Origin of the sequence: Alkalibacillus sp. S2W (genome assembly GCF_046764385.1) — a bacterium.
Lineage (GTDB): Bacteria > Bacillota > Bacilli > Bacillales > Alkalibacillaceae > Alkalibacillus > Alkalibacillus almallahensis.
The window spans coordinates 922346-1037688 of sequence record NZ_CP177234.1; the positions used below are offsets into that span (position 1 = coordinate 922346).

Below are 115343 nucleotides of genomic sequence, written 5' to 3' on the forward strand. Positions count from 1 at the left end.
GATGGGCGTACGCCTATACTTTTGGAATGTGGCGTTAAATTTAAGGATATACAGCGAGCCATAGGCTTTAAAACGAGCGATTTAGCAGGGTGCTTAATCACACATGAACACAACGATCACTGTGCAGCACTTAAAGACGTAACGAAAGCAGGCATTGATTGTTATATGTCACCAGGAACAGCCGAAGCAATCAATCATAACCATCACAGAGTTAAAACAGTCAAAAGCAAACAAGCTTTCACAGTAGGAACATGGACCATTTTACCGTTTGATGTACAACATGACGTATCAGAACCATTAGGATTTCTTTTAGCCAATCAAGACGGTAACAAGCTGTTATTTGCGACTGACACGTATTACATCAAATACAAGTTTAAGGGCCTCACACATGTCTTAGTCGAATGCAATTACAGCCTAGATATTTTAAATGACAATATAGCAACTGAGCGCGTGCCTAAGTTGATGAAAAAGCGTCTACTTCGATCGCATTTTAGCTTAGAGAACGTGAAAGGCTTCTTAAAGGCTAACGATCTATCTAAGGTTCAAACGATTTATTTGCTGCATCTTAGCGATAACAACAGTGATGAACAACGTTTTAAAGAAGAAGTACAAGCCTTAACTGGAAAGCCAGTTTATGTAGCGTAAAGAAGGTGAGTAATTAATGAATTATTTAAAGGAGATTAATGCATTTTATGATCAGCTCGAACTAAACCCACTTTCATCATCCGGAATTGCTTTATGGCACACATTGATGCACATAAACAATAAGGCAGGATGGAAAGAACAGTTTACGGTAGCCGCATCAGTATTATGTATGAAATCCGGTTTAAAAGAAGGGACCTTCAAAAAAGCACGTAATGAATTAAAGCAGAAAAACTACATTGATTTTATGTCTCGAAAAGGAAATCAATCAGCAATATACATTATCAATTCTAATTTGTCGTCAAATAATGACCGCAGTAGTAGCCACAATAGTATCGGAAGTAGTGACCACAGTGATAGCCACAATGGTAGCGCATTAGTTAAACAGAAACGAAACGAAACTGAAACGAAACATAATGAGCTAGCTAGCGCGCGCGTATACCAACAAGCTCAAAAGTATTTTTTAAACCTAAGTGCAAAAGATCAAGATCTGCTAGATAGCTATATTGATGACCTAGGTGGTGAATTGGTACTCGAAGCCATGGATCGTGCTCAACAAAATGGTGCAAGACTAAAATACGCTGCAGGTATTATGAATGACTGGTATCGGAAAGGCATTACAGACATGGACGCAGTAAGGCGTGATGACGAAAAATTCGAGTCTTATAAACAACAACGTCAATCACAGCCTAAAACGGCTAACGGAATGCCTGACTATGATCCACAATTTGATGGATTTTAAGGGGGGAGTGAAAGACATGGAAAAGGTTAATCAGCATTTGAGTTCAATTGAACAAGCAGGCGAACGCGAATGCTCGAATTGTGGGAACATATATCCTGTTTACAAAACACCAAAAGGCATATTGGGAGCCTGCAAACCTTGCGAAGATCAAAAGTTAAAAGAGTCGCTTGACTTACCCAAACAAGAAGATTTGCCAAGTATCAAAAAGCACCGCTTTATCAATAGATTCATGAGCCACCCAGATCAATTAGAAGGCGCTACGATTCGATCGTATCAAGCGGATAGTGACTCACAAAAAGCCTTGCGTGAATGGGTGATTGATTTTGTTAAAAACTTCGGTGCAAAAGAAGGCGATTCACTTGTTGTTAGTGGACAAGCCGGACTAGGCAAAAGTCATGTTGCTTATGCAACCGCAAAAGCGCTACGTGGTCAGAATTATAAAGTGCTCTATATCGAAACACCAAAACTATTAAACTACTTTCGTGAAGCTTATAACGACTGGACGAACTACACGCATGATGATTTGTACGCCATGCTGCAAGGCTTGGATCTGTTGATATTAGATGATATAGGCGCTGAATATATCAAAGACAGTCAACATGGGGCGGAGTCCTGGGCATCTGAAATTTTATATAACGTGCTCGACGATCGACAAGGCAAAAGCAAAATCATTACAACGAACTATACAGAGCGCCAACTAGCGCACAAATATGGTTTTCATGGTGGTCGGATTACATCACGTATGTATGACGGTGCTAAAACGATACGGCTTGAAGGTCAAGACTTTAGACGAAAGGATGATGACGATGTGTAACGGAAATGGCGTTGTCTGGGTGGAAGTGCTCCCAGGCGCCTATGATTTACAAAGATGTGACTGTGAAAATTGCGAAGGCGTTCAGCTACGGAAAGAACCAATCGAGAAAACATTCAAAAAGTGGGACGCATACATCAAACGAGAACAACGAATGAAAGGGGCTGTCTAAATGCGATACATCGGTCTAGATCCAAGCACAAAAACAGGATTTGTGGTGATGGACGAGCGGGGCGAAGTGCTCGATATGAAAGAAATCAAACCGAAATCAAAACAAGATCCGGAGCGCTTTGGTGAATTAGCTGAGTTGGTTGCTATGGAAATTGAACAGGGCGACAAAGTCATTATCGAGGGCTTTTCATATGGCTCTAAAGGCGCTGCGGTTTCAACGCAATACGGTATCGGTTGGCTGATACGTTCGAAACTCGTTGAACTAAGCAACTTAGACGTGATTGATCGTTACGTGGAAGTTACGCCAAATGGACTTAAGAAGTTTGCGACGGGTAAAGGCAACACAAAAAAAGAGGACATGATTTTGCCGATTAATGATCGCTGGGGATTTAGAAATCCATCAGACAATATTCGAGATGCTTACGTGCTGGCTCAAATCGGACGGTATCTAGACGGTCGTGAGAAACCAACAGCGTTTCAGAGAGATGTTTTAGATAAGCTTCATGAAAATGAGGTAGCGTCATGACTAAAGTTTACGTTCGAGAAGAGAAGTGGCGCAATGCTGAAGGGGAACATTTGGTTGATGTTGAGACGTTTTTTAGTCAGCCGAAGCGGTTTGACTATATTCTGTTTGTTTGATCTTGGGAGGGTTGAATAATGGCGAAGGAATACACTGTTTACAAAGGTGAAGACATTATCGTATCAGGAACGGCTAAAGAATGCGCTCAAGTCTTAAATATCAAACCTGAATCTGTCAGATGGTTATCGACGCAAGCTAATTTGAGACGAATTGAAAAGCGACAATATTCTAATCACGCCATGGTTGCTGTGTGTTTAGATGATTAATGCTAATAAGACTGAGAAAGGGTGGCAAAGATGGAAGTGAGAATTTGGGATGTTAAGTTACTTGATGGAGATAAGCAAGAGGAAATGGAGTTAGTTAAGACCATTGATGAACTCGAAATGAATAAGGATTTGGAATTTGGTGGTTTTATAGTCATTGATGGAAAAGCGTATAGACATTGTATGTATAACAGAGAAAAGGATTTATTGTGTGTTGAGCCAGTAGAACTCAATGAACATGGTGAAGAAATAGAATATGACGATTTCACTTGCTCTTATTGCGGAAGTAAGGAACATGACGAATCTGAGCTTAGTGATGAAGGTGAAACGGAATGCGGTTCTTGCGGTTCTGAATTGGAATACGAAAGGGTTATAACAGTAGAATACAATGTTCGACCAAAGAAGTGTGCCCCAGTTACAAAAGTGTAATGAACAAACCGACCAAAATGTGAAGGGGTGAAAACCAAATGCAAGTGATATCTTTTCGTGAAGCATTAGATATAAATTTGGACAAACCAGTTGGCTTTTATAAAGATATAGGTAATGGAGATTATGACGAAATATGGTTTCCAAAAGGGTGTTTAACATCTCAAAAAATATCAGTACTGCCAGTAAAAAATTATACAATTAGTGATTTAGCTAACGGTAGATGGATGACGAAATAATCGTACTTACCGACCAGGTTGTGCGGTAGAAGGAGCCACTCTATGGCTCCTTTCTATTAAAAGATTTCACGTTAAGTTCCCGTAGCTCCGTTGAAATATTTATGAGTGTACCAAGGATTAAACCAAGAAATGCACCTAAAGGACCGTATAAGAAAAAACCTAAGATACCACCGACCATTAGTAATAGAAATAGATAGTAAGTCATTTTATCCCTCCAAAGTTATTTTAGCACAGGGGTAGATGTTAAGAAATCAGTATATGGAATTTCGGATATAAAACGAATTAAAGGAGCTATAAGCATGTTAAATCGATCAGTATTAGTTGGACGTCTTACCAAAGATCCAGATCTAAGATATACCAATAATGGCGTGGCGGTCGCCAACTTTATAATAGCCGTCAATCGTCCGTTCAAAAAACAAGATGGTGAACAGGAAGCCGATTTTATTAATTGCGTGATATGGCGCAAGCCCGCTGAAAATCTAGCAAGCTATATGAGTAAAGGTAGCATGGTTGGCGTTGATGGACGTATTCAGACACGCAGCTATGACAATCAAGAAGGCAAGCGTATATTCATAACAGAAGTGGTTGCAGAGAGTGTACAGTTCCTTGAATCAAAGCAAAGTAATCAAAATCAGGTCAATAATCCTCAACAATCAAAACAAAGCACACAGAGCCAAAATGAAAGCTCTAAGCAGTCGTTGGAAGAAGCGGGCGAGCCAGTAGATTTACAGGATGATGATTTACCTTTCTAAAGGAGTGATAGACATGAAATTTAACTGGGCATGGTTGATGCTAGGCGCTTATGCGTTATCGATTATTGGACTAGCGTTAATAGTTTATTTGCTTTTTGCAATCGCAGTATAGGGGGCAGATGAGAGTGAAAAAATTACCAATAGATATGGACAATCGTCAAATTTCTGTCAACATAGAAGGTGATGAGCCTTTCTGTATTGTATATTCAGACGGGAAGGCCAAAATTACTAAGCTACCGACTCATGGTGAGACAAAAGTTATTACTCATCAGGGGAAAGTGAAACGGGTGAAGTTTGACGAGGGGGAAGAGTTTTGAGAAATATTTTTAAAAAGATATATGATTTTTATGAAGAAAACTCTAATAAGATCCTTAAACCAATCCAAACAATATTTGATATATTAATAGCACCAATTGATTTATTAAATAAGATAATATCATGGGCGTCTCAACATTTATTTAATTTAATAGTTAATTTTGTCGATTTTATTTATAAAAAGATTTTTGTAGTTTTGGTTGTCTTCACAGTTATTCTGTTATTTTTCCATTCATTTGGAGATAATTTTTTGACCGATAGTTCTGAATTGCAAAATTATACTAGAGATATTGTTAATTTTAATGTTTCATTCTCAATCGGTTTAGCTGCGTTATTAATTGCGATATTTTCTTTCTTTGATATAGATAAAACAGATTTCAAGAAACAAGATACTATAAATTATTTCAAATCGATTGTTTATTTATTGTTAATAAGTTTCTTATTACTTTTATCTAGTTATTTACCTTCTGACTATGAAATAATTATATTTATTTTATTAATTATTTCGGTTTCTATAACTCTATTAATTATCTTAAAAACTAAAACATTTATGGAAGATTTATTAGAATAATTCGTACCAGCCAACTGGAGGACACTGATTTAGCGTTATAGTGCTTAGTTTGTGTCTTGTTAATTATTAGATATTAAAAAACTTGGTTTATTGTTATATTTTATAACAATTAGGTTGAATTCATGATTTTCCCCGTTCGTGATGAGATGAAAGTAGTCACATACAGGGAAGAGTGAAGTTTGATGAGGGGGGAAGAGTTATGGATGGAGCAGAATTAAGTCAATTGATTATTGCAGTTTTTACAGCTATCGCAGCTGTAAGTTCAATGATTGTAACTATTATTACTGTAAGGCAGTATAACCTGCAAAAAAAGGAACAAATAAAAAAATATAGACCTTTTTTTAAAATTAAAAGTTATCACTCAAACTCTCCATATAATTACTTTTTTGATATTGTAAATGAAGGTTATCCATTTTTTGCTATAAGTAATATAAGTTGGGGAGGGAATGGCGTAATTATCCGAGACTATTTTAATGCACAAATGGAACGTACTAAGCATAAATCAAGTCATAGCGAAGTTATAGAGAAATACGAGAATTTACTTATCCAAATTGAAATTGAAAAAGAAGTTGACACTGAAGGCTTCATAGAGATCAGAGGCTTCGATTTAGAACACAACGATTTTGTTTACCGTACACCATTGATCCAGATAAAAAAAGGTGAAATTTCTAACGGAAAGCATTTAACATTTCAATATTTAGTATAGTTCTACCAGACCACTGGAGGACACTGATTAAGCAAGTTGCAACATGCAGCTGCTTGATTGGTGTCCTCTTTTTTATTAAGGAGTGAAGATATTGCGAAAGATGAAATACACAATCAAGCACAAAGTGAGCAGTTATCGAAAAGAGAAACGATCGGGTGTGCTGAATCCAGTGAAGCCGAGTCAGTATTTTAAATATTTAGCAGGTGAGCTTGATCGAAAGGATGATCAATATGAATCTAAAAACGATTGAAAATATGATTAGTGATTACCATTGGATGATTCGTGAAGTTGATCGGTTAGAGCAAGTGCTTTGGGGAGCTTGGGGGTTTAATCAGAAAAATGAAGGCGTATCGCAATACGGTTTAGCATCTGTTATGCCTAATGGATCTCCTGGGAAAAGCCAGGCAGAATTAGATGCTATGGATCGCCAAGATAGAAAACGCTATGAGCGTTATATGCGATTTAAACGAATGACATCAGCTGTCGAACATGATATTGAATTACTAGATGATGATTTTTTAAGAACAATCTATGATTGCATGATGGAAGGTATGAGTTATCGTGCCATTGGCATGCATTTAGGGATTGCACGTCGAACGCTTTACAATAAAAAAGATACCATTTTGCACACTTTGCACACATTAGACCAAAGTAGCCAGATTATACACTTTTTGCAAAGCCAAAAAAATGCTGTTTAAAATAAATTAACGCGTATGTTAAAAATTAATATTCGCGACGCAACATGCCTAGCTCTCGATGTGTTGATTTTCACTCTCCCTTAATGATGCACAATCGTTGGCTGGGCATTTTTTTGATAATTAAATTCTATGCAGGAATTTTTACATAATTGTCGAATGGTGGTATCTAGGAGGTGAAAGTCATGAGTATAGAACCAATTCAGTACAATTCATGGAAAGAAAGTAAGTTTGATCCTAGGTTCGAAAATTTTTTATTAGGAGAAAACAAAATTAAGTTAAGTAATCAACCAACTGTGCCAGGAAAGGATGAAGATATTTTACACGATTATATTGACCATAAGTTTTACATGACTAATACGGGGTTAACGTTACTACTTCAGGTTAAAAATGAAGAAAATGATGAAATTTACACGTATATTTATCCTGATATTGAGAAAATAGAAGCACATAGTGAAAACTCATTTAAATTTTATATTGATTGCATTAATAGGGACAAAAAAAGACTATATGAAGAAAATAAACTTTCTCAAAGATATGGGGAAAAAGCAGAAGATTTAGATTATACTGACAAATATAGAATTCAACTTGTTTATAAACATTAGAACATTACATTAGAGACTATTTATTATGTTTAATGCAGGATTTTCCTCTTAATTGTCGAATCTTGGGAATTAAGGGGGAGGTGAAATAATGAGACAAAATTATCAATTAATACTTTTTTATGAGGATAATCAAACAGATGTGCTAACGATTACTTCTAACACACCGCCAAACGCTGAGAGTAAAGTAGTTAATAATACTTGGGTAAAATGTGAAGAATCAGGAAGGTATTTTAACATGAATAAGGTAAGATGGTTTCAAGTACAAGAGAATGAATAATTTTGATTAAGCACCCTTAGCGGTGCTTTTTTATTTGGTTAAAATAGGGAGGTAGGTGCTTATGTAATGACGAAACAACCCCATGCAAACTTTTGTGGTTCAAAAACAAGAGGCGGTAATCCTTGCAAAAACAGAGCTATGGCAAATGGTCGTTGTAGAATGCATGGCGGTAAATCAACAGGCGCCCCAAAGAAAAACGATAATGCTAAATCACATGGCTTATTTTCGAAATATCTGCCTCAAGAAACTTTAGAAATTGTGCAGGGTATGGATGATATAAAACCGATTGACATACTTTGGATGAATATCAAAATGCAGTTTGCTTCGATTATGCGAGCGCAGCAGATTATGTTTGTTGAAGATAAAGACGACATGTCAAAAGAGGTTAAGAAGAAAGAATCTGTTGCTGGCGAAAGTATGGAAGTCGAAAAAGAAGAATATGAAATTCAATTCGCTTGGGATAAACAGGCGAATTTTTTAAATTCTCAAAGTCGAGCCATGGGTGAGCTTAGAAGTATGTTAAAACAATTTTATGATTTAGCAGACTATGACGATCAGAGACGGCTAGAAGCTGAAAAGATGACCGCAACGATTGAGAAGACGAAGAAAGAAACAGAATTCATTGACGAGCGTAAGAAGCTTATCCAGGGCGAGAAGAAAGATACAAGCCTATTAAATGAACTAATAAACGTGGTGAAAGACGATGTGCAAGACGATTAAACTGTCACCTAAACAAAAACAAGCGGTTAGATATCCATTTGATCATACGTTAGAAGTTCATGAGGGAACGCCTAGATCGGGAAAAACGACGGGCGTTCATTTTCGTTTAGGTTACTATTATTCCCTATCACAAGATGAAAATCATTTAGTCACAGCTTACAACCAAGAACAAGCGTTTCGTCTATTTATAGATGGTGACGGAACAGGCTTAATGCATATCTTTGGTGACCTAGCTAAAATCAAGCATGATGAGCACGGCGATCACTTAGAAGTGCATACACCTCAAGGCGTGAAGCGGATTTATTATAAAGGCGGGGCTAAAGCGAACAGTGTCGGCGCAATTACAGGTATGTCGCTCGGCTCTGTAGCATTTGGTGAGATTAACTTACTAAACATGGGCTTCATTCAAGAGTGTTTTCGGCGAACTATGGCAGCGCATGACCGATTTCATATAGCTGACTTAAACCCGCCGGCTCCACATGACCCTGTTATTGGTGAAGTATTCGAGGTTCAAACAACGCGGTGGAATCATTGGACCATTCATGATAATCCAATCATTAGCGAGGCTCGTAAAAAAGAGATCTATGAAACACTTAAAAAGAACCCGTACTTGTTGGATCGTGACTGGTTCGGTAAGCGTGTGATGCCTCAAGGTGTTATTTATAGCATGTTCAACATGGAAGAGCATACCGAAAATACGCTCATAGGTAAGCCTTATGAGATGTTTTTCGAAGCTGATGGTGGGCAGTCGGATGCGACGAGCGTTAGTTGTAATATCATAACCCGTTACAATGAAAAGTTTCGGTTAAACCGCGTTGCTCATTATTATCACAGTGGCGCTGATACAGGACAGACAAAGGCCATGAGCACATATGCGAAAGAGATTAAGCAATTTATTAAATGGTGTACAGACAAATATGAAATGAAGTTTACAGAGCTATTCGTTGACCCTGCTTGTAAGTCACTTAGGGAAGAATTACACCTTGTAGGCTTAGATACATCACGAGCTGATAACAATGCGACAGATGCTAAGAAGCAAGGCGGTGGCATTGAAGTAGGTATTGAACGTGCGCAAAACGCAATTACAAACGGTCAATTCTGCTTAGTTGAGAATGACGAATACGGCCATTATAACTTTGTAAAAGAAATCGGCATGTACGTTCGTGATGATAACGGCAATCCCGTTGATGAATATAACCACGCTATGGACGAATTTAGATACAGCATTAACCATTTTTACAAGGACTACGTGATCTAGGTGGTGACAATAGATGATCAAGAACTTTATCCAGAAGGTGAAAGAGGTGATGTATAAGTTGGGCATTTTAAAAGGTGTTAAAGAGATAGCGCAGCATAAGCAAATTGACATAGACGAGCAGTTCTATAATCAAATTGATTTTTGGGATGCGCTTTATAAAGGCTATCATGCTGACGATTTTCATAATTTGAAATATCACACAATCGAAAAAGGCGAGCAAACACGGCGCATGTTGACCCTAAACATTCCGAAAACCGTTTCTCAAGAAATGGCTTCGCTCGTGTTTAATGAGAAAGTTGATATCAATATCAGTGATAACGAATTTTCGAAGGTCATTGAAGAGATTAAAAAGAACAACAAATTCAACAAGAACTTTCAAGACTATTTAGAGTACAGTTTTGCTTTAGGTGGCCTTGTCATTAAACCTTATGTTGCTAACGACAAGATTAAATTAACGTTTGTTGATGCTAAGTCATTCATCCCTCTTTCCTGGAATAATCGCGGGGTCTTTGAAGCGGTTTTCCCTAACCAATTTAAGAAGGGCAAGTATTGGTACACACACTTAGAATGGCATACATGGGAAGGCAATTTATATGTGATACAAAACACGCTGCATCGCTCAGATAATCAAGCCGAATTAGGTATTACAGTTAATCTTGATGAAGTGTTTGAAGGTTTAGAACCAGAGATACGCTTTAGTCGTTTTGACCATCAAGCTATGTTTGTCCATATCAAGCCGAACGTGGCGAATAACTTTGACATGCACAGTCCGTTAGGCATTAGCCTATATGCCAATGCGCTCGATACGATCAATCAAATTGACACCATGTTCGATAGTTTTAATCGTGAGTTTAGGTTAGGTAAAAAGCGAATTGCTGTACCTTCTGAAATGATTAAGTCGGTTATTGATCCAAACACTGGTGAAATGCATCGTTATTTTGATGCGAATGACGAGTCTTATGAAGCGTTTAAATTTGGCGATAATAGCGATAGTAAAATTGAAGATTTAACCGTTGAATTAAGAGTTGAAGAACATATCAGCGCGATCAACAGCATGCTTAATTTATTAGCTATGCAGACAGGGTTCAGTTCAGGTACATTTAGCTTTGATGGCGAGAGCATGAAAACAGCGACTGAGGTTGTCAGCGAGCAATCTAAGACGTTTAAGTCGAAGAAGGCACATGAGACCGTCATTGAGTCAGCTTTACAAGAGCTTATTGATATTATTGCTTACTTAGGACGCACGTTTCGATTATTTAAGGTGCCTAGTGAATTTGAGACAAGTGTTGCATTTGATGATGCTATTGCTGAGGACAAAACAGCCGAGATTGCAAGGTTGTCACAAGAGCTCCAAAACAAATTAATTCCTAAAAAGCGAGCCATTATGCGTTATTATGGTTTGACTGATGATGAAGCGCAAGAATGGTTGAATGAGATTAACCAGGAAAACGCAACGGCAACCAACGAAAGCTTAGATTTCTTTGGTGGAAGTGGTGAATAGCCATGGATCGTGAAGAACTTGAACAATTTGCGAGAAGAGTCGTCGAAGTTTACTTAGATATGGAAGATGACATGCTCAAAAACATTGGCAAGCGCTTAGCTAAGGGTCAAGACACGATTGAGGATATTGAAGAGAGTGGAGATTTAGAGCGTATACGAGATTGGCAAAGACAGTTAGAAGAGGATTCGGAGGGCTTGAGTGACATTAACATTCGTGCTATTTCTCAGCACTCTGAGAAAGCATCTAAACGTATTAGGGAAATGGTTCGAGAAGCGGGTTTTAAAGGCGTTGATGAAATAGAAAATGATATGATGGACGCTTATGAACGAGGTGCTCTTGATAATAAACCAGGTCCAGCCAAAGAAAGTTCAACACTTTTGCAAATCGCTGAAAATATCGTCGGTAACGCTAAAGATAAATTGAATTTAGTTAATACAACCATGTTAAATCAAGCTGATCAAGCTTATTTAGATATAATTAATCGAACAACATCCAATGTACTAGCCGGAACACAGACACCAAAGACGGCTTTAAGGCAAGTGGTTTCGGACTGGTCGAGTCGAGGTGTTCCGGCACTTGTTGATAAAGGCGGTAAACATTGGAGCACAGAAGCTTATGTCGGAATGATTAATCGAACCATGAGCAATGATGTGGCTAACAATATGCAAGACGCTCGGATGGATGAATACGGTGTTGATTTAATTGAAATATCACAACATATGGGAGCAAGACCGCTTTGTGCGGATTATCAAGGGCGCATATTTAGTCGGAGTGGTAATCATGATAAGTATCCTGCCCTATCGAGTACCAGTTACGGTAAGGCGGCGGGATTGTTTGGTGTTAATTGTGGCCATATTAAATACCCTTATTTTGAAGGCATGAGCAAACAAAGTCAGAACACAATTGATAAAGATAAGAACAAGCAAGCTTACGAGAACCGACAAAAGCAACGTTATTTAGAACGTCAAATACGTCATGCTAAACGAGAACAGTCGATGTTAATGGAGATTGGTGATGGTCAAGGCGTTCACTTTGCAGAGGAAAAAGTAAGAGAACGTCAGAAAGCAATGCGAGACTTTATGGATAAAACAGGTCGAACACGTCGTTATGGCCGTGAACAGCTAACTTAAGGGGGTGATGCTTTGTCTAAAAGCAAGAAAATCGAAGAACTAGAAAAGCGTGTGAGTGATTTAGAACATGCTATGCATCAAATCATGATGGACAAGCAGAAAGAAAAGCAAGACAAACCACAGTATTTTGGTTAGTTAGGAGGTGATCCGCTATCTCCGTTGGTCTCGGTTAAAGGACTGGTCTTTAAGCAACAGACGGTAAACAAGCTTATTTTTTATGCCCTTTTTAAAGGCTTGGGGTAAAACTAAGCGGAACCTTCGGCGTGAGGTGTGACACGCTAAAAAACATAAACAAGGAGTCGATTATAAATGCCAGATTTAAAAGAGTTACTAGGTGAAGAGCTTTACAATCAAGTCGTTGAAAAAGCTGGAGACGAGAAAGTTGCTGTTGTTAGTGACGGTTCTTATATTCCGAAAGAGAAGTTTGATGAGAAATTACAGGAAGCTAAGGACTATAAGCAACAAGTTGAAGAGCGTGATAATCAGCTTGACGAATTGAGCAAAAAAGCTCAAGGCAATGAAGAGTTAACGCAGCAGCTAGAAGATTTGAAGACGCAAAATCAGCAAACGAAAGACGAGTACGAGCAACAATTGCAACAACAAGCGTTTGATCACGCGCTAGATAAGACGCTAACGTCTGAAAATGTTCGTAATCCGAAAGCCGTCAAGGCTCTATTGGATATGGACACGATCAAGTTAGAAGAGGATAACTTGAAAGGGCTAGATGAGCAGCTTAATTCACTTAAAGAGAATGAGCCTTATCTATTCGAAAGTGAGGACGGCGGTGACGGTAATCCGAACTACTCAACAGGTGATCACCAAAACCCACAGGGAGGCTCAGATAGCTTCCTGAGTGCTCTGCAAGGTGGAACGCAAGAATAACAAATTTAAGGAGATGATTTGCAATGCCAAACGCAATTAATTTAGTAGAAAAATATGGTCAGGAATTAGACCAAGTCGTTAAGCAAGCAACATTAACAAATGTTTTAGAAACACCTAACGTTAACTGGATGGGAGCTCAAACGTTCCATGTCCCAACTGTAGGTGTTACAGGTTATCAAGACCACAGTCGTAACGGTGGTTGGAACCGTGGTGAAGTTGATACAACAAACGAGCCATACACACTATCATTCGATCGTGATGTTGAATTCTTTGTTGATCGCATGGATGTAGATGAGTCCAATCAAGCTGCTAGCGCAGGTAATATCACGCGCACCTTCTTAAATGAGAAAGCAGGCCCTGAAGTTGACGCTTATCGTTTCTCTAAAATAGCAACAAGAGCACTTTCTGACGGTAATAATACAGAGGAATCAGTAGGTAGTGTCGACGTTTACGATCGTTTGAAGTCAGACATTCTTAAAGTTCGTAAATATGGTCCGAACAATCTAGTAGCTTATCTATCAAGCTCAGCGATGGATGGATTAGAACGTTCTGATAAATTCACTCGTAATATCCAAGTGCAAAATGGTGGTACGGCGATTGAAACTCGTGTCACATCACTAGATGGCGTTCAGTTAGTTGAAGTTTGGGACGCAGAACGTTTCAGCACTGAGCACGATTTCACAACAGGTTTTTCAGCTACTGGTCAAAACATTAACTGGATTATTGTTAACCGTGGCTCTATTGTGGCTAAAACGAAGATTAATTCTATCTATCTATTTGAGCCAGGCGCGCACACGCAAGGTGATGGTTACTTATACCAAAACCGCATGTACCATGATTTGTTTGTTATGAAGAACAAAGCGGACGGTATTGTGCTATCTGCAGAAGCGCCTGCAGCCTAAATTGATTAAAGGAGTGATAGACGATGAAAAAACTTAAAAAAGAAAACGCGGTCATTCAAACGAATGACTCGTTAAAAGAAAAAGAGCTCAAATTAAAAGGTTTTAAAGAAATTGATAAAAATGGGCAAGTGGTTGAAGAGCAAGTAGAAGGCTCGATTAGTCAAGCTGAATTTGATAAGTTGCAAGACGCTTATCAAAAGCTTAGCGAAGAAAAAGATGACGCTGCTCAAAAAGCTCAAGATTTGAATCAAGAGCTTGGCGAAGTAAAAGAAGAAAACGAGCAACTTAAACAAGACTTAGAGAAAGCACAAAAAGACCTCGACAAAGCTAAGAAGGAAAGTAAGAAAGAGGGCAAATAAGCCTTCCTTCTTTTTTATTATGAAAGGGGTGTAAGGCATGCCCTATATTGATAAGACGTATTACGACGAAGACTTTAACGGCTTGAATCTTGATGATGAACAAGAGTTTGATCGTTATGCGAAGCGAGCTAGTGATGTAATAGATCAAGTAACGGGTTATAAAATCGCTCAAACTGATTTTGAAAGCTTACCCTCGTTTATCCAAGAACAAGTCAAAAAAGCAACTGCAGCACAAATAGAGTTTTATCAAATAAATGATGGACCAGAACTGCTAGATGCAGGGGACGATTTTTCTAATTTTGCGACTGGTAATTTTACGTTTAGTAAAGGTGGTAAATCAGAGAATAAGCAAGCTGATCGTGTTAGTCCGTCAACAATAGAGCATCTAAGACCAACAGGTCTTTTATATACTGGATTGGGAGTGATAGAACGTGCCTTCTATTAGACCGATTCCCAAGATGCTATTAAAAGATTCGATTCAGTATCAATCTAAAAACAGTAATGATGGCTGGGACGATTCTTATAGCGACAAACAAACTATCAATAACGTTCGCGTCGAGCCTGTCAGCTCTATGAACAGAAGCGGGGACAGCGAGGGTAAACAAGCGAATGATGTTGTTTATATCGATTATAAGAATTCATCTTATTTCCCAATCGATGCTAAACCAGGCGACTTAGTAAACGAACGAGAGGTTACTAGAGTAAATGTGTTAAAAGCGTTTAAAGAAACACCCCATCACTTGGAACTGGAAGTGATTTAGATGTTCAAGGTTAGTATTGATCTCAAAAGCACCAAAGAAAAGCTACCCAAATCGCTAGATAAAGCTCAATTCGTGTTAGATACACAAGTTTTAAAGGATAGTAATAACTATGTGCCAATGGATACTAAAAATTTAAGGGACAGTGGCGTAAGAGAAACTGATCCAGGGACCGGTCAAGTCAGCTGGGAAACGCCTTATGCTAAAAAATTGTATTACAATCCACAATATGATTTCAGCAAAGACGACAACCCTAACGCTCAAGGTTTATGGTATGAAGCAGCTAAAGCTAATCACAAAAAAGATTGGCTTAACGTGGCTCAAAAAGCATTCAGAAGTTTATTTTAGGAGGTGTGATATTGGATTTTTTAAATCAAGTTAAAGCGCATATGGAATCGTTATCGTTCACACCTTCTATTATTCAGATAGGGCTATATATAGAAGATGGTGACAGCATAGCCATCAGGCCTAGCCCTAACACAATTGATGATCGCTATATGGATGAAGGTAAAATCTATCCATTTAGCTTTCAAGTATTAGTTCATCACCAGAGTAATGCTGAAGCGTATAGCATGATTGAGAAGTTATTAAGTGAATACGATAATCTATCAAACGGAGCGGTCACGTCTAGTGATGGCTCTTTTAATTTGGTCTCAATTCAGTGCACTAACACACCGAACTTTGTTCAAAAGACGAGTTTTGGCGTTTTGTGGACGTGCCAATTTGAGGCTGAATTGCACATTAAAGGAGGGAATTAAATGAGTTTTCTATTGCAGTATGAAAATAAATTAGAAATTGATACATCACCAGATAGCACAGAGAGCTTTAAAACCCTTGCCAAAGGGATTAATACAATGGAGGCGGATCCAAATGAAGAGCAAGCGCAAGATCGTTATTTCGACGGGAAAGGTTTTGCTGAAACGGATGTTATCGGAGCCCAATTAATACTAAGTGTGGAAGGTCATCGTTATTATGGTGATCCTGCGCAAGACTTCATTTTCTCAAAGCAAGTTGAAGTCGGTCCTGCGCGTCGCACAAACTTCCGATTAACGTTACCTGATGGCGCAACATTCGAAGGGCCTTGTACAATCGCTAATATTGTTGGACCAGGTGGCGCAGCAGGCGAAAAAGGTGCTATTTCGTTCGAAATTCACTTCAATAAAAAACCCGAATACACACCTGGACCCTAAAGCGCCCGTCAACCTAACTTCTAGCAATGTCATGTCAACGTCTGTTGATTTAAATTGGGACGAAGTTAGCCAAGCTGACGGATATTACGTGTATCAAGATGGTGTTCAAATTGATGATGTTTCAACTGAAACCTTAACGGTTGAGAATCTTGACCCAGAAACAGAATACGAGTTTTATTTGACGTCTTATCGTGACACTTATGAATCTAAGAAGAGCGACTTGATTACAGTTACAACGACTGCATAGAGGACGGTTTATAGCCGTCCTTTTTTATTTAAGGAGGAAGACAATGGCGCAACTTAATTTTAATTTTGAACAGCCGTTTGATGAGATCGATATCAATGGCCATATCTTTAAGCTTTATTACGACGACGAGAGCTTAAAACGTTATCAAAAGCTTGCAACAGATTATCAACAAGACGCAGAAAAATATGCTCAAAAACAAAATGATCTTGGAAACATGTCTGAAAAAGAAATTGAAAAACTTGAGCAAGAAGGCGTTGAATTTCTGAAGCGATTTACAGATGGTTTTTTCGGTGAAGGCGCATTTGAGCCAATCTATGAAGCAAGCGGGCGTTCAACGCTCAACTTTATGCCTTTAGTTGAATACACGCTTGATTGGCTAAATAACAAGATGCCAGATATCGATCAAGCGAAAAAAGATTACTACTTGAAGAAGTGATTGTATGAGACTAACAGAGCGATTTCATGACGTACTTTGGATTGACGAATGTAAGTACCAATTAGACTTATCATTCGATAATATCTTGCGAATTCATGAGTTGAAAGACGATTTGAAAATAGATAATAAAAAGCGAATTGAATTAATGTTTGAAATGCTAGTGGGGTCTGATCTTGACCTAACCTTAGAACAAAAGGTTGAAACGATTGAATATATTTTTTCAGAATTTATCACAAAAGAAAAGGTTCAAGAAAAAGCAGATACCGAAGATTCCAGCGAAGAATCTGAACAAAATAAACCTAAAAGCTACGATTTGAGCAAGGATGCGGATTACATATTCGCGTCTTTTTTTATGGACTATGGGATTGATCTTATTGAACGACAAGGTGAGTTGCATTGGCGTAAGTTCATTGCCCTATTAAATGGGCTGAGCGAGAAGACACCATTTATGCAGGTCATCAAGATTAGAACGATGGAAGTTCCTAAAGCCAATAAGCATAACCAAGAAGAGCGCAAGCGCATTAAGAAACTAAAACGCATTTATGCACTTGAACGAGAAGACGACGACGGAAGTCAAGTCTTTGACGACATGGTGAATGCATTTGGTGGAAGGCCTGAAGGTGGTGAGTAAATGGCAGACGGTAGAATCACGATCGATACAGAGATTAATCAAAAAGGTGCTGAAAAAGGCACGCAAGCCCTACAGAAAAAGCTGGATGGAACTGCTCAAAAAGCAAAGCAAGTCGGCGGGAATATGACGAAGTATCTAACTGCTCCCATATTAGCCATTGGTGCTCTAGGCATGAAGTCAGCTAAAGATTTCAGCGGCGCTCAACGTACTATACAAAATGAGCTAGGAGTCACGCAAGATGAGGCAGAGAAACTCACTGATGTAGCTAACGACATCTATAAAAAGGGTTTTGGCGAGAGCTTAGATCAAACGGCAGGTGCCTTGTCTGATGTTAAGAAACAATTAGGGGATTTGGCAACAGATGACAATATAGAGGAACTTACAACTAATGCTTTAGCATTATCAAAAACTATGGATGCGGATGTTAACGAGATCTCACGTACTGGAGCAACGTTAATGAAGGAGTTCGGAGACAGCGGAAAAGAAGCTATGGATATCATCGCTTGGGGGTCCCAGAATAACCTAGATTTCTCAGATGAGTTGCTCGATAACATAGCTGAGTATGGCCCGCTATTTAGTGAAATGGGTTACTCATCCGAAGAGTACTTCAACCTACTCAAACAAGGTACAAAAGAAGGAGCCTACAATCTAGATTATATCAACGATGTTATGAAAGAATTCCAGGTTCGAATAAAGGATGGGTCTAGCAGGACGAAAGATGCTATGGGTCAGATGTCCGATTCGACAAAACAGCTTTGGGAAGATATGAAAGACGGAAATGCTACCGTCAAAGAAGTCAGCGACGCGGTTATGGATGATTTAGGAAAAATGGATGAAACCATGGCTAATCAAGTCGGTGTCGAGTTATTCGGTACCAAGTTTGAGGATCTGGAGCAAGATGCAGTATTAGCTCTGCAGGATGTTGATAGCAATATAAAAAATCTAGATGGCACAATGCAAGACATTACAAAATCTCAAGAAGAGTCTTTCGGACAAAGATTCAGATCTTTGCTGAGAAAAAGCGGTGATGCTTTAAGACCTTTAGGCGAGATCCTTCTTGATCTAGCTGAACAAGCTTTGCCTCCTGTAACAAAAGCTGTCGCTACAGTATCTGACTGGCTCAAGAATTTACCAGGCCCCGTTCAAGTAATCATTGTTGTGATAGGTGCACTAATGGCAGTTTTAGGTCCATTGATAGTGATGTTTGGCCTGTTAGCTCCCGCTATTACAGCAGTTAGCCTGCCTATTTTGGGTATTGTTGCAGCGGTTGTGGCCGTGATAGCTATTATAGCTACCTTAACAACTCTTATTGTTGTTTATTGGGATGAGATAAAGGCATACACGATCGTTGCTTGGAATGCCATTAAATCATTCTTTATAGCGACATGGAGTTGGATAAAAACTGCCTTTTCAGCAACAGTTGAATGGATTAAGAATGCAGCAATAACGGCGTGGAACTGGATTAAAAATACTACGATAATGATATGGAATGGTATCAAGAGTTTCTTTTCATCTCTATGGAAGGGCATAAAAGGTGTCTTCAAGTGGTATATTGAAACATTCAAGAACAATGTGTCAATGGCTTGGAACTGGATAAAAAAGACAACACAATCGGTGTGGAATGGTATTAAAAATTTCTTCTCATCATTTTGGGGAGGCATTAAAAATATATTCAAGACGGTTATTCAGTTCCTACGAGATAGAATCAGCAATGCTTGGCAGTGGATTAAAGGCATAACGTCATCTGTCTGGAATGGTATCAAGGCAGTTGTTACAGGTGTATGGAATGGGATTAAATATGCTGCAAGCAGTGTATTCAATCGGATAAAAAATTCCATTACAAATGTCTGGAATACGATTAAATCGGTTTCGTCATGGGTTTGGAATGGTATTAAAGGGACTTTATCAGGTATTTGGAATGGTATCAGTTACAGCGTATCAAGTGTTTTTAACGGCATCAAAGATACGATTACAAGCGTTTGGAACACGATAAAACGGACAACCAGTTGGGTGTGGGACGGTATCGTTGATTCTATTAAAGGCGCTATCAATGGTGTGATCGGTGCCATAAATGGCATGTTGAACAGCATAAGTGATATAAGTATTAGTCTACCAAACGTACCCGATTGGGTTCCTGGTGACATGGGCGGAGGATCCATAAGCTTTCCGAATCTACCTAATATACCTAGATTAGATGTAGGTACGAATTTTGTAGCCCAAGATGGACTAGCTATGCTACACCAAGGTGAAGCCGTCGTCCCTAAAGAATACAACCCTGCTGCAAATGGTGACCAAGAACGGGAACAAAAACAACCTGCCATAATAAACTTAAAGTTAGCAACCACTAATTTTAAGGCTTTTGTAGAAGATATAACGGATGTGCAAGACAAAGAAGATTTCCGATTACGGAAATCGAGGGGGTGATGATGTGTTATTTAATGGTATTGATCTTAACCCTTATCTAAAAATTAAGTCTATACAAGGAAGGGGAATGACTAATGCAACAGTCGAGATGACGGATTTAACAGGAACAGATGGCTCGCATTTTCGTAGGCGAACACGAGGCCCAAGGTCAATTACGATTGATGCAGATATTCGAGGCACTGATCGTGAGGATATAAGACGTAAAATTGAAGATGTTAATGGGATTCTAGATGTTAATAATCCTGTTCCAATAGAGTTTCCTGACGAAAAAGGCAAGATTTATTATGGTGTTCCTGAAGCTTCAAGTGAAGATGACGAATATTTCTTTAAGCACCAAGGTCAGCTAACTATCATCTGCCCCAAACCGGACAAGATTGGTGCTCAAATCAAGAAAACGCTTGGCAACAGCACATCATCGATCTACTACGAAGGCACAGCCAAAACGAGACCGATCATTAACGTTACGTTTAGTGAGTCGGCTTCTTTTTATGAGGTCGAAAATCAAGACGGCCTTAAGGTTAAAATCAATTATGACTTTCAACCCAGTGATGAATTAGAGCTAAATTTTCAAACGCAAAAGATTACGATTAATGGCGAATTGCAAATGACGTCATTAGCCTGGAGCGTTTCGGATTGGTTTTTTATAGAACCTGGTTACAATACCCTTCAGTCGTCTCAACAAGCGAAAATGAGGTACGTGAAAAAATGGAAGTAAAGCGTGGTGATGGTTAAGTGTATATTAACTCATTAAACAAAACCAATTATATTAAAAACGTCGACACGGGTTCCTCGATTCATCTAACTGTAAGCGACTACGATGAGAGTTTAGTTGATCTAACAAGCTATGATTCGGTTGAAGTCATTATTGGTGATGATACGGGTCGGCTGAGAGAAATCAACCCTACTTTAGAAAGTGATACTGGTGAGCTATCATTTGATTTTACATCAGATGACTTGCTGCCAGAAGGTGAATACTATTTAGAAGTTCATTTAATAGAGTCTGATGGAAGCATTCGAGTTGCACCGTCTGAACGTAAATTCTACATGCATGTGACAAAGAGTCTCGATGAAGTTGGTGATATGGTTAATGTTATTACCATTCAGGAATTCGAGCAGCGTATTCAAGATGCAGAAACGACTGCTAATGATGCAGCGACTTATGCAAACAATCAAGGCGATTATGCCAAGCAAGAAGCAGATCGTTTAGTTGGAACAGACGTTTCACAATTAGATACTGAATTGACGAATCACAAAGATAACACATCCAATCCGCACAGTGTTACTAAGTCACAGGTTGGACTAGGTAACGTTGATAATGTTCAACAAGCCAGTAAAAATGACTTTGATGACTTGGTTGCGCGCGTAGGTAACAACGAAAATTTGAATACGAACGAGAAGTCAAAAATCATTTTAGCTTTGAATGAAGTGAATAATAAAGCGGATGATATTGCGAGTAATCTTACTGCACATAAGGCAGAATTAACTAACCACAAAGACAACACGTCGAATCCGCACAGTGTTACCAAGTCACAAGTTGGATTAGGTAACGTTGACGATGTTCAACAAGCTGCTAAAACGAATTTTGATAGCCACGTATCTAAAACTGCTACTGATGGTGCGCACGGGATGGGGAGCGTCGCTTCTAAAGATTATGAAGAGGGAGGTTGGTCTCCTAAGTTTGAGGGATCCGATGTTGCTGGTAGTACGACATACAATAGAAACGATGGAAGGTATATAAAGATAGGTAACATGGTTCACGTCATGTTCGATATTTATATAAACACGCTCGACAGTAACATAGCGGGCGATTTAAATATTACAGGATTACCATTTTTAAATGGTGGTATGAGAAACGCCGTCTCACTTGAACGATTTGCAAGAATATCTTTAGCTAGTAATATGACGACTATCTCAGGCGAGATCCGAGAAAATGAGAATCATATAAGGCTATATTTTTCAGGTGATAATCAATACAATCAAAGAGTAGCAGCAAGTGATATCAGTTCTACAACCTTAATTGCTGGTTTTGCGACTTATTCGATTTGGTAAGCTTTTAAAATAAAAAAAATGAAATATTATGAAGGAAAATCCTCTTCTTTGTTGAAATTTCTTATTTACGGAGGGGGATTTATGGAGAATACATTTTCATTAGATGTCGTTCAACTTGATTATATTATAAGAGCGGCATTTGCATTAGTTATATTGTCTATAATTTATAGGATATTTTGGGTTAAAACTTTGGATGAATTAAGTCTAGATGAACAGGTAATGTGTACGTTGAAAATTGCAGGCTATGGTTTGTTAGGTTACTTTATTTATTGTAATGCTAATTGTATGGAATCTATTAATGTCCTTCACTATTTCACATTTTTACTTGCCGTATTCGAAACAGCCCATAATATTATGCTTTCATGGAGTATATATATCGGAGCATTGTTGAGGATGGGTATTGATGAAGCATCTATTCAAATTTGATTTTCATAATTTTAAGGACACTTATACGAAATGATTATGGTATAATTATCCACCAAAAGGGGGTGGGTAAATGAGTTACCATTTATCCAATGTAAATTTTGAATATGGAGATATGATCTATGGAATGTATGGAAGAAACGTTCAACATCCAGATTTCTATCAAAAATGCGATCATAACTATGCTCAATATTTAAAAGAAATGATTTTTGAGGATTACAGAAAAGCAAAACACCCAAACACTCCATCAAGATTAAGTTCTGTTTATCTTATTGAAGACATAGAGTCTGCTAGAAAATATGCAGAAAAACATAACAAAAAGTATATTTATGAAATAGATATATCAGGATCTCGGAGAATGCTAACTGCAGATATGAAGTGGATGGATATTGCTAATCAAAAAAGTGTCAAAGAGTTACTTGAGATTGTGGACAAATATTTTAACGGAATCCCTTCACCTAATGAAGAAGAAAGAACATGGGAAACATTAGTAGAAGGGTCAATAAAGGTAATCAGTAAAGTAGAATCAATTTAAAGTAAGAGCCCAAAATCAGGGCTCTTTTTTAATGCTCAAAGGCAGGTGATTTAATGAACGAAAGCCCATCCATTTATGTGTTTGATCGAGACGACAATCTTTTAACAACCTTAAACAATGATAGTGATGATACATGTCGTTTTACAGAGCCGTATCTTGAAGAAGAATTGAACACTGTGCCGACGTTTGAATTCACAGTGCCTACTAATCATGATGACGCTAAGCATATCAAAGAAGAAAACCAGGTTGCAGTCAAAGACATCGACGGTGTTTTCCGCTTGTTTGTGATTAAAAACTTAACGTATGGTATTGATGAGAAAATGGCTGAATGTGAAAGTGGCATGATTGAGCTTATTGATACAATCATAGAAGACCGTCGCCCTCAAAATACCACGGCTCAAGATGCTCTGAGTGTTGCACTTGAAAAGACGCGTTATGAAGCGGGGCAAGTTGATTCGTTAGGACAAGGGTCAACGAATTACTATTATATAACGCCTTCTAAATCAATAGAAAAAATCGTTGGAGAGTGGGGCGGGGAAACAAGAGATCGGCTAACATTCTCTGATGAAAAAATCACGAGTCGTTTTATCGATTTATTAACAAGACGTGGCGAAGATACTGGCCATCGTTTTGAAACAGGCATTGATGTCGAGAATGTTGAAATAACGATTCAGTCATATCCCAAAACAGCGCTTTATGCGCGCGGGAAATCGCTTGAAACAGACGATGGCGGTTATACTAGACGCATTACGTTTGAAGATGTTGAATGGTCAGTTGCAAATGGGGATCCAGTCGATAAACCACTAGGTCAAAATTGGGTTGGTGATCCTGATGCGTTAGCTAAATATGGACGGCTTAAAGATGGTGAGCGAATCCAACGAGAAGGTACATTTGAAGATTCAGAAGAGGAGGATCCAGAGCGCTTATTAGAAAAAGCTTGGAACGAGCTGCAAACCGTCAAAGAACCTAATGTTAATATTAAGCTTGATGTGATTACGCTCGAGCACAAATATGGCTATGAGCACAAAAAAGTGAGACTAGGTGACACAACCTATGCCTATATTAGCGAATTAGATTTACAAACCGAACAACGTATATTTAGACATCGTTACAACATTTTAGACTTATCCGATGCTGAAGTCGAGATGGGCGAACCGATATTACGCAATAATGAAACGGAACGATTAGATGAAGTTGAAAGCAAGGTTAGTGAAAAGGCGGGTATTTGGGACCAAGCGGGCGACCCTAGCATTGATGATGATAACTTTTCGGATAATGAGCCGCCTGTCCCGAGTAATTTTAATGCCAAAGGTGGTTTTGCTAAAATCAGTCTAACGTGGGATTATGAGGCTGCTAGTTATATTGCAGCTTGTGAGTTATACGCATCACAGTCGCAAGACTTCACACCTGACTCTAGTAACTTAATATGGCGTGGTCGTGGTGGAGGATTTGTGCATGAGTTATCGGTCAATCAGCAATGGTATTATCGCATTCGCACAGTTAACACACATGGCACACCTTCACCATATTCAAACGAGGTCAGCGCTCAAACGTTACAAGTTAATGCTGATACTGAAATAGAAGAACAAACCATCACGAAAAAGCTATTAGCTGCTGAAGCAATTATTGATGAGATCCATGTGAGCAACGGAGCCATTACAAACGCTAAGATTGCTAACTTAGTCTGGGATAAAGCGCAAGGTGGAACGGCTACTTTGGGTGGATCCGAAAATGGTAATGGCGTTCTAGATTTAAGAGATACTGACGGTTATTTAATCATCCGTATGAACAGTGATGGCATTGAATTATTCAACGGCTCTCAGTTAATTGGAAACGGTGGCGTCTTATCTAAATTTGTGACGCAGATGCCTCAATATGAGCAAGTCGGGGTGCGTCATGTAGGTGCTAAACCAAGAGCGAATGCAAGTTTTAGTGTACCCGATAACTTCACAATTGTTAGCGCTGAATTGAAGGTCTATGCATTGCCAACGCGTTATGAATCGAGTGGGAATGTTAATTGGACAAACGTTGATCAGGCAAGCATTACGATGAGCGAATCAAGCAACGGTTATTATGACTATGTAGAAGAAGCCGATTCAGGCGTTGGTTATGTCTGGGAAGGAAACGATTGGGATACCAACGACTTATTTGGCATAAGTACATGGACACCACCGAGCCCATCATCAAGTGATCCAGTAGCGGAAGAGATTACGGCGGACATCCAAAGCATCATTAGTCCAGGTAACGATTACAACATCAAAATAGAATCAACTAGTAATGCCGCACCTAACGAAAATACAGGGTTTTTAAGAACAGTCGTGACGATTATAGGGTATCAGCAATAACGCCAATGAGGCGTTTTTTTAATATCTTTAAGGAGGTTAATGGTGAGTGAAAACAATGGAATAACAATCGGTTTTAAAGAGATCTATGAACAATTGTTAGGAGTGTCGTCAAACGTGCAAGATCTGAACAATCGCATGCATAACGTCGAAAAATCTATGGATCTTTTACACGAAACTAAAGAGCGCAGCCACGAAGCAAAAAATATTGCTAAGCGCGTTGACGAAGACTTAGAAAAATTTAAGGAAGAACAAGCAAGGCAACGACGTTGGCTTATTAATACGATCTTGTCGTTGATTGGGATTGGCTTAACAGTCATAGGACTAGGCATATCAATGCTTAGTCTTTTTTTATAAATCAAAGGAGTGATTTAAATGGTACAAGATTTACGTGGAAAAACAATGGGCGGTCACAGCAAACGCTCATTAGATCAAGTTAACTTTATTGTACGTCACCATTCAGCTACTGAAGAAGGTGACGTTTTTAAATTCGAGGACTACTGGAAGTCAAAAGGTTGGCAAACAGGTGGTTATCATGAAGTTATTTTACGTGATGGCGATTTTCAGCTTAATTATGATGAAAACGTGATCACGAACGGTGTGGGTGGCCATAACACAGAGTCGTATCACATTTGCCTGGTTGGTAATGGTGACTTTACTGAAGCGCAAGAAAAGACATTTAAAAAGCGTGCTAAACGAGCAATGGAAGTGTTTGATTTGAACGTCAATGATGTAATTGGCCACCGAGAATTTAAGTCAGCAAGGACTAGTTGTCCAGGCATCAACATGGATAATGTACGTCAAACTCTTAAAAACGAAAACAAACCTGAGCAAGCAAACGCTATTCATATTGCCACCGATGGTTGGTGGGGCGAAGAAACAACCGAAGCCTTACAGATGTATTTAAGCACTGTAGTTGATGGCGTTATTAGTGATCAATATCGTAACGATGTGACCGGCAAGATTGTATCCGGTATTACATTCGGTAAAGGTGGAAGCCTTGTTATCCGAGCGTTACAGAAGGTTATTGATGCAACCGTAGATGGCTATTTAGGGACCAACACAATCGAAGCGTTACAGCAACATCTAGGAACTGTAGTAGATGGTAAATTGAGTGAACCAAGTTTAGTAGTAGAAACGCTACAAAGAGCATTAAACGAAGGGAGTCTTTAAAAATGGAGATTATGGACTATGTAATTGAAGAGGCACTAGTGATCATTCCAGTTCTTATGATTTTAGGTAAATTTCTTAAGGAAACTGAATTAGGCGATCGTTACATTCCACTTATCTTATTAGTGATAAGTATAGTATTTGCATTACTGATTATTGGCGTAACAGTTGAGGCAGCAATTCAAGGTGTATTAGTTGCGGGTGCTGCTGTGTTTGGACATCAAGCATTAAAACAAATTAAAGATAAGTAAAAGAAGCCCTCGCTGTTGCGGGGGCTATTTTTTATGTTCGATATAACAATTGTTTAATAATAGCGCATTATTTAACGTTAATCGAAATCACTATAACACTAATGACATAATAGAAACGGCAAAGGTGGTTTGAAATTTATCAGGTTACTTCATTAATATCCTATGACATCAGTACGAACTTCATTAATAACCTCATCAGGTATTTCATTTATAGATAACAAATAGACTTTGTTCAGACGAGGATTAAATATTCCTAAATTATTAATTTCATTAAATTGAAGATGGATAGAATTAACGCCCATTAAAAAATAGATTAGTAACTGTAATGTATGTTTCTTCTCTGGTGCTTGCTTTGTAACTTTAAAATCCCATAATGTATCATCTGTCAAAAAATCACCATCACCAGTAGTAATCTCAGATGTATATCCTCCTTCAAAAGTAAATCCATCCTTTACGATAGGTCCATACAGATCGAAAAAGTTCAATCCTCTATTCACCATAATTTTAATGTTTGAAATGGTTTCTTCATCAGGGTTAATTGATTCTACAGGTTTATACCCTATAGGTCCTGATCTATACACAACATCAAATCCAACCAACTTACAGGCATTTTTAATCGAGGTTTCATCAGTGCCTTTTATGTCAGACATTAAATCATCCGCTAATTCATCCTTACCAGTGAGATGAGCACCTATCAGTGATATTTTAAAGGCTTCTTCAATTGGTGTGCCATTTAAAAATCGTGTTAAATAATCTACCGCCAATCCAACCAGGGAACTGTGTATGTTCTCAGATTCGTATAAGACGTTATCATCCTGTAAATCTTCAACACTAAATTCTTTTGGTTTTATGTATCCACCTCTTGGTTGTTTAATTTGTTTAATTCTCTGTGTAACTGATGCCATAACATCCCTCTTTTCAGTATAGTTTGATAATTCATAGGATGAGAATTACCATTTGAATTCTCGTTTAATTCCTAAAGAATTATTTCCAATTTAAAGTAATTGCATTATAGCATAACTGTTTCAATTTTGTTTAATTAACGTTAAAATATCACATATATATCACAATAATTTGTAACCAGATGAAATCGAATGAAACAAAATCTTTATGAAAGTCGTCAATCATGACTAAACAAACATGATATGAAACTGAAAATAACACCACTATAAGCGCAAAGCTTATTATATTTATAAAATGAATTTTAGGGGGATTCGAACATTGGCTATTGCAATTGACCAAAAATATATTGATGATATTCCAGTATTAATCGTTCATGAACAAACACAACAAGTTGCGCCTTTACCCGTCATAGTATACTTTCACGGATTTACGAGTGCTAAAGAACAAAACTTACCCCTGGCTTATTTATTAGCAGAATCAGGTTATCGCGTCGTGTTGCCAGAAGCGATGCATCACGGCGAGCGTCGGCGCAATATTTCTGATCAAGAAGTCCAATTTGCTTTTTGGGAAGTAGTGAAACAAAATCTTACTGATCTTGCTAAAATCGAAACCTGGTTGACGAACCAAGGTTTATTGGAAGCAGGCCGGTTTGCTGTAGCTGGAACGAGTATGGGAGGCATCACCACTGCTGCAGCCCTTACTCAATATGAATCAATTCGAGCTGCAGGTATTATGATGGGTACTGCGAATATGCAAGAAATGGCGGATTATTTATTAAAAGGTATTGAAGCACAAGGAATTGAACTGCCGTTTACAGAAGAAGAGTTGCAAGAGCAATTAGATCAACTGAAGACAATTGACTTATCACAACAAATTGAAGCTTTGAATGATCGTCCATTGTTTATTTGGCATGGGGAAGAGGATCCGGTTGTGCCTTATAATCAGGCGGTTGAATTCTACCGACAATTACAAGAAGCAGGAGCGAAACATGTGGAATTTGTTTCAGAGCCTGGTCGGGACCATAAAGTGAGTCGTGATGCGATGTTAGGTCTCCGAGATTGGTTAATGTCTCATTTATAGAAATAATTAATTTTACTTTAAAAAAAGATAAAAACGTGTTTATAATAGAATAGAGAATGTTTGAAGGAGGACTCGAGCATGGATCAAGCTTTAGAAGAGAATCTGTGGGGAGCGCTTGAGAATGTAATCGACCCAGAACTTGGAATTGACATTGTCAATCTAGGTCTCGTTTACAATATCGAATTAGATGATGAAGGGCTTGCAACAGTCACTATGACGTTAACAGCAATGGGTTGCCCACTTGCTGCGACGATCGAAATGGATGTTAAACAAGCAATGATTGACCTTCCAGAAGTTAACGAAGTCGAAGTGAATATTGTTTGGAATCCACCATGGACGAAAGAACGCATGTCTCGTTATGCGAAAATCGCGCTTGGTATCCCGGATTAATTAATAGGAACAGTCCAACATTGTTGGGCTGTTTTTTAGTATACTCGAAGGTTTAATATAAATATTGATCCCAATTGGTTCTATTTTCTTGGCTGTCTATTGATTAAACCATTTATACAAAAGAGACTTAAAAAAACAACTTTCCTTACGATGAACTGTAACGTTAAGGAAAGTTGTTTTTTTAAATTATATTGATTTATTCATTACAAGAATATTAGCACCAAAATACCAACTATAAGGCAGTAATACGCGAAATACTTTAATTTACCAGCTGTCATTATATTAATAAACAGCAATAGTGCAAAATATGAAGATAAAATAGCTGCAATTAAGGAAATGAGATAAAGAACAAATTGACCAGATAGTTCAGGGTTACTTAGCACATCGCTTACGGCGAAAACCATTGTACCTAAGCTAACTGGTATATACATTAAAAATGAAAAGCGCAAGGCAACTCGCCGCTTCATTCCGACAAGCATCGAGGCAACAATTGTAGCACCCGAGCGACTGATGCCAGGAACAAGAGCGACAGCTTGAGCAAAACCGACAATGACAGCATCTTTAATCGTTAACTGCTCGTCGTCTTTATGTCCGTGAAAGTTACGGATAATCCATAATGCAATCGCTGTGATGATCAGTGTAACACCAACTAATTTGACGCGATCTGAAATCTCACCAATAGAATCTTCCAATAAAACACCTAATAAACCGGCTGGAATCGTCGCAATGACTAGAAGAAAAGCATAGCGAAAATCTGATCTAGCTTCTTCATCACGATTGAATAAAAATCGACTGCTACCCACAATTAACTGCCAAATATCCCGGCGATAGATCGTGACAACAGCAATTAATGAACCGAAATTAATAAATGCTTCAAATGTAATTCCTGGTTCTCCAATATCGAATAACGAACGTAAAATGACTAAATGCCCACTTGAGGAAATAGGGATTGGTTCAGTGAAGCCTTGAAATAATCCAAGGAAAATAAATTGTATAATCTCCATAATCTCGTTCATCGTTTATGATACCTCCTTACGAATATAGGTTATTGTGCACATATCCCGAATAATTTGAATACATTGTACTTGAAAGGGGAGGTAATTATGGTGCATGAAATGAAACAACCAGCATATGAATGGTGTCAGCAACATCTTCATCAACACGTCATGCTTGAAACGACAGCAGGCGATCAAATCGAAGGTTATGTATGCGACTTAGAAGATGAAAACGTCCATTTAGTTGTGCCGTCTCAACATATCCCGCACATTCCAGTTCGGCAATATGGTTATGGTCCATATGGTTATCAAGGTTATGAACCTTATGGCTATGGTTATCCATCTTATCAATATGGGTTAAGTCGTTTGATTATTCCATTAACATTTGTTGCTGCACTGAGTTTGTTACCTTGGTAGTGGAACATAAAAAAAGGAGGTTGACTTACCGCTAGGAAGTCAACCTCAATTGTTGTATACATCATTGAAATCGTTTGAGTATCCGTTAGTTTTCCTTATCGGTAATGACAGTTTCACCAAGAACAACGGTACCTAGGGTGAAGACAATTGCAATGGCAATAGCTGCTGTTAAATTGAAACTCATACCTGCCATACTACCGATTACATATACGATCATGGCACTTAATAAAAAGCTCCAAACTGCTGTTGAAATTAAACGCATATAGTTCACCTCATTTATCTATACATTCCACACCTTAGTGTATCAAAGCTTGGCTAAAAAATAAATAAAAAAATTGTGACGGTTGAGTGAGGAGATCATGTTATGAAAGTTTTTGTCTATCCGTGCTTTCACCCCTTTGGATATGAATTGGTAAATTACTATTTACTTGCAGGTCATGAGGTAGTTGGAAAAGATGAGCTTAATTCAGATCAATCCTGGCATTATTATGCGATGGTAGCGAGACATGCTCGTTTTACTTTGGTGGAGGACAGTTCGAAGGAATTTGAACCTTTTCATGAAGCGTTTTGTATTAACGAACATTGTGATGTGATAGCGGACCATGTTTCGATTATAGAGATTGAGGAAGAAGGATAAACTTTAGCGTAAGCCATTAAGTTTAAAATAAAATCGTTGAAATCGGTAGAGAATTTGATAAAATCAGAACCAGGTCATAATATATGATGATAGAAGTTAATCGTTAGGAGATGACGCGATATGAAAGCGGGATTAATCGGAACGGGCCATTACGTGCCTGAGAAGGTTTTAACGAATTTCGATATGGAAAAGATCGTGGATACATCTGATGAATGGATTCGTACGCGAACAGGGATTGAAGAGCGTCGAATTGCATCAGATGACATGGATACGTCTGATTTAGCATATGAAGCAGCGGTTAGCGCTTTAAATGAAGCAGGTCTTAACGGCGAAGATTTAGATATGATATTAGTTGCAACGGTCACATCAGACATGGGTTTTCCGTCGGTGGCTTGTCAGTTGCAAAACAGACTAGGTGCTAGACAAATTCCAGCTATGGATGTTAGTGCAGCTTGTGCAGGATTTATGTATGGTGTTATTACCGCAAAACAGTTTATTGAAGCGGGTGTGCATCAGAATATTCTTGTGATTGGTGTAGAGAAACTATCCAAGATCACGAATTGGGAAGATCGTAATACAGCCGTTTTATTTGGTGATGGTGCAGGTGCGGCAATTGTTTCTAATGTCTCTGAAGATCGTGGCATTTTGGCACATGAGTTAGGTTCTGACGGGACAGGCATTCCTTATCTACATCAAACCGATGAAGATGTCATTTACATGAATGGTCGTGAAGTGTTTAAATTCGCGGTCCGAAAAATGGCAGACTCCTCGCTAAACGTGGTACATGAAGCAGGGTTAACGAAAGATGATGTTGATTACTTGATTCCACACCAAGCGAATATTCGGATTATGGAAGCAGCTAGAGAAAATTTAGAGATTCCTGTTGAGAAAATGTCTAAGTCAGTTGACCGTTACGGCAATACGTCGGCGGCTTCGATTCCTATTGCATTGTCAGAAGATGTTAAAGCGGGTAGAATAAAAGAAGATGATGTAGTAGTATTAGTAGGTTTTGGCGGTGGCCTTACATGGGGTGCCGTTGCGTTAAAATGGGGTAAATAAAACTAGGATGCGTGAAAGCATAGGAGGTTGAATATCATGTCAAAGAGACGTGTAGTCGTGACAGGCTTAGGCACAGTCTCGCCTGTCGGTAATGATGTTGAAACAATGTGGCAAAATATTCTTGATGGTTATGTTGGCATTGATGGTGTGACAAAAGTTGACGCTGATGAGTTTCCAGCGAAAATCGCAGCTGAACTAAAAGATTTTGATCCTGGAAATTACATGGACAAACGTGATGCGAAAAAGATGGATTTATTTACGCAATATGCAGTCGCTGCATCGAAAATGGCGATTGAAGATGCGAATTTAACGATTGATGAAAGCAATGCGGATCGTACCGGTGTGTGGATTGGATCAGGAATCGGCGGTATGACTACTTACGAAGAGCAGTTTCGGAAATTTTTAGATAAGGGTCAACGTCGTGTGAGTCCATTCTTCGTACCGATGATGATTCCAGATATGGCAGCTGGACAAGTGTCAATTATGTTTGGCGCAAAAGGAATTAATTCATGCACGGTAACAGCATGTGCTTCAGGTACGAACTCGATTGGCGATGCGTTTAAAGTGATTGAGCGCGGCGATGCAGATACGATGATTACTGGTGGTGCAGAATCACCAATTAATAATATGTCGTTTGCCGGCTTCTCAAGCTCAAAAGCCTTAACAACGAATCAAGATCCGAAAACAGCGAGTCGTCCATTTGATCAAGATCGTGATGGGTTTGTTATGGGCGAAGGTGCTGGTATCTTAATTTTAGAATCACTTGAATCAGCTCAAGCACGTGGTGCGAAAATTTACGCTGAAATTGTTGGCTATGGCTCAACAGGAGATGCGTATCATATTACTGCACCAGCTCCTGAAGGTGAGGGTGCTGCCCGTGCGATGCAACAGGCAATGGATGATGCTGAGATGAATGCTGATGCGATTCAATATATTAACGCTCACGGAACAAGTACAGCTTATAATGACCAATACGAAACACAAGCGGTAAAAACGGTGTTTGGCGATCATGCTTATGAGTTAGCGATGAGCTCAACGAAATCAATGACGGGTCATTTATTAGGTGCTGCAGGTGGATTAGAAGCAATTATCTCGATCTTAGCGTTACAAGATCAGATTATGCCTCCAACTGTTAATTACTATACACCTGATCCTGAATGTGATTTAGATTACGTGGCAAATGAAAAACGTGACGCCGAGTTACATGCAGTGATGAGTAACTCACTTGGCTTTGGTGGACACAATGCATCGCTTGTATTCAAAACGTATCAGTCCTAATATTATTTTATGTAAAAGCCTAATCCTCATTAATTAATGAGGATTAGGCTTTTTTGTTTTGATAAGACGACTCAATAATTCGTAAGATTCTCACGAACGATTGGTGTGGTCGCACGTATGTAAATAGGGTTACTCATATAGTTGTGAGTATAGTTCATAAGATAATTGATCAAATATTTAAAAAACAAGTATCATGTTTAATGCCATTCTCTCATATCTTTAAATAACCTAATTATTTTAGTCAGACACCATGGACGGGCATCGAAGAATAGGAGATGCACGTATGTGGGCGTTATTTTTATTTTTTATAGGGTTTGGTTTCACATGTGTAGGAGCGGTTTCGTTAATTGGTTATATGAATTTTCTGCCGGTAGGGATGAATTTTATTGATTTTCTAATGTTTGTTTACAAACGACCAGAATGCTACATGCTCCCAATTGGCGTTATTTTCATTATATTGGCTATGTATAAAAACCCATTCGGCTCATAAAATTAGGAATAAAAATGTGCCACTTGGTGATAATGAGCATAAATGGAAAAACGTCAAAGTGAGGGATGACGATGATCTATGTTCATGATATTTGGGTGAACTGGTTTGAAGGCGAGGAAAACGGTTATAATGTGTGCCATTTTTATGAATGGCGCAAACAAGACTCAATTGAATTACTGGACCAAGTACCCGTTGTGTATGTGACGCAAGCTCTTTTCGATTACATAGAAAACGATATGTCAGATTTGCCGGAATCCTTATTAGATGCTGTCTATAAAAGGGCTTATTTAAAGAAAAAGCATAAGAGGCTTGCGTTAGATTATTGCTTTGTCATCACAGACAATGAACATGTGCTTGTAGTGGATACACTTGGTTATCAAATTCCAGTACGAAAAAGTCGGGTGATTCCGCGTCAGGAACGGTTGATTTTAGACTTGATTTCACATAAAACACCACAAGATTTTTCATTTAAACCTAAGCGGAAATCCGTTACAAGTCATTTATTATCGCTGGAACCGAAGTATATGACAGGTTTAACACGTAAAGAACGTCAACTTAAACATTTATTAATGTTGATGATTGATCAAGTTGGTCAATCTGGACGGCTAGATGAATTACGGTATTGGTTAACAGAATGGCGTCCGGAGGAATATAGTCGTATTCAGCAAATGACTTTTGAAGAAGGATACACTTATTTAGTGGATGCAGCGAAACATGGTTGGGGAACGAAACATGATGAAGTGTGTGAAAAGATGGCAAAGGGCCAACCGTTTTTTGAGCGATTATGGGAAATGGAACAACAAAAGAAAAATGTTCTGGAGAAGTGATGAGCTGATTAGGCTCATCACTTTTTAAATGGTTTCATTAAAATGAGCACCGGATTTGTAGCGTAAAAATAAAGGTGAGATGAGTGCTAAACAACCTGACATGGCAAATGCGAAGACGAACGTTTCTGCTAGCATATTATAAAAAGAATAACGATAGAATACGATGCTAAATGCAAACAAAGACATTGATAAAAAGACAACAATTATAATTAGCCATGTGAAGAATGATGCAGTTGTTAGTCGATAACTCGTCCTACAATGTGAACAATGAATTAGCTTTTCCCGGTCCAAGGGTGGAAGTGTTAAGTCGACTAGTTTAAAGTAATCGATTGGTTTTTGACAGGTTTTACAATATTTCATAGTCACCTCTCCGTCAGATTTATATCTGAATTTTAACACATTGAATTGATTGTTTGTATTTATAAATGTAAAATATCACCAGAAGCATCCTTGTAATAAATGAATTTAAATGTTATCGGTTCTCCACTATATCTAAATAGGTGAATTTTTTCTGGTGCAATAATTTTGTGAGTAAGATGGGTTAAACGAAGCTAGAAAGCATAGTAAGTTGCAATGGCAATAGCAGACAAAACAACAAAAATGCTAAGAAAAGTCCAGATTGCGATTATGATCCATTTACGCATCAACGATCAACACCTTTTTTGATTTTACTACATTTCAATCTTTTTATTACCTAAAGTTTAACATATATGTTATCACTATCAATTTCAGTCTCCAGAATTTTTTAAAAAATAAGGATACCGAACCGTTTAATGTGTTTATTTACATTTCACACATTTTTGATGTTTTTTCTACTTTATTCGAGAAGTGGTAGGTGAAAAGGTACCCAAATAAAAATTATGAGACATAATTAATTTATTGAGAGAGGGTTTATATGAATACAAAGAGTTTTCTCTTATTTGATATCATTTTTCATAGCTTTATTTTGATCCTTGGAGTTGCTTGGTTATATTTAGCTTGGAATGGGTTATCCGAATCATTAGTTTATATGGTGTTAGGTGGTTCGTTTGTTATTGAAGCAGTTGTACGCTTTGGGTTTTTAATAAAGTCTAATTTAAATACATAATATAGAATACTTAGTTAGATATCTCGATATAACTGAAATAGAACAATGTCTGAAAAAGAAAAAACCCCAGCTAGGGACTTTTTTTTAATAAGTCCACTAACTGGGGTATAGTTCAATTTCGCGGGATTTCCTGTTTATCTTTTCAAATGAACGCGGCCAATGCCCATTGCTTTTTTCGCTTTCATGAGCATTTTATTCGCTACTTTATTAGCGTGTTCTGCACCTTGATCTAAGATATCATCTAATTCTTCTGATTCGTATAGTTCGTAATAGCGCTTTTGGACCGGCTCTATACCTTCAATAACAACTTGAGCAAGGTCTTGTTTAAATTCGCCGTATCCTTTACCAGCGTAATTTTCAGCGATTTCTTCAACTGACTCTCCTGAAAAACCAGCGTAGATATTTAATAAGTTTGAGATACCAGGTTTATCATCAGGTTTGTATTCAACCACACCTTCAGAATCAGTTACAGCACTCTTAATCTTCTTCTCAATTTGCTTAGGTTCATCCAGCATGAAAATCGTTGCTTTCTGATTATCATCTGATTTACTCATTTTACTCGTCGGTTCTTGCAATGACATAATACGAGCACCTTGTTCTGGGATATGAGGTTCAGGCACGGTTAAAATGTCGTTATGTTGGCGGTTAAAACGCTCTGCTAAATTACGTGTTAGTTCGATATGTTGTTTCTGATCTTCACCAACTGGAACAACAGTTGTGGAATATAATAAAATATCGGCTGCCATTAGTGGTGGGTAGGTTAACAGCCCTGCTGATACACCGTCCTTACCAGTGGATTTGTCTTTGTATTGTGTCATCCGTTCAAGTTCGCCAACGTATGCCACACATTGTAATAACCAAGCCATCTGTGTATGTGCAGGTACTTCTGATTGTATAAATAGTGTTGAACGCTTAGGATCAATACCAACCGATAAATAAAGGGCTGCAAGCGAACGGATTTGATCACGTAATTTTAATCGGTCTTGCGGTACTGTGATGGCGTGTTCATCAACGATACAGAAATAACACTTATAATCATCTTGCATCTGGGGAAAACGGCTAAGCGCTCCTAAATAATTTCCAATCGTTAATGAGCCACTTGGTTGAATCCCTGAAAAAATCGTACTCATATGAATCACCTCAACTATTATTAATCATAAAAAAATCCACTCTCCCAACGAAAAGGGACGAATGGAATCGCGGTGCCACCCTTGTTACCTAATTAAAGGTCACTTAAGTAAGCGATGTATCGTTCGCTACACGGAATAAATCAGCTCCCGAGGCCCCAATTTCCAACAAAACTTAACGCCTGTTCTCACTCACCAGACTCACTGTTGATAGCGGTTTAGTCTTACAATCCTCGTTCATTGCGCAATAATATGTAGTTGACTACATTATAGGCAACATCGTTCAATCCTGCAAGTTTTATTTCATTGAATGGTCACAAAAATTTAATTGAAAAAATTTATAGTTTTTCAACAAAACGTGTGTAAAACAGATTATAATAGATATATAGAGAAAACATCTGGGGGGGAATAAATCATGAGAAAGTATCAGCTTGTTGTGTTGGCGTTGTTGGGTGTCATGGCTTTTTTGTTGGTTAATCCGGTTGCGGCGGATGATGGAAGTGAATCAGAGGGAGATAAAGTATCCTTTCATCATACATATGACCATGCTTTAGAGAAAAAAGTACTTCCTGATCCTGTTCCGCGTTTTGTATATGATTCAGGTTTAGACTTTGAGTATCCAGAGAATGTACGCGGTATTTATGTGACAGGTCACTCTGCTGGTGGTGATCGATTCGATGAATTAGTATCACTCGTGAATGATACGCCACTTAATTCGATGGTTATTGATGTTAAGGACGACCACGGAAAAGTGACGTATGAGATGAATGAGGATCACGTGGCGCACGATGTATCGGAGAATTATATTAAAGATCCACGTGTGATGCTTGAGCGTTTAGAAAAAGAAGAAATTTATCCGATTGCCCGTGTTGTCGTATTCAAAGATACAGCCTTAGCTGAGAAACGTCCAGAATGGTCATTTAAAGAAGGTGGCGACGTTTGGAAGAATGGACGGAATGAGGCGTTTGTGAATCCATTTGTTAAGGATGTTTGGGACTACAACATAGAGGTCGCTAAGGATGCTGCTGAATTAGGGTTCCAAGAAATTCAGTTTGATTATGTTCGTTTTCCAGAAGGATTTGAACATCGGGACGAGGAATTAAATTATTCTCGCGGAGATTATGATGATGCAAGCTTAGATAATGTTCGTGAACGAGTGAATGCGGTTAATGATTTCGTTGAGTATGCTTATGAAGAATTGGAAGCCTATGATATTGATGTATCTGTTGATATTTTCGGTTATACGGCAACAATTGGTGATGCACCTGGCATTGGTCAGAACTTCCTTGGCATTTCGGAAAATGTTGATGTCATTTCTTCAATGATCTATCCAAGTCATTGGACTCCGTACTTTGGGATTAGTGAACCAGACCGTGAGCCATATAATCTCGTGAATGAGTATGCCAAATCAGAGAATGAGTTGTTAGGTGAATTAGAAGACGCACCAACTTCTCGCCCGTGGTTGCAAGACTTTACAGCATCGTGGTTATATTCTTCAGGTAATACATTCACTTACGGAGCTGATGAAGTAACAGCTCAAATTGAAGCCTTATACGACAACGGCATTTACGAATATTTATTATGGAATGCAAATAATAACTATACAGAAGGAACAAATTTTGACCCGAAATAATGATGTGTAAGCCTTGGCAATTAATTGCCAAGGTTTTTTTTGAATGTATTTCAATAGTTCGTAAAGTTATTAAATAAGTATGGAGATTTATTTAATAACTAAAAGCAAAAATTTAAAAACCGAAGCAAATAATTTAAAAACTTGTAGGGTTTAGTTCGTCATCACAGTAGCGTGATAAAGCCTAGAATAAAGCGTTTATTTTGTTTTTAAGATATTTCAACAAGCAAATTCGTTCTATTTTAATGAATGTGTACGTTTATAGCTGTATATTTAAGGGATTATCAGTTGAAGGCTAAGCAGTCGTGACAAACGGCATTTAATCTTGATTATTCTAGCTTAATGCCGTTTAACACAATTTTTCTAAAACTATATAATAAAGATTGGATATTAAACGAACGCTAAACATAACAAAACGAAGAAGGAGCAGATGTATGAACTGGTATGAAAAGTTAAATGAATACTTTCCGGTTGAAGAAATGAAATCTAAGGAACATATGGAGCGGTTATTAAAAGAAAGAAGCGATGTTTATTATAAAGAAGAAGGCGAGCACCACGTGATGATGTACGCTGAATTTGATGCATTCATTTTTATTGATTATGTATACGTTTCGCCAAAAGCACGAGGTCAAGGAATGGGCCAAAAACTACTTGATCAATTAAAGGAACGAAATAAGCCGATTATTTTAGAAGTTGAACCAGTTGATTACGAAGATACTGATACAGCTAAACGATTACGCTTTTATCAGCGTGAAGGGTTTGAACATGCACAATCCATCGGGTATACGCGCCGATCTTTAGCAACCAATGAACTCAATACATTAGAAATTTTGTTCTGGTCACCTGATAAGGCTTCAGAAGATATGATTTATGAACAAATGCGTACATTATATGAAGAAATTCATACTTATAAAGACGAAGAAATCTATGGTGAATCTTATCAGCCAGTTGAAGAAGTACTAACGATTGACCAAGAACAGAAAGATGACTTATTCGATGCATTGAAAGAACCTAAAGGTGTATAAGAAGAAGCAGGTCCTTAATTTTGGACCTGCTTTCTTTTAGTTTGCCTGGCATGGGTGAGCTCTAACGGGTGAAAGTCCTGAGTGCGACCTGGTAGTGGTAAGCACATAGTCGAAGGCAAGGGTGTCCATGGTGACATGGAATCTGAAGGAAGCCCTAGACAAATCTCTGGTCTGACGAATAGAAACTATATAAGAGGCAACGTATGAGGATAAGACTGCTAAAGAAGTTGAAGTCCTATAACTACTCATATCATGCGGTGTAAATATAGCAGATAGATGGAGAGAAAGAGCTCGCACCTTAACCAGGGAGGTCTCATTATCTACATCAAAGACTTGTAGTGATATAAGTTTGGATGATGAGAAGTCAGCTGAAGCCGTAGTAGTGAAGACATCTAACGAAAGTTAGAAAGAGCGAAGGGCTGAACAATTTTATGGTTACGGAAATCTCGATTGGAAGAGGAAAAAGACCACTGGCATACCGCGTTAAAGTGGATACCATCTTTACGAGAAAGAAAGGAAGTAACAAGCATGTACGATGAAAAACTGTTGGACTTGATTCTTAGGAAAGATAATCTTGACGAGGCACAAAAACGCGTCATTAAAAACAAAGGTGCTGCTGGTGTGGATGGCATGACGATTCAAGAGTTGCCATCATATATGGTGGAAAATCAAAAGAATATCATCCGCCAAATCAAACGAAGAGAGTATCAACCAGCACCAGTCAAAAGGGTTGAGATTCCTAAAGATAATGGGGGAGTTCGCCTACTAGGCATTCCAACTGTGGTTGATCGGGTTATTCAACAAGCAATAACACAAGTTCTAACTTCCAAGTTTAACCCACAATTTCATGAACATAGTTATGGGTTTAGACCAGGACGAAACGCTGAAATGGCGATACGTCAGTCACTTGAATTTATGAATGAAGGTTACGAATGGGTGGTGGATATAGACCTTGAACGTTTCTTTGATACGGTCAATCATGACCGTCTTATGAACCTTATTTCGAGAACGGTGAAAGATGGCGATGTGATCTCACTCATTAGAAAATTTCTAGTAAGTGGGGTGCAATTAGATGAAGGGTATAAGGAGACCATCATAGGAACACCACAAGGTGGCAATCTATCCCCGTTGTTAAGTAACATTATGTTGAACGAGTTAGACCAAGAACTCGACAATCGAGGCCTTCGCTTCGTTAGATACGCTGATGATTGTATCATTATGGTCAAAAGCGAGATGTCCGCGAATCGCGTTATGCGCTCGGTATCAACATTTATCGAAGAGAAGCTTGGCCTGACCGTCAACACAACGAAATCAAAAGTAACCAAACCCAATAACCCTGATTTGAAGTTTCTTGGTTTTGGCTTCTTTATAGATTACCAAAGTCATGAGTATAAAGCAAAGCCACATCAGACATCCATCGAAACGTTCAAATATAAACTGAAACAGTTAACCAAAAGAAATTGGAGTGTTGATACGAAGTATCAAGTGGAACGGATTAACCAACTCATAAGAGGTTGGGTTAATTACTTTAGGATAGGTTATATGAAAAGCCTTTTGGACCGTGTTGACTCCCATACGAGGATTCGCCTAAGAGCGTGCATATGGACAAAGTGGAAAACACCTAAGAACAGGAGAAAGAATCTAATTAAATTAGGCATGAGTAAATACAATGCTTACAGAAACAGCTATACAAGTAAAGGTGCGGTTCGCACCGCTTACTCCTGGATTCTTACAACCACAATAACCAACAAGAGACTAGCCCAATTCGGGCTAGTCTCCTCTGCACAACATTATAAGAAAGTACGTGTTTAAATAAAATTGAACCGCCGTATACGGAACCGTACGTACGGTGGTGTGAGAGGTCGGAGGTTAATCACCTCCTCCTACTCGATTTCAGTAGTATTAGTTCTTATTAGCTTAAGTGTCCTTTTGAAAGTTCTTCGAAGAGAAATTTATGTGTAAATACAGAAATAAAGTTCATTTTCTAACATTCTACTTATTAACAAGTGTTAAAAAAGACCTATGGCATATGACTGTTTTATGTTATACTGAATTAAAGCGAACGTATTTTCGTGTCATATCTTTAAATAAGTATATAAGTAAGATATTGCTTTTAATTTTGTTTATGCGACATAAAAAACATGTAATTTTTAGGTTTAAATTTGTGTAAGTCGGGTAAAACAATACTAAGGCGAAATTAAAATGTGACTTTTTGTTTACAACTAATTGAGAGCTCTTTTCAATTACATAGTTTTATTGTATACTAAAAGTACATTAGATTAGAGCAATTCTAAATTTAAATCGATTTTAATCGATTTGTTTCATGTCTTAAGCCGATAAAAGGAGAGTGAATGGCATGGTAACGTTATTTACATCACCAAGTTGTACGTCTTGTCGTAAAGCGAGAGCTTGGTTAGAGGAACACGAAATTCCATTTGAAGAACGAAATATTTTCTCAGATACATTGTCCAAAGACGAAATCAAAGAGATTTTACGTATGACAGAGGATGGAACTGACGAGATTGTTTCAAAACGGTCTAAGGTATTCCAAACTTTAGACGTGGGGTTAGATCAGATGCCACTTAAGGATTTAATTGACTTAATTCAAGAAAATCCAGGCTTATTACGTCGTCCAATTATTATGGATGAGAAACGTCTGCAGGTCGGATATAACGAAGATGAAATTCGTCGATTCTTACCACGTAATGTGCGTTCTTTCCAACTAGAAGAAGCAAAGCGTTTAGTTAATTAAGTTTACAGAGATATAAATAAAGCCGGACCTGATTTTCAAATGGTTCGGCTTTTTGTCTTTCTTATATAGCTGGTTTCCTACTGAGGTAGCCGATTAATAATACGAGTGTAACCATTAATAGTGGCCATGTGAGGGTATGATAAGGAATACTTGTCCAAACAGCTTCTATTTTTTCTTCTTTTAAAATTAACTCTGCACTTGTATAGGCTAATAAACTTGCGCCAAGATAAATCATAATAGGGTATTGTTTCATAAGCTTAAGAATAATTTGGCTACCGAAGATAATGAGCGGTACAGAGACGATCAATCCGAATAAAATGAGTAGAACATTTTGATTAGCTGCAGCTGAAATAGCTAGAACATTATCAAAGCCCATCACAACATCAGCAATGATAATCGTCTTGACAGCACCTAGAAAAGTTGTTGATGATTGAATATCTGGATGATCGTGAGCATCTTGGTCGCGTAATAGCTGGGTAGCGATGTAGAATAACAGTAGACCACCTATTAATTGGACATAAGGCATCGTTAATAAATAAATGGCGATTGTAGCAAGAATAAAACGGAAGGCAATTGCGAGTATTGTTCCGAAAACGATTGCTTTTTGTTGAAGGTGATCAGGTAGTTTTCGACTAGCCATGGCGATTACGATTGCATTGTCGCCACCAAGAATTAAGTCGATACCGATTATAATAAATAAAGCTTTTATTATATCCCAATTTAATTCTAATAAAAATTCCATGAAAAACCTCCTTTTTTGGCGTGACAAATAGTTCTATATGTTTTACAATTATGGATTAAATACAGAAATTCATTGTTATTTGAATTGTGGGACAGCTTGTTTCATACACGGGCGAACATGGAATTTTGAAAAAGCTAGTCAAAAACATTTTCAAAAAAAATGGACTTAACATAAATTATGATTAAGACAAAATCATTATGACATGATTGAAGGCAATGACTTTCGGGTATTGTTATATTAAGATAATCGGGTAAGTCCTTCCCAAGTAGTATTTAAAGGTAAGAAGGGAGAGGAAAAACAATGGAAATAGAAAGAATTAATGAAAACACATTAAAATTTTATATATCATATCAAGATATTGAAGAACGTGGTTTCACACGCGAAGATATTTGGTATAACAGGGAAAAAGGCGAAGAATTATTTTGGGATATGATGGATGAAGTGAATGATCATGAGGACTTCAGTGTTGATGGTCCATTATGGATTCAAGTTCAAGCAATGGATAAAGGATTAGAAATTGTTGTAACTAAGGCTCAGATTTCCAAAGATGGTAACAAGTTAGAACTACCAGATGCTGATGATCCAAATAGTGAAGGTGCGACACACGAGTTAGAGAATTTTATGGACCAAAATTTCTCAAAAGATTCAAAAGCATCAAACGAGAACAAAGGTCAGAAGAAAAAGAAGAAAACACATCTTGATGATGATTTAACATTAATGGTCACATTTAATGACATTGAAGATGCCATTTCATTAAGTCAATCAGTTCAAGATACACGCTTTGTAACCGATCGACTATTTGCATTTGACGATCAATATTTCATTCATGTCGGCTTTCCAAATGGCTTCTTAAGTGAAGATGAGCAGGAAGATTATATCAGTCGTCTGCTTGAATTTGGTGAAGAGTCCGCCATGACGAAACACTATCTAACAGAATATGGTGTAGAAATCTTTGAAGATGATGCTATGAAGCAGTTGAGAACACATTTTTAATAACTATAAAGCAAGCTTGTAAGTAGGCAAGCTTGCTTTTTTAAATTTATAAGTGGTTAAGTCAGTATGGTTTATACTTGGCAATTCAAACTAAGGTGTTTTGATTTTGGAAAAAAAGTTTAATCGAATGAAAAATAGGTTATTTCTAAAATATAAGAAAACTGAACTTAATGTTAGGCGTTATTGTTATTATTTTAAATCGACAAAAATTTTGTTTGGTTGAAAAAATGTGACAAATTTTGTACGCTAAGATTATTAACATAACAAAGGGATGTACTTGAGGGAAAAAGAGAGGCTTTGACGATATGTTGAAATGGATTCAAGTGCTGGTATTTACTGTGATTGTATTTGCAACTGGGTATTTGTCTTACGTAATTTGGGAAGGTCGAATTATTACGACGTTCTCTCTTTTTGTGACGATATCAGCAGTTTTAATCGGATTTATGATTTTTATTGAAAATCGCCAGCCTTCTCAGACAATTAATTGGATTCTTGTTTTTGCTGCGTTTCCTGTATTAGGATTCTTTTTCTACTTAATTTTTGGTCGTAACTATAAAAAAAGAAAACGTTACGATGAAAAGCAAGAACAGGACGAGGAAGCGTTTAATAAAATTGAAGGGCATCGGCCTATTCAAGAAGAAGATCTAAACCAAATGGGCGATCATCAGAAAATGTTCTTCCGTCTAGCGCATGAACTAGGAAATTCACCTGTTTCTTTCAATTCGCAAACCCAGGTGTTAACGAATGGGTCAGAGAAATTTCCAGCTATTTTAGAATCTTTAAAAAAAGCGAGGCACCATATACATTTAGAGTATTACATTGTTAGACATGATGAGATTGGTCAAGAGATAAAAAACGTGTTAATTGAGAAGGCCAAAGAAGGTGTGGAAGTACGCTTTCTTTTTGACGCTGTTGGAAGTTGGCGTTTGTCGGATGGCTTTAAACAAGATTTACGAGATGCGGGTGTTAAACTTAAAGCATTTGCTCCAGTAAGATTACCTTTTATCGGAAGCCGAATTAACTTTAGAAATCACCGCAAAATTATTGTGGTTGATGGGGAACAAGGTTTCATGGGTGGACTGAATATTGGTGATGAATATTTAGGACGTAATGCACATTTTGGCGAATGGCGTGATACGCATTTATTCGTTCGTGGAGAAGCGGTTAGAACGTTACAGTTGATCTTTTTACAAGATTGGTATTATGAGACGAATGAACATTTGTTAACGCAAGATTATCTTTCACCAGAAGTTGTAATTACACATAGTGAAGCTGGCGGTATTCAGTTAATTGCTGACGGTCCAGATACTCAATGGGAAAACATAAAGAAATTATATTTCTCCATGATTATTTCAGCGAAAAAGTCGATTTGGATTGCTTCGCCATATTTTATACCTGATGATGATATTTTAACCGCAATGAAAGTAGCTAGTTTAAGTGGAGTGGATGTGCGCTTAATGATGCCAAGTGTACCTGATAAAAGAATTGTTTATCATGCTTCACGCTCTTATTATCCAGAATTGATGGAAGCTGGAGTGAAGGTTTATGAGTATAGCCGAGGTTTCTTGCATAGTAAGGTTATCATTGTTGATGAAGAGTTAGCCTCAATTGGAACATCGAACATGGATATGCGAAGTTTCCACTTAAATTTTGAAGTAAATGCCTTTTTATTCCGTACGGATAGCACCGCAAAGTTAGTAGAAGATTTCCGTCAAGATTTTGATGAGTCACGAGAAATCGATCCTAGTTCGTTTAATAAACGTTCGATTCTTATTCGAGTAATGGAATCCTTCTTTCGCTTATTGTCACCACTACTATGATGCAGTGGTGATAAGCGAATGATAAAAATGTAAGGAGAGATGCCTATTGTTGAAAGCAATGAAAGAAAATGGTCAATCCGTCATTGCGTTTAGCCAGTCTAAAGAGAGACTAAACCAATTACGTGAAGAAAAATTAGTTTGTCCTTCTTGTCAAAAACCAGTCATTTTAAAAGCCGGCTCCATTAACATTCCGCATTTTGCCCATGACTACGATGCCTCATGTGCTTATGGCAAAGGCGAAACAGAAACCCACCTACAAGGGAAAATGCATATAGCCACTTGGTTACACCGACAAAGTTACCCTGTTTATCTAGAACAATACATTCAATCCATTGATCGCCGAGCAGATGTTTTAACAAAGATAAATGATACGTACATTGCTTTTGAATATCAGTGTTCACCGCTTGAACCAGAAGAATTGCGTATTCGTACGGAAGATTATATGAGACAGGGGATTGTTTGTGTTTGGATATTTGGTCCTGGTTACCATAAACCTTACCAAGAATCTTTTTATCGGGTAGCACCTGTAATTCGCGCTTCATTATTACACCACCCTTATGCTAAAACACCTCGCTTTTTCACTTACGAACCAAAAAGTTATACATTACACCTGCATGAAACTAGCTTCGTTCATCAGCACAATGCTTTTACCACAACTCGAAGTGATAGGGTTACGAACTGGACGATTCCCCAGATTTTCGCTTCTAAAGCTTCTCAATCAATTAATCTCCAACAATGGTTATTTCAAAAAAAGCGTTTTCGTTCTAAACAGCGGCAATTCGCTTCCAAAATTGAAGAAGACTATATGAACTATTTATACACTCATTCACTTCATCCTCAGTTTTTACCTTCCTGTATTTATTTACCCGTTGCAAATTATCACCTAGATCAGACACCAGTTTATATTTGGCAAACATCGTTTATAATCGATCTTTTTAATGAATTAGAACAGGGAGATGAACTGAATTGGTATGATGTTTATGATATGATGCGGGTCTTTTTTCAAAATCGTCTCACTGCAGCTTATCCAACTTCATTTCGCCATCCTCTTTATAGTTACTTAGACACACTCGTTTCGCTTGATTTATTAGAAAAACGGAGCCCTAGCCATTTTGTTAAGAAAGCAGATGTGATTTTTCCTAAAACGTTAGATGAAGCGCTAGAACAAGATGAGGCAACACTTAATCAACTTTTTAACTGTATGTTGAATGAAAAAGTTAAGTAGTTTGTTTTACATTCTGATATAACTTTTATAAAATAGTGAATTGTAAGAAAAATTACGATTGTGGGAGGTTACATAATGGCGAAGGAGATCAAAACGAGAGAGGAAGTCCCAACTGAATTGACTTGGGATTTGGAAGCCATTTTCGAAACGGATGAAGCGTGGGAAGAAGCACTACAAGCTTTACATGATGAATTACCTAAGATTACAGCATATAAAGGGAAGATCGCCGAGTCATCTGATAACTTATTAGCGGTTTTACAACTAGAAGATGATTTTCAAATACGCTTACAAAAAGTGTTTGTCTATTCACACATGCGTTCAGATCAAGATACAGCGAATAGTCAGTATCAGGATCAAGACGCACGGGCAACGTCACTTGTTACACAAGTTATGAGTGCGTTCAGTTATGTAACACCTGAAATATTGGCCATGGATGATGCGACAATTGAGAAATTTATTGCTGATAACGATGAACTGAAGCACTATGAAAAAACATTACGTGACATTATGAAGTCGCGACCTCATGTTTTATCAGAGAAAGAAGAATCACTATTAGCAGAAGTCTCTGAGGTCACACAGACACCTGGTAATGCGTTTGGTATGTTAAACAATGCTGATATCGAATTCCCAACGATTACAGATGAAAATGGGGAAGAGACGCAATTATCGCACGGTCGTTTTCGTGACTTTTTAGACTCAAAAGATCGCAATGTCCGAAAACAAGCATTTGATGCGATGTATGATACGTTTGGTCAGTACCAAAATACGTTTTCCGCGACTTTAAGTGGGCAAGTGAAGAAAGCGAACTTCTTTGCGAAGGCGCGCAATTATAATTCAGCACGAGAAGCGGCGTTAGATAAGAATAATATCTCAGAACAAGTTTATGATAATTTACTTGAAGCGATTAATGATCGTTTACCGTCACTTCATCGTTACATGAAATTGAAAAAACGTATGCTTGAAGTTGATGAGTTACACATGTATGACATCTATACACCGCTTGTTGATGAGAAAATGGATGTGACGATTGAAGAAGCAAAGGATTGGGTTCTTAAGGGCTTAGCTCCATTAGGGGAAGAGTACACCTCCATTGTTCAAAAAGGTTATAACGAACGTTGGATCGATTGGCTTGAGACAAAAGGTAAACGCAGTGGTGCTTACTCATCTGGCGGTTATTTAACCAATCCGTATATCCTTATGAATTGGCAGGATAATGTGGATAATTTATTTACATTGGCTCATGAGTTAGGCCACTCATTACACAGTTATTATACGCATCAGAATCAAGCACCTCGTTATGGTAACTATTCTATTTTTGTGGCTGAAGTTGCTTCAACAGCTAATGAAGCATTGTTAAATGACCATATGCTAAAGACGCTTGATAGTAAACAGAAGAAACTTTATTTACTTAATAACTTCTTAGAAGGTTTCCGAGGAACTGTTTTCCGTCAAACGATGTTTGCTGAGTTTGAACATGAAATTCATCAACGTGAGCAACAAGGTGAAGCGCTGACAGCTGAAAAATTAACCGATATTTATTATAAGCTAAACCAGAAGTATTTCGGTGACGATGTTCATGTTGATGAAAAAATCGGACTTGAATGGGCACGCATTCCACACTTCTATATGGGCTATTATGTTTATCAATATGCAACGGGTTATTCAGCAGCGACAGCATTAGCCGCTAAGATCCTAGAGGAAGGTGAACCAGCCGTAGAGAAATTTAAAGATTTCTTGAAAGCAGGAAGTAGTGAAGACCCTATTGATGTACTGAAGAAGGCTGGTGTGGATATGACAGAGAAGGCACCAATTTTAGAAGCATTAGACGTATTTGATGCAAAATTAGATGAATTTGAAGCGTTATTAAATGAATAATGAAAAATGCAGGCGGCATAAACCGCCTGCATTTTTTTGACCTGTTGATTTATTTCATAAGTTAGCCAAATTATGAGATAAATTCTAGGATTTTTGAAATAACTGGTGAAAGTTTTGAAATAAATAAGCTTATTTATTTCAAAACTTTTTGCGGAATGAATTTTTCTGGGTGAATGAGGCAATAAATAAAAATAGTACCAGAAACAGAAGCGGCATGCTGATCAAACGTGGTATTAATTGCATCATGCCGAGTGTATTCAATAAAAAAGCACCTATAATCAGTATCAACCAAAAGAGGAGTCGGATCATCATCATCGCTTCCTTTTTTGATACTCATCATATGGTGCTTTTCCATAAGTTATGCCTAATTTGATTCAATGTACTTCCAAAATGTGCCGTATTTGACGGGGATACGTTCGACTTTACGCGTTAGTTGGAGTTTCTTTAATTCGCGTTCTGTTTTCTCTTCGCTCCAATCAAATACAACCGCAATTTCTTTTGAGGCGACAAATTTAAAGTGAGATAAGAAATCAATGAGTGCAGGTTTAACAGTTGGACGTGCTGCACGTCCCATCACTTCAAATAAAGCCTTCACATAAGAATCATAATCGTATATACCAGATACTTTCAAACCGTCCTCGGTTTCTTCTTGATTGAACAAAACAATGGATGGTGTCTGGTCAACACCCATTTCTTGTGCCACATGAAGATCACATTTTAACGCTTTTTTTGCAGTGTTTGAATATAAATCATGATAAAACTCATCTACATCCAAATTGACTTTATCAGCAACTTCCAATAAAACGGATTCATCTGAAACGTTTTGTTGGTCTAAGAATAAATACTCGCGTAATTTCCGTAAAAAATCCGTGCTTAGTCGGTGTCCCTGTAATTCAGCTGCTTTGATCGCAAGCGATGTTAATAACGGGGAGGAAACAGGATTATTATTTGAGATAGCTTCATCACAATTCATGCCAGTTCGTTGTGATAGTTTTCGCCACGAATACTGAATGTTATCGGAACGGTTAAGTGACGAAATATTCATTTCAGTCGATTTACCCGTAATAATGGTTCTTAATTTGAAATAACAACCGTATTCCATCGCTAATTTTTTGATATAAGGCTCGAACGACCAACATTCTGGACATAATGGGTCGACAAAAAAGTATATTTCGACGGGTTTATTAAGTAAGTTACAGAAGTCAATTTGGGAATTATCATTCGATGCAAGATTGTTCATGACATTCGCTGTTTGATCCACCACATCGATTCCCCTTTCGATCTCTCTATTCCGGTGTGTTCATCATATGATTAGCTGTCATCGTTAAACGCTCAAAAATCGAGCTACGATAAGGTTCTTCAATCTCAGCTTCTTCAAGCGCTTCTTCCATGCAACTTAACCATGCATCACGTCTCGTTGGTGTAATGGTAAAATACATATGACGTGCGCGAAGCATCGGATGGCCATGTTCTTGAATATAAAGTTGTGGGCCACCGAAAAATTGGGTTAAAAATTGTTTTTGTTTACGTTTCGTTTCGGTTAAATCGTCTGGAAAAATTGGTGTTAAGTCCGGATGTTCGGCAACACGTTTATAAAACGCATCGACAATTCGTTGGACTGCCGCTTCTCCTCCAATGGCTTCGTAGACGTTACCTTGTTGGTGTGCCATAGAAATCCCTCTCTTTTTCAATATTGTAGCAACGTCGGCGCGTCATATCAATTAATATGACTAGTTAACGCTTTGAAAAAACCTGGCAATTTTGTTCGGTGTATGACGTTCAGGAATGTTAAATTGACTTAATAGATTGTGAAAGTATGCTTGACCTTGATCCATACTAGGGGCCTCAACCTCTAGTTCATAATCAGTCATGCCGTTGTAATCACTGTAATCAAGGACAAGGATGATGTCATGATCTTGCCGCTCATATCGATAGGTCGTAAGCTGACCTTTATAACGAATGTCTGACTCTTCGATTCCTATAGCGTTTAACTGCTGACGGATATTGTCACCTAAAGTGATTTCATCTTGACACCATGCTTTAAATTGTTCTTCCGTTAAGGTGTCATGCGTTTCTAGTAAACCGTTTTCGACAGGTTGTTTTAACGTTGCAACATAAGCATCTGTTTTCTCACGAATACGGAGAGCAGCACCTTGTTGTTTTAAGCGAAAATCATTTGTTTCAAAATAGTAATTCACTTGTCTTATAGGTTCTAAATCATTCATATAATGAGCAACTAAATTGTTATATTCATCGCGTTCGAGTAGATTTTTAAATTCAATTTCGATTTCTTGCAATGCTTGTTCACCTCGCTTAACACTAATTTTCATTATGACGGATAAATTTGTTAGATTCAACGATTATGGCTCCTGCCAAATTATGATACAATATAGATGATTAGGACATCATGGAAAGTGGGGGAGACACGTTGAAATGGGATATATTTTTAGCACCATACAGTCAAGCCGTTGATGAGTTAAAGATTAAATTAAAAGGTATGCGGAAGCAATTCGATTATGAATCCAGACATTCTCCCATCGAGTTTGTAACAGGTCGGGTGAAGCCGATTACGAGTATCGTCGATAAAGCCAAACGGCGTGAAATTCCGATTCCTAAAATTGAAGAAGAAGTTCAAGATATAGCGGGCTTAAGAGTTGTTTGTCCGTTTGTTGATGATATATATGAAGTCGTCGAAATGATTCGTGCACGACAAGACTTTGAAATTGCAGAAGAGAAAGATTACATAGAGAAAAACAAGGAGAGTGGTTACCGCTCATATCACGTGATCATTCGATATCCAGTTGAAACGATTCACGGTGAACGCAAAATCTTAGCAGAAATCCAAATTCGAACATTAGCCATGAATTTTTGGGCAATAAACGAACATTCATTAAACTATAAATATTCAGGGCAAATACCTGAGGATGTTACAACACGATTACGCAATGCTGCTGAAGCGGCTTTCCGTTTAGATGAAGAAATGTCGAAAATCAGACAAGAGATTCGCGAAGCACAAGAATATTTCAGAAGAACGAAAGAATAATCAGTCGTTGCTAAATTAAAAGGTGGGATCAATGTGAAATTTGCAGTACAAAGCCGGGGCGATCAAACATCAAAGGAACTTGAGTCAAAATTCAAGAGTTACTTATCTGAGTTTAATTTAGAATACAATGAAGAGGAACCAGATCTCGTCATCTCAATTGGAGGCGACGGAACGTTACTTGAAGCGTTTCATAGTTATGTTCATCGTCTTGATAAAACAGCATTTATTGGTGTTCATACAGGACATCTCGGTTTCTATGCAGATTGGGTACCAGAAGAGTTAGAAAAATTAATTATTGAGATAGCTCGAACACCGTTTCAAGTTGTTGAGTATCCATTATTAGAGTTAACCATTCGTCCAGCTGATTATGACGAAGAGCATTGTTATTTAGCTTTGAATGAAGTCTCTGTGAAGACAGCAGAAGGCTCGGTCGTATTAGACGTTGAAATTAAAGGGGAGCATTTCGAAACATTCCGTGGTGACGGCTTATGTATTTCGACACCATCTGGTTCAACAGCTTATAATAAAGCGTTAGGCGGTGCCATTATTCACCCGTCACTTGAAGCTTTTCAAATAACGGAAATGGCATCCATAAACAATCGTGTGTTCCGTACGGTAGGTTCACCTCTAATTTTGCCGAAACATCATACAGCAGTTATGAAGCCTAAAAGTGAACGTAACTTTTTAATAACGATTGATCATTTAACAATGACATTCAATCATGTGCATAGTATTCAGTGTCGTGTTTCGAAGGAAAAAGTAAGATTTGCGCGATTCCGCCCATTCCCGTTTTGGAGTCGTGTCCATGATTCATTTATTTCGGATGAGAGTACAGAGTTTTAGGTGAGTTATTATGGAATTTAGATGGACAATCGAATCAACTTATGATGATTGGCTCGTACGTGATTATTTAAAGCATGTGCGAGCTTTTTCAGGTCAACTGATAAAAGCCATGAAACAATCTGGCGTTATCGAAGTTAATGGTGAAGTGGTCACAATAGCAAAGCGTCTTAATCACATGGATGTACTTAAAGTCGTTTTGCCTAAAGAACAGCGAAGTAAGGCCTTTCAGCCGAAACAAGAGCTGTTAAGTATCGTGTATGAAGATGAACATGTTTTGGTCGTCAATAAAGAGCGGGGCAAGGCTGTAACCCCAAATATGAATGATGAAGCAGGTGTTACCTTAATTGAAGCTGTTCTGGGCTATTTTGATAGACAGGGACTCGAGACTACAGGACACGTCGTCACACGATTAGATCGATATACATCTGGACTCGTTTTGATCGCGAAACATCGCTATAGTCATCATTTAATGCAACAAGTGAGTATAGATCGATGCTATGAAGGGGTTGTTGAAGGTTTATTGTCTGGGTCAGGGGCTCTTAAATGGCCCATTGCGCGCCATTTGCCATCAATTATTGAGCGCAGGGTAAGTGAAGACGGTCAACCAGCTGTGACGCATTACCGAGTTAAATTGGCGGGGCATGATCGCTCGTTAGTTGAGCTGAAGTTAGAAACAGGTCGAACCCATCAAATCCGTGTTCATATGGCGCATTTAGGTTATCCATTAATTGGCGATGACCTTTATGGTAGTGAATCACATGATTTAGTGGGTCAAGCACTTCATTGTAAGTGGTTAAAATTTATCCATCCTATTTCGGGTCAAGAGATTACAGCGTATGCGAAAACACCACATGAATTAATCGAATTATTATAAAAAGCCAGGTGCATTGCTGCACCTGGCTATTCTGTTTCGAACATATAATCTTTTTTACGTGAATGGATATTCAAGACAATTCCAATGGCTGCCATATAGACCAGTAAAGATGTACCACCGTAACTCAGGAATGGTAGTGGTAAACCAGTTAGTGGTAAGAGTTGAACGGACATGCCAATGTTTTGGAAAATTTGATAAAAGAACATACCGACAAAGCCGACTGCTAAATAAGTACCGAATGGATCGCGACAATCAAGCGCAATTTGAATAATCCGATAGATTAATAGGAAATACAAAATAATCACGACACTTGAACCGATGAAACCAAATTGTTCGGCTATAGCGGTGAAGATCATGTCTGAATGTTGCTCAGGAATTGATAGCTGAAAATTACCTAGTCCTTTGCCAAACAACTCGCCAGACCCAATTGCAAGCATGGAGCGGATAGACTGCATGCCTGAACCGTCTTCATATAAATGTGGGTTCTGCCAAGCTTGTATACGGTATACAGCGTGTCTAAATGGGGTATCCATCCAGAAGTTCACGAATTGTTCTGTAAACATTAAGTATACTGTGACTAAAATGCCACTGAACACCGCCAATATCCCAATTAATGAAAAAATGAAACGCCAGCGAATACCAGATATTAAGATAAGAAACCCTGCAATCGAGAGGATAACCATACCTGAACCCAAATCAGGCTGCATAACAATAAGGACAAGAGGAGGTATGGTTAAACCTAAAATCTTGCTTAGCAAAATAGAATCATATTTTAAATTTTTGTCAGTCCACTGTTCATTATGTGACGTAATGACATGTGCCAACGTAATAACTAGAAAAACTTTCATAAATTCAGAAGGTTGTAGGGAACCGACTGGTAACTGATACCAGCTATAAGAACCGTTAATTTCCACAGCAAATACAAATAGCCCGGCAAGCATAGCTACACCTAAAAAATAAAGAGGCCAAGCTAGTTTACGATAAAAGTCAAAATCTAGTAACATAATCGCCGCAATCCCTATTCCGCCAATCACGAACCATGTTATCTGTTGTATATAAAAATCGATGTTCGATAAATCCCCTCGCAAATGTGGTTGCAATAAATAAAGTGTTATAATTCCAATCGTAATGAGACTCACCATTACGAATAATAGGAAGGTATCGAGTTTTTTGTCGTTTCCGTAGTTCTCCATGGATGGGACTCCTTTAATGTTATCATCTCTTCTATTTTCAAGTATTTGACGGGATTCGTCAATGTGCAGTCTTTAACAGTTTATGAACGTTTTAGTATAATCAGAGAAAATGATTGTAAGCTGAAGGTTTTTTTTATAAAATAGTAGCAGGTACTAATAATAAATCATAAATTTATGACTGATCAGGAGGTCATTTGAATGAATTTTTCTTTAGAAGGTAAGACGTATGTTGTGATGGGTGTTGCGAACCGTCGTAGTATTGCTTGGGGGATTGCACAAGCGCTACACAATGCAGGAGCACGCTTGGTCTTTACGTATGCGAATGAACGATTTGAGAAGCCAGTCCGTGAATTAGCAGGTTCTTTAGATCGCGACGATTCCTTGTTTTATGAATGTGATGTAACAGATGATGAAGCGATCAAGCAGACGTTCACGAGTATTAAAGAGGATGTTGGCGTGATTCATGGTTTAGCACATTGTATCGCATTTGCGAACCGTGATGACTTAAACGGAGAATTCGTTGATACATCTCGTGATGGTTTCTTATTATCACAAAATATCAGTGCGTACTCATTAGCAGCAGTTGCACGTGAATCCAAAGACTTGATGACAGAAGGTGGAAGCATCGTAACGCTCACATACCTTGGAGGCGAGCGCGTTGTGCAAAACTATAATGTCATGGGTGTTGCTAAGGCAAGCCTTGATGCGACGATGAAGTATACTGCAAATGATTTAGGTAAGCATGGAATTCGTGTGAACGCGATTTCAGCAGGTCCAATTCGTACGTTGTCAGCGAAAGGTGTTGGCGATTTTAATTCAATTTTACAAGAAATCGAAGAACGCGCGCCTTTACGTAAACCAGTCACGCAAGAAGAAGTCGGTGATGTTGCTTACTTCTTAATGAGTGATCTATCTCGCGGTATGACAGGCGAAATTCTCCACGTTGACTCTGGTTTTAATATTTTAGGTAAATAATTAGATGATTATGATGAAAGCTCAACCTTTGCGGGTTGAGCTTTTTTTTATTCAAGAACAGCGTTTAAATTTATTAAATAAATGCGGGTATTTATGAGATAAGTTGAAGGATTTTTGAAATAAATAAGTGAAATTATTTCAAAAGTGCTCGAGCTGAACATCATTAGGCTGTTGTGCATACGGTAAAGTGAAGGAGATTAAGAAAGGAGTCGGTTTTATGTCGGAAAAACAAGCTAAACCACCATTATTATTTATTTCAAATCCAATACAGTCAGAACCTGAAGCAAAAGCTCAGAAGCAATACTATAGTTTAGAGGAGACGTTTTCATCTAAATCTGAATCTGAAAGTCATGCTACAGACGCTACAAGTAAACGTCGAAAATTTCATGATATGACGATTGATGAAAAACTGAAATATATGACGGATATGCCAGTGATTATGCCTAAGATGAAATGTGAAGTCATCACGTCTAATCAAATTTATGTAGGGACAGTCGAACAATGTGATGATGAGCAACTGGTGATTCGTACCGTTGAGCAAGGTTTTAAAGTTAATATGAAACGAGAAAATATTAAAGATGTTCGATTGAAAGGCTTTTAATCTAAATAAAAAAGAGCTGCTTACGAAAAGCAGCTCTTTTTTGATTTATCCAAGTGTGTTCATAGCTGGTAAGCAAGTGACGTGGCAGAAGCAATCGAGATCTACTGTGATACAAATGCCTGTCGCGCGTAAGTTGCCTGTTTTTTGTTTAGTTGGATCGACACAGCCTGGTTGTGCGTCAGATGGGTCACGTAATAATTCTAGAGTGGCGCAGTTATCGCGACCTACATCATTGACTCTAAAGAAGAAACTATCTAGAACGGTATGGTTCTGATCATTGCGTACTCCGAATCCTCTGAATGGTTCGCATTTGCAGTAAAGTAAAACTGGGACCGTATCTAGATTGTTCGGTGCAGTTGTATCACCTCGTAAGTCTTGAATGGATTGTTCACATCCGATATCGCAATCATCATCTACGATATCATCTTGCGCGTCGACGATTTGTCGTAAAATATCAGCAACGCAGTTCTTATCATCTTTTTTATGATGACCCTGTTCATCGCAGCAAGACATAAGCAAGCTCCTTTCTAAAATAGTCTTTTGACTAAGGTTACGTTAATAATGTATGCCCATATCGAATGACGGTGTGGGCGTTTGACTGAGTTTTACTAGGAATTTGTTTTGTCTTTGTCGGGCAGTTACCTACGCTAACAAAAGGACATTTGCATAGACTAATTAATGCAAGATACATCGGGAGAGGAGTGAACTTATGGGCCAATCAAAAAAAGAAATACATGTAAATGATTTAATTATTCGAGCAGAAAATGTTGTTGTTGAGCCTACAGAGAAACAGTCACAGCCATGGATTGGTCGTGAAGTGAAGAGCGAACATCATCATGAAGCGGACACAATAAAAGAGGAAGAAGACGACTTAGATGATGATCACCATCATGATAAACGACCGCCTTTTTCATGGATTTAAATGAACAGAGGAACTCGCCTACATAAGGTGAGTTCCTCGTTTAATGAGCATAGTGTTTAGTTTTTAGATAAATGGTGCTAGTTATTTAAAAAGTCAGACCATTTATTTCAAAAATAAGAGGAATTATCTCATTATTACTTCTTTTACACTCATAAAATTTAAAGAAAATACGAATATATTATTTACAAAACGGGTATAGAAGTACTAAGGAAGGAGTTGATTGTATGGGTTATATTTTACCAGTTGATCAATATCAATATCAGCGGTATCACCAACGCGTGACAGCTGAAAATCGTGTTCCATACATGGTTGAGCGTCCATTTGGTGTTGAACTTGATACGAAACGTAAACAAGCATTTGAGTATGCAGAAGATCGCAAACAAATGAGTAAGCGTTACCAAAACAACTCCCAAGACGAACAGATAAAAAATGCTGAACAAGCTGAAACGATGCAATTATACACGCCTGACAATGTTCATCATCCAGCAAACTTAAGGAATTTTAAAGAATTGACAGGAAAAGGACAGTTCTTTAGCGAAAGTATCTAATTGAGTGCTAGGCTAAGGAAAGGACTTAAATTATGAAGATGAATCAAATTAATGAACATTGTTATTATTTTCATAGCTCCGTCAATGTGGGGTACGTGCATGAAGGTGATCAAGGCTTATTAATAGATGCTGGAATTGATGCCTCGGCGATTCGAAAAGTCGTAAGGCAACTTGATGAACAGGGGTTACCTGTGACGCATCTATTTATAACCCATGCCCATGCAGACCACTTTGGCGGAGCGAGTTATTTATATAAACATTATGGTGTAAAGATTATTGCCCCGCCGTTAGAGGCATCAATCATGAAACATTCCATACTGGAACCGATATACTTATTTCAAGGCACCACACCACCTAATGAAATTCGTAATAAATTTCTGGAAGGGCCTCCGATTGATGTTGATTTAATTGTTGATGAAGGCAGGCATACGATCGATGGATTCGAATTAGACTGTATCCTAACACCAGGGCATAGTTATCATCAGTTAGCAATTGCAACACATGATGTGTTATTTGCGGCTGATAGTTATTTTGGTGAAAAAGAGCTTCATAAACATAAAATTCCATTTTTAACATGTGCTCATGATACGGTTCATAGCCTTGAAAAGTTAAAAAAGACGAATTATAGTGGAGCAATTCCTGGTCACGGAAAATTTGAAGAAGATTATCACGATACACTTGAAGCCAATATCGCTTATCATCGCTCTGTTTTAAATGCTTTATATGAAATGGTACGAATCTCACCACATGGGCTATCCTTAGAAGATGTCGTTTCATATATGTGTGCTCGATTCAATGTAAATGCAGAACAATTATCTCAATACCTACTGTTCCGCACAGCTGTAGGTGGTTATGTGAAAGCTTTAATAGATGAAGGCGACTTTCACTGTGAAATAGAAAATTATCGAGTCATGATTAAAGCATCATAACTAAAATCCGGCTAGTATGGCATCACATACAAGCCGGATTTTTGTGTCCATTCGGCATACATAACCTGATGGATCTCTAAATCCTGCCGTTTTAATTCATCCTCAACTTGGTGTTTGTCCCAAACAATTTCTTTCAAATTTTCGGTAACCAATTCACCATCAGTAATGATTGTGATGGGTAATTCAACTGGTTGTGGCGTTTGGTTAAATTGCTCATTCGTCGGCGATTGGTGGATATATTTCTTAAGGACATTAATACTACCATTCGTTTCAAAAACAGCATATTCTACTTCTTGAATAGAGAACACCCCTTCATCTCTTATTAGATGCATGAGTTGATTCATGTCAAGTTTAGCTTTTTTCATCACATCTTTTTGAATTTGTCCTCGCCTAATAATAAGTGAAGGTGATCCTTCTAATATCTTTCGTGTACGTCTGAATTTATTAGTAATCCACTCTGTCACATAAATTAAGACACCCCAAAGTCCAACAGCGAATAGAATCATGGCAACGCCGACCTCTTTGTCAAATAAGGCATTTCCGACGAGTTCACCTAAGACAAGAGCTGCAATGAAGTCGAATGCTGTAATCTGAGTGATTTGGGATTTACCTAGCAATTTTGTTAAAACAAAGAGGGCAAGGAACCCTATACATGATTCGATTAATATATTTATAAAGTCCAATTGTCATGACACCTCCAAATTCAATTAGTTCTTATTATGGAAGGTGTATTGACTTTCATACATGAATGAAACTAGATCTTTTGAAACAAACTACACTAAAAAGATTGTTGAGAGGATGAAAGCTATGCAAGGTAAAATGACTTTAGGACTCGTGATTTTAGCGATCGTGTTACTACTGGCATGGTTAATGTATCATTGGCTGATCTGACATAATTCATGTATGCAGGAGTAAAAAATAAAATCCAATCTATAATGAATGGCAATAAAAAAAGCTGGCTTAATCGCCAGCTTTTTGAGTTATAAATCTTTTATCATCGTGACGTGAGGAATACCTGCATCCATGAATTCATCCGAAACAACTTCATAGCCAAGCTTTTCATAAAATTTAATGGCGTAAGTTTGCGCATTTAATTTAGCCTTTGAAAAACCTTTCTCACGAATGACGTCTTCCATGGCTAGAATAATGTCGCGTCCATAGCCATTACCGCGTTCCTCACTCAAAACAGCAATCCGTTCTAGCTTGCCGTATTCATCAACGAAGCGAAGACGGCTAGCTGCAATGGGGCGACGTTCCATGGTGTAGCCGACAAAGTGAATGGCAAGATCATCAAACTCATCCATTTCCTCATCAAAAGGGACTTTTTGTTCTTCAACAAAAACCACCTTTCGAATATCGAATGCTTCGTCTTTTTCCCGTAATGTTTCGATTGGTTTAATCTTTAGCATCGATCTTATCCCTCGCCAAACTTGAATGTTTCGTGGACAGTCCATGAACCGTCTTCTAATTGATATAACAATTGGAATCGATCAACCGTATCGTGTAAATCAAATGACAACATTTTTAAACTACCAAAAACATCGGAATGTTCGTCTTCTGATAATTCTTGACTGATTGTAATATGAGGGACGAACTTAAATTCACGATTATCTGGGAACGGCTCCTCATGCATTTTTTCGTTTAAATAGGTAAGTTGCTCATGATCATCGACACGTAAATAGATGGTTTCTGTGGTCGGACTAAATGAGCTCACTCGTCCAATATGAATATCAAAAGGCTCAACCTTTTTAGCTAATTCGCTACAAGCCTTTTCGATTTCCTTAATTTCATCTTGTGTTGCTTCAAAGCGCTCTTTCAATGTGATATGTGGTGGAATTAAAGAATAGCGTGGGTCATAGCGCTTTCGGTAGGAGTTTGCTTCGTCTTGTATTTCTTTAGATGGAAAAATGGCAATACCATAAGTTACGGGTGTCATGATTAAATCCCTCCATTAAATTTCAAAATTTCTTGTTTTTAAACTCCGAATTAAACTGCTTTTTTAGCTATAAACTTTATTATAACAGAAAATGGGTAGAAAAATCGCCCTTTATTTGTGCTTATTTTCCAAAAATATATTCAATAGCATTGGGTAGGTCTTTTTGCCATTGCTTCCAAGTATGATTACCCTTTAGTTCTTTATAGTGATAATCTGAAACGCGTCCCTCTAAGAGTTGATTGAGTTTACGATTTGGATTTAGAAAATCTTCAATATCACCATATGTTGTTTCAACTTCTTCTTCATCTAAGCCAATCGTATGATAAATCGACATCGTATCAATTTCGTCGCTGTCTTTAACAAGTTGTTCAATCCGTTCGTCCGTGTAGGGTGATTGCATAATCACTTTCCCGAATGTGTTCGGGTATTTTAAGGCAGTCATGAGTGAAACAGTACCGCCGAGTGAATCGCCCATTAAGACACGACAAGATTTCACATGATAGCTAGGAAGTTCTTTGTCTAAAACAGGAACGACTTCAAAACGTAAAAACTTCATGTAATTTTCCTGCATGTCACTATCTGGATGATATTTATGCCAGCGATCGTCTCGGTCTTGATAGTGAATCCCACAGAAAATCGTGTTTTCAATTTTACCTTCTGCATGAAGGTTGTCACTGACGCGAGCTAGACGTCCAAGTTGATAATAATCATCACCATCTTGCACGATACACAAATGGTATTTATATAAAGGCGAGTAATTTTCCGGGCGATAAATACTAAGTGTAAATGTTTCGTTCATATATTCACTTTCGATTTCGCGTTCGATCATTGAGCCGTCTCTACCCAATCGAAACCCTCCAGTTCTAATAGATTAAATGATGTATGGCCACACTGGATGCTTATATTTTACCACATTATACAAAATTCGCGAACTTTTTCGATTTGTCCAAATTCTTTCGCATGGTATACTTAAACAAAGGAGGCAATAATCATGGCAGGACATTTTAGTCATATTCCAAGTGATCAAATTGAACAAGCCGCACGTGAAGCATTAGAAAATCGTGGGGTTACTATCCATAGTATTGCAGAAATTGTATATGAAATGCAAAAACCTTATAATCCATCGCTATCATTCGATTATTGTATCGATAGTGTCAATCGTGTATTGGATAAACGAGAAATCCAGCATGCATTATTAGTCGGCATAGAATTAGACCGGCTTGCTGAACAGGAGAAATTATCAGAGCCTCTTCAATCATTAGTTGAGCAAGATGAAGGGTTATTCGGGGTCGATGAGACCATCGCATTTGGAGCAGCGCTTGGCTATGGTAGTATTTCTGTCACCACTTTTGGCCATTTAGATAAAGAGAAAAAAGGTATTATTAAAGATCTTGATTCTAAAGTGGGTGGCCAATGTCACACCTTTTTAGATGACATGGTAGGAAGTATTGCAGCTAATGCATCGAGCCGCATTGCTCATCGACTACGCGATTCTATCGATGGACTTAGTGAAGAAGAAATCGAACAACGCGATCAAGAAGAACGTTACTAAGGAGGTTCTAATTTGTTAAGTAGTATTCAAGATATGAAAACATTAAATGATGGTATAAAGATGCCTGGCTTTGGTCTAGGAGTATATAAAGTATGGGAAGATGATGAAGCGCGTCAAAATGTACAGACAGCAATCCAACATGGCTATCGTCTCATTGATACCGCCTCGTTTTATCAAAATGAAGCGGGAGTTGGTCAAGGAATCAAGGATAGTGGTGTTCATCGCGATGACTTGTTCATTACGACGAAAGTTTGGAATGATGAACAGGGATATGACAATACATTGCGTGCATTTGAGGCGAGTATGAATCGACTTGAACTTGATTATTTAGATTTATATTTAGTGCACTGGCCAGTCAAGGATTACTACCGAGACACATGGAAAGCCATGGAGCGGTTAGTTGATGAAGGATTAATCCGGTCAATTGGTGTGAGTAACTTTAAACAACGTCATTTAGAAGATTTAATGACGACAGCTAACGTGAAACCAACCGTTAATCAAGTCGAGTATCATCCTCATTTACAACAACATGATGTAAAGACATTTTGTGAACAAGAATCCATCCAATTAGAAGCGTGGTCACCACTTAAACGTGGCGATTTATTTGACGATGAAACGATTCAACACATCGCTCAAAAACATGATAAAACACCGGCGCAAGTTATCTTACGTTGGGATGTGGATACGAATGTGATTACCATTCCGAAGTCGGTGAAAGAACATCGTATTGTGGAAAATAGTGATATTTTCGACTTTCAATTAGACCAAGCAGATTTAGATGCGATTAAAGCATTAAATGGTGATGAACGTGTCGGTCCTAATCCTGATCAATTTGGTTAAAAAATATATAAAATACAGCTGGACTTGAATCGGTTTTCGAGTCCAGCTGTTTAATAAAGAGGTGCAAATTTATGAATTCAGTTTATTTAGTAGACGGTGCGCGTACAGCCTTTACTTCATTTGGTGGTTCATTCGTTAATACGAATGCTGTTGATTTAGGTGTTACAACAGCTGAGGCAGCGCTGGAACGAGCGAATGTTTCAGCTGATGCGATTGATCACGTGATTTATGGTAATGTGATTCATACAAGTGAGAATGCGGCTTATTTGTCGCGACATATAGGACTGAAAGCAGGTGTTCCACAAAATGTACCAGCTTTAACATTAAATCGTCTTTGCGGTTCAGGGTTGCAATCCGTTGTTTCTGCAGCACAAGAAATTAAGTTAGATGAAGCGAATATTGTGTTAGCAGGCGGAGCAGAAAATATGTCGCAAGCGCCTTTTTCGAATTTTAAACAACGGTTTAAAGGTGTGAAAATGGGTGAGTTATCATTCACGGATATGTTGAACGCGACTTTGACCGATCAATATACCGGTAAAGGCATGGGGATGACAGCTGAAAAATTATCAGAGCAGTATGGAATCTCGCGTGAAGCGCAAGATGAATATGCAGCCCAGTCCCATCAACGTGCTTCTAACGCAGTTGAAAAGGGAAGTTTTGCTGAAGAAATTGTGCCTGTGACGGTGACAAGTCGTAAAGGGAGTCTTGAAGTGGAGCAAGATGAACATATCAAACCAGATTCATCAGTTGATGTGCTGTCTGGTCTGAAGCCTGTGTTCAAAGAAGATGGAACCGTAACGGCTGCGAATTCATCTGGCATCAATGATGGTGCAGCAAGTGTCGTCGTTGCTGGTGAGAAAGCAGTTCGTGATCACGGACTTTCACCCATGGCTGAGATTAAAGCTTGGCACGTAGCAGGTGTGGACCCAACAGTAATGGGGATTGGTCCAGTACCTGCCATTAATGGAGCTTTGAAAAAGGCAGGTTTACCCCTTGATGATATGGATTTAGTTGAAGTGAATGAAGCGTTTGCTGCACAGTATTTGGCAGTGGAAGCCGAGCTTGGGTTAGACCGCAATAAAACAAATGTTAACGGTGGTGCGATTGCATTAGGGCATCCTGTTGGTGTCAGTGGCACACGCATCTTATTGACTGCTGCTTATGAGTTAAAACGTCGCGGAGGTAAATACGCCGTTGTTAGCTTATGTATTGGCGGTGGTCAAGGTATTGCGATGGTGATTGAGAATCAATAAATAGGAAATCAGTCTTGTGGTGAGCTCACTAAAAAATGTGAGTATTCATGAATGGCAAAGTCGATTCCAAGGTTCCTTTATCGACTTTGTTATAAAATAACAGTAATTAAGAGTGAAAAATGGTTAACATAATGTCAGAGTTTTGTTAATATAAATTTAACAAGCAAATAATTTTAATGTAACAAAGCTAGGGGTGCCATTTAATTGGCTGAGAGGAATGATTCCGACCCTTTGAACCTGATCTGGTTTGGACCAGCGTAGGGAAGTGTAGTTGCTCGGAGTTTATTGGATTGTGAATTATGTCCAAGATTATCCAAGTCAACCACTTTCTTATGTCTGGTATAAGAAAGTGGTTTTTTATTTGGAAAATGACGTGATTCAGCTAGATTATTCGTTATTTTCTAAATTAAATATAAAAGGTGGATTTTATAATGAACTTAGCCACTTAAGTCATAAAAAACGCCATGTGAATTTCATGTTATATTGAAGTTAACCACAACACTCAATAAAGGAATGAAATCACATGACGCCATTTAATGATAACATGCCCCGCACTAAGGGCAAACACTTAAGCGCGGATGAACGGTCAAAAATCCAAGTGTTAAAGCAGGAAGGCTATTCTCACCGTCAAATCGCCAAAGTATTAGGCTGTGCGCCGCAAACAATCAATAATGAGATTAAACGGGGTTCGGTGACGCAAGCAAGAGAACAGAAACAAAATGGCAAAACATACCGCTATACGCATCCCGTTTATTTCCCAGATGTCGGCCAACGTCAGTACGAAGAAAATCGGTTAAACTGCGGGCGTATACCGAAATGGGTTGGTATCCCTACATTCATAGAATGGGCGGATACCAAGATGCTTCAGGACGGATGGTCTCCAGACGCTGTCGTCGGTTATTTGAAAGTCCATTTTCCGTATGCCCAAGCCTTACTACCGTGCACTACCACACTCTATCATTGGATCAACATCGGCATTATGCGGACGAAGAATATTGACCTGCTTGAGAAAGTCAGTCGCGCACCTAGAAAGACCGGGCGGCACGGTAAAGAAAATAAGCGCAAGTTAGGTACTTCCATTGAAGAGCGGCCGAAACATATTGAAGACAGAGCAGAGTTCGGACACTGGGAAATTGATACGGTACTGGGCGTTAAAGGTGAAGATGATGAGGTATTACTCACCTTGGCCGAGCGTAAAACACGGTTTGAATGCGTTATTAAAGTCGACCGAAAGGATGCATCATCGATTTCAAAAGCCGTTCAGTCACTGGCCGAGCGAACCGGCACAGACATGCGCGCCATGTTTAAAACCATCACGTCAGATAACGGGTCGGAGTTCAGCACGTTAGAAACGGATTTAAAAGAAACGACCCAAGTCTATTTTAGTCATCCCTATGCATCTTATGAACGCGGCACCAGCGAAAATCAGCACAAATTGATTCGACGGTTTATACCGAAAAGTCACCCCATCAGTCAAGTGAGTCAGCAACAAACCTTACGCGTACAAACGTGGATGAATACCTATCCGCGGAAACAGCTCAATTATCGCACGCCACAGGAAGCACTCATGACAGAGGTCAAGGCAATAGCTTAGATAGTTGTGACATTTCGCTCCCCCCTAGGGGGGAGAGCGTCAACTCTCTTCATCTATTCACAATCTCCCCATAGCAGGGGCTGGCCCAGTGGCTAACTTGTACTTGAAATTTAGGATTAAATATAAAATAATCTTGGAGGGATAATGTATGAAATTTTCAGATTTACTAAGGAAAGAGACGAATCATATTTGGGAAGCGAACTTTAATCACCCTTTCATTAAAGGGATTGGGGATGGAACGTTACCGATGGAATGTTTTCGTTACTATGTCATGCAAGATGCTTATTACTTATCACATTTTGCAAGGATTCAATCGTTAGGTGGGACGAAAGCTAATGACTTTTACACAACGAGCCGTATGGCAGCACATGCACAAGGAACTTATGAAGCGGAATCAGAGCTTCATCGTCATTTTTCAGAAAAACTAAATATTACTGAAGAAGAGCAGGAAAACTTTGAGCCAGCATTAACAGCGTACGCTTATACGTCTCATTTATATCGAGCTGCATACCAAGGCCATTTAGGTGATATTATCTCGGCAATATTACCTTGCTATTGGATCTATCAAGAAATTGGTGACAGGCTTAAACATGTTCAACCTGATGTTCCTATTTATCAAGAGTGGATTAATGCTTATGGTGGCGACTGGTTTAATAAGTTAGTCGAAGAACAAATTAACCGGCTTGATGAAATTGCTGAAAAAGTGACAGAAGCTGATCGTCAACAAATGAAACAGCACTTCACGATTAGCTGCCATTACGAATTAGCATTTTGGGATATGGCTTACAACTTAGAAAAATGGCCAGCACAATCTGAAATAATAAAATCTTAGGATTCTAGTAGTACTAGTTAAATAAGGTGTATTAACGAATGGAGGAATGAATGATGCAAGATTCATTAGTTATTGCTGGTAAAGAATTAAACAGTCGGTTATTTGTTGGGACCGGGAAGTTTGCTGATCATAGCAAAATGAAAGAGACCTTACAAGAATCCCGATCAGAAGTTGTTACAGTAGCGGTACGTCGAGTGGATTTAAGTGGGTCAGATCAATACATCTTAAACGATATTCCTAACCATATGACGTTAACGCCAAACACATCAGGTGCTCGATCGGCTGAAGAAGCTATTCGGATTGCTCGTTTGGCGAAAGCTTCTGGAATGGGGAATTGGATTAAAATCGAAGTGATCACAAACAGTAAATATTTACTTCCGGATAATGAAGAAACGATTAAAGCAACGGAATCACTAGTTAAAGAGGGTTTTGTTGTTCTCCCTTATATGAGTCCAGATCTAATGGCAGCTAAACGATTAGAAGAAGCTGGAGCAGCAACAGTCATGCCATTAGGTTCGCCCATTGGATCGAATCGTGGTATTCGCATGAAAGAAATGATCCAAATCATGATCGAAGATATTAAGGTACCTATTGTTATTGATGCTGGAATTGGTCGTCCTTCTGAAGCGGCAGAAGCAATGGAAATGGGGGCAGATGCTGTTTTAGTTAATACAGCCATCGCAACAGCAAAAGACCCAGTCGCGATGGCTAAAGCTTTTGACTTAGCTGTTCAAGCAGGTCGCTCGGCGTATATGTCTGGAATAGGCTCATCATCAACAAACGCTAAGGCATCTTCTCCTCTCACAGGATTTCTACACTCTTAAAAAAGGATGATTTATCGTGAGTTTTTATAACGTATTAGAGAAAGTCAATCAACTTCCTTTAGAAGACATGTTGGAAAATGTCACACAACACAATGTAGAACAAGTACTACAAAAAGACCGAATTAATGAAGAAGATTATTTTGCTTTATTATCTCCGGCAGCTGAACTTTATTTAGAAGAAATGGCTCAAAAAGCACATCAACTAACTATTCAGCATTTTGGTCATACCATGCAAATCTTCTTACCCCTTTATGTATCAGATTACTGTGTTAATACATGTCAATATTGTAGTTTCAGTGTTGAAAACGATTTCCCGCGTCGTATTTTAACCATGACGGAGCTAGAAGAAGAGGCGAAAGTTATTGCAAATATGGGGGTTGAGCATATTATCATCCTATCTGGTGAATCGATGATGCACTCGTCTGTAAAATATATTAAACAATGTATGAAAGTGCTTAAGAAATACTTTTCTTCAGTAGGTCTAGAGGTTCAACCGATGGATACTGAACAGTACCAAGAGATTGTTAATAGTGGTGTCGATCATTTGACTGTTTATCAAGAAGTTTATGATGAGGACATTTATCGGCAATTACACACAAAAGGCCCGAAACGCTTTTTTAAATATCGATTGGACACACCTGAACGGGGCTGTGAAGCGGGAATGCGCTCTGTTTCAATTGCAGCACTATTAGGGTTGAATGATTGGCGTCGTGAAAGTTATATCACGGGATTACATGCGCAATATTTACAACAAAAATACTTAGACGTAGAAGTCGGTGTAGCATTTCCAAGAATTCAGCCGAATGCGGGCGGCTTCCAACCTAAAGTAGAAGTAACAGACAAAAATTTAGTTCAAGCCATGATTGCTTACAGAATTTTTCAACCTCATTCTGGAATCACCGTTTCCACAAGAGAGCGCCCAGAGTTTCGAGAGCAAATTTTACCGCTCGGTCCGACGAAAATGTCAGCAGCATCATCAACTGTTGTCGGTGGTTATAATGAACCTAATAACACACAAAGTCAGTTTGAGATTTCTGATGAACGTTCAGTTGACGAGGTTAAAGAAATGTTATTGAAGCATAACTATCAACCAGTCATGAAAGATTGGCAGCTGATTTAGATGACTGAAGGTATCCATTTAATTTCGAATGGTAAACAATCTTTAGAAGAATTTATAAAAGTCGCAAAAGCAGTTTCCCCTTATGTTAACTATATTCATATAAGAGAAAAACATCGTACAGATTATGAACTAGTTGAGTGGATAAGTGAATTAGTGAAAAACGACATTTCGAAAGGTCGGCTCGTCATGAACGAGCGTGTTGAATTGGCAGTTCGAACTGAAATTAAGGGCGTCCAATTAACTGATCATAGTGAAGATGTATCTTCTGTTCGAATGAAGTACCCTAATCTATTAATTGGTCGGTCAGTCCATTCAGTTGAGGAAGCTCAAGATGCAGCTATTAGTGGGGCAGACTATGTCATTTTTGGACATATCTTTAAGACTAATTCAAAGCCTGGTTTACTTCCGCGTGGTTTGGAACAATTAGGACATTTAATTAAGTCTGTTGATATCCCAGTCATCGCGGTTGGTGGAATCACACCAAAACGAGTGGGAAGTGTCATGACCTATGGTGCTAGTGGTGTAGCTATTATGTCAGGTTTAATAGATTCAGAAAAACCAATAGAAGAGGCGAAACATTTTTTAGGAGGTGTTCGTGATGGTTCTTCACGTTAATGGTGAAAAGCGTGAATTATCGAATGATATTCAAACAATTTCTGATTTACTAAATCATTATAAATTGACTGATAAAAAAATCATTGTTGAGCTAAATGCTAATATTGTTGATCCAAGTCAGCATATTGAAACCCTAATACAGGATGGTGATCGAGTTGAGCTCGTTCACTTTGTTGGCGGTGGTTGATGGAAGGGGGTCATCGAATGTGGGAACGTTACTCAAGACAAATATTATTTGAAGGGATTGGCGAAGAAGGTCAGCGAAAGTTACAGACAAAGCATGTTCTAATCGTCGGAGCGGGTGCATTAGGAACAGGTAATGCAGAAGTATTAACGCGTTCAGGCGTTGGCCGAATAACCATTGTTGATCGTGATTACGTTGAAAGAAGTAATTTACAAAGGCAGCAGCTATACACTGAGCATGATGCAATCGACAGAACACCTAAAGCAGTTGCAGCCCAAAAAAGGTTACGCGAAATTAACCCTAATGTTGAAGTTAACGGGAAAATAGTAGACGTAACCGTAGAAGAAATCGAACAGCTTATTTCTGATGTTGATTTAGTGATTGACGCAACTGATAATTTTGACATTCGTTTTTTAATTAATGATAGTGCACAAAAATATCGTATTCCATGGATTTATGGAGGGTGTGTCAGTAGTTACGGTCTAAGTTTTACTATTATTCCTGGTGAAACACCATGTTTGAATTGTTTACTTGAAACGATCCCGCTAGGTGGTGCGACGTGTGATACTGTTGGCGTCATTTCACCAACGGTTCAGATGGTCGTTGCCTATCAAACAGTTGAAGCGATGAAAATTTTAGTTGAAGATTTTGAATCGGTACGACGGAAATTAGTTTCATTTGATTTATGGAATAATGAACAGTCTGCCATTGATGTTAGTCGTTTGAAGAAGGAAGGTTGTCCATCGTGTGGAGAGTCTCCGAGTTATCCCTATTTATCATATGAAAACCAAACGAAAACAGCAGTGCTTTGTGGGCGTAATACAGTACAGATTCGTCCACCTAAGAAAGTCGACCGTGATTTACATGTTTTAGTCACTCAATTAGAAAAGCAAGGTGGGACCATCGAACAAAACCCATTTTTAGTGACCTATCATTATGAAGATAGGCGTGTGGTCTTTTTCAAAGATGGGCGTGTGTTAATTCACGGAATGAAGGATATCGTTGAAGCTAAAAAAATCTATCATCAACTATTAGGTTAGTAGGGAGGAATAAGTGTGACAGTAGTAAAAGCATTAACGATCGCTGGATCTGATTCTGGTGGCGGAGCTGGGATTCAAGCGGATTTAAAAACCTTTCAAGAATTAAAAGCATATGGCATGTCAGTATTGACGGCTGTAACAGCTCAAAATACATTAGGCGTACAAGGTGTTTATCCTCTAACAGTAAGTCAGGTTGAAGAACAGTTGGGTTCAGTTGGAGAAGATTTAAAGCCTGATGCTTTAAAAACGGGGATGTTATTTAGTGCAGAGATTATTGAAGCTGTAGCGAAAAAAATTCAGCAATACGATATGAATAATGTTGTGGTTGATCCTGTTATGATTGCAAAAGGTGGTGCCAAACTGTTACAAGACGAGGCAATTGATACGATGAAAAAGGACTTAATACCACTTGCAACTATTGTAACGCCAAATATTCCTGAAGCTGAAGTAATCACAGGTTTAACATTAAATTCATTGAAAGACCGAAAAGAGGCTGCTAAATGTCTATATCAGTTGGGAGCTCAAAATATTATTATTAAGGGTGGTCATGGTGAAGAAGAAGAGGTGGTCGACCTTATATATGATGGTGAGACGTTTACACAATTAATAAATGAACGTAAGTATACAACAAATACACACGGTACAGGATGTACATTTGCAGCAGCGATTGCAGCTGAACTCGCAAAAGGAGTCACTGTTATGGAAGCCATTCGTGTTGCAAGGGAATTCATTCAAGTTGCAATTGAAGATGATTTAAACATTGGATCTGGCCAAGGACCAACGAACCATTGGGCTTATCAAAGTAGGAGAGAAAAAGTATGATCGAAAAACAATTGGCATTATATCTTGTTATGGGTAGTCAAAATTGTAAACATGATCCTGTTGAGACGTTAGAGAAAGCTATTCAAGGGGGTGTGACTTTCTTTCAATTCCGTGAAAAAGGGGGAGGTTCAAAGATTGGTGAAGAAAAGATCGAATTAGGGCTTCGTCTTAAAGAAGTTTGCCGACAATATGACGTTCCATTTATTGTTAATGATGACCTTGAACTCGTTAGTGAATTAGATGCCGACGGGTTACATGTTGGTCAAAAAGATGGTGATATGAAGAAAATGAAAGAGTCACTTAAAAGCTATCAAATGCTTGGGGTTTCGACTCATAATGTAAATGAAGCTCTTGAAGCCCAAAAACTTGGTGTAGATTATATTGGCGTTGGACCTATGTTTAATACGTCAACTAAAGATGATATCGAGGAAGTAAATGGCCCGATCGTTATTAAAGAAATTAGGGAACGATTGCCGAATATTCCGCTTGTTGGAATTGGTGGAATTAAACATGATAATGCTTCACAAGTTATTGAAGCGGGTGCAGATGGAGTAGCAGTGATATCGGATATTACACAGGCCCAATCGGTGAAAGACGCTACTGAAAGATTAGTTGAGAATGCTAATTGACTGTGATTCCTATTTATTTTAGCTCATACTAAATAGAAAAAAAGAGGGTCTCAAGAACGACCCTCTTTACTATTAGATTATGCCTGCGTTTTATTAATTTTTACTGATTACCCTCATGCTTGTATGGAATATTGAATGAGGCTAAGTTTCATTTTATTAGCGTGTCGTAATAGTAAAAAATATTATTTATTGCCTGTGATTGGTCAAGACGGTAAATGAGAAGCGCGCATTTCTTTAAAAATCTCTTTTTTAAATTCTAAAAAATCATGTGATAACAGTAAATCTTCATTTCTCGGACGTTCAAAAGGGACGCTCATTTCCCGTTGAATATTTGCTGGGCTATTCGATAGTATGATGATGCGATCAGACAAGAACAACGCTTCCTCAATATTATGAGTGACAAAAACGATTGATCGTTTATGTTCCTCCCACATGGACAGAAGCCATTGTTGCATGTCCGTTCGGGTGAATTCATCGAGTGCTGAAAAAGGTTCATCCAACAGAATTAACGGTTGCGGGCTTAAAACACTCCGTATAAAAGAAACGCGTTGTTTCATACCACCTGACAGTTCGTGGGGATAGGCATCAGCATAATCAGCTAAACCTGCACGGTCAATCATTTGTAATGCTGTGTCACGATCGCGTTTCCCTTGAATTTCTTGACCAAGTAACACGTTATCTATAACGGAACGCCAAGGAAACAAAGACGGTGATTGTGGTGTGTAGCTGACTGAACCAGGTTGATTTTTGATACTTTCATCGTTTAATAATATGTCTCCTGAAGTAGGCGATTCAATCCCACCGATGATTCGAAATAGAGTGCTTTTACCACTACCTGATGGACCTAAAATTGAAACGAACTCTCCTTGGTCAATGGAAAAATTGATCTGTTTTAATACATCTTGTTCGCCGAATGATTGATTAATGTTTTTAACATCAAGATGAGCCATTTGTATTCCTCTTTTCTGATGCTTGCCAACGGATGACACGTTTTTCGAGCCAAACGATAAGCATAAAGAATAATAAACTGATAAATACAATAATAAATATAGCGACGAAAACTCGGTCTGCTCTGAAAGATGAGGAAGCTAGTGTCATATAAACACCCAGTCCCTTATTAGCTCCAAGCCATTCGGAAATAACAGCCCCCATTACGCTATAAGTTGCGGAAATCTTCAGGCCAGAGAACAGGGACGGCAATGCACTTGGCCATTCCAATTTCCAAAACATTTGCCGTGTTGTTGCCCCGGCCATTAGCATATAATGGCGCAAATCACGGTCTGCTTGCTGCAATCCACCTAGTAGTGAAATAGCGATCGGGAAGAAGCAAACGAGTGTTATGACGATTAATTTCGGTAGCATACCAAAGCCAAACCAACCAACGAGCAAAGGTGCTAATACGATAATTGGTATATTCTGCGATAAAATAATCAATGGATACATGGACTGACGGAGTACTGGTATTAAATGAAGGAGAGTGGCCACAAGGATTCCACTTAAACTTCCGACGATAAAACCAATGATAATCAGTTCTACAGTCGCAAAAACGTGTTGATTATATTCAGTCCATTCATTTATACCGACTGTAAATATATCGCTTGGAGCAGGGAGAAACCATTTTGGTACTTCAAAGATGACCACACTTAATTCCCAAATGATGAAAAGAAGGATGAGGACCGTAAGTGGTCGCCATCCTTGTTTAATTAGATTAGACATGACGATGTTTCTCCGTTAATGCGTCCATTGAAGCCCCATCAGGGTAATGAGCGATTTTAACTTGAGATATGACATTAGGACAGCCAATCTCAATCATTTTGCGGTTGATGTCTTTGACGATTGATAATAATTCAGTCAATTCGCCTTCCATTGTGGTTTCAAGTGGCCCCACTTCGTATTTCACACCTGAGTCATCAATGACGTTAATCGCCTCGTCAACATAAGGAATGACGTCATCGTTTGGTCCAGGTGTTTTCGGGATCACTTGAATACTTAATAATGTGTTAGCCATCATTTATTCCTCCTCGGGTAAAAATTCATTGGTGAAAGCATCTTCAGCAGTAAATTCACCGTCTAATAAATCATGTTCATTCATCCATTCCGCATAATTTTCCCATGTATCAAGTTCTTGCAGACCCCATCTGGAAGCATCGTCTTGGTAACGTGGGGAAAGCCACTCCTGACTGGCCTTTACAAGTTCTTCATCTAAATCGGGTTCAGCCTCGATTAAGATGTTAGCGGCTTCTTCAGGATTTTCAATCGCATACTGATAACCTTCTGAAGCGGCATGAATAAAGCTTTCCGCTAGGTCGGGTTGATCATTCACAATCGATTCACTCGTTGCCAATACAGGTGTATAGTAATCAAGTTTTTCACTATAATCCGTTAAATAAATCATGTTCAAATCTGTTCCGCGTAATTCAGCTTCAATACCGTCCCAGCCGTAATAAATCCAGCCAAAGTCGATACCTTGACGCTCAACAGCTGTGAAAAAGTCAGAGTCCCCAATATTGACTGTTTCAACCTCGTCAACATTAGCACCTTCTTGCTGCATCAACGATGAAATAACAGCTTCTTCAAGCGGAGCGCCCCAGCCACCGTATGTTTTGCCTTCGAAATCGGCAGGTGAGGTAATTCCAGATCCTTCAAGTGCTGCAAAACCAGACGTGTTATGTTGAATGACAGCAGCAATTGAGACGACTGGAACATCTTGTACGCGTGCTTCTGTTATATTTTCTTGGAAACTAATCCCGAAGTCTACTTCACCTGAGGCAATCATCTGTTCAGGTGAAGCCTCGCCAGGTAAAATGATATTAACATCTAAGCCCTGTTCTTCAAAATAACCTTCAGCTTGGGCGACATAAAGCCCAGTGTGATTCGTGTTAGGTGTCCAATCGAGTACGACATCTACGCTCGTTAAGTTATCTTGATTTTCTTCAGAATCATTGCCCTCATCATTCCCACAAGCAGCTAATAATCCTAATAACAAGATTAATAGAAATAATTTTTTCATAGAAACCTCCCAATGATTGATAGCCATAAGTTGGGGGTACTAAAAAAGCCCTAGGTACAGTTCTCCTAGGGCACACAAAGTTTAATTGAAATGAAGCATCATTGTGTTCCCTACGCTGGTCTTAGCCAGTTCAGGTTCTAAGAGTCAGTATCTTACGGATACAATCTCAACCAGCAACACTGGTCCCCCTACAACTTATGTCTATACGATTTTATTCCGATTAAAGTGTGCCACAATTTTGTAATAATTTCAACTGTTAGGGTGTTATTTTAGTTGATAATGTTTTCAATTTATTACGGTGAGTGTGGAGACGCAGGTTTTATTTTTGGCTCTGTTATAGGCCGTTGTTGGTATTGTGATCCGCTATCGGTGGACGCTTTCCGCGGGCACTTCTCGAGCCTCCTCGGCAACTAAAGGAACTTCGGCTAAGTGCCGGACGTCAATCACAAACGCCGAAGTGACCCACATCCTGTGGCCATCTGGGGGTCTCGAGACGCGTGCTGTTCCCGTGACGGCCCGGACGGCCTAATGTCAACGTTGGTCACAGGACGTGACCGAACTTAGTTGACCAGGAGTCGCCACCTTCGCTCCTCACAATTCAACAACTCAGTGCTTTGTCATTTAAAAATCGACACTAAACTTTGGCAGAGCCTTATTTTAAAATATTACAAAGGGCGTTATTGCTTAAGTGGGTTTAATTTAAAAGTCTATTAACTAAATTTATATCAAATCGTAAAGCGCTTGAATTGAAGTGTTAATTATTCTATAATAATAATTAGAATTTTCTGATTAATAAGTCATCAAACACAATAAGGGGGAGTGTTTCGGTGGATACGAATGTTTCGAATGATTTTGAGAAAGTATTGGAACGAGCAAGAAGAAACACATTAGGTGACTTATTGTTACGGACGCGTGAGCGCATGCCGGACAAATTCGCTTTGGATTACGTGGGAAAACGAGTGACTTATGCTGAACTTGATGATCTCGTTAATCAAACGGCGAACGCATTTCGAAAACAAGGTATGGCTAAAGGTGACATGATCACCGTAATGTCTAAAAACAGTTTAGATTTTGTGGTGCTAAAATTCGCATTAGCTCGTCTTGGTGCAGTTATGATCCCCATCAATTATATGTTATCACATGAAGATGTCGCTTATATCTTAGAGCATTCGCAAGCCAATGGTATTATGGCATCTCAAGATTTCGCACCTGTATTAGAAGAAGCGACAAAACCAGGAACGATCCGATTTAAGTTTCTAATGGATTTAGAAGTAGGCGAACATGTAGGAGAAGAATTAATTGAATGGCACTCCCTCGAAGACGCACGTTCGAATGAGTCAAATGAATTCGTTGATGAAGATTTGTCTGATGATGATCTAGCTCATGTATTGTACACAAGTGGGACTGAGTCTCGTCCTAAAGGCGTCATGTTATCTCATAAGAGTTTAGTTAGCGAATATGTCAGTTGCGTGGTTGACGGGAAAATGGAAAGTCGTGATGTGCTCGTTCATGCTTTGCCAATGTATCATAGTGCTCAATTACATGTGTTTTTAGGGCCAAGCATTTATTTAGGTGCAAGTGGCATTATTTTACCAAATGCAACACTTGAAGGAATTTTAGAAACGATTGAGACGTATGGTGCGACACAATTATTTGCACCACCCACTGTGTGGATTGCTTTATTACGCCATCCAGACTTTGAAAAGCGTGACTTATCAACACTTGAGAAATGTTATTACGGTGCTGCGATTATGCCCCGGGAAATATTAAAAGAGCTATCTGAACGATTGCCGAATGCGAAGTTTTGGAACTTTTATGGCCAAACGGAAGTGGCCCCATTAGCAACGGCTCTGCAACCAGAAGATCAATTACGTAAACTTGGATCCGCTGGTAAGCCCACATTAAACGTGCAAACGAAACTGCTGGATGACCAAGGTGAAGAGGTGCCACGCGGAGAAGTTGGTGAAATTGTTCATCGAACGCCACATGCGATGAAAGGCTATTTGAATGATCCAGAAAAGACGGCGGAAGTATTCCAAAATGGCTGGTTTCATAGTGGTGATTTAGGTGTGATGGATGAAGAAGGTTATGTTACGATTGTTGATCGTAAGAAGGACATGATTAATACAGGCGGAGTCAACGTCTCAAGTCGTGAAGTTGAAGAAGCCATTTATGAACTTGACGGTGTCTCAGAAGTTGCAGTAATCGGTTTACCAGATGCTTATTGGATTGAGGCGGTTACCGCGATTGTGGTACCGAAAGAAGGGTATGAATTAACGAAAGAGGATGTTGTTCAATATTGCTCAAGTAAATTAACTAAATTTAAAGTGCCGAAATACGTACAAATTACTGATCAATTACCTAAAAATCCAAGCGGTAAAGTGTTGAAACGATCATTACGTGATCAATACGAATCAGTTGCAAATGAATCTTAGAAAAAGGCCGGCGTCATGTCGGCCTTTTCTAATGTGATTTATGAATGTAAAGTCAATTAATGGTTGGTTAAAACGTCGGAATAAAAGGTGTGAAATGACCATACCTGGTCAACATTTCGATTACGAATAAGGAAAATTCATCTATAGATAGAAAAATTCTGTTTTGTCTAACAATTATGATACAATAAATTTAGAAAATGGGGGGAGGTCTATGTCTAAAGAAGAGACAGAAAAGGCGAGGGTATTAGCTGAAAAATCAACATTACTCGCTCAATTAGGGGCTTCAATTTATCATCAATATCGCATTGGTCAATTATACAGTGATGAGTTGAAAGGATATGCGACTCGTATACAAAAGCTTGATACAGTGTTACATAAATTAAACGAGTCTGGCGAATCAACGACAACTTGTACTTGTGGTACAACGGTTAATGAAGCAGATATTTATTGTCCATCTTGTGGGCAAGCACTCACTTTTTTACAACTTAATAGACAGGATGAGACGTGTAAACAGTGCGACACACCCTTACTTCAAGATGCAACATTTTGCCATGTATGTGGGAAACGGAATAGGGAGGAAGCGACATGATCTATTGTCGACAGTGCGGTACCGCTAATCCTTCAGACGCTAACTATTGCTTTCATGATGGCTATCCTCTTGAACATCATGCATACCCACCTCACATGTCATCAAAACCCAGAGAATCTTGCCCACAATGTGGCGCTTGGCGGCATGATCATGCTTCCTATTGTCATATTTGTGGTGAAGCTTTAGAGCAAATTCAAATGCAAACTTTTACATCCAAACGTAATGCTCTAAAGTTTAAGCGTGAAGGTAGAGCAGAGGTGTTGAAATCTTTCTTATGGCCTGTTCCATTAGCAATGATTTCTATGATTATTATGATTGTGGTGATGAATCTATCACTTAATGAAGCAGGTGAGCAAAGTGTGAATAGAGTTAGCGTTGCTTCTTCTGATGTGACAGCAGAACTATTAAGTTATAATAACTATTTTGAACATAGTATCAGCCGTATTCGACAAGTTAATGAAGAGGGAGATTTAAAGACTGATCAAGCCTATTTGACATGGCAAGAAAACTTGTTAATAAGTCATGGGATTACTTTTGAACATAACGAAAAGGAAGATGTAAGTGATCTGAATAATGGAAACGAGTCTTATACGATGGACATAGAAGTCCAAAATAGTAAGCCTCAATACGTGTTTCTAATTGTTTTGCTCACAGGTATAAGTGCTTTAATTTATCGTCGGTTTCGTCCGCGAATTAGTTTGTTCTCAACGGCTATTAGTGCAGCAAGTTTTGCGATATGGTACTTGTTACCAGTCGCTATTTTAAGTTTGATCGTGTCTGATTCTCTAACTCGTGAGTTAAATAACGCTCAAAATAGGGAAATGAGCTTTCAATTCGTTTTGGACGGAACTTTTATTGTTTGGGGAATATTACTGATCGCTGTCTTTTTTGTTGCTCAACTATGGCGAGAAAAACGATCACTGCCTTATGTCTTGGATGGGGTGAAACGAGGAAGCTATTGGCTCGTGTTAATCTTTTTGCTTTTTTATGTAGGAAGTTTAGTCGTGGTTTCATTATCAGCGCAAGATGGTCATTATATAAATGTATTAATGCATGAAAACCTGTTTGTGAATGCTACTCTAGTAGCAGGTTTCTTAACGATTTTACTTATTAATACTGGCTTCTTGAATACACTCAACTTAAAGACTGCTATGCATGAAGAATCGGAAATAGCTTTTCATCTTTTTAATCGATCGTTGTCGGCACCAGATGAAAAGATGAGAAATGATAGTTTTATGGGAAGCTTCGATCAATATACTTCTCCACTTGTGCAGTTAAGCCCATGGTTTTGGTTTAGTTTTGTGATGCTTATGATTGCGTGCTTATTAATGGGTACTTATATGAAATCAGGATCATTGATTATTAAAGTTAAACTAGCAGTTGGGATTGCACTCGTATTTAGCATTATAAACAGTTTGCTTGTTATCATCATGTCTCAACGTATGGTACAAGTATTTGATGGGCAAGAAAATATAAATTTTGCTAGCTATGACCTACTTATGACCATGTTCGTTACATTTGGGTTTGTTATGTTATTTGTTATAGGTGGTATAGGGTTAAGATATCTTTGGAAAGGAGCGAATACAAATGAAAGCAATCGTACATGAGCAAATACCAGGATTGGATGGCCTCGCTTTTCAAGAGATTCGAGAGCCTAGTGTTGGTGTCAATGAAGTCAAAGTAAAATTGAAAACTGCTGGGTTAAATCGTCGTGACGTATCTGTGACAGGACGTCGTGAAGACGGCGCGGATTCACTCGTTCTTGGCTCTGATGGCGTTGGAGTCATTGAAGCGGTTGGCGCAGAGGTTAACGGTTGGAAGCCAGGTGATGAAGTAATTATTAACCCTGGAATAGGATGGGTACAGAATGGTGATGCACCACCTAAAGGGTTCCAAATAGTGGGTTTACCTGATGACGGAACATTCGCTGAATATTATGTGGTAAATGAACAATATATTGAGCGTAAACCGACATCATTAAATTGGGATGAAGCAGGCGTGATCGCTTTAGCTGGCTTAACAGCTTATCGAGCAGTGTTTACACGTGGCAATATACAGGCGGGAAATACAGTCTTATTGCCTGGAATTGGCAGTGGTGTTTTAACTTATGCTTTAAAGTTTCTAAAAGCGATTGGAGCTCGAGTGATTGTGACATCTCGTTCAGAAGCTAAATTAGAGACAGCTAAATCATTAGGCGCTGATCGAGGCGTCTTAACAACAAGTGATTGGCAAGAAACATTATCTGATGAGACGATTGATGTTGTTATTGAAAGTGTCGGGAAAGCAACCTTTCAGAAGTCGATCGAAGCTGTCAGGCGCGGTGGTACCATCGTGATGTTTGGTGCAACAACAGAAGACGTTGTTGAATTTGATTTACGCCAGTTTTTCTATGGACAATATAATTTATTAGGCACAACGATGGGAAGTGTTGAAGAACTGCAAGAAATGCTTGCGTTTGTAGAAAAACACGAGATTAAACCAGAGATTGATCAAATGTTCACCTTAGATCAATACGCTGAAGCATTTGAGTATTTACGTGATTCGAATAACTTTGGCAAAGTTGGCTTTCGAATAGAGTAAGATGGGAAACGTCCGAGTGTGCTCGGACGTTTTTTTAATGGCCAACCTGTTAATTTATTAGATAAACATACGGATTTATTTAATAAATAGGAGAAGTTATTTAATTACTAGAGGGAGTAATTAAATAACGAGATCGGATTATCTAATAAATAAGTCGTGCGTGTTATAATAGGCTAAAATTGTTCTGTAGGAGGGTTCATGGATGAAAATCACCCTATCACCAGATTCGTTTAAAGGTAGTTTATCGGCTCAACAAGTTTCTGATGTTATGTCGGAAGCGGTTCATTCGATTATGCCTAACGCGGATTGTGCTCAGTTGCCGATGGCTGATGGAGGAGAGGGGACGATTGATGCGTTAGTTCATGCGACAAATGGTTATCGCGTCGATGTATCAATAACGGGTCCGCTTGGTGAACGAATTAACACAGTAATGGGGATTGATGGTTATACAAATGAGGCCATTCTTGAAGTCGCGAGTGTTTGTGGAATAGATCAAGTAGAAAGAGATAATCGAAATCCTATGAATACGACATCTTATGGACTTGGAGAACTGATGAAATATGCTTTGGATCAAGGGTATTCCCAATTACTTATCGGCTTAGGAGGAAGTGTTGTAAACGACGGTGGAATCGGAATGTTAGCAGCATTAGGAGCTCGTTTTTATGATGCTGATGGCTATACACTTGAAGGCTATGGTCGTGATCTTCTCCTAGTTGACCAAGTGGATTTTTCAAACCTAGATTCACGATTAAAGAAATGTGAAATCCGAGTGGCTACAGATGTAGATAACCCTTTAACTGGGACTAATGGGGCAACTTATGTATTTGGACCGCAAAAAGGGGCCTCAAAACTTATGGTTCAACAACTTGATGATGCGATGCATTCATATAGTTCATTAGTCGAAGATGAGATCAAAGGGTCATTTCAATATCGGCCAGGAGCAGGTGCGGCAGGTGGTTTAGGCTTTGCCTTAATGGCAATAGGGGCTGAATTAAAGTCTGGAGCTTCATTAATTGCTTCGACGATAGGATTAAAACAAGCCATTTCAACCAGTGAATTAGTGATAACTGGTGAAGGGAAGAGTGATGAACAAACATTATCTGGAAAAGCACCAAGCTATGTGGCGAAACTCAGTCAACATCATCAAGTAGTATGTGTACTTATTTCTGGAGCAATTGATGACCCAGAGGGAAAATTGCGAGATGGTTTTTCTGGCGTTTTTTCGACAATCCATAAGCCTATGACTGAAGCAGAAAGTATAGCAAATGTGTCCGATTTACTCTATCAACAAACAGCAAATATCGTTCATTTCTATCAAAATTTCTCTAAATAGACGCTAACCGTTTCCATTCAACAAACGATTCATAGAGTGATGGTATAGCCTTCACTGGCATATAATGGGACAACTGTTGAATGGAAAGGAGGAGCTTACCATGGAAATTCTTGATTACGTGATGGACGAGGCGTTTGTTTTGATTCCTGTGTTGTGGATTTTAGGTAAAATGATTAAGCAGATGCAATTAATGCCGAATAGGTTTATCCCAATCACTTTATTAGGTATTAGTACGGTTTTTACTACTGTTATGATGGGATTCTCCGTTGAATCACTTATCCAAGCTATTCTCGTAACTGGCGCCGCTGTCTTCGGTCATCAATTGTGGAAACAATTTAACAATCATGATTAATACTCAAATTCAAGCTTAGAATTTAACTAATAAATACCTGAGTTTTTTAATAAAATGACGAGTTTTAGAAAAACCACATCCAATTATTTAATATCCCCGAGATTGCATAAAGAAAAAGAAGCTGACGCCATGCCAGCTTCTTTTTCTTTATGAGCGCATTAGGATGTCACATGTTCAACTTGCCACTGATCATTTACATATAATCCGACGATGTCCATGTCATAGCCCCAGCTACGGACTAGTGCGACACTTTGTTTAATTTGTTCTACTTTTTCTCGTTTATCGATAGGATTACCTGCGCAGTCGTGGTGACCAATGATGGCAAGAGCTTTCGATCCATGACCATCATTAGAAATGGTTAATTTCTTTTTAATTGAGTCAATCATGGTTTTGTCGCCTTCAAGCAATGCTTTATTGGGTCCTGCTTCATTGATTTGGTCAACATAGTCAACGCCATATTGTTGTTTCATCCAATTAATCACAGGTTCTTGCGTTCGACCATCCATACAATTAATCGCTGTTGCAAATGTTCCTTCAGCCATGTAATGCCTCCTTAAAATCTTATCTATCCTTCTATTATATAAGGAATAAAATAGCCTGTCACATTTATTCTACTAATCTAGCTTCAACAATCCAGTTGATCGAGCCGTCCGAAGTAAAGCAAGCTTGTAACGTGATTCTTTCACCACCTGATGTGCCAGTGATGCGGTTCCAATAATCTTTTCCGTTATTAAGTCCAATCCCTTTTCTATTCACTTGATAAGTACTAGTTACTTGATAACGAAAAGCTTCGCCATTCGCATCTGTTACTGTAAAAGAATGAGCGTTCCAAACAGAACTGAATACACCTGGGTTATGACCAATAAAATGGGTGTTCATGCCGTCTTTACCACTGAATGTTTCAATACCACCCCATGTCGAAGCGACGGATTGTTGATTAATGATGGATTGCCCATTCGCTCGTCCGCCATTTCGATAAGATACAGCTTGTCCATTAAAATAGATCGTCATAGGTTGATACTCTGGTTCGGTTTGATCTGAAGTAGATTGATTTTCATTAGAAGTAGATGACTTATCGGTCACGTTATTAGATTGTTTCTGCTGTTCAGAATCATTCTCTTTCTGTGTTGCCTTCGATTCATGATCAGTTTTCTGATTAGTTTCTTGAGTACGATTTGTCTGTTTAGGTGAAATCTGATCTAAAAATGCATCTCGAGTCCAATAAGTTTCATTATGGATGCTTATCTGTATCCATGTTGTGTCATTGATTTCTGTTTTACCAACCAGGTTAACCACTTGATTAGGAGAAAGTTTGATGTTTGTTTTGTAAGAAGTATGGGGTTCGCTATACAAATTAATATTCGCTTTAGCTCGGTATTCTCCAGAATGTTCGTCAATATCGTATGTAATTTCTGGCTTAGCTGCTGTAAGGGTAATGGCTGGTTTGTTCGGCAAGTCATGGGTGAGTGATTCATGCGATGATCCTTGATAGGCAGTTGTTTCTGAGGAGTAGGCAGGATTAACAAAAATAATCATGGTAAAGCTTAAGAAAATAATCATACTAACCCAAAGCTTTTTCACAAAATGCCTCCTTATTTGTCAAAATGTGAATTCATCATGTATCGTTAGCATAAGACAACATAATATATAAATCTAGTATTTTATCATGAATTCGCATAAAATAGGAAAAACGTTTTGTTTTTTCGACATCAGAATTTGTCGCTTATTGTCTAATGAATAGTTGAAAAGGATTTTGTGAACATCTTCACAAAATCATCACACACTCGCCAAAAATTTATCACGAATGATAAGCTTCGGGTGAGTTAAAATAGGGTACAATACATTTAGGAGATTTTATTACTGATTCCTTTTAGAGGAGGGGGAGCAATGCCATTATTTGAAGATCCGGTTTTTGGTAGCCGAATGTTAACGTTACTCACCTTAACGTTCCATATTATATTTGCAACGTTAGGTGTTGGTATCCCACTCATGATTATGATTGCGCAGTGGGTAGGAATTAAGCGGAATGACATGCATTATATTATGTTAGCTAGACGGTGGGCACGAGGTTTCGTTGTGTTAGTCGCTGTTGGTGTTGTAACAGGTACAGCAATTGGCCTCCAGCTTTCACTGCTATGGCCTGAATTTATGCAATTAGCAGGACACGTGATTGCATTACCGTTATTTATGGAAGTTTTCGCCTTCTTCTTTGAAGCTATCTTTTTAGGCATTTATTTATATACATGGGATCGTTTCGAGAATCAGAAAAAGCACTTATTGCTTCTTGTTCCAGTTGCTTTTGGTGCAGCAATTTCAGCCTTTTTCATTACGACAGTCAATGGGTTTATGAATTCACCAGAAGGTTTTAGTATTGTTGATGGTCAAATGACAGGCGTTAACCCGATCGAAGCGATGTTTAATACAGCTTCTCCGACAAAAGTCACCCACGTGATTGCGACTGCCTTTATGACATCATCCTTTGTTCTGGCAGCAGTAGCGGCGTTCAAACTGTTACGTCGTTCTAATCATGACTATCATAAAAAGGCCCTTCATTTAACGATGAAAGTTGGGCTTGTCTTTGCAGTTGCAACAGCGATTGTTGGTGATTTTTCTGGTAAATATTTAGCAGAACATCAACCAGAGAAGTTAGCGGCTGCTGAGTGGCATTTCGAAACAGAAGCAGAAGCTCCACTTGTTTTATACGGGGTACTAGGTGAAGGTAATGAACCTGAATATGCGATTGAAATTCCATATGCTTTAAGTATTCTGGCGCATAATGACCCATTTGCGGAAGTAGAAGGACTTAATGAAACGCCGACTGATGAGCAACCACCGTTATTCGTGCATTACTTCTTTGACACGATGATTACGATCGGTATGTTCATGATTGGCTTGTCGCTTATTTATTGGTTCGCTTCATGGCGTGGTTGGTCTGTTGCTTCCTCGAAACTAATGCGCTGGTTAATTGTTGCAGGCGGTCCACTATCTATTCTAGCGATTGAAGCGGGTTGGTGGATGGCAGAATTCGGCCGACAACCGTGGATCTTACGAGGTGTTATGACAGTTGATGAAGCAGCGACACAAAGTGCTTATGTGGGGCATATGTTTGTCGCATTTGCTGGTCTTTATTTCATTTTAGGTGTCGGTGTGGCTGTTGTTTTAACTAAGATTTTCAAAGACAACCCAGTTGAACTAGAACTCGGCGAACAAGGTGGTGATCGCTCATGAATTATGAGATTATCGGTATGGTTGTTTTATGGACGTTCCTCTTTGGTTATGTGATTGTAGCATCTGTCGACTTTGGCGCTGGGTTCTTTAATGCATACAGTATTTTGACAGGGAAAGATCGAATTCTAACGGCGATCATTCAACGTTATCTATCCCCTGTATGGGAAGTAACGAATGTTTTCTTAGTCTTTTTCTTCGTAGGAATTGTTGGATTTTTCCCTTCAACAGCTTATTTCTACGGTAGTATTTTGTTAGTTCCAGTCAGTATTTCAATAATTCTATTAGCCATTCGCGGTTCTTATTATGCCTTTGAAAATTATGGAAGCCAGGGGCACCGTGGTTATGCCTTTATGTACGGGGCGACAGGGCTTGTGATTCCAGCATCTCTTTCTGTTGTTTTAACCGTATCTGAAGGTGGATTCGTGGATATCATGGATGGTCGACCTCAATTGGATTACTGGGCGTTATTTTCGAGCCCGCTCACTTGGAGCATTGTAATCTTGAGTATTATTGCGGTTTTATATATTTCCTCAGTCTTTTTAACTTGGTATGCCAACCGCGCAGGTGATACGGAGGCAGCGTCGTTGTTGCGGCGATATGCGCTTATTTGGGCGCTTCCTACCATTATTACAGCGAGTGGGATTATTTATGAATTGCGCTCACACAACCCAGAGCATTTTGACTCTCTCATGAATCTATGGTGGATGTTTGCGATTTCGTTTATTTTCTTTGTCGGAAGTGTTTGGTTAATTTGGAAACAAAAGAATTATGGGCTAGCGTTTATTTTACTCATTGGTCAATTTGCCTTTGCGTTCTTTGCGTATGGCATTTCGAAATATCCGTATTTACTCTATCCACATTTAACGGTATCAGATAGTGTAACAAACGATGCCATGGCAATTTCATTAATTGTGGCATTCGTTGCTGGCTTACTATTATTATTGCCATCGTTGTATCTGCTGATGCGACTATTCTTGTTTGATGATCAATATATCGCTGGTAAAAAATAATGAGAGGTGATCGAGGATGACTGATTTTCTTATCACTTATGCACCATTTTTAGTGCTTATAGGCGCCATAGGTATGGCCTTTTGGGTCGCTCTACCAGGTGGGAAAGATTAATAAAAAACTTGCTATGTTTAAATTCAATGTTGATTGTCAAAAGATGTGGCATTAAGTTGTTGAACTGTGAGTAGCGAAGGTGGCGACTCCTGCAGGAATAGCACGAGTCTCGAGACCCCGCAGGAAGCGCTTTTCTTCCCAGGAGGCTCGAGCCGTGCCTGCGGAAAGCGTCCACCGAAAGCGGATCACAGTATCAACAACGGACTTTAACAAAACTCAAAACTTAATTATGTGATGTAAGATACAAGAAAAGGCTGTGCTTTAAAGCACAGCCTTTTCAATTTGTTTAAGCTCATATAAATAGCCTTGCTTAGACATTAAAGTATTGAAATCACCCGTTTCTACGATTTTACCTTGGTCGAGTACGATGATTTGATCGAATGTTTCTAATCCAGTTAACTCATGACTAACGACAACCACTGTATCTTCTTGGGCTTGTGTGTAGACTTGGTTCATGATGCGCTCAGCGGTAACTCGGTCCAGTGAAGAAGTCGGTTCATCTAATAACCAAAGGGGTGCTTCTCTTAGTAACACGCGGGCAATCGCTAGGCGTTGCTTTTCACCGCCAGATAAGTTATCACCCTTTTCATATACAGGGTCGTCTAAATTAAATGATTCTAATGATGCGTTATTTAATGCTTCATGTAACGAATTTTCATTTGCATCTGACAATAAATTTTCCCTGATAGTTCCAGCAAAAAAGGTATCATCTTGCATGACAACATTAGCTTGTTCCCATATTGTTGACGGAATAAGATTGTCGATATTTCGGTTGTTGATGAAAATGGTTCCGTCATTTACTTGTTCAAGATTTAATAACAATTGCAGAATAGTGGATTTACCTGAGCCACTTGCCCCAATAATGGCTGTTTTAGACCCTGGCTTTATAGAGAATGATATATTCTTTAATGTCTGGCGTTCTTCATTTGGATACGTAAATGATACTTGATCAAACTGTGCTCCGATTTGTTGATCGTCCAATGTTTCTTCACCTGATGCCTCTGGTTGATCTAGAGCATATAAACGATCAGCTGCTTGTTTATTATCACGAAAATATTGTGGAAATGCTGCCATAGGTGATGTGTTCTCAAAAACCGTTAGTGAAAGTAACATAAACATAGCCAACCAAGCAGCTTCCATCTCACCAGCTGCGCTAAGATAACTACCAATCGCTAACACACCCCATGTGATCGCAAAGCCGATCCAGCCATCAAGCGTTTGGTGAACGAGTTCGCGTATTCGACTACGCGCTACAGCATTTTCATAGTCATCGTTTAAATCACTAAATGTTTGAATACGCGTATCAATAGCCTGGTGAATCGTTAAATCTTGAAACCCATACAATGTTTCTGTGGCTTCAGAGGAGAGAGCACTTGCTTGTTCAGTCGTTGCTTCATCTGTTTCATGATGCAACCAGGCAAATATCGCTGGGAGAATGATAAGTGATAAGCTTAGTCCGAACAATAGCCATAGCGCCATCCATAATGAAAAATAAGCCGTGAAAAGGATTGTCGCGAGAAAAACTAATAAAATGACAATCGGTGGATACAAAACACGTAAAAATAGATTTTGAAGCGACTCAACATCATTAACAGCGCGTGATAATAAATCACCTGACTTCATACGACCAAGTCTGGCTGGTGATAGTTGTTGTAGACGATGAAAGAAATGAACACGAATGTGTTTAAGCATCGTAAAGGTTGCGCGGTGAGAGACAAGCCGTTCAATATAACGTGAACCAGCACGTGTGAAACCTAACAGCTTCACAGTAGCAATGACGACTGTTAACGCATAAATTGGGACACCAAGAGCTGCTTGTGAAATTAAATACCCACTGGCACTAAATAAGCCGACAGCAGCAATCCCACCGATAAAGCCAAATAAAATGGATAAAAGAATATCGCGTTTTTCTTTTAAAAGTTGTTTAATGATCGACTTTAGACCTGTCATGCGTTAACACCTCCATGACGACCGAGTAATGCTCTATACGTTGCACTTGATTGCTGAAGCGTTTCATCTGTTCCCTCTGCGGTCAATTCGCCGTTTTCCATGACTAGAATTTTATCAGCCGATTGGATGGTATGAATACGATGAGCGACCGTGATGACGGTTGCGTTCTCACTTAAAATAGCGATGGCTTGGTTTAAGGTCCGTTCTGTTTCTAAATCAAGTCCTGTCGTTGGCTCATCGAACAAGATCAGTGAAGGTTGTTTTAAAAATGCACGTGCTAAGGCGAGACGTTGTTTTTCCCCACCAGAAAGTCCACGACCTCCTTCACCAACAACTGTTTCAAGTCCATTCTCTAAAGAATTGATTAAAGGTGTTAATTTGGCGCGCTCTGCTGCTTGTTGCACATCATCAAAACGAGCATTTGGCTTACTAATAGCGATATTGTCGTAAATTGAACCAGCAAATACATAAGGTGATTGGGTAATGTAGCTTAATTGTTGGAACCAAACGTCTTCACGTAAATCATGTTGTTTTAAGTTATTGATAAAAATCGTCCCGTTATGAACGGGCAATAATCCGGCTAAGACATGTAAAAATGTCGTTTTACCAGCACCACTAGGTCCGACTAAAGCTACGTTATCACCTGGCTCTATTGTCGTTGAAATGTTGTTCAAAGTTGGTTCTGACTGATAAGCAAATGTTACATGGCTGAACGTCATTCGTGGTGGGACAGAGACAATCGTTTGATCTCCCCAATTAACTGACTCAACTTGTTCATTTAAAGCATCTTCAAGCTTTTTACCTGCTGTAATGCTTTCCCGTCCAGAGTGAAAGGCACTACTCAGATCCTTCAAAGCGATGTAAAATTCAGGTGCCAATAATAAAATGAAGAAAGCCGTTGTAAATAGAATGGAATCAAAAATAATCAAGGCAACAGCTAGCTCTAAAGCAATTAACCCAATACTTAACATCGAAATTAATTCCATCATAAATGCTGATGTAAAGGCGACCTTAAGCACTCCAAGTGTCGCGTCACGGAACTGGTCACTTCTTTTTTCAATCAAGTCTTGTTCCTTGTTAGCACGTCCGAATAAGGAAAGTGTTGTTAAACCTTGTACTGAATCAAGAAATTGTCCAGAAAAATTGGATAGCGCATTTAATTGCTCTTCTGATTTATCCCTTGTCTTAAGTCCAATAATGGCCATGAAAATCGGGATGAATGGCGCAGTAACTAAAACAATAACGCCAGACACCCAATTTTGAGTAAACATAATAATTAAGATCGCTAGTGGCACGATGGAAGCACGGACCATCTGCGGTAGATACTCACGATAATAAGCGTTCGTTTGGTCGACAACATTTAGCAATGTCGAAACTTTGCTACCCGAACGCCCCTGCGATGCCAGTTCTATTGGTTGTTTCGTATAATGATTGATTAATTGCATTCGTAACTTCGCTTTTGCATTTTTGGCAAGCGAAATCCCAATGTGTCCAGATGTGTAAGTCAATAGCCCTCGAAGAGACATCACCATAATTAGTCCAATTAAATAAAACAGCACATCTAGAAAGGATGCATTATTTAGAAAAATACTATTAATAATGTGAACGATGAGAAAAGCTTGCAGTACAATCATCGTGGCTGATACTAAATGGACACTGATGAGTTGAATGAGACTTATGCGGGACACATAGGATTTTAATAGCGACATCGACAACGTCCTTTCGTTATTCTCCTTCTATTGTACGCCTTTTGTCCGTTTTTTTTAATTAATATGGCTAGTTTATGGGTGAAAATTTCGTGACGGATATGCATTTAGGTGGGTATCATCTATAATTAGGGCAGAAAGGAAGGGGTTAACATGAAACGATTAAGTATAATCATAATCATTAGCCTGTTATTAGTCTCTTGTCAACAAAACAATGAATCAAGTGAACAAGTAGATGAAATGGCTCAAGCCTTAAAGCCATTTGAATCTGGAAGCCCTAACAATCCATCAGAGTATTTGGGGACTTGGTCAACTTATTCAGGGGAAGGGACCTCATATAAGCAAATTCAATTATTCGAAGAAGAGGGGCAATACCAAATTCAATATGACTTAATAGATCATGATGGTCGTATTTTAAAATCAATACTTGGTCCTTTAGAAGGGTTAGAGGATGGAATGGGAGCATTTGATTATGATTCCGATCGTTATGGAAATAACGGCACTCTAGAAGTTCATTTAGAACAAGAGGGAATTCAGTTTAATAATCGTGTTGACGGAACTAACGTTGAAGAGGTTTTCTTTGAACAGAAAATCAGTCGTTAACGTCTTTATTTCGTTTAACACCTGTTATGACTACAATAGCTAATGTGACCAGAATCGTAATTAAAGAAGCCCAAAATAACCAAGGTTGATGATATAAACGGTTTAATCCAGCTAAAACTGCTGTTAATAAAATAAGTCCAATCATTAATACTCGCTTCATTGATTTTCACCTCAATCATAATTTCTCATTCTATTATAACGTGTAATGAATAGCCTTACGATTAATTGACATTTAATTGGAAAAGTTTTTTGATTTTTACAAATTATATCGGTAAAATAAGGGTTATCAAGTTTGAAAAATTTTGGGGGAATTGGTGTGTTACTTGAATTTGATTCGGTGGTAGTTTTATCGTTAATGCTTGTGTTATTCAGTGGAGTTGCTATGTCTTATAATCTTGCATGGTGGTGGGCTCCACTTATGACCGTCATACTGATGTTAGGCTTTGCTTTGACTGGAATGGTTTATGCAACGGGTCGATTTATGATGACAGATATTCTCATTACTTGGCTACCGATTTCGTTAGGATTAGCCGTGATTGCTACTATTATTCGTATATACATAGATGGAAAAAGTAAACGTTTAATTCAATGGCTCACGGTTGTTAGCATCATAGTCATTAGCTCAACGGGTCTGTATACTTATTTACAAGGAATTACGACCATGGATGAAGCTTTTTTAGATGAGCTTAGTGAAGAAGATATCACAAGTATGACCATTAAAACGAGTTTTAGCCCAGGTGATGTTAATGTAACAGAGTTAGAAGAAGAGGATGAAATAGAAGACATATTAGATACGTTGTCAGAAGTCGAGTTACGTCGCTATTATCAACCAGTGGTACAATCAAATATTACATTAGAATTAATGAGTGATCAAAAGCAAAATCAACTGGTGTTTTATTTAGGTGAACCATTAGTAAAAATTGATCGCTATATTTATAAAATGGATTCAGATGAGATTGTGGATTTATTAAGGGATAAACGTGATTTAACAACTTAATAAGTGGGTTATGCTGTTGGTGTTAATGGTACTTAACTTAAGTGCCATTAATGTTAGCCAACAGTATTTATTTATATTTGATGGTTTAGAGAAAATTATGTAAAAAGAAAAGAATCAACGACATTATAACCCTCATCATGATTGTGGTTTTACTTTTGAAACGCTAGTCATAGTGGCTCATTATGAAGTATGTACCAAGCTGAAAAATTTCAATTATAGAAAGGAGTATTTTTTATGAGTGAAGAAAATATATCGCCGAATTCTACAATTAAAACATTTTATCTAATTATTGGATTTGGATTAATTGGAGCGACTATTTATTTTTTATTTTTAGAGGAAACTTATAAGTTAGGTTACACATTTTTGTTTATGTCTATCTTGGCTACCACTCTATTTGAGGCCTATCGAGCCAAATTAAACGGACGAGGAGCAACATTTTGGGTTAACTTGGTGTTATCACTCTTGATTGTCTTCTTAATTGGAATAAATTCTCAACTTGATTTCGGGGTTATTGTGTACTAATTATGATCTCGATGATAAATCGTGTGAACTCGCGGGTATATCCTCTTATGTCGATGGTAAACTATGCAAACTCGATGGAAACGCGTACTAGCTCGATGGAAAGTGCACTAGACTCGATGATAACGCAAACTGAGTCGATGGTAAGTGCAACAAGCACGATGGAAACAGAAGCTAACTCGATGATAAACGACTGAATACCGCTGATGAATCGTCATCACTGTTACATAAAGTGGAATATTTCTCAGTTGTCATCACATTTCCAACCAATCCGTAGTCAAAAATTTTGTTGAAAGGTTAAAATATGATTATTTTACTAGCATTGTTCATGGCATTTATCACAATTATATTATTGTTTATATTAATGATCATGATTGTCGTTTCCGTTATTAAAAATAAGCCTTTTCCAAGAAAAATGCTTATTGCAACGATGTCATGCACTTTATTACTGGGGTCAACCATCATTTATGAGCGTTATTTCTTTACGTTTGAAGAAATTAATCAGGCTCATGTACAAGATGGACCAGGCCCAATTGATTCACCAGATGATACATATTCGGCCAGTGCTTATTACGAACCGTACGGTGGAGCTGCAGGGGGAGTGAATGTTTGGGTTGAAGTTATTAACCATGCAAACGACGATCAAACGAAAATCATTTACTATAGTGATGCCAAACAAGACTTCCAAATGAACTGGGTTGATGATGAGACATTAAAGATTAAAAACAATGATCCTCGCTATCAAAATCAAGATCGAAGTGTAACCTTAGATGTAACAAGTGAAATTTATCATGATCGTGGTGATGCTTGTCGGAGTTGGGTGCTAAAGCAGGATTATGATGATTGTTATGAAGCGGATTTATAAGATAAAGGGATTAAATAGTCAGAAATTTCACATAAAAAATGACATTTTTATATCTGTTCTGTGTAAATTGTGATACAATTTTAGATAGAAATGATTTTAAGGGGGCTTGCACCGTGTCAGTAACAGTACGAGCTTTAGATCAAAATGATTTCCAATCAGTGCGTGAGGTGGCGCAGACAAGCTGGCATGATACATATGATGACATTTTGCCACGTCACGTACAAGATGCGTTTTTAACGGAAGCATATAATGATTATAATATGCAGCAACGCTTGATGCGGGGCGGTTTTTGGGTTGCTGAAGATGAGAATGGGATTATTGGGTTTTCGAATTTCACCCCAGTTAATGAACAGGGAGATGCGGATCTAGTCGCCATTTATATGCACCCTGATCATATCGGACAAGGTATTGGGAGTATGTTATTGCAGACTGGAATCCAACAATTAATGTCGCTTCGATATCTTTATGTTGATGTGGAAAAAGAGAATGAAGTCGGAATGCGCTTTTATGAAGCGAAAGGTTTTAAAGTAGTGAAAGAATTCGATGAAGTGTTCGCTGGTCATACGTTATCAACAGTACGAATGGTTTTGGAGTTGGAGGTTGATGAAGCATGACAATAACACAAGTTCCAGGTGTTCGTGTTGGTCATGCTGATGATCAAGTTGCCAAAACAGGTTGTACAGTGATTGTGACAGATAAAGGGGCGACATGTGGCGTGGATGTCCGTGGATCTGCTCCAGGAACACGAGAGACGGATTTATTAGATCCAGTTAATCTCGTCGATCAAGTCCATGCCATTAGTTTAGCCGGCGGTAGTGCATACGGTCTTGATGCAGCGGGAGGCGTCATGCAGTACTTAGAAGAACAAGAGGTGGGCATGGATGTCGGAGTTGCGAAAGTTCCAATCGTCCCGAGCGCGATTTTATTTGATTTAGCAGTAGGGGACCCATCTGTTAGGCCGAATGCAGCAATGGGTTATGAAGCAGCTGAACGAGCGACGGAATTTCCTGTTATTCAGGGATCTGTTGGTGCAGGGGCTGGTGCTACAGTGGGTAAAGTCGTTGGATTTGATGCGGCGAGCCCAAGTGGTATTGGTAGTGCATCGATCACACTTGATAATGGGTTAGTCGTAGGAGCACTTGTAGCCGTTAATGCATTTGGTGACGTCGTCAATCCATCGACAGATACGATTGTTGCGGGTGCCCGTAATCTAGAATCAGGTGAATTTCTAAATAGCAGACAAGTGTTGCGAGAACAGGCTGATCCCAGCGGCTTAGCTGGTACAAATACGACACTAGCTGTGATTGCAGCAAATGCTGATTTAACAAAAGCAGAAGCGACAAAAGTAGCCCAAGTCGCACAAAATGCGATCGCTCGTACGATGTCGCCTGCACATACCATGTTAGATGGTGATACGGTATTTGCACTTGGAGCAGGTGACGAAAAGTATGACGTTAATGTTATTTCGGATTTAGCTTGTGATACGTTAGAACAAGCGATTTTAAACGCAGTTCGGGTGAGTGGAGCATAAAAAAAGACCTTCTGTTTAAGACTAAGCTTGCTTAAACGGAGGTGAGAAAATGCCGCGAATTGCTGTTGAACAAAGCATGTCGGATTTAGAACAAGCGCTTACACAAGAAGGGTATGAAGTTGTCGCGCTTGAAGGTGAACAAGTTCCTGAATGCGATTGTTGCTGCGTGTCAGGGCAGGATAACAATGTGATGGGCATGAGTGACAAAACGACAAGTGCACCAGTTGTGAATTGCCACGGCATGTCGACTGATGAAGTTGTAGACGCTGTGCAAGCGCGAGTGTGATAATGATTGGTAAGAGGTGCTTCTATATGAAGTACCTCTTTTTTGATGCAAGATGTTTGGTTGTGATGCATTAATCAATGTTGGGTGGGGGTAAGTTACATAAAATTTGATTCAAAGAAACATGATTGTGATGCAATATAAATAATATTTAATGCAAAACTTTTCGAGCATAAAAAAGAACTTGGCATTTGAGCCAAGTTCTTTAACGTTTAAATTGTCCACTGGTCATTGACAATGGCAACGAGCTTCCATTCGCCTTGACCATTTTGTTCGAATACAAGATTAATGGCATTCCAATCCATACCTTCGTATTCACCGCTTCCCTCTACATAATATTCTACGACATGAGCATCTGGGAATTCTTCATTTATATTATTAATCATTGAGCCACGTTTTTTGAATTCATTGATGTTGCGCTCATCATAGGATGTGTAATCTTTTTGGTATACATAGACGTTGTGATAGTCCATTGGCTTTAGTTCGATTGGTTTTCCACTTCCGTCTTGATTACCCCAATTGTAAGTTGATTCATCAGATTCAAATTGAGCGACTTCATTAGCTTCGAATACTAAATCTTCATCACTCACATTCACATAAGGTGAGAATAGTAAGCCTTGATCCTCATGAACATGTTCTGCGACAGCTTCATAATTGCTGTTCGCTAATTGATCAATAATTTGATCGGCACGTTCCAACACAAAATCTTCAGGTGATTGATTGGACGACTCTTTTGAGCTTTCAGATTCAGAGGTCATGTCACTATCGTTTTCATCACTTTGTACCCCACCAGATCCATTTTGTGCTTCACCGTTTTCTGTCGAACCTTCTTTATTTCTAGCACTGTCACCATTTTCTTCTTTAGCTTCAAATGATTCAGCTTCATTTGATTCCGTTGCTTGATCCATACTTGATGATTCAGGGTTTTGTGCTTGGTTGTTATTCATGATCATCATGCTGAGAAAAGCAATTAACACAATCGCCGCTACAGACGTGCCACCAATTACGATTCGACGCATAAGCATTCTCCTTTTATCTTTTTGGTCTTCGCTAGCGGCCGCTTTCATTAAATCTGCATGCATGCGTTCGACTTGTTCGTCTGACATCTCTTGTTTTGGGAAGGATTTTAATTGTTTTTCTACTTTTTTATCTTCAAATTCACTCATTGTTAAATCCTCCTTGGATCTGTCCAAGCGCTTTTAGGGCCCGTGAATATGTTGTCCGTACTTTTTGATTAGACCAATTGAGTACTTTAGCCGTCTCATCGACAGACAACTCTTTAATACCGCGTAACATCACAACGTCTTTATAGCTCGATTTTAGTTGATGAATAGCGTTATATAACTCCTGATGACGTTCATCAATTAAAACGAGTTGGTCAGGTGTTTCATTATGACCGATGTTATAAGCTTCGTCTAAATTCACCTGTTGGTCTGATCCACGTCGTTTTTGTTTACGAATTTCATCAATTGCAACGTTACGGGCTATACTAAATAACCATGTTTTTGGACTCGAGTCGCCACTAAATTTATCTAAACCTTTTAATGCTTTGATAAATACTTCTTGTACCAGGTCTTCTGGATCTCGTCTGCCTGTATAGTAGACAAGGAAATGGTAGACATCATGATTATATTGGTAAAACCAGTCGGAAACGATTTCTTGTTTAGACATGTCTATTGCCTCCGATTCTAAATTCACTTGATTAGACGATGGTTATTGTCTTTTGTGTCAGTTTTGTATTAAGTTTAGCAATAGGAAAAAATTAGCACAAGCCAATATGTGCTAGTTTAGCTTTGTGCTATGATAGAAGGAAATGAACCGATTAAAAGGAGATTTAACATGACTATACCAATTTTGTTTGAAGATAATCATTTATTAGTCGTTGAAAAACCTGTCAATATGCCTGTGCAGGAAGACCAGTCAAGAGATGCTGATTTATTAAGTGATTTAAAACAAATGATTAAAGAACGTGATGCCAAACCTGGGAATGTTTATCTTGGGCTCGTCCATCGTTTAGATCGACCTGTAGGTGGGGTAATGGTGTTTGCTAAGACATCAAAAGCAGCTTCGAGATTGTCTGATCAAATTCGTCGTAATATATGGACGAAGCAATATTATGCGGTAGTGCGTGGACGCCCTGCTGATTCGCATGGGCGTTTAGAACATTATTTAGTAAAAGATCAGTCGAAAAATCAAGTGCATGTCACAAAGTCGGATGCAAAGGGTGCCAAAAAGGCCGTGTTAGAATATGACGTTTTAGCGCAAGAAGATGACTTATCACTCGTTAAAGTGAATTTAATAACAGGTCGTTCGCATCAAATACGCGTTCAACTAAGTACGATTGGATATCCGCTTTATGGTGATCAGAAATACGGGGCAAAAGTGAACAAGCCTGGTCAGCAACTAGCCCTGTGGTCGCATCAGTTAGGTATTGAACATCCGACTCAGAAGGATGAACGCTTTTTCGAAAGCTATCCACCTGGTGAGTATCCGTGGCAATCACTTTTGAAATAAATCTCTCAATTTATTAAATAACTCCACTCATTTATGAGATAAGTGGCTCAAGTATTGAAATAACTAAACTTAGTTATTTCAATACTTGAGGAAGTTATTTAAAAACTAAATTAGACTAAGAAAAATTCGAGTAAATAAGCGAATTTTAATGTATATAAACGCAAATTAAAGTCTGTTTCCAATGTACACGCTTACATGGGGCTAGGAGATTCGTCTTCTCTGTGATAGACTAGTGAAGGTTTTGTGTCAAAAACAAGACACAATTGGATTTATAGATAGAGAGGACGAATAAAGTGTTAGCAAAAATTAAACAGGAATGGTTTGGAAATGTACGAGGCGATGTGTTAGCTGGAATTGTTGTAGCATTAGCACTAATTCCGGAAGCCATCGCTTTTTCAATTATAGCAGGTGTTGATCCGATGGTTGGGCTGTATGCATCGTTTTGTATAGCAGTTGTGATCGCCTTTATTGGTGGACGACCAGGAATGATATCGGGTGCCACTGGTGCGATGGCACTTTTAATGGTTACCCTAGTAGCAGAGCATGGTCTAGAATATTTACTTGCGGCTACCATTTTAACAGGTATTCTACAAATATTATTCGGTGTTTTTAAACTCGCAACGATTATGAAGTTTGTTCCACGGTCAGTGATGATTGGGTTCGTTAACGCGCTAGCGATCTTAATTTTCATGTCACAAATCGAACAATTTCACGGTGCAGGTTGGATGATGTATGCATTAGTCGGTTTAGCTTTAGCTATTATTTATATTGTGCCGCGCTTCATTAAATCAATCCCATCACCGCTTATAGCGATCGTTGTGATTACAAGTCTTGCCATTTATATGGGCTTTGATGTTAAAACGGTAGGCGATTTAGGGAGCTTGACACGTGAATTACCAATCTTTTTAATTCCGGATATTCCGCTTACGTTTGAAACGTTACAAATAATTTTCCCATATGCATTAGCACTAACGATGGTAGGTTTACTTGAATCATTATTAACAGCAAGTATCGTTGATGATATGACAGATACGGAAAGCGATAAAAATAAGGAGAGTCGTGGACAAGGTATTGCGAACGTGACAACAGGATTTTTCGGTGGAATGGCTGGTTGTGCCATGATCGGACAGTCTGTCATTAATGTGAAGTCAGGTGGTAACGGACGATTGTCTTCACTTGTTGCTGGTGTCTTCCTTATGTTCCTTATTATCGCGCTCGGTCCACTCGTTGTGCAGATTCCAATGGCTGCACTCGTCGGTGTGATGATCATGGTATCGATTGGCACATTTGATTGGTCGAGTGTTCGTTACATTCATAAAGTACCAAAATCGGACGCAGCAGTGATGCTAACGACGGTTGTTACAGTTGTTGCAACGCATGATTTATCAAAAGGTGTGTTAGCAGGTGTTGTCTTAAGTGCGATTTTCTTTGCAGCGAAAATTTCCAAAGTGACAGTCACTGAACAAATGGACGAAGAAGCTCATAAGATGAGATACTTTGTGAACGGGCAAATTTTCTTCGCGTCAGTTACGGATTTACAGACAAAACTTACACCTCAAGATCCAACACTTGAAGTAGTTGAAATTGATTTTTCACAAGCTCATTTATGGGACGATTCAGCTGTTGGAGCGTTGGATAAGATTGAAGGTAAATTTGCGCAAAATGGAACGAAGGTTATTTTTACAGGTTTAAATAACGATAGCCAAGCGCTAAAAGATCGTATGCGTGAGTTATCTAACGCATCTGGTCATTAAAGGTAGAGGTGAACAATATGTATAAACGAATTTTACTTGCGACTGATGGATCTGAGCATTCACTTAGATCAGCTGAACATGCGATACATTTAGCAAAAAGCAGTGAAGGAACGATTGATGTCGTATTTGTTATTGATGGTGATGCTTCGAAAAAAGATGTACTGCATCACGCGAATAAATTTGAGATTGATAAACGTCGTCGTGAGAAGATCTCGCCAGTTGAAGCAAGGTTGGAAGAAGCAGGTGTCGATTATGACGTACGCATGCTTCACGGTGAACCAGGCCCAGAGATTGTTAAATTTGCTAATAGTGGCGAATATGATATGGCAATTGTTGGTAGCCGTGGTCTGAATCAACTACAAACGCTTGTCTTAGGTAGCGTCAGTCACAAGGTCGCTAAGCGTGTCGAGTGTCCTGTGATGATTATTAAATAAATCACTGTATTTATGAGATAAATGGATTAAGTTTTGAAATAAATAGGGGAAGTTATGTCAAAACTTACGGAGATAATGAAATAAATTGCAAGATGAGGCCAAACGAATGCGTTCGTTTGGCTTCTTTGTTGTGAAATCGAGAAATCTATAGGTGAAATTGATTGGATTCCATCGAGTTTATGACATTTACCATCGGCATCACACCCGTTTCCATCGAGATTTTGAATTTATCATCGTCATCCACTATTTATCATCGAGTTGCATCTACTTACCAGCGAGTCGGATCATTTTACCATCGCCACCATCCAATTTTCCATCGACCGAACAAAACTATGTAAAGATCATGTAAAGTTTCAACAAATCTTGTTGAATTAACTAACACCCCCATTATATAATGTCGATATCGGATTTCGATATCAACCATAAAAGGAGGTTTGCCATGGAAGACAAGGTCTTACGTAAATTGTTTCTCGGATTTATTCATATTCACATTTTGCATCATGCGGCAGAACATCCGATCTATGGGGTCTGGATGGTAGAAGAGTTAAAAGAGCATGGTTACGACATTAGTTCTGGCACGCTCTATCCGATTTTACACTCGATGGAAGCAGACGGGCTACTTACAAAAGAAGAACGCAATGTCGAGGGAAAAATCCGTAAGTATTATACGACGACGGAAAAAGGAGCTTACATTTTACAAGAAGCACGTGAGAAAGCCTACGAACTATTTAAAGAAATCAAATAAAGGGAGGCGTTTATATGCAAGAGCAGAGGAGCAGAATTAAAACGTGGCTCGAAATCTTATTAATCTCAACAAAGCTCGGCTTAACCTCATTCGGAGGACCTGTTGCGCACTTGGCTTATTTTAAAGACGAATACATTGACCGACGAAAATGGCTCGATGATAAAATGTATGCCGACATTATTGCGTTGTGTCAGTTTTTACCTGGACCAGCCAGTTCACAAGTAGGAATATCGATCGGAATGCTCCGAGGTGGTATCATTGGTGGCTTAATTTCATGGTTTGGTTTTACGATTCCATCTGTCATTGTCTTAATCGTATTTGCACTCATGTACCAGACATTCAGCCTAGATGACGCAGGGTTTATTGCTAGCTTGAAAATTGTTGCTGCAGCTGTTGTGTTGCATGCGTTAATCGGACTAGGTCAAAAACTAACCCCAGATAAATCACGGTTAGCGATTGCAATTGTCGCCGCAGCGATTATGCTTCTATATCCATCAGCATGGATGCAGATTCTTGTCATTTTAGCGGCTGCACTGATTGGTTTTACTTTTTTCAAAGACAAAGCTGAATCCAAAGTTCAACCATTTTCGTTTAACATCTCGAAAAAATTAGGAATTGCGTCGCTCGGGACACTCGTGACGATTTTAACCGTGACGCCTTTACTTAACCGTGCGATTGATAATCCATTCCTAAACATATTCGATATATTCTTCCGTGTTGGTTCACTCGTTTTCGGTGGTGGTCATGTTGTCTTACCAATGCTTGAGCGAGAAGTTGTTCCACAAGGTTTGTTATCAGCGAATGAATTCCTAGCTGGTTATGGTATGGCTCAAGCTGTTCCAGGTCCACTGTTCACATTCTCAAGTTATCTTGGAACGATTATGGAAGGTGTCACAGGGGCAGTTGTCGCAACCATTGCAATGTTCTTGCCATCTTTTCTATTATTACTAGCAGCATTGCCATTTTTAAACACATTACGCCAACGCTCATCATTTCAAGGCGTACTCATGGGCGTCAACGCAAGTGTAGTAGGAATCTTATTAGCTGCTTTTTATGATCCCGTTGTCAGCAGTTCAATCATGAACGCACCAGACTTCGTGTTAGCCGTCATTTTATTTGCGCTATTAAACATTTGGAAAGTACCAGCTTGGATGATTGTACTACTAGGTGTTGTCGGTGGATATATTATCCAGTTCATAAGCTAAACACGTCCGTTAGGGGCGTGTTTTTTTAACTAAATAATTTAATTGAAAATTGCGAATATTTACAAAGTGTGTAAGCGTTTACGTTCACACGACAAGCCAAGAGTTGTCGACAATGAATCATTATTCAGTTTTTAGATTTGTGTAAATAATCTGAAAACAATCTAGACACCCGTGAAGACGAGTGATATAGTCATCTTTAAAACATCAGGAGGGATTCATATTGGAACAACTATTAAATCAACCCCTTATTGCGACAACACTCGTATTCGCACTCATTGCATTCGGTGAATGGCTATCGATTAAAACACGGGCACGGGTACCAATGCTATTAACCGCTATGGTCGGTTATTTATTACTCGTTTGGACAGGGGTTTTTCCAGAAGACATATTAGACCGATCACAATTTGCTGGCCTCGGAAATATTTTAATTGCGGTTGCTATTGTACATATGGGCACATTGATGCCGTTGTCTGTTTTAAAAGTTCAATATAAAGCTGTATTTATCGCACTTGCGGGCATAGCAATTGCCGGAGTGATCGTCATCAGCGTCGTTACCTTAATATTTGATTATCAAACGGCTGTTGCAGGTGTTGGACCTCTTAGCGGAGGCGTCGTTGCACTTATTATTACTTCCGAAAAATTAACCGAAATTGGTTTATCCGCTATTGTTGTTATTCCTGCGCTGGTTGTGGCTTTCCAAGGGGTACTCGGAATGCCATTAGCACTTAACTTTATGCGTCGTTATGCAACTATTATTAAAGAAAAAATCGACGCAGGGACTTTTGTTCCCGTGAAAAAAGAAGGCGACAGCGTGAGTGATCAGGAATCATCAGCTGTAGGGAAATCTCAAGTTATACGATTATTCAGTGTCTTTGTTGGTGGTGCAATCGCGATTTCATTAAGCGAACTGACTCCTATTCATTACAGTTTATGGTCACTAGCGATCGGAATCACCGGTTTGAAAGTCGGTTTCTACCAACATGAGTCATTACGTCATGCGAACTCGTTTACGATGACGATGATTGCTATTATTTTCGTCGTAATCGGAACTATGGCTGACGTGACACCAATGCAAGTCGTAGAAAATCTTCCTGCTATTTTAACTATTTTACTAGTTGGTACAGCGAGCATTGCCTTCGGAGGTTGGTTAGCATCGAAACTAGTTGGTTGGCATCCATTTAAAGGTATGCCAGTAGCACTTACAGCCCTATTTGGTTTCCCTGGCGACTATATCGTTTGCGAGGAAGTAAGTCGAAGTACCGCACGTAACAAAGAAGAAGAGAAAATGATATTTGATGAGTTGCTTTCGCCGATGTTAATTGGTGGCTTTACAACTGTCACTATGGCATCCGTCGTTATTGCAGGCATTCTCATTCAAACACTTTAAGGAGGAAAAATTATGACTAAAACAATCATTGAAAATGGACTGGTTATTGATGGACACGGAGGTGCTCCACGTAAAGGAGAAGTTGTTGTCGTTGATGGCAATAAAATAGACTATGTGGGTCCGAAATCTGATTATAACGTTAAAGGTGATGAAGTAGTCGTTGATGCAGAAGGAGGGGCTGTCTTACCTGGATTTATTGATACACATGTCCACATGATGATGGAATATTCGCCTTTATCTGAGCGACTGACAACACCATTCTCATACCGATATTTCCAAGTTCAAGAATATATGAAAGAAACACTGAACGCTGGTGTGACGACAGTGCGTGATGCACTTGGTACAGACTTAGGCGTTAAAAAAGCCGTCCAAAACGGCTTGGTTGATGGGCCGCGTATGCAACTAAGTATTAATGCTTTAACGATTACAGGTGGCCATGGTGACGGGACACAATTGAATGGTGATGTGCTTGATATTCAGCCATCAGATTTCAGAGGTATGCCAGATGGTCGCTGTGACGGCGTTGCTGAAGTGAGGAAAAAGGCGAGAGAAATGTTACGCGCTGGTGCAGAAGTGTTGAAAGTACATGCGACAGGTGGTGTGTTAAGTCCGACAGATCATCCGACATTTACTCAATTTTCACCAGAAGAATTAGAAGCGATTGTGCAAGAAGGTCAATATCGTAATGGTGTGAAGGTTATGGCTCACGCACAAGGTTCTGAAGGCATAAAAAATGCTGTACATGCTGGGATTCACTCGATTGAACACGGTATATTTGTCGATGAAGAAGCAGCTGATTTAATGGTCGAAAATGGTACCTATTTAGTGCCGACGTTGCTAGCTCCAGTATCCGTGTTAGAAACAGCAGATGAGAAAGGAATGCCACAATCCGCGGTTGATAAGACGAAGGAAGTGATTGAATCTCATCGTAAAAGCGTTAAGCTTGCCTATGATAAAGGTGTCAAAATCGCCATGGGAACAGACGCAGGTGTGATGAAACATGGAACGAACTTGCGTGAATTAGCTTTAATGAATGAAGCTGGTGTGGATGCGATGGATACGATCGTGATGACGACAAAAAATGCTGCCGAATGTCTCGGTTGGGGTGATCAAGTGGGAACACTAGAAGCTGGTAAACTCGCTGACGTTGTCATTACGAAAGGAAATCCAGTAGAAGAATTGGACCAACTGCAGGATCATGATTATATTCGCTATGTTATGAAAGACGGTCAAGTCGAGAAAGATGCGCGTTAAGTTTTTCTTAAAAAGGAAGCAGGATTGTCAGTAAGACGACGGGTTTTTCACAATCCTGCTAAAGAATATTTTTCAACTCTAGTCAGTCGTTATCTTTGCGGCTGGCTTTTTGTTGTGTGAAAAAGAAACTGATAATCACAACCGCTAGTAAGCCAGCAATACAGAGTGAACTGTAAGCAATAACAGGATACTCTAATCGATTAATCGTGATTCCTATGAGTGCCCAAATCATAACGATTGGAAACCAAACATCGCCTGTTCGACCTAGACCGATGATCGCAGAAATAGCAGCGAGCCAAATGAAGAATAGTGTTCCAATAACAGGAGGAACCCACGTGAACCCATCATTCACGTTAATCACAATGGCAATACTAATTAAGGTAGCAACCGTAACCCAAGCCAAGTAAATTGATATTGGAAATCGCCAAGCTTGACTTACTTCAGTGTTGGAAATTCGACGGTAACTTATTAATAAAGTAATCCATAATGCAACAATCGCTAATAACGCTAAGCCGAACCATTCATAATGAAAGAAAACGAGCCACGCCATGTTGAATATGTGGCTGGCAATCAAACTATAGCCTAGTGATTCTGTGACGAGATCACCATTTGGACTAATAAACAGCATGATTACCCATATAATCAGGGAACCGTAAATTAACCCCCAAATAGCAAATGTATAGTCAGCAGGAATTAATAACACATTTAATCCATCAGAAATTTCACCCGTTGTTTGTCCATTTAATGGTAGGAGATTTGCGTATACATTAAATCCGAGCATAAGCAATAGCATAATCAGGTTAAGTACCTTCAGCCCCATGCAACCACCCTTTCACCTAGTATAGTATAAGTTATGATAAGTAGGACGAGGTTATGTTTTGAAAACAGAGGGAATACCTGTTATAATTATTTTAAATTCAAGATAAATTGAAATGGAGGCTTTAATCTTATGGAAGGTTTGCGTGGCATGCACCATGTTACTGCGATTACAAGCAGTGCAGAAGAGAATTATAAGTTTTTCACATACACATTAGGCATGCGATTAGTCAAAAAAACTGTCAATCAAGATGATATTCAGACGTATCATTTGTTTTTTGCTGATGATAAAGGAAGTCCAGGTACGGATATGACGTTCTTCGATTTTCCAGGTGTTCCAAAAGGGCGTCACGGAACGGATGAGATCTTCTTAACTTCATTCCGAGTGCCAAGTGACGAAGCGCTTGATTACTGGGTGAAGCGGTTTGATCGACTAGGTGTCGAGCATGACGGGATCCAAACACAATTCGGTAAGCAGGTACTGCCGTTTGTAGATTTTGATGATCAGCAATATCAACTTATTTCCGATGAGCATAATCAAGGTGTCGTATCAGGTACACCATGGCAAGATGGACCTATTCCGTTAGAATACGCGATTACGGGACTTGGGCCGTTACATGTTCGTGTTTCGGAAATTGAACGAATCAAACTTGTCCTAGAACGTGTTTACGGATTCACAGAAATTGCTCAAGCAGATGGCTTTTATTTATTCGAAGTGGGTGAAGGTGGTAATGGCGCACAAGTCATCATCGAACACAACAATGAGTTACCGCAAGCTCGTCAAGGATATGGAACAGTCCACCATGCAGCTTTTCGTGTACCTGACGAAGATGCTCTTAAACAATGGCTTGATGTCTATAACCAAGTTGGCCTGCCGAACTCAGGGCTTGTCGACCGTTTCTATTTCCAGTCGCTTTACGCCCGTGTTGCACCACAAATCTTATTTGAACTGGCAACAGATGGACCTGGATTTATGGGCGATGAGCCACACGAGACACTTGGTGAAGAACTTGCTCTACCACCATTTTATGAAGACAAACGTGAAGAAATTGAAGCTCAAGTTCGTCATATAGATACAGTTCGTAGTACGATTAATTTTGAAAAAGAATACGAATAAACGAGAAAACAGCCTTGCGAACAATAATTTGCAGGGCTGTTTTCTTGTTATCACATAAACAAAAGCCGCTTTCACTAGTGAAAGCGGCTTTTGTTTATAAAGCATCGACATGTGTTAAAAAATATTGCTGTTTGTACTTAAGTGGTGTCGTATTCATGTACCTTTTGAACGTACGAATAAAGTAGCTTTGACTGCCAAAACCATATTTTTCGCCAATCTCAGTTAAAGTCAGTCGAGACTCTTTAATATCAAACGCAGCTTCTTGTATTTTTCGGCGATTGACATAAGATCCGATCGTCTCATCCATTTCTGTTTTGAAGATATTACATAAGTGAGACGTTGAAACCTCTAAAGCCTCGGAAATCCACTTTAAAGTTAGATGGCTTCCTTCGATATTTTCATTTATTAGATTCAAGATTCGTCCCATGGTCGGAGTGTATTCAATAAGTGCTACACACCCTATGATGTCATGGATGACTTTGTCTATAAACCATGGGATTAAGGACATAAATTCTGCCACTGTTTGCCAATTCTCCACGATTGCAATGATGGCTAGCCCATTCCCCAAATGAGCTGTTTGCAACCTTCCCCTAAGGGTGAATCTTCGGATAATCTCAGTGATCAGACTCGTAAAATAAATTCTAAATATTAATAAATGATCTTCCTCAGGTATCTCCAGCAATTGGAAGCACAGCTCGGTTAATTCATGTTCCGCCGCCATCTGATCTTTCTTCTCCAGACAGGATATGACTTTTGGATCGAATTCCTCAATCGCTTCTTTTAAGGCAAGCAATTGAAAAAGCTGCGAATCCTGGTTCGATTCGTCTGGTGACATGAATTCTTTTATCATCTCCGTCACCTCGAAATACGCTGTGTATTTCCCCTATTAAAGATCACCCGAGCCAATCGTAACGAAGATTCACCTCCTAACTTCTCTATGTATGTACACCTAAAAGTTTATTTTCACAATATTGAAATAATTATAGTCTTATTATACAAGAAAATAGTCCGATCTTACAACTTTTATTTTTTGAAAATTCTAAACTAAGAACTATCAGGGGGAAGTGAGACAAAATTTGAAAGGAGGTAACAGAATGAAACATGTGAAGGTCGTTTCGCTGATGTCAATCTTGTTGCTACTGGTCAATCCAATTTTACCTTCTGTTACAGCATCGGCTAATTCAATGTTTTCGCAAGATGAAGGTAAATTCACGATTCAACAAGTGGACCATTCGCAAGATTCTATTCAGTGGAAAGTCACAATGCTAGTAGAGGAGGGAACTGAAGACAGTTCAACTGCATCAATCAACTTTGGTAATGGATTGAGTTATGGTCAAGTGTTATCCAAAACGCACAATGGCTCAACGTCCAATTTTGATGTACACCAATCTGGATCAGGCTACCAAGTTAATCTACCTGTCGATCCAGGCCTTTATCAAATGACATTCACGACAGCCATAATTAACCAAGAAGTGGCGAACTTCAAATTCAAAGTTGATGGCTCTTATCAGGGTGTCACAGCATTTGATGAAGTCAAAATTGTCCCAGACATGAACGTTGAATTAACCATACAACAAAAGTGGATTGGTGTACCAGACGATGTCAATTTACCAAGTGTTGAATACCAAATTCATGATGCCAGTGGAAATGTCGCCCAAGATAAAGCGATATCTGGTGAAGAATCAAGCTTCAAGTTTACGAGTTTACCGAAATATACCACGGATGGCACTCTGATTCAATACTCGCCAGTCAGTTTACCAGTAGACAATTTCGAAACCGAACGAAACGGAAATGTCTTTACTCATACTTATATGGCACCTAAGGAAAAAGACACTTCTAATCAGGACAACGAATCTGGTCAATCAGGAGAAGAGGAGACGAAAGAAGATTCTGACCCTGACCCAGCGGAAGATGAGAAAGAAGAACAATCTTCAAATGAAGATGAGTTAGAGGAAGAGGCAAATGATTCAACAGAACAGCAAGAATCTGAGGAATCGACTAATGAAAAATCAGAAAAAAATAAGAGTGAAGATAAAGACTTAGAAAGCGAGTTGGATGAAAAGGATACAGAAGAATCAGAAACTCAAGATTCATCTCAATCAAAAGATGATTACACGGTCATGAATCATGATGAATTAAATGAGTATCATGTGGACACTGGCGGTATCGTGAACGCAACAGAATTAAGTGGATCTTCAACTAATAAACACACTTATCCAGAGCTCATTTGGAGTTACCAAGGGACAGTTTACTTAGCTGTTGAATCAACACACGGAGTTGAAGGCGTTTCTATTAATGGGGTGTCGTCAATTGACATTGATCATTTTAGTCCTGGAGTGGATATTATTGTGGATCAAACAACGTATGCACATACGGATCCTCAAGGTAATACAGATGATGCACATTGGTCCGTTGCGAAATTTAATATAGCCGATTTAGAACTTACGGACGGTGGGCTATTTGACATTATTATAGACAGTAATGTTGGTGGTGGACACGATGTAGACGGTCATTTTGAAGTTGTTGTTCCAAAAGGGGATAAAGTAGGAGAGAAAGTGTGGAGTGGAGAAGGTCCGAAATCTGCTATTACCTTAAAACTAATACATTCAAGCACAAACGTTGAACCAGTAGTTATAGATTCAGGGGTAGTGGATGGTTCTGAAGATGAAGCATGGACCTATATATGGGAAAATGTGAACCTTTATGACTCCTATGGTCAGCCATATTCTTTTAGTGTTGATGAAGAAGATGTACCAGTTAATTACGAAAAAACCTTAGACGGCATGAAAGTCATAAATACGTATAATCCCGAAAAAATTTCTATAGATGTGAAAAAAGAATGGATTGGAGATAAAGCCGAATCAGCTACTTTTGAATTATTAGTAAATGGCGATAAAGTTGATGAACTAACATTGAATAGTGAACCATGGGAAGGATCATTTAATAATCTCAATAAGTTTGATGATCAAGGTGATCCCATTGCTTATAACGTTCAAGAAAAAGAAATAACCAATTTCACTTCAGAACGTACAGGGTCAATAGAAGAAGGATTTACATTCACTAATATCAACGTAAGTACAACATCAATCAATGTTCTAAAAGAATGGGATGGAACTATTGCAGGACCGATTGACGTGCAATTGTACAAAAACCAGGAACCTTTTGGTAACACAATAACGTTAAATGATGAAAATGATTGGTCGCATACTTTTAGCGGACTACGAAAATTTGATCCCGTTACTGGAGAAGTAAATGATTATGATGTTGAAGAAATTGGGGTCCCTGAAGGCTACAAAGTTACTTATTCAAATGACAACACGGGTGATATAAGAATACTGAATACGCACCTGGAAGGTGGAAAAGTAACGGTTGAGTATGTGGATCTTGATGGCAATGTCTTAGATGAAGGTATAGAAAAAACAGGGATGTTCGGAGAGGCATATAACACTGAAGAAAAAGATATAACAGGTTATCGATTTGTGAAATTAGCTGACGAATCAGCTTCAGCATCGGGAACATTCACTTTAGAACCTCAAACGGTAACTTATGTATATGAAAAGATTCTTGGATCACTAACGGTTGAGAAAACAAACCAATTAGGTGATTTAATTACTTCTGATTCAGCAACCTTCAGGCTAGAAAGTTTAGATACTTTAAGTGATTATGAGGAAACGCTTACCACTTCAAATGGAAAAGCTGAATTTGAAAATTTAGAGTTAGGAACCTATTTGCTTTATGAAGAAAAAGCACCTGAAGGTTTTAGCAAACGGACACAACCTATTGAAATTGTCATTAGTGAAAGCGGAGATAGTGAAGACGACAACGGAGAGCATGCTGTTGAAGTCGTAACTAACTCACCTATAGGTTGGGAAATTCCTGAAACAGGTGGAGTCGGAGCCAATGGATTCTATCTGGTTGGTACATTATTGATGCTCGCAGCAGGATATGTCCTTTGGCGTAGAAAGCGACAAGCTCATGATTAAGCAAGTGAATGATCGGTTGTTGAACCTTAAGTTGATTGAAAATTTGGGAGGGAAGAAAATGACGAAAAAATGGTTTTCAGTGTCGATGATTTTAGCGTTGGTTTTCACATTGTTAGTACCGTTCGGAGCGTTAAGTGCGGATGGTCATGAAAATAATGAACCCGTATTTTCAGAAGAAACAGGGAGTCTGACGATTTACAAATACGCTTTAGAAACTGATGAGTTAGACAGTGGTGAACCAGGTACGGGTGAGCCTGAACAAGGAGTTCCTGAGGAAGCGGAAGAGCTTGATGGAGTCGTTTTTAAAATCACACAAACTCATTCATTCAATCCAAACTCCAATCAATGGGTAGAACTAGAAGAACCAATTGAAACGTTTTCTGACGAAACGGCCAATGGCATGACGGAATTCGAAAATCTTCCACTTGGTCGATACACTGTGGTTGAACATTCAGGTCCTGACCATGTCAATTTAAATTCAGAAGAATTCACAGTGGAAATTCCGATGACGAACGAAGATGGATCGAGTGTTAATTACGATGTCACGATCTATCCTAAAAACGAAGTAATTAGAGGAGCTGTTCAATTACAGAAAGTGGATGAAACTGGCGAACCGATGGCTGGTGTGAATTTCACACTACACGGTGAAAATTTAGACGAAGGTCAAGAGACACAATTCACAACGAACGAAGCTGGTGTCATTCAAGTCGATGGTCTTAGATACGGTGACTACTACTTTACAGAAGACGCCCCGCCTTCAGGGTATGTCGGCACAGGTGATCATCAACACGACTTTAGTATTACTGACACAGGATCTTTTGCGAATAGTGACCAAACAGGTGAAGTTGAAGAAGTGATGGTGACTAACTTCCCAGAAACGACGATCGACAAAGTAGCAAATCTTGAAATGAATCAAATTAATCGTGAAGAAGACTTTGATTATACGTTAACCATCGACATTCCAGAGGATATCGCAAGTTATGAGCAATTTGAAATTGTTGATGAGCTGGATGAAGATCTTAACTTCACAGGAGATTATACCATTACAGCTGATGGTGATGACGTGAGTGATGCCTTTGATGGCCCATCAGAAAATGATTCTATCTTACAGTGGAATGCTACTGATTTTAATCTGTTAGATGGTAAGGACCAATTGTCGATCACGTTCACTGTTTATATTGATGGAGAAGCTAATGAATCAGCAATCGAAAACAGTGCAGAAGTTCATTACGAAAATCAATTCAATGTGAATGATACTGTAGATTCCAATACCACTAAAGTTACACCGACAATTGGGTCTATCACGTTGTTTAAACGAGATGCTGAAAATGAAGAATTATTAGACGGTGCTAAATTCCAATTATGGGATGATAACGGTGAAGAAGTTGAAGGAGTTAAAACAGGTGATAACGGTGAGTTTTACTGGGGTGACCTTGATTACGGTGAATATTATTTAGAAGAAGTGAAGGCGCCCAATGGTTATAACCTTCCACAGAAAATGTTTGATGTTCAAGTCACGGGTGAAGATGGAAATGTTGAAATGACGGTCTTTAATGAAGAGGGGGAAAATGAACTACCAGCAACAGGTGGTATCGGAACCTCTCTCTTCACGGCAATTGGATTGACATTAATGACCATTGCGCTTGTTATTTACTTCAGAAGACGTCATCAATTAGCCTAATAGCTTATGAGAAAGAGAGTTTCGGCTCTCTTTCTCATTACATAGAACAAGGAGGAGGTCGGTATAGGTGAAAATGAAACTATTATTAAGTGCTCTATTCTTAATCGGGCTTAGTATTTTTGCCTATCCGATTGTAGGGAATTGGATGGCGACTCAAACACATTATGAAGTGATTGAAAATAGTGAAGCTGCACTTGAAGCGGCGAACCCAGACGATATTTCGAACGAACGAGAAGCAGCTGAAGCATTTAATGAGGACATGATAAGAGGGCAGGTTTCATTTTCGGATCCGTTCGATGAATCTAATCCTTCAAATGAACAGGAAGATTTCCCGAGTTATTACTCAATGCTTGATATTGGTGAATCGATGGGAACAATTGAAATACCCGATATAAATGTAAAACTCCCGATTTATCACGGAACGGATGAAGATGTGTTGCAAGCAGGTGTAGGTCACTTGTCTAATACTTCCTTACCAATTGGCGGATTAGGGACACATTCTGTACTAACAGGACATCGTGGCTTACCGAGCGCTAAAATGTTCCGCGATCTAGATGAGTTGGAAGTCGGCGATCAGTTTTATGTATCATCACTAGGTGAGAAGATGGCATATGAAGTCTATGAAACACAAATCGTTTTACCGCACGAAACAGATTGGCTAACGTATGAAGACAATCAGGAACTCATGACACTTATTACGTGTGATCCCTACATGATTAATAGTCACCGCTTGTTATTACATGCTGAACGAGTGCCTTATCATGATGTAGAACAAATGATGGCAGCCCCGCAACTGACACAATTGCCTGAAGAACAACAAGGTTACTTCTGGTATGTCATGAGTGCGGTGGTTATAACGGGGATGATAAGTGGCATATTCTTCATCCGTCATAGAAGACGAAAGGATGTGGATGAATAGTGAGAAAAAATTGGTGGCTAGTTATCATATTTCTCATAGGCTTAGCCGTTTTGTTATATCCACATGTGATGCAATTAATTAATGGTGAAGTGGCTGAGGCAAAAGTATATGAAGTTCAAGAAACATGGAATAAATTATCAAAAAGAGACCGAACAGAAATAAGAGAAGAAGCGAGTGAATATAATGAAGAAATTAAAAAAAGGGGACGTGTCGGTACAGACTTAGAAAATATTGATTTCACTGACTCAATTCAAGATAGTCTGACTACAGGTTCAAATGGTACAGAAGATAATAGGCGAGACCGAGGTGAAGAAGTTAATACTTCTAATGCTTATGCCGTTATTGACGTTCCTCGATTAAATTTAAGGTTACCGATTTATCCTGATTCAAGTCGTTGGTCACTTGCAAATGGGGTAGGTGTGGTGCCAGGATCATCAATGCCAGTTGGTGGAGCAGATACCCATACGGTGTTAGCAGGCCACAGGGGTATGGCTACAAAGGTTATGTTTCGACACTTAGATCAATTAAGCATAGGAGATGTGTTTCATATTGAAAGTATCAGCGGTCGATTAACATACCGTGTTGTTCAAACAGATGTCATTCGTCCAAATGAAACAGAATCTCTAGGCATTCAAAATGGTGAAGATTTAGCAACTTTAGTTACCTGTCACCCTCATGGTTCCAATGCTTTTCGATTAATTGTTCAAGGAAAGAGGGTTAATGAATAACCACCATAACATATGAGAAGGCAGGTTCATGAAACCTGTCTTTCTTCGTGCACCGAAATAGTGAGCATTAAGAACTAGAAATGACAAACTTTATGGTATAATGGTACTAATATCGAAACACGTAGGAATGGGAGGGTTAAGGTGTGAAAAGTTATGAAGATACCTTTAAAATTGAGCAATTAAAGTTGAATGGTCGCCAAACCCGAAAGCAATTTCATTCATTAGAAAAGGAAGAACGATTTTTCGATTTATTTCTTCAAGGTGACCCTGCCTGTCTAGAATTAGCACAAGAGTTTGATGACTTTGATGATTCTGATTTAGCCAATGGAGATATTCTTCGCAGTCGTAAAAATAAACTGATCGTTGCATGTGCTATATTGACACGGCGAATGATTAATCTAGGGATTAATCACCAAGAAATGTATTTAGAAAGTGATAGTTGGATTAATTTAGTTGAGGAAAAGGAAACAGAAGATCAATTAAAGAGATTGCAACAAGCATTACTTATTCATTTTTTAGGTCTTGTTCAAGAACATTTACACATTCATTACAGCGAAACCGTTCGGCGCAGCATGCTTTATGTCCGACAAAATCTTACTGATGATCTCAGTTTAAAAACAATTGCTAAAGCAGTCCATGTTCATCCTAATTATTTATCATATCTGTTTAAAAAAGAAACGAAGATCGGATTGTCAGAATACGTGTCTCAAATGAGAATTGATGAAGCTAAAATAAGGCTGAGATACTCACCTCAGTCAATCCGAGATATCGCAACTGATTTAGGTTTTTCTCAGCCTAGTTATTTTACGTTTCAATTTCGGAAAACTGTCGGGATGACCCCAACTGAATTTCGAGAAACTCATTTGTTATGATTCTGCTGAATACATGGTTTGAATGTAAGCTGGAAGAGGATTTTCTTCGGTAAGGCTACGATGAATTTCGATCTTTTTCCGTTTTGGTAACCGTACTAAACCTTCAGTCGTTAACTTTTTTAAGGTGCCTGTAATGGCTTCGCGAGTAACACCAATCATATTGGCTAGTTCTTGATGAGTTAGTGGAAACTCAATTTCACAGTACTCCAAATCAGCTGTTTCGTGGCCGTAACGATTATATAGATTTTGTAATAAGTAAATTAAGCGTTCACGGACATCATATAAGGCCATATACTTCATCATTTCC

138 protein-coding genes and 2 riboswitches (2 of these 140 running past the window's edge) are annotated in these 115343 nt (G+C 38.7%); of the genes, 108 read left to right on the top strand and 30 right to left on the bottom strand.

Going from position 1 to position 115343, the window contains the following annotated elements; all coding sequences use genetic code 11:
• The 41 genes from ACKXGF_RS05000 to ACKXGF_RS05200 form a co-directional block, all read left to right on the top strand.
• Positions 1-645 carry the 3' portion of an MBL fold metallo-hydrolase gene (locus ACKXGF_RS05000; RefSeq protein ID WP_411955122.1) on the top strand. It extends 57 nt beyond the left edge of the window, so only the last 645 of its 702 coding nucleotides appear in the window; its start codon lies off the left edge, out of view; it ends in the stop codon at positions 643-645.
• Between the two features lie 16 nt (positions 646-661).
• Positions 662-1384, top strand: coding sequence for a DnaD domain-containing protein (locus ACKXGF_RS05005; protein WP_411955123.1), 723 nt, complete (start codon positions 662-664; stop codon positions 1382-1384).
• 16 nt (positions 1385-1400) lie between these two features.
• Positions 1401-2198, top strand: coding sequence for an ATP-binding protein (locus tag ACKXGF_RS05010; RefSeq protein WP_411955124.1), 798 nt, complete (start codon positions 1401-1403; stop codon positions 2196-2198).
• A complete protein-coding gene (locus ACKXGF_RS05015) occupies positions 2191-2367 on the top strand; it encodes a hypothetical protein (RefSeq protein WP_411955125.1) in 177 nt (58 codons plus the stop codon). Before ACKXGF_RS05010 ends, ACKXGF_RS05015 begins: the two co-directional genes overlap by 8 nt.
• Positions 2368-2892 carry a hypothetical protein gene (locus ACKXGF_RS05020; protein WP_411955126.1) on the top strand — a complete coding sequence of 175 codons (525 nt, stop codon included), beginning with the start codon at positions 2368-2370 and terminating at the stop codon, positions 2890-2892.
• A 131-nt stretch (positions 2893-3023) separates the two neighbouring features.
• Positions 3024-3212, top strand: coding sequence for a hypothetical protein (locus ACKXGF_RS05025; protein WP_411955127.1), 189 nt, complete (start codon positions 3024-3026; stop codon positions 3210-3212).
• A 30-nt stretch (positions 3213-3242) separates the two neighbouring features.
• On the top strand, positions 3243-3638 hold the full coding sequence (locus tag ACKXGF_RS05030) for a hypothetical protein (protein ID WP_411955128.1): 396 nt from the start codon (positions 3243-3245) through the stop codon (positions 3636-3638).
• 38 nt (positions 3639-3676) lie between these two features.
• A complete protein-coding gene (locus ACKXGF_RS05035) occupies positions 3677-3874 on the top strand; it encodes a hypothetical protein (RefSeq protein ID WP_411955129.1) in 198 nt (65 codons plus the stop codon).
• A gap of 299 nt (positions 3875-4173) precedes the next feature.
• Positions 4174-4626, top strand: coding sequence for a single-stranded DNA-binding protein (ssb, locus tag ACKXGF_RS05040; protein ID WP_411955130.1), 453 nt, complete (start codon positions 4174-4176; stop codon positions 4624-4626).
• A 119-nt stretch (positions 4627-4745) separates the two neighbouring features.
• Positions 4746-4943 carry an XtrA/YqaO family protein gene (locus ACKXGF_RS05045; protein ID WP_167263173.1) on the top strand — a complete coding sequence of 66 codons (198 nt, stop codon included), beginning with the start codon at positions 4746-4748 and terminating at the stop codon, positions 4941-4943.
• On the top strand, positions 4940-5512 hold the full coding sequence (locus ACKXGF_RS05050) for a hypothetical protein (protein WP_411955131.1): 573 nt from the start codon (positions 4940-4942) through the stop codon (positions 5510-5512). The genes ACKXGF_RS05045 and ACKXGF_RS05050 overlap by 4 nt, the downstream gene beginning before the upstream one ends.
• Before the next feature lie 199 nt (positions 5513-5711).
• Entirely contained in the window at positions 5712-6218 is a 507-nt protein-coding gene (locus ACKXGF_RS05055; RefSeq protein ID WP_411955132.1) for a hypothetical protein, read from the top strand.
• A gap of 91 nt (positions 6219-6309) precedes the next feature.
• Positions 6310-6468 carry a hypothetical protein gene (locus ACKXGF_RS05060; protein WP_411955133.1) on the top strand — a complete coding sequence of 53 codons (159 nt, stop codon included), beginning with the start codon at positions 6310-6312 and terminating at the stop codon, positions 6466-6468.
• Positions 6449-6916 carry a sigma-70 family RNA polymerase sigma factor gene (locus tag ACKXGF_RS05065; protein WP_411955134.1) on the top strand — a complete coding sequence of 156 codons (468 nt, stop codon included), beginning with the start codon at positions 6449-6451 and terminating at the stop codon, positions 6914-6916. The genes ACKXGF_RS05060 and ACKXGF_RS05065 overlap by 20 nt, the downstream gene beginning before the upstream one ends.
• Before the next feature lie 182 nt (positions 6917-7098).
• The gene (locus ACKXGF_RS05070; protein ID WP_411955135.1) at positions 7099-7518 is read left to right on the top strand and encodes a hypothetical protein; all 420 of its coding nucleotides are present in this window, start codon (positions 7099-7101) and stop codon (positions 7516-7518) included.
• Between the two features lie 88 nt (positions 7519-7606).
• Positions 7607-7795 carry a hypothetical protein gene (locus ACKXGF_RS05075; RefSeq protein ID WP_411955136.1) on the top strand — a complete coding sequence of 63 codons (189 nt, stop codon included), beginning with the start codon at positions 7607-7609 and terminating at the stop codon, positions 7793-7795.
• Between the two features lie 66 nt (positions 7796-7861).
• Positions 7862-8515 (top strand): phage terminase small subunit, encoded by a 654-nt coding sequence (gene terS, locus ACKXGF_RS05080; protein ID WP_411955137.1) that lies wholly within the window; start codon positions 7862-7864, stop codon positions 8513-8515.
• Positions 8499-9773 carry a PBSX family phage terminase large subunit gene (locus ACKXGF_RS05085; RefSeq protein ID WP_411955138.1) on the top strand — a complete coding sequence of 425 codons (1275 nt, stop codon included), beginning with the start codon at positions 8499-8501 and terminating at the stop codon, positions 9771-9773. The genes terS and ACKXGF_RS05085 overlap by 17 nt, the downstream gene beginning before the upstream one ends.
• Positions 9774-9786: 13 nt before the next feature.
• On the top strand, positions 9787-11274 hold the full coding sequence (locus ACKXGF_RS05090; RefSeq protein WP_411955139.1) for a phage portal protein: 1488 nt from the start codon (positions 9787-9789) through the stop codon (positions 11272-11274).
• 2 nt (positions 11275-11276) lie between these two features.
• Entirely contained in the window at positions 11277-12404 is a 1128-nt protein-coding gene (locus ACKXGF_RS05095) for a phage minor capsid protein (protein WP_411955140.1), read from the top strand.
• 12 nt (positions 12405-12416) lie between these two features.
• Positions 12417-12539, top strand: a complete 123-nt coding sequence (locus tag ACKXGF_RS05100; protein WP_279588361.1) for a hypothetical protein — start codon at positions 12417-12419, stop codon at positions 12537-12539.
• A gap of 174 nt (positions 12540-12713) precedes the next feature.
• Positions 12714-13286, top strand: a complete 573-nt coding sequence (locus tag ACKXGF_RS05105; RefSeq protein ID WP_411955141.1) for a phage scaffolding protein — start codon at positions 12714-12716, stop codon at positions 13284-13286.
• Positions 13287-13309: 23 nt separating this feature from the next.
• Entirely contained in the window at positions 13310-14188 is an 879-nt protein-coding gene (locus ACKXGF_RS05110) for a hypothetical protein (protein ID WP_411955142.1), read from the top strand.
• Between the two features lie 23 nt (positions 14189-14211).
• On the top strand, positions 14212-14547 hold the full coding sequence (locus ACKXGF_RS05115; RefSeq protein WP_411955143.1) for a hypothetical protein: 336 nt from the start codon (positions 14212-14214) through the stop codon (positions 14545-14547).
• A gap of 37 nt (positions 14548-14584) precedes the next feature.
• On the top strand, positions 14585-14992 hold the full coding sequence (locus tag ACKXGF_RS05120; protein ID WP_411955144.1) for a hypothetical protein: 408 nt from the start codon (positions 14585-14587) through the stop codon (positions 14990-14992).
• A complete protein-coding gene (locus ACKXGF_RS05125; RefSeq protein WP_411955145.1) occupies positions 14979-15308 on the top strand; it encodes a putative minor capsid protein in 330 nt (109 codons plus the stop codon). The genes ACKXGF_RS05120 and ACKXGF_RS05125 overlap by 14 nt, the downstream gene beginning before the upstream one ends.
• Positions 15309-15653, top strand: a complete 345-nt coding sequence (locus ACKXGF_RS05130) for a minor capsid protein (protein WP_411955146.1) — start codon at positions 15309-15311, stop codon at positions 15651-15653.
• A gap of 11 nt (positions 15654-15664) precedes the next feature.
• Entirely contained in the window at positions 15665-16063 is a 399-nt protein-coding gene (locus ACKXGF_RS05135; RefSeq protein ID WP_411955147.1) for a minor capsid protein, read from the top strand.
• A complete protein-coding gene (locus ACKXGF_RS05140; RefSeq protein WP_411955148.1) occupies positions 16064-16495 on the top strand; it encodes a phage tail tube protein in 432 nt (143 codons plus the stop codon). It abuts the gene before it with no gap.
• Positions 16437-16742: a fibronectin type III domain-containing protein gene (locus ACKXGF_RS05145; RefSeq protein ID WP_411955149.1), complete on the top strand. Its 306-nt coding sequence runs from the start codon at positions 16437-16439 to the stop codon at positions 16740-16742. The genes ACKXGF_RS05140 and ACKXGF_RS05145 overlap by 59 nt, the downstream gene beginning before the upstream one ends.
• 43 nt (positions 16743-16785) lie before the next feature.
• Positions 16786-17178: a hypothetical protein gene (locus ACKXGF_RS05150; RefSeq protein WP_411955150.1), complete on the top strand. Its 393-nt coding sequence runs from the start codon at positions 16786-16788 to the stop codon at positions 17176-17178.
• A gap of 4 nt (positions 17179-17182) precedes the next feature.
• On the top strand, positions 17183-17809 hold the full coding sequence (locus tag ACKXGF_RS05155; RefSeq protein WP_411955151.1) for a Gp15 family bacteriophage protein: 627 nt from the start codon (positions 17183-17185) through the stop codon (positions 17807-17809).
• Positions 17810-20233, top strand: a complete 2424-nt coding sequence (locus ACKXGF_RS05160; RefSeq protein WP_411955153.1) for a phage tail tape measure protein — start codon at positions 17810-17812, stop codon at positions 20231-20233.
• A gap of 4 nt (positions 20234-20237) precedes the next feature.
• Positions 20238-20948 (top strand): distal tail protein Dit, encoded by a 711-nt coding sequence (locus tag ACKXGF_RS05165; RefSeq protein ID WP_411955154.1) that lies wholly within the window; start codon positions 20238-20240, stop codon positions 20946-20948.
• A gap of 17 nt (positions 20949-20965) precedes the next feature.
• The gene (locus ACKXGF_RS05170) at positions 20966-22282 is read left to right on the top strand and encodes a hypothetical protein (RefSeq protein ID WP_411955155.1); all 1317 of its coding nucleotides are present in this window, start codon (positions 20966-20968) and stop codon (positions 22280-22282) included.
• Positions 22283-22363: 81 nt separating this feature from the next.
• A complete protein-coding gene (locus ACKXGF_RS05175; RefSeq protein ID WP_411955156.1) occupies positions 22364-22708 on the top strand; it encodes a hypothetical protein in 345 nt (114 codons plus the stop codon).
• A 70-nt stretch (positions 22709-22778) separates the two neighbouring features.
• Entirely contained in the window at positions 22779-23240 is a 462-nt protein-coding gene (locus ACKXGF_RS05180; protein ID WP_411955157.1) for a DUF2441 domain-containing protein, read from the top strand.
• A gap of 53 nt (positions 23241-23293) precedes the next feature.
• Positions 23294-25585 (top strand): phage tail spike protein, encoded by a 2292-nt coding sequence (locus ACKXGF_RS05185; RefSeq protein WP_411955158.1) that lies wholly within the window; start codon positions 23294-23296, stop codon positions 25583-25585.
• Between the two features lie 42 nt (positions 25586-25627).
• Positions 25628-25939: a hypothetical protein gene (locus ACKXGF_RS05190; RefSeq protein ID WP_411955159.1), complete on the top strand. Its 312-nt coding sequence runs from the start codon at positions 25628-25630 to the stop codon at positions 25937-25939.
• 18 nt (positions 25940-25957) lie between these two features.
• A complete protein-coding gene (locus ACKXGF_RS05195) occupies positions 25958-26755 on the top strand; it encodes an N-acetylmuramoyl-L-alanine amidase (RefSeq protein WP_411955160.1) in 798 nt (265 codons plus the stop codon).
• A 2-nt stretch (positions 26756-26757) separates the two neighbouring features.
• The gene (locus tag ACKXGF_RS05200) at positions 26758-27003 is read left to right on the top strand and encodes a phage holin family protein (protein ID WP_411955161.1); all 246 of its coding nucleotides are present in this window, start codon (positions 26758-26760) and stop codon (positions 27001-27003) included.
• Positions 27004-27155: 152 nt separating this feature from the next.
• Here ACKXGF_RS05200 and ACKXGF_RS05205 read toward each other — a convergent pair whose 3' ends face one another.
• Positions 27156-27908 carry a hypothetical protein gene (locus tag ACKXGF_RS05205; RefSeq protein ID WP_411955162.1) on the bottom strand — a complete coding sequence of 251 codons (753 nt, stop codon included), beginning with the start codon at positions 27906-27908 and terminating at the stop codon, positions 27156-27158.
• A gap of 316 nt (positions 27909-28224) precedes the next feature.
• Between ACKXGF_RS05205 and ACKXGF_RS05210 the strand changes: the two genes are divergently transcribed.
• The gene (locus ACKXGF_RS05210; RefSeq protein WP_411955163.1) at positions 28225-28986 is read left to right on the top strand and encodes an alpha/beta fold hydrolase; all 762 of its coding nucleotides are present in this window, start codon (positions 28225-28227) and stop codon (positions 28984-28986) included.
• Positions 28987-29064: 78 nt separating this feature from the next.
• Positions 29065-29376, top strand: coding sequence for a metal-sulfur cluster assembly factor (locus ACKXGF_RS05215; RefSeq protein ID WP_167263236.1), 312 nt, complete (start codon positions 29065-29067; stop codon positions 29374-29376).
• Between the two features lie 203 nt (positions 29377-29579).
• Here the strand turns inward: ACKXGF_RS05215 and ACKXGF_RS05220 are convergent, their stop codons facing one another.
• Positions 29580-30392 (bottom strand): undecaprenyl-diphosphate phosphatase, encoded by an 813-nt coding sequence (locus ACKXGF_RS05220; protein ID WP_411955164.1) that lies wholly within the window; start codon positions 30390-30392, stop codon positions 29580-29582.
• An 87-nt stretch (positions 30393-30479) separates the two neighbouring features.
• Here ACKXGF_RS05220 and ACKXGF_RS05225 point away from each other — a divergent pair, with 87 nt between their 5' ends.
• Positions 30480-30788, top strand: coding sequence for a hypothetical protein (locus tag ACKXGF_RS05225; RefSeq protein ID WP_411955165.1), 309 nt, complete (start codon positions 30480-30482; stop codon positions 30786-30788).
• A gap of 85 nt (positions 30789-30873) precedes the next feature.
• On the opposite strand, the gene ACKXGF_RS05230 is transcribed toward ACKXGF_RS05225, so the two are convergent.
• Complete coding sequence (locus ACKXGF_RS05230; RefSeq protein ID WP_306977464.1) at positions 30874-31050, bottom strand: DUF2929 family protein; 177 nt, start codon at positions 31048-31050, stop codon at positions 30874-30876.
• A 102-nt stretch (positions 31051-31152) separates the two neighbouring features.
• On the opposite strand from ACKXGF_RS05230, the gene ACKXGF_RS05235 reads away from it, so the two are divergent.
• The 5 genes from ACKXGF_RS05235 to ACKXGF_RS05255 all read left to right on the top strand — a co-directional run bounded on the left by ACKXGF_RS05235 (position 31153) and on the right by ACKXGF_RS05255 (position 35079).
• Positions 31153-31425, top strand: a complete 273-nt coding sequence (locus tag ACKXGF_RS05235; RefSeq protein WP_411955166.1) for a hypothetical protein — start codon at positions 31153-31155, stop codon at positions 31423-31425.
• A 120-nt stretch (positions 31426-31545) separates the two neighbouring features.
• On the top strand, positions 31546-32484 hold the full coding sequence (locus ACKXGF_RS05240) for a beta-ketoacyl-ACP synthase III (RefSeq protein ID WP_411955167.1): 939 nt from the start codon (positions 31546-31548) through the stop codon (positions 32482-32484).
• Between the two features lie 36 nt (positions 32485-32520).
• On the top strand, positions 32521-33762 hold the full coding sequence (fabF, locus tag ACKXGF_RS05245; RefSeq protein WP_411955168.1) for a beta-ketoacyl-ACP synthase II: 1242 nt from the start codon (positions 32521-32523) through the stop codon (positions 33760-33762).
• 283 nt (positions 33763-34045) lie between these two features.
• Positions 34046-34252: a hypothetical protein gene (locus ACKXGF_RS05250; RefSeq protein ID WP_411955169.1), complete on the top strand. Its 207-nt coding sequence runs from the start codon at positions 34046-34048 to the stop codon at positions 34250-34252.
• 71 nt (positions 34253-34323) lie between these two features.
• Complete coding sequence (locus ACKXGF_RS05255; RefSeq protein WP_411955170.1) at positions 34324-35079, top strand: DUF3603 family protein; 756 nt, start codon at positions 34324-34326, stop codon at positions 35077-35079.
• A gap of 24 nt (positions 35080-35103) precedes the next feature.
• On the opposite strand, the gene ACKXGF_RS05260 is transcribed toward ACKXGF_RS05255, so the two are convergent.
• Positions 35104-35439 (bottom strand): hypothetical protein, encoded by a 336-nt coding sequence (locus ACKXGF_RS05260; protein WP_411955171.1) that lies wholly within the window; start codon positions 35437-35439, stop codon positions 35104-35106.
• A gap of 535 nt (positions 35440-35974) precedes the next feature.
• Here ACKXGF_RS05260 and ACKXGF_RS05265 point away from each other — a divergent pair.
• On the top strand, positions 35975-36166 hold the full coding sequence (locus ACKXGF_RS05265; RefSeq protein WP_411955172.1) for a hypothetical protein: 192 nt from the start codon (positions 35975-35977) through the stop codon (positions 36164-36166).
• A 134-nt stretch (positions 36167-36300) separates the two neighbouring features.
• Here ACKXGF_RS05265 and trpS read toward each other — a convergent pair whose 3' ends face one another.
• Positions 36301-37296, bottom strand: a complete 996-nt coding sequence (gene trpS, locus ACKXGF_RS05270) for a tryptophan--tRNA ligase (protein ID WP_411955173.1) — start codon at positions 37294-37296, stop codon at positions 36301-36303.
• Positions 37297-37708: 412 nt separating this feature from the next.
• Between trpS and ACKXGF_RS05275 the strand changes: the two genes are divergently transcribed.
• The 4 genes from ACKXGF_RS05275 (at position 37709) to spxA (ending at position 42700) form a co-directional block, all read left to right on the top strand.
• Positions 37709-38926, top strand: a complete 1218-nt coding sequence (locus ACKXGF_RS05275) for a putative glycoside hydrolase (protein WP_411955174.1) — start codon at positions 37709-37711, stop codon at positions 38924-38926.
• Between the two features lie 431 nt (positions 38927-39357).
• Positions 39358-39948 (top strand): GNAT family N-acetyltransferase, encoded by a 591-nt coding sequence (locus ACKXGF_RS05280; RefSeq protein ID WP_167263882.1) that lies wholly within the window; start codon positions 39358-39360, stop codon positions 39946-39948.
• Positions 39949-40398: 450 nt separating this feature from the next.
• Entirely contained in the window at positions 40399-41760 is a 1362-nt protein-coding gene (gene ltrA, locus ACKXGF_RS05285; protein WP_411954141.1) for a group II intron reverse transcriptase/maturase, read from the top strand.
• 544 nt (positions 41761-42304) lie between these two features.
• Positions 42305-42700 carry a transcriptional regulator SpxA gene (gene spxA / locus ACKXGF_RS05290; RefSeq protein ID WP_167263884.1) on the top strand — a complete coding sequence of 132 codons (396 nt, stop codon included), beginning with the start codon at positions 42305-42307 and terminating at the stop codon, positions 42698-42700.
• A 61-nt stretch (positions 42701-42761) separates the two neighbouring features.
• On the opposite strand, the gene ACKXGF_RS05295 is transcribed toward spxA, so the two are convergent.
• The gene (locus ACKXGF_RS05295; RefSeq protein ID WP_411955175.1) at positions 42762-43442 is read right to left on the bottom strand and encodes a TerC family protein; all 681 of its coding nucleotides are present in this window, start codon (positions 43440-43442) and stop codon (positions 42762-42764) included.
• A 300-nt stretch (positions 43443-43742) separates the two neighbouring features.
• Between ACKXGF_RS05295 and mecA the strand changes: the two genes are divergently transcribed.
• From mecA to pepF, 4 genes are all read left to right on the top strand, one after another.
• Complete coding sequence (mecA, locus tag ACKXGF_RS05300; RefSeq protein ID WP_411955176.1) at positions 43743-44435, top strand: adaptor protein MecA; 693 nt, start codon at positions 43743-43745, stop codon at positions 44433-44435.
• A 305-nt stretch (positions 44436-44740) separates the two neighbouring features.
• Positions 44741-46255, top strand: coding sequence for a cardiolipin synthase (cls, locus tag ACKXGF_RS05305; protein ID WP_411955177.1), 1515 nt, complete (start codon positions 44741-44743; stop codon positions 46253-46255).
• 46 nt (positions 46256-46301) lie between these two features.
• On the top strand, positions 46302-47480 hold the full coding sequence (locus ACKXGF_RS05310; protein ID WP_411955178.1) for a competence protein CoiA: 1179 nt from the start codon (positions 46302-46304) through the stop codon (positions 47478-47480).
• Positions 47481-47555: 75 nt separating this feature from the next.
• Positions 47556-49355, top strand: coding sequence for an oligoendopeptidase F (gene pepF / locus ACKXGF_RS05315; RefSeq protein WP_411955179.1), 1800 nt, complete (start codon positions 47556-47558; stop codon positions 49353-49355).
• Between the two features lie 133 nt (positions 49356-49488).
• On the opposite strand, the gene ACKXGF_RS05320 is transcribed toward pepF, so the two are convergent.
• From ACKXGF_RS05320 to ACKXGF_RS05335, 4 genes are read right to left on the bottom strand one after another with little or no spacing between them, the layout of a single operon-like run.
• The gene (locus ACKXGF_RS05320) at positions 49489-49710 is read right to left on the bottom strand and encodes a hypothetical protein (RefSeq protein ID WP_411955181.1); all 222 of its coding nucleotides are present in this window, start codon (positions 49708-49710) and stop codon (positions 49489-49491) included.
• 9 nt (positions 49711-49719) lie between these two features.
• Positions 49720-50619 (bottom strand): ClpXP adapter SpxH family protein, encoded by a 900-nt coding sequence (locus ACKXGF_RS05325; protein ID WP_411955182.1) that lies wholly within the window; start codon positions 50617-50619, stop codon positions 49720-49722.
• 22 nt (positions 50620-50641) lie between these two features.
• Positions 50642-51025 (bottom strand): protoglobin domain-containing protein, encoded by a 384-nt coding sequence (locus ACKXGF_RS05330; protein WP_411955183.1) that lies wholly within the window; start codon positions 51023-51025, stop codon positions 50642-50644.
• Positions 51026-51085: 60 nt separating this feature from the next.
• A complete protein-coding gene (locus ACKXGF_RS05335) occupies positions 51086-51712 on the bottom strand; it encodes a CYTH domain-containing protein (protein WP_411955185.1) in 627 nt (208 codons plus the stop codon).
• Between the two features lie 50 nt (positions 51713-51762).
• Between ACKXGF_RS05335 and ACKXGF_RS05340 the strand changes: the two genes are divergently transcribed.
• The 3 genes from ACKXGF_RS05340 to ACKXGF_RS05350 are packed head-to-tail and all read left to right on the top strand — an operon-like array spanning position 51763 to position 54115.
• Positions 51763-52398 (top strand): GTP pyrophosphokinase family protein, encoded by a 636-nt coding sequence (locus tag ACKXGF_RS05340; protein WP_411955186.1) that lies wholly within the window; start codon positions 51763-51765, stop codon positions 52396-52398.
• Between the two features lie 33 nt (positions 52399-52431).
• Entirely contained in the window at positions 52432-53241 is an 810-nt protein-coding gene (locus ACKXGF_RS05345) for an NAD kinase (RefSeq protein WP_411955187.1), read from the top strand.
• Positions 53242-53251: 10 nt separating this feature from the next.
• The gene (locus tag ACKXGF_RS05350) at positions 53252-54115 is read left to right on the top strand and encodes an RluA family pseudouridine synthase (RefSeq protein WP_411955188.1); all 864 of its coding nucleotides are present in this window, start codon (positions 53252-53254) and stop codon (positions 54113-54115) included.
• A 26-nt stretch (positions 54116-54141) separates the two neighbouring features.
• On the opposite strand, the gene ACKXGF_RS05355 is transcribed toward ACKXGF_RS05350, so the two are convergent.
• Positions 54142-55308, bottom strand: coding sequence for an FtsW/RodA/SpoVE family cell cycle protein (locus ACKXGF_RS05355; RefSeq protein ID WP_411955189.1), 1167 nt, complete (start codon positions 55306-55308; stop codon positions 54142-54144).
• Positions 55309-55506: 198 nt separating this feature from the next.
• Between ACKXGF_RS05355 and fabI the strand changes: the two genes are divergently transcribed.
• The gene (gene fabI / locus ACKXGF_RS05360; RefSeq protein WP_411955190.1) at positions 55507-56283 is read left to right on the top strand and encodes an enoyl-ACP reductase FabI; all 777 of its coding nucleotides are present in this window, start codon (positions 55507-55509) and stop codon (positions 56281-56283) included.
• A gap of 217 nt (positions 56284-56500) precedes the next feature.
• Complete coding sequence (locus ACKXGF_RS05365) at positions 56501-56884, top strand: CotO family spore coat protein (protein ID WP_411955191.1); 384 nt, start codon at positions 56501-56503, stop codon at positions 56882-56884.
• Between the two features lie 45 nt (positions 56885-56929).
• Here ACKXGF_RS05365 and ACKXGF_RS05370 read toward each other — a convergent pair whose 3' ends face one another.
• Positions 56930-57397: a CotY/CotZ family spore coat protein gene (locus tag ACKXGF_RS05370; RefSeq protein ID WP_411955192.1), complete on the bottom strand. Its 468-nt coding sequence runs from the start codon at positions 57395-57397 to the stop codon at positions 56930-56932.
• Between the two features lie 196 nt (positions 57398-57593).
• On the opposite strand from ACKXGF_RS05370, the gene ACKXGF_RS05375 reads away from it, so the two are divergent.
• The 3 genes from ACKXGF_RS05375 (at position 57594) to ACKXGF_RS05385 (ending at position 59283) form a co-directional block, all read left to right on the top strand.
• Positions 57594-57806 carry a hypothetical protein gene (locus tag ACKXGF_RS05375; protein WP_411955193.1) on the top strand — a complete coding sequence of 71 codons (213 nt, stop codon included), beginning with the start codon at positions 57594-57596 and terminating at the stop codon, positions 57804-57806.
• A 224-nt stretch (positions 57807-58030) separates the two neighbouring features.
• A complete protein-coding gene (locus tag ACKXGF_RS05380) occupies positions 58031-58354 on the top strand; it encodes a hypothetical protein (RefSeq protein WP_411955194.1) in 324 nt (107 codons plus the stop codon).
• Between the two features lie 32 nt (positions 58355-58386).
• A complete protein-coding gene (locus ACKXGF_RS05385) occupies positions 58387-59283 on the top strand; it encodes an MBL fold metallo-hydrolase (protein ID WP_411955195.1) in 897 nt (298 codons plus the stop codon).
• An 11-nt stretch (positions 59284-59294) separates the two neighbouring features.
• Here ACKXGF_RS05385 and ACKXGF_RS05390 read toward each other — a convergent pair whose 3' ends face one another.
• The gene (locus ACKXGF_RS05390; protein WP_411955196.1) at positions 59295-59966 is read right to left on the bottom strand and encodes a DUF421 domain-containing protein; all 672 of its coding nucleotides are present in this window, start codon (positions 59964-59966) and stop codon (positions 59295-59297) included.
• Positions 59967-60027: 61 nt separating this feature from the next.
• Between ACKXGF_RS05390 and ACKXGF_RS05395 the strand changes: the two genes are divergently transcribed.
• Complete coding sequence (locus ACKXGF_RS05395; RefSeq protein ID WP_411955197.1) at positions 60028-60174, top strand: hypothetical protein; 147 nt, start codon at positions 60028-60030, stop codon at positions 60172-60174.
• A gap of 89 nt (positions 60175-60263) precedes the next feature.
• Here the strand turns inward: ACKXGF_RS05395 and ACKXGF_RS05400 are convergent, their stop codons facing one another.
• The 3 genes from ACKXGF_RS05400 to ACKXGF_RS05410 form a co-directional block, all read right to left on the bottom strand.
• Positions 60264-60692 (bottom strand): GNAT family N-acetyltransferase, encoded by a 429-nt coding sequence (locus tag ACKXGF_RS05400; protein WP_411955198.1) that lies wholly within the window; start codon positions 60690-60692, stop codon positions 60264-60266.
• A gap of 5 nt (positions 60693-60697) precedes the next feature.
• Positions 60698-61219: a YjcG family protein gene (locus tag ACKXGF_RS05405; protein WP_411955199.1), complete on the bottom strand. Its 522-nt coding sequence runs from the start codon at positions 61217-61219 to the stop codon at positions 60698-60700.
• Positions 61220-61340: 121 nt separating this feature from the next.
• Positions 61341-62066 carry an alpha/beta hydrolase gene (locus tag ACKXGF_RS05410; protein WP_411955200.1) on the bottom strand — a complete coding sequence of 242 codons (726 nt, stop codon included), beginning with the start codon at positions 62064-62066 and terminating at the stop codon, positions 61341-61343.
• 144 nt (positions 62067-62210) lie between these two features.
• On the opposite strand from ACKXGF_RS05410, the gene ACKXGF_RS05415 reads away from it, so the two are divergent.
• The 12 genes from ACKXGF_RS05415 to thiE all read left to right on the top strand — a co-directional run bounded on the left by ACKXGF_RS05415 (position 62211) and on the right by thiE (position 72524).
• Positions 62211-62771 carry a phosphatidylglycerophosphatase A gene (locus tag ACKXGF_RS05415; protein WP_167263929.1) on the top strand — a complete coding sequence of 187 codons (561 nt, stop codon included), beginning with the start codon at positions 62211-62213 and terminating at the stop codon, positions 62769-62771.
• 12 nt (positions 62772-62783) lie between these two features.
• Positions 62784-63611: an aldo/keto reductase gene (locus ACKXGF_RS05420; RefSeq protein ID WP_411955201.1), complete on the top strand. Its 828-nt coding sequence runs from the start codon at positions 62784-62786 to the stop codon at positions 63609-63611.
• A 71-nt stretch (positions 63612-63682) separates the two neighbouring features.
• Positions 63683-64864, top strand: a complete 1182-nt coding sequence (locus ACKXGF_RS05425; RefSeq protein WP_411955202.1) for an acetyl-CoA C-acetyltransferase — start codon at positions 63683-63685, stop codon at positions 64862-64864.
• A 179-nt stretch (positions 64865-65043) separates the two neighbouring features.
• Positions 65044-65145, top strand: a riboswitch (TPP riboswitch).
• Between the two features lie 242 nt (positions 65146-65387).
• On the top strand, positions 65388-66458 hold the full coding sequence (locus ACKXGF_RS05430; RefSeq protein WP_411953264.1) for an IS30 family transposase: 1071 nt from the start codon (positions 65388-65390) through the stop codon (positions 66456-66458).
• Positions 66459-66606: 148 nt separating this feature from the next.
• Positions 66607-67290 carry a thiaminase II gene (gene tenA / locus ACKXGF_RS05435; RefSeq protein ID WP_167263935.1) on the top strand — a complete coding sequence of 228 codons (684 nt, stop codon included), beginning with the start codon at positions 66607-66609 and terminating at the stop codon, positions 67288-67290.
• A gap of 53 nt (positions 67291-67343) precedes the next feature.
• Complete coding sequence (locus tag ACKXGF_RS05440; RefSeq protein WP_411955203.1) at positions 67344-68114, top strand: thiazole synthase; 771 nt, start codon at positions 67344-67346, stop codon at positions 68112-68114.
• A 16-nt stretch (positions 68115-68130) separates the two neighbouring features.
• Positions 68131-69234, top strand: a complete 1104-nt coding sequence (gene thiH / locus ACKXGF_RS05445; RefSeq protein ID WP_411955204.1) for a 2-iminoacetate synthase ThiH — start codon at positions 68131-68133, stop codon at positions 69232-69234.
• Positions 69235-69849 carry a thiamine phosphate synthase gene (locus tag ACKXGF_RS05450; RefSeq protein WP_411955205.1) on the top strand — a complete coding sequence of 205 codons (615 nt, stop codon included), beginning with the start codon at positions 69235-69237 and terminating at the stop codon, positions 69847-69849.
• On the top strand, positions 69833-70036 hold the full coding sequence (gene thiS / locus ACKXGF_RS05455; protein WP_306977383.1) for a sulfur carrier protein ThiS: 204 nt from the start codon (positions 69833-69835) through the stop codon (positions 70034-70036). The genes ACKXGF_RS05450 and thiS overlap by 17 nt, the downstream gene beginning before the upstream one ends.
• Before the next feature lie 17 nt (positions 70037-70053).
• A complete protein-coding gene (locus ACKXGF_RS05460) occupies positions 70054-71073 on the top strand; it encodes a thiazole biosynthesis adenylyltransferase ThiF (RefSeq protein ID WP_411955206.1) in 1020 nt (339 codons plus the stop codon).
• A gap of 15 nt (positions 71074-71088) precedes the next feature.
• On the top strand, positions 71089-71895 hold the full coding sequence (gene thiD, locus ACKXGF_RS05465) for a bifunctional hydroxymethylpyrimidine kinase/phosphomethylpyrimidine kinase (RefSeq protein WP_411955207.1): 807 nt from the start codon (positions 71089-71091) through the stop codon (positions 71893-71895).
• On the top strand, positions 71892-72524 hold the full coding sequence (thiE, locus tag ACKXGF_RS05470; protein WP_411955208.1) for a thiamine phosphate synthase: 633 nt from the start codon (positions 71892-71894) through the stop codon (positions 72522-72524). Before thiD ends, thiE begins: the two co-directional genes overlap by 4 nt.
• Before the next feature lie 203 nt (positions 72525-72727).
• On the opposite strand, the gene ACKXGF_RS05475 is transcribed toward thiE, so the two are convergent.
• From ACKXGF_RS05475 to ACKXGF_RS05490, 4 genes are read right to left on the bottom strand one after another with little or no spacing between them, the layout of a single operon-like run.
• Positions 72728-73474, bottom strand: coding sequence for an ABC transporter ATP-binding protein (locus ACKXGF_RS05475; protein WP_411955209.1), 747 nt, complete (start codon positions 73472-73474; stop codon positions 72728-72730).
• Positions 73461-74240, bottom strand: coding sequence for an ABC transporter permease (locus ACKXGF_RS05480; RefSeq protein ID WP_411955210.1), 780 nt, complete (start codon positions 74238-74240; stop codon positions 73461-73463). Before ACKXGF_RS05480 ends, ACKXGF_RS05475 begins: the two co-directional genes overlap by 14 nt.
• A complete protein-coding gene (locus ACKXGF_RS05485; RefSeq protein ID WP_411955211.1) occupies positions 74233-74532 on the bottom strand; it encodes an MTH1187 family thiamine-binding protein in 300 nt (99 codons plus the stop codon). Before ACKXGF_RS05485 ends, ACKXGF_RS05480 begins: the two co-directional genes overlap by 8 nt.
• A 3-nt stretch (positions 74533-74535) precedes the next feature.
• A complete protein-coding gene (locus ACKXGF_RS05490) occupies positions 74536-75534 on the bottom strand; it encodes an ABC transporter substrate-binding protein (protein WP_411955212.1) in 999 nt (332 codons plus the stop codon).
• A gap of 88 nt (positions 75535-75622) precedes the next feature.
• Positions 75623-75734: riboswitch (TPP riboswitch) on the bottom strand.
• Between the two features lie 627 nt (positions 75735-76361).
• On the opposite strand from ACKXGF_RS05490, the gene ACKXGF_RS05495 reads away from it, so the two are divergent.
• From ACKXGF_RS05495 to ACKXGF_RS05520, 6 genes are all read left to right on the top strand, one after another.
• On the top strand, positions 76362-77969 hold the full coding sequence (locus ACKXGF_RS05495; RefSeq protein WP_411955213.1) for an acyl-CoA synthetase: 1608 nt from the start codon (positions 76362-76364) through the stop codon (positions 77967-77969).
• Between the two features lie 211 nt (positions 77970-78180).
• A complete protein-coding gene (locus ACKXGF_RS05500) occupies positions 78181-78558 on the top strand; it encodes a double zinc ribbon domain-containing protein (RefSeq protein WP_411955214.1) in 378 nt (125 codons plus the stop codon).
• Positions 78555-80165: a zinc ribbon domain-containing protein gene (locus tag ACKXGF_RS05505; RefSeq protein ID WP_411955215.1), complete on the top strand. Its 1611-nt coding sequence runs from the start codon at positions 78555-78557 to the stop codon at positions 80163-80165. Before ACKXGF_RS05500 ends, ACKXGF_RS05505 begins: the two co-directional genes overlap by 4 nt.
• Positions 80146-81138 carry a zinc-dependent alcohol dehydrogenase family protein gene (locus ACKXGF_RS05510; protein WP_411955216.1) on the top strand — a complete coding sequence of 331 codons (993 nt, stop codon included), beginning with the start codon at positions 80146-80148 and terminating at the stop codon, positions 81136-81138. Before ACKXGF_RS05505 ends, ACKXGF_RS05510 begins: the two co-directional genes overlap by 20 nt.
• Before the next feature lie 202 nt (positions 81139-81340).
• Positions 81341-82471, top strand: coding sequence for a glycerate kinase (locus ACKXGF_RS05515; RefSeq protein ID WP_411955217.1), 1131 nt, complete (start codon positions 81341-81343; stop codon positions 82469-82471).
• A 100-nt stretch (positions 82472-82571) separates the two neighbouring features.
• Positions 82572-82823 (top strand): phage holin family protein, encoded by a 252-nt coding sequence (locus ACKXGF_RS05520; RefSeq protein ID WP_411955218.1) that lies wholly within the window; start codon positions 82572-82574, stop codon positions 82821-82823.
• A 158-nt stretch (positions 82824-82981) separates the two neighbouring features.
• Here ACKXGF_RS05520 and ACKXGF_RS05525 read toward each other — a convergent pair whose 3' ends face one another.
• Complete coding sequence (locus ACKXGF_RS05525; RefSeq protein WP_167263873.1) at positions 82982-83365, bottom strand: carbonic anhydrase; 384 nt, start codon at positions 83363-83365, stop codon at positions 82982-82984.
• Positions 83366-83429: 64 nt separating this feature from the next.
• Positions 83430-84404: a sortase domain-bontaining protein gene (locus tag ACKXGF_RS05530; protein ID WP_411955219.1), complete on the bottom strand. Its 975-nt coding sequence runs from the start codon at positions 84402-84404 to the stop codon at positions 83430-83432.
• 306 nt (positions 84405-84710) lie between these two features.
• Here ACKXGF_RS05530 and ACKXGF_RS05535 point away from each other — a divergent pair, with 306 nt between their 5' ends.
• The 3 genes from ACKXGF_RS05535 to cydS are packed head-to-tail and all read left to right on the top strand — an operon-like array spanning position 84711 to position 87173.
• Entirely contained in the window at positions 84711-86051 is a 1341-nt protein-coding gene (locus ACKXGF_RS05535) for a cytochrome ubiquinol oxidase subunit I (RefSeq protein WP_411955220.1), read from the top strand.
• Positions 86048-87061 (top strand): cytochrome d ubiquinol oxidase subunit II, encoded by a 1014-nt coding sequence (locus ACKXGF_RS05540; RefSeq protein ID WP_411955221.1) that lies wholly within the window; start codon positions 86048-86050, stop codon positions 87059-87061. The genes ACKXGF_RS05535 and ACKXGF_RS05540 overlap by 4 nt, the downstream gene beginning before the upstream one ends.
• 16 nt (positions 87062-87077) lie before the next feature.
• On the top strand, positions 87078-87173 hold the full coding sequence (cydS, locus tag ACKXGF_RS05545) for a cytochrome bd oxidase small subunit CydS (RefSeq protein ID WP_411955222.1): 96 nt from the start codon (positions 87078-87080) through the stop codon (positions 87171-87173).
• A gap of 261 nt (positions 87174-87434) precedes the next feature.
• Here cydS and cydC read toward each other — a convergent pair whose 3' ends face one another.
• Both cydC and cydD read right to left on the bottom strand, forming a co-directional pair.
• A complete protein-coding gene (cydC, locus tag ACKXGF_RS05550) occupies positions 87435-89123 on the bottom strand; it encodes a thiol reductant ABC exporter subunit CydC (protein WP_411955223.1) in 1689 nt (562 codons plus the stop codon).
• Positions 89120-90832: a thiol reductant ABC exporter subunit CydD gene (cydD, locus tag ACKXGF_RS05555; RefSeq protein ID WP_411955224.1), complete on the bottom strand. Its 1713-nt coding sequence runs from the start codon at positions 90830-90832 to the stop codon at positions 89120-89122. Before cydD ends, cydC begins: the two co-directional genes overlap by 4 nt.
• Before the next feature lie 150 nt (positions 90833-90982).
• On the opposite strand from cydD, the gene ACKXGF_RS05560 reads away from it, so the two are divergent.
• Entirely contained in the window at positions 90983-91432 is a 450-nt protein-coding gene (locus ACKXGF_RS05560; protein ID WP_411955225.1) for a hypothetical protein, read from the top strand.
• Here ACKXGF_RS05560 and ACKXGF_RS05565 read toward each other — a convergent pair.
• Entirely contained in the window at positions 91422-91592 is a 171-nt protein-coding gene (locus tag ACKXGF_RS05565) for a hypothetical protein (protein WP_411955226.1), read from the bottom strand. The genes ACKXGF_RS05560 and ACKXGF_RS05565 overlap by 11 nt on opposite strands.
• Positions 91593-91724: 132 nt before the next feature.
• Here ACKXGF_RS05565 and ACKXGF_RS05570 point away from each other — a divergent pair, with 132 nt between their 5' ends.
• From ACKXGF_RS05570 to ACKXGF_RS05595, 6 genes are all read left to right on the top strand, one after another.
• On the top strand, positions 91725-92429 hold the full coding sequence (locus tag ACKXGF_RS05570) for a hypothetical protein (protein WP_411955227.1): 705 nt from the start codon (positions 91725-91727) through the stop codon (positions 92427-92429).
• A 234-nt stretch (positions 92430-92663) separates the two neighbouring features.
• The gene (locus ACKXGF_RS05575; protein ID WP_411955228.1) at positions 92664-92951 is read left to right on the top strand and encodes a hypothetical protein; all 288 of its coding nucleotides are present in this window, start codon (positions 92664-92666) and stop codon (positions 92949-92951) included.
• 301 nt (positions 92952-93252) lie between these two features.
• A complete protein-coding gene (locus ACKXGF_RS05580; protein ID WP_411955229.1) occupies positions 93253-93813 on the top strand; it encodes a DUF5412 family protein in 561 nt (186 codons plus the stop codon).
• A gap of 113 nt (positions 93814-93926) precedes the next feature.
• Complete coding sequence (locus tag ACKXGF_RS05585) at positions 93927-94427, top strand: N-acetyltransferase family protein (RefSeq protein WP_411955230.1); 501 nt, start codon at positions 93927-93929, stop codon at positions 94425-94427.
• Positions 94424-95344, top strand: a complete 921-nt coding sequence (locus ACKXGF_RS05590) for a P1 family peptidase (protein WP_411955231.1) — start codon at positions 94424-94426, stop codon at positions 95342-95344. Before ACKXGF_RS05585 ends, ACKXGF_RS05590 begins: the two co-directional genes overlap by 4 nt.
• A 49-nt stretch (positions 95345-95393) precedes the next feature.
• A complete protein-coding gene (locus ACKXGF_RS05595; RefSeq protein ID WP_411955232.1) occupies positions 95394-95630 on the top strand; it encodes a YkuS family protein in 237 nt (78 codons plus the stop codon).
• Between the two features lie 209 nt (positions 95631-95839).
• Here the strand turns inward: ACKXGF_RS05595 and ACKXGF_RS05600 are convergent, their stop codons facing one another.
• Positions 95840-96793 carry a hypothetical protein gene (locus tag ACKXGF_RS05600; protein WP_411955233.1) on the bottom strand — a complete coding sequence of 318 codons (954 nt, stop codon included), beginning with the start codon at positions 96791-96793 and terminating at the stop codon, positions 95840-95842.
• Complete coding sequence (locus ACKXGF_RS05605) at positions 96786-97298, bottom strand: RNA polymerase sigma factor (RefSeq protein WP_411955234.1); 513 nt, start codon at positions 97296-97298, stop codon at positions 96786-96788. Before ACKXGF_RS05605 ends, ACKXGF_RS05600 begins: the two co-directional genes overlap by 8 nt.
• Before the next feature lie 168 nt (positions 97299-97466).
• On the opposite strand from ACKXGF_RS05605, the gene ACKXGF_RS05610 reads away from it, so the two are divergent.
• The 7 genes from ACKXGF_RS05610 to ACKXGF_RS05640 all read left to right on the top strand — a co-directional run bounded on the left by ACKXGF_RS05610 (position 97467) and on the right by ACKXGF_RS05640 (position 104920).
• Positions 97467-98141, top strand: coding sequence for an RluA family pseudouridine synthase (locus ACKXGF_RS05610; RefSeq protein WP_411955235.1), 675 nt, complete (start codon positions 97467-97469; stop codon positions 98139-98141).
• A gap of 293 nt (positions 98142-98434) precedes the next feature.
• Positions 98435-99895, top strand: coding sequence for a SulP family inorganic anion transporter (locus ACKXGF_RS05615; RefSeq protein WP_411955236.1), 1461 nt, complete (start codon positions 98435-98437; stop codon positions 99893-99895).
• A gap of 17 nt (positions 99896-99912) precedes the next feature.
• A complete protein-coding gene (locus ACKXGF_RS05620; RefSeq protein WP_411955237.1) occupies positions 99913-100329 on the top strand; it encodes a universal stress protein in 417 nt (138 codons plus the stop codon).
• 439 nt (positions 100330-100768) lie between these two features.
• A complete protein-coding gene (locus ACKXGF_RS05625; protein WP_411955238.1) occupies positions 100769-101074 on the top strand; it encodes a PadR family transcriptional regulator in 306 nt (101 codons plus the stop codon).
• 14 nt (positions 101075-101088) lie between these two features.
• Positions 101089-102279, top strand: a complete 1191-nt coding sequence (gene chrA / locus ACKXGF_RS05630; RefSeq protein ID WP_411955239.1) for a chromate efflux transporter — start codon at positions 101089-101091, stop codon at positions 102277-102279.
• A gap of 220 nt (positions 102280-102499) precedes the next feature.
• Positions 102500-103666, top strand: coding sequence for a hypothetical protein (locus ACKXGF_RS05635; protein ID WP_411955241.1), 1167 nt, complete (start codon positions 102500-102502; stop codon positions 103664-103666).
• Positions 103667-103678: 12 nt separating this feature from the next.
• Complete coding sequence (locus ACKXGF_RS05640; RefSeq protein ID WP_411955242.1) at positions 103679-104920, top strand: amidohydrolase family protein; 1242 nt, start codon at positions 103679-103681, stop codon at positions 104918-104920.
• A gap of 82 nt (positions 104921-105002) precedes the next feature.
• Here the strand turns inward: ACKXGF_RS05640 and ACKXGF_RS05645 are convergent, their stop codons facing one another.
• On the bottom strand, positions 105003-105740 hold the full coding sequence (locus ACKXGF_RS05645; protein ID WP_411955243.1) for a tryptophan-rich sensory protein: 738 nt from the start codon (positions 105738-105740) through the stop codon (positions 105003-105005).
• A gap of 129 nt (positions 105741-105869) precedes the next feature.
• On the opposite strand from ACKXGF_RS05645, the gene ACKXGF_RS05650 reads away from it, so the two are divergent.
• A complete protein-coding gene (locus ACKXGF_RS05650) occupies positions 105870-106853 on the top strand; it encodes a ring-cleaving dioxygenase (RefSeq protein ID WP_411955244.1) in 984 nt (327 codons plus the stop codon).
• Positions 106854-106947: 94 nt separating this feature from the next.
• Here ACKXGF_RS05650 and ACKXGF_RS05655 read toward each other — a convergent pair whose 3' ends face one another.
• Entirely contained in the window at positions 106948-107703 is a 756-nt protein-coding gene (locus ACKXGF_RS05655; protein WP_411955245.1) for a helix-turn-helix transcriptional regulator, read from the bottom strand.
• A gap of 244 nt (positions 107704-107947) precedes the next feature.
• On the opposite strand from ACKXGF_RS05655, the gene ACKXGF_RS05660 reads away from it, so the two are divergent.
• From ACKXGF_RS05660 to ACKXGF_RS05680, 5 genes are all read left to right on the top strand, one after another.
• Positions 107948-110836 carry a Cna B-type domain-containing protein gene (locus tag ACKXGF_RS05660; protein ID WP_411955246.1) on the top strand — a complete coding sequence of 963 codons (2889 nt, stop codon included), beginning with the start codon at positions 107948-107950 and terminating at the stop codon, positions 110834-110836.
• 58 nt (positions 110837-110894) lie between these two features.
• Complete coding sequence (locus ACKXGF_RS05665) at positions 110895-112517, top strand: SpaA isopeptide-forming pilin-related protein (RefSeq protein WP_411955247.1); 1623 nt, start codon at positions 110895-110897, stop codon at positions 112515-112517.
• A gap of 73 nt (positions 112518-112590) precedes the next feature.
• Positions 112591-113436 carry a class C sortase gene (locus ACKXGF_RS05670; RefSeq protein WP_411955558.1) on the top strand — a complete coding sequence of 282 codons (846 nt, stop codon included), beginning with the start codon at positions 112591-112593 and terminating at the stop codon, positions 113434-113436.
• Positions 113436-114164, top strand: a complete 729-nt coding sequence (locus tag ACKXGF_RS05675) for a class C sortase (protein ID WP_411955248.1) — start codon at positions 113436-113438, stop codon at positions 114162-114164. The genes ACKXGF_RS05670 and ACKXGF_RS05675 overlap by 1 nt, the downstream gene beginning before the upstream one ends.
• Positions 114165-114307: 143 nt before the next feature.
• Positions 114308-115036 carry a helix-turn-helix domain-containing protein gene (locus ACKXGF_RS05680; protein ID WP_411955249.1) on the top strand — a complete coding sequence of 243 codons (729 nt, stop codon included), beginning with the start codon at positions 114308-114310 and terminating at the stop codon, positions 115034-115036.
• Here the strand turns inward: ACKXGF_RS05680 and ACKXGF_RS05685 are convergent.
• A protein-coding gene (locus ACKXGF_RS05685) for a Crp/Fnr family transcriptional regulator (protein ID WP_167263812.1) crosses the window boundary here: on the bottom strand, positions 115031-115343 show its final stretch. It continues 416 nt past the right edge of the window; only the last 313 of its 729 coding nucleotides appear in the window; its start codon lies beyond the right edge, outside the window; its stop codon occupies positions 115031-115033. The genes ACKXGF_RS05680 and ACKXGF_RS05685 overlap by 6 nt on opposite strands.

Coding starts and splice junctions, on each gene's coding strand:
- ACKXGF_RS05005 (WP_411955123.1), top strand. CDS start 662: ATGAATTATTTAAAGGAGATTAATGCATTTTATGATCAGCTCGAACTA.
- ACKXGF_RS05010 (WP_411955124.1), top strand. CDS start 1,401: ATGGAAAAGGTTAATCAGCATTTGAGTTCAATTGAACAAGCAGGCGAA.
- ACKXGF_RS05015 (WP_411955125.1), top strand. CDS start 2,191: ATGTGTAACGGAAATGGCGTTGTCTGGGTGGAAGTGCTCCCAGGCGCC.
- ACKXGF_RS05020 (WP_411955126.1), top strand. CDS start 2,368: ATGCGATACATCGGTCTAGATCCAAGCACAAAAACAGGATTTGTGGTG.
- ACKXGF_RS05025 (WP_411955127.1), top strand. CDS start 3,024: ATGGCGAAGGAATACACTGTTTACAAAGGTGAAGACATTATCGTATCA.
- ACKXGF_RS05030 (WP_411955128.1), top strand. CDS start 3,243: ATGGAAGTGAGAATTTGGGATGTTAAGTTACTTGATGGAGATAAGCAA.
- ACKXGF_RS05035 (WP_411955129.1), top strand. CDS start 3,677: ATGCAAGTGATATCTTTTCGTGAAGCATTAGATATAAATTTGGACAAA.
- ssb (WP_411955130.1), top strand. CDS start 4,174: ATGTTAAATCGATCAGTATTAGTTGGACGTCTTACCAAAGATCCAGAT.
- ACKXGF_RS05045 (WP_167263173.1), top strand. CDS start 4,746: ATGAGAGTGAAAAAATTACCAATAGATATGGACAATCGTCAAATTTCT.
- ACKXGF_RS05055 (WP_411955132.1), top strand. CDS start 5,712: ATGGATGGAGCAGAATTAAGTCAATTGATTATTGCAGTTTTTACAGCT.
- ACKXGF_RS05065 (WP_411955134.1), top strand. CDS start 6,449: ATGAATCTAAAAACGATTGAAAATATGATTAGTGATTACCATTGGATG.
- ACKXGF_RS05070 (WP_411955135.1), top strand. CDS start 7,099: ATGAGTATAGAACCAATTCAGTACAATTCATGGAAAGAAAGTAAGTTT.
- ACKXGF_RS05075 (WP_411955136.1), top strand. CDS start 7,607: ATGAGACAAAATTATCAATTAATACTTTTTTATGAGGATAATCAAACA.
- terS (WP_411955137.1), top strand. CDS start 7,862: ATGACGAAACAACCCCATGCAAACTTTTGTGGTTCAAAAACAAGAGGC.
- ACKXGF_RS05085 (WP_411955138.1), top strand. CDS start 8,499: ATGTGCAAGACGATTAAACTGTCACCTAAACAAAAACAAGCGGTTAGA.
- ACKXGF_RS05090 (WP_411955139.1), top strand. CDS start 9,787: ATGATCAAGAACTTTATCCAGAAGGTGAAAGAGGTGATGTATAAGTTG.
- ACKXGF_RS05095 (WP_411955140.1), top strand. CDS start 11,277: ATGGATCGTGAAGAACTTGAACAATTTGCGAGAAGAGTCGTCGAAGTT.
- ACKXGF_RS05105 (WP_411955141.1), top strand. CDS start 12,714: ATGCCAGATTTAAAAGAGTTACTAGGTGAAGAGCTTTACAATCAAGTC.
- ACKXGF_RS05110 (WP_411955142.1), top strand. CDS start 13,310: ATGCCAAACGCAATTAATTTAGTAGAAAAATATGGTCAGGAATTAGAC.
- ACKXGF_RS05115 (WP_411955143.1), top strand. CDS start 14,212: ATGAAAAAACTTAAAAAAGAAAACGCGGTCATTCAAACGAATGACTCG.
- ACKXGF_RS05120 (WP_411955144.1), top strand. CDS start 14,585: ATGCCCTATATTGATAAGACGTATTACGACGAAGACTTTAACGGCTTG.
- ACKXGF_RS05130 (WP_411955146.1), top strand. CDS start 15,309: ATGTTCAAGGTTAGTATTGATCTCAAAAGCACCAAAGAAAAGCTACCC.
- ACKXGF_RS05140 (WP_411955148.1), top strand. CDS start 16,064: ATGAGTTTTCTATTGCAGTATGAAAATAAATTAGAAATTGATACATCA.
- ACKXGF_RS05150 (WP_411955150.1), top strand. CDS start 16,786: ATGGCGCAACTTAATTTTAATTTTGAACAGCCGTTTGATGAGATCGAT.
- ACKXGF_RS05155 (WP_411955151.1), top strand. CDS start 17,183: ATGAGACTAACAGAGCGATTTCATGACGTACTTTGGATTGACGAATGT.
- ACKXGF_RS05160 (WP_411955153.1), top strand. CDS start 17,810: ATGGCAGACGGTAGAATCACGATCGATACAGAGATTAATCAAAAAGGT.
- ACKXGF_RS05175 (WP_411955156.1), top strand. CDS start 22,364: ATGGAGAATACATTTTCATTAGATGTCGTTCAACTTGATTATATTATA.
- ACKXGF_RS05180 (WP_411955157.1), top strand. CDS start 22,779: ATGAGTTACCATTTATCCAATGTAAATTTTGAATATGGAGATATGATC.
- ACKXGF_RS05185 (WP_411955158.1), top strand. CDS start 23,294: ATGAACGAAAGCCCATCCATTTATGTGTTTGATCGAGACGACAATCTT.
- ACKXGF_RS05195 (WP_411955160.1), top strand. CDS start 25,958: ATGGTACAAGATTTACGTGGAAAAACAATGGGCGGTCACAGCAAACGC.
- ACKXGF_RS05200 (WP_411955161.1), top strand. CDS start 26,758: ATGGAGATTATGGACTATGTAATTGAAGAGGCACTAGTGATCATTCCA.
- ACKXGF_RS05205 (WP_411955162.1), bottom strand. CDS start 27,908: ATGGCATCAGTTACACAGAGAATTAAACAAATTAAACAACCAAGAGGT.
- ACKXGF_RS05215 (WP_167263236.1), top strand. CDS start 29,065: ATGGATCAAGCTTTAGAAGAGAATCTGTGGGGAGCGCTTGAGAATGTA.
- ACKXGF_RS05220 (WP_411955164.1), bottom strand. CDS start 30,392: ATGAACGAGATTATGGAGATTATACAATTTATTTTCCTTGGATTATTT.
- ACKXGF_RS05225 (WP_411955165.1), top strand. CDS start 30,480: ATGGTGCATGAAATGAAACAACCAGCATATGAATGGTGTCAGCAACAT.
- ACKXGF_RS05230 (WP_306977464.1), bottom strand. CDS start 31,050: ATGCGTTTAATTTCAACAGCAGTTTGGAGCTTTTTATTAAGTGCCATG.
- ACKXGF_RS05235 (WP_411955166.1), top strand. CDS start 31,153: ATGAAAGTTTTTGTCTATCCGTGCTTTCACCCCTTTGGATATGAATTG.
- ACKXGF_RS05240 (WP_411955167.1), top strand. CDS start 31,546: ATGAAAGCGGGATTAATCGGAACGGGCCATTACGTGCCTGAGAAGGTT.
- fabF (WP_411955168.1), top strand. CDS start 32,521: ATGTCAAAGAGACGTGTAGTCGTGACAGGCTTAGGCACAGTCTCGCCT.
- ACKXGF_RS05250 (WP_411955169.1), top strand. CDS start 34,046: ATGTGGGCGTTATTTTTATTTTTTATAGGGTTTGGTTTCACATGTGTA.
- ACKXGF_RS05255 (WP_411955170.1), top strand. CDS start 34,324: ATGATCTATGTTCATGATATTTGGGTGAACTGGTTTGAAGGCGAGGAA.
- ACKXGF_RS05260 (WP_411955171.1), bottom strand. CDS start 35,439: ATGAAATATTGTAAAACCTGTCAAAAACCAATCGATTACTTTAAACTA.
- ACKXGF_RS05265 (WP_411955172.1), top strand. CDS start 35,975: ATGAATACAAAGAGTTTTCTCTTATTTGATATCATTTTTCATAGCTTT.
- trpS (WP_411955173.1), bottom strand. CDS start 37,296: ATGAGTACGATTTTTTCAGGGATTCAACCAAGTGGCTCATTAACGATT.
- ACKXGF_RS05275 (WP_411955174.1), top strand. CDS start 37,709: ATGAGAAAGTATCAGCTTGTTGTGTTGGCGTTGTTGGGTGTCATGGCT.
- ACKXGF_RS05280 (WP_167263882.1), top strand. CDS start 39,358: ATGAACTGGTATGAAAAGTTAAATGAATACTTTCCGGTTGAAGAAATG.
- spxA (WP_167263884.1), top strand. CDS start 42,305: ATGGTAACGTTATTTACATCACCAAGTTGTACGTCTTGTCGTAAAGCG.
- ACKXGF_RS05295 (WP_411955175.1), bottom strand. CDS start 43,442: ATGGAATTTTTATTAGAATTAAATTGGGATATAATAAAAGCTTTATTT.
- mecA (WP_411955176.1), top strand. CDS start 43,743: ATGGAAATAGAAAGAATTAATGAAAACACATTAAAATTTTATATATCA.
- cls (WP_411955177.1), top strand. CDS start 44,741: ATGTTGAAATGGATTCAAGTGCTGGTATTTACTGTGATTGTATTTGCA.
- pepF (WP_411955179.1), top strand. CDS start 47,556: ATGGCGAAGGAGATCAAAACGAGAGAGGAAGTCCCAACTGAATTGACT.
- ACKXGF_RS05320 (WP_411955181.1), bottom strand. CDS start 49,710: ATGGAAAAGCACCATATGATGAGTATCAAAAAAGGAAGCGATGATGAT.
- ACKXGF_RS05330 (WP_411955183.1), bottom strand. CDS start 51,025: ATGGCACACCAACAAGGTAACGTCTACGAAGCCATTGGAGGAGAAGCG.
- ACKXGF_RS05340 (WP_411955186.1), top strand. CDS start 51,763: ATGGAAAGTGGGGGAGACACGTTGAAATGGGATATATTTTTAGCACCA.
- ACKXGF_RS05350 (WP_411955188.1), top strand. CDS start 53,252: ATGGAATTTAGATGGACAATCGAATCAACTTATGATGATTGGCTCGTA.
- ACKXGF_RS05355 (WP_411955189.1), bottom strand. CDS start 55,308: ATGGAGAACTACGGAAACGACAAAAAACTCGATACCTTCCTATTATTC.
- fabI (WP_411955190.1), top strand. CDS start 55,507: ATGAATTTTTCTTTAGAAGGTAAGACGTATGTTGTGATGGGTGTTGCG.
- ACKXGF_RS05365 (WP_411955191.1), top strand. CDS start 56,501: ATGTCGGAAAAACAAGCTAAACCACCATTATTATTTATTTCAAATCCA.
- ACKXGF_RS05370 (WP_411955192.1), bottom strand. CDS start 57,397: ATGTCTTGCTGCGATGAACAGGGTCATCATAAAAAAGATGATAAGAAC.
- ACKXGF_RS05375 (WP_411955193.1), top strand. CDS start 57,594: ATGGGCCAATCAAAAAAAGAAATACATGTAAATGATTTAATTATTCGA.
- ACKXGF_RS05380 (WP_411955194.1), top strand. CDS start 58,031: ATGGGTTATATTTTACCAGTTGATCAATATCAATATCAGCGGTATCAC.
- ACKXGF_RS05385 (WP_411955195.1), top strand. CDS start 58,387: ATGAAGATGAATCAAATTAATGAACATTGTTATTATTTTCATAGCTCC.
- ACKXGF_RS05395 (WP_411955197.1), top strand. CDS start 60,028: ATGAATGAAACTAGATCTTTTGAAACAAACTACACTAAAAAGATTGTT.
- ACKXGF_RS05400 (WP_411955198.1), bottom strand. CDS start 60,692: ATGCTAAAGATTAAACCAATCGAAACATTACGGGAAAAAGACGAAGCA.
- ACKXGF_RS05405 (WP_411955199.1), bottom strand. CDS start 61,219: ATGACACCCGTAACTTATGGTATTGCCATTTTTCCATCTAAAGAAATA.
- ACKXGF_RS05415 (WP_167263929.1), top strand. CDS start 62,211: ATGGCAGGACATTTTAGTCATATTCCAAGTGATCAAATTGAACAAGCC.
- ACKXGF_RS05425 (WP_411955202.1), top strand. CDS start 63,683: ATGAATTCAGTTTATTTAGTAGACGGTGCGCGTACAGCCTTTACTTCA.
- ACKXGF_RS05430 (WP_411953264.1), top strand. CDS start 65,388: ATGACGCCATTTAATGATAACATGCCCCGCACTAAGGGCAAACACTTA.
- tenA (WP_167263935.1), top strand. CDS start 66,607: ATGAAATTTTCAGATTTACTAAGGAAAGAGACGAATCATATTTGGGAA.
- ACKXGF_RS05440 (WP_411955203.1), top strand. CDS start 67,344: ATGCAAGATTCATTAGTTATTGCTGGTAAAGAATTAAACAGTCGGTTA.
- ACKXGF_RS05450 (WP_411955205.1), top strand. CDS start 69,235: ATGACTGAAGGTATCCATTTAATTTCGAATGGTAAACAATCTTTAGAA.
- thiS (WP_306977383.1), top strand. CDS start 69,833: ATGGTTCTTCACGTTAATGGTGAAAAGCGTGAATTATCGAATGATATT.
- ACKXGF_RS05460 (WP_411955206.1), top strand. CDS start 70,054: ATGTGGGAACGTTACTCAAGACAAATATTATTTGAAGGGATTGGCGAA.
- thiE (WP_411955208.1), top strand. CDS start 71,892: ATGATCGAAAAACAATTGGCATTATATCTTGTTATGGGTAGTCAAAAT.
- ACKXGF_RS05475 (WP_411955209.1), bottom strand. CDS start 73,474: ATGGCTCATCTTGATGTTAAAAACATTAATCAATCATTCGGCGAACAA.
- ACKXGF_RS05480 (WP_411955210.1), bottom strand. CDS start 74,240: ATGTCTAATCTAATTAAACAAGGATGGCGACCACTTACGGTCCTCATC.
- ACKXGF_RS05485 (WP_411955211.1), bottom strand. CDS start 74,532: ATGGCTAACACATTATTAAGTATTCAAGTGATCCCGAAAACACCTGGA.
- ACKXGF_RS05490 (WP_411955212.1), bottom strand. CDS start 75,534: ATGAAAAAATTATTTCTATTAATCTTGTTATTAGGATTATTAGCTGCT.
- ACKXGF_RS05500 (WP_411955214.1), top strand. CDS start 78,181: ATGTCTAAAGAAGAGACAGAAAAGGCGAGGGTATTAGCTGAAAAATCA.
- ACKXGF_RS05505 (WP_411955215.1), top strand. CDS start 78,555: ATGATCTATTGTCGACAGTGCGGTACCGCTAATCCTTCAGACGCTAAC.
- ACKXGF_RS05510 (WP_411955216.1), top strand. CDS start 80,146: ATGAAAGCAATCGTACATGAGCAAATACCAGGATTGGATGGCCTCGCT.
- ACKXGF_RS05515 (WP_411955217.1), top strand. CDS start 81,341: ATGAAAATCACCCTATCACCAGATTCGTTTAAAGGTAGTTTATCGGCT.
- ACKXGF_RS05520 (WP_411955218.1), top strand. CDS start 82,572: ATGGAAATTCTTGATTACGTGATGGACGAGGCGTTTGTTTTGATTCCT.
- ACKXGF_RS05525 (WP_167263873.1), bottom strand. CDS start 83,365: ATGGCTGAAGGAACATTTGCAACAGCGATTAATTGTATGGATGGTCGA.
- ACKXGF_RS05535 (WP_411955220.1), top strand. CDS start 84,711: ATGCCATTATTTGAAGATCCGGTTTTTGGTAGCCGAATGTTAACGTTA.
- ACKXGF_RS05540 (WP_411955221.1), top strand. CDS start 86,048: ATGAATTATGAGATTATCGGTATGGTTGTTTTATGGACGTTCCTCTTT.
- cydS (WP_411955222.1), top strand. CDS start 87,078: ATGACTGATTTTCTTATCACTTATGCACCATTTTTAGTGCTTATAGGC.
- cydC (WP_411955223.1), bottom strand. CDS start 89,123: ATGACAGGTCTAAAGTCGATCATTAAACAACTTTTAAAAGAAAAACGC.
- cydD (WP_411955224.1), bottom strand. CDS start 90,832: ATGTCGCTATTAAAATCCTATGTGTCCCGCATAAGTCTCATTCAACTC.
- ACKXGF_RS05560 (WP_411955225.1), top strand. CDS start 90,983: ATGAAACGATTAAGTATAATCATAATCATTAGCCTGTTATTAGTCTCT.
- ACKXGF_RS05565 (WP_411955226.1), bottom strand. CDS start 91,592: ATGAAGCGAGTATTAATGATTGGACTTATTTTATTAACAGCAGTTTTA.
- ACKXGF_RS05575 (WP_411955228.1), top strand. CDS start 92,664: ATGAGTGAAGAAAATATATCGCCGAATTCTACAATTAAAACATTTTAT.
- ACKXGF_RS05580 (WP_411955229.1), top strand. CDS start 93,253: ATGATTATTTTACTAGCATTGTTCATGGCATTTATCACAATTATATTA.
- ACKXGF_RS05590 (WP_411955231.1), top strand. CDS start 94,424: ATGACAATAACACAAGTTCCAGGTGTTCGTGTTGGTCATGCTGATGAT.
- ACKXGF_RS05595 (WP_411955232.1), top strand. CDS start 95,394: ATGCCGCGAATTGCTGTTGAACAAAGCATGTCGGATTTAGAACAAGCG.
- ACKXGF_RS05600 (WP_411955233.1), bottom strand. CDS start 96,793: ATGAGTGAATTTGAAGATAAAAAAGTAGAAAAACAATTAAAATCCTTC.
- ACKXGF_RS05605 (WP_411955234.1), bottom strand. CDS start 97,298: ATGTCTAAACAAGAAATCGTTTCCGACTGGTTTTACCAATATAATCAT.
- ACKXGF_RS05610 (WP_411955235.1), top strand. CDS start 97,467: ATGACTATACCAATTTTGTTTGAAGATAATCATTTATTAGTCGTTGAA.
- ACKXGF_RS05620 (WP_411955237.1), top strand. CDS start 99,913: ATGTATAAACGAATTTTACTTGCGACTGATGGATCTGAGCATTCACTT.
- ACKXGF_RS05625 (WP_411955238.1), top strand. CDS start 100,769: ATGGAAGACAAGGTCTTACGTAAATTGTTTCTCGGATTTATTCATATT.
- chrA (WP_411955239.1), top strand. CDS start 101,089: ATGCAAGAGCAGAGGAGCAGAATTAAAACGTGGCTCGAAATCTTATTA.
- ACKXGF_RS05640 (WP_411955242.1), top strand. CDS start 103,679: ATGACTAAAACAATCATTGAAAATGGACTGGTTATTGATGGACACGGA.
- ACKXGF_RS05645 (WP_411955243.1), bottom strand. CDS start 105,740: ATGGGGCTGAAGGTACTTAACCTGATTATGCTATTGCTTATGCTCGGA.
- ACKXGF_RS05650 (WP_411955244.1), top strand. CDS start 105,870: ATGGAAGGTTTGCGTGGCATGCACCATGTTACTGCGATTACAAGCAGT.
- ACKXGF_RS05655 (WP_411955245.1), bottom strand. CDS start 107,703: ATGATAAAAGAATTCATGTCACCAGACGAATCGAACCAGGATTCGCAG.
- ACKXGF_RS05660 (WP_411955246.1), top strand. CDS start 107,948: ATGAAACATGTGAAGGTCGTTTCGCTGATGTCAATCTTGTTGCTACTG.
- ACKXGF_RS05665 (WP_411955247.1), top strand. CDS start 110,895: ATGACGAAAAAATGGTTTTCAGTGTCGATGATTTTAGCGTTGGTTTTC.
- ACKXGF_RS05670 (WP_411955558.1), top strand. CDS start 112,591: ATGAAACTATTATTAAGTGCTCTATTCTTAATCGGGCTTAGTATTTTT.